Source organism: Pseudomonas sp. Pse35 (assembly GCF_024519715.1).
Taxonomy (GTDB): Bacteria; Pseudomonadota; Gammaproteobacteria; order Pseudomonadales; family Pseudomonadaceae; genus Aquipseudomonas; species Aquipseudomonas paracarnis.
Window position 1 is genome coordinate 26,005 of the sequence record NZ_JALJRP010000001.1, and the last position, 115,343, is coordinate 141,347.

Annotated in this window: 94 protein-coding genes (1 of these 94 running past the window's edge); 49 read left to right on the top strand and 45 right to left on the bottom strand. The window is 60.4% G+C overall.

The window, feature by feature from the left end; all coding sequences use genetic code 11:
- Window positions 1-97: 97 nt before the first annotated feature.
- Window positions 98-379, bottom strand: a complete 282-nt coding sequence (locus OC445_RS00110) for an HU family DNA-binding protein (RefSeq protein ID WP_003188840.1) — start codon at window positions 377-379, stop codon at window positions 98-100.
- Window positions 380-775: 396 nt separating this feature from the next.
- Here OC445_RS00110 and yejK point away from each other — a divergent pair, with 396 nt between their 5' ends.
- Window positions 776-1,780 (top strand): nucleoid-associated protein YejK, encoded by a 1,005-nt coding sequence (gene yejK / locus OC445_RS00115; RefSeq protein WP_003171997.1) that lies wholly within the window; start codon window positions 776-778, stop codon window positions 1,778-1,780.
- Complete coding sequence (locus OC445_RS00120) at window positions 1,780-2,130, top strand: glutaredoxin family protein (protein WP_054897748.1); 351 nt, start codon at window positions 1,780-1,782, stop codon at window positions 2,128-2,130. The genes yejK and OC445_RS00120 overlap by 1 nt, the downstream gene beginning before the upstream one ends.
- Before the next feature lie 230 nt (window positions 2,131-2,360).
- On the opposite strand, the gene OC445_RS00125 is transcribed toward OC445_RS00120, so the two are convergent.
- The 5 genes from OC445_RS00125 to OC445_RS00145 are packed head-to-tail and all read right to left on the bottom strand — an operon-like array spanning window position 2,361 to window position 6,120.
- Entirely contained in the window at window positions 2,361-3,338 is a 978-nt protein-coding gene (locus tag OC445_RS00125; RefSeq protein ID WP_054897747.1) for a FecR family protein, read from the bottom strand.
- Window positions 3,335-3,913 (bottom strand): RNA polymerase sigma factor, encoded by a 579-nt coding sequence (locus OC445_RS00130; RefSeq protein WP_054897746.1) that lies wholly within the window; start codon window positions 3,911-3,913, stop codon window positions 3,335-3,337. Before OC445_RS00130 ends, OC445_RS00125 begins: the two co-directional genes overlap by 4 nt.
- 7 nt (window positions 3,914-3,920) lie before the next feature.
- Entirely contained in the window at window positions 3,921-4,247 is a 327-nt protein-coding gene (locus OC445_RS00135; protein ID WP_034128665.1) for a DUF3325 domain-containing protein, read from the bottom strand.
- Window positions 4,247-5,821, bottom strand: a complete 1,575-nt coding sequence (locus OC445_RS00140) for a PepSY-associated TM helix domain-containing protein (protein ID WP_262019899.1) — start codon at window positions 5,819-5,821, stop codon at window positions 4,247-4,249. Before OC445_RS00140 ends, OC445_RS00135 begins: the two co-directional genes overlap by 1 nt.
- Window positions 5,818-6,120 carry a DUF3649 domain-containing protein gene (locus OC445_RS00145; protein ID WP_014717062.1) on the bottom strand — a complete coding sequence of 101 codons (303 nt, stop codon included), beginning with the start codon at window positions 6,118-6,120 and terminating at the stop codon, window positions 5,818-5,820. Before OC445_RS00145 ends, OC445_RS00140 begins: the two co-directional genes overlap by 4 nt.
- Window positions 6,121-6,291: 171 nt before the next feature.
- Here OC445_RS00145 and OC445_RS00150 point away from each other — a divergent pair, with 171 nt between their 5' ends.
- The 3 genes from OC445_RS00150 to fecA all read left to right on the top strand — a co-directional run bounded on the left by OC445_RS00150 (window position 6,292) and on the right by fecA (window position 10,276).
- Entirely contained in the window at window positions 6,292-6,780 is a 489-nt protein-coding gene (locus OC445_RS00150) for a sigma-70 family RNA polymerase sigma factor (protein ID WP_014717061.1), read from the top strand.
- The gene (locus tag OC445_RS00155; protein WP_198791270.1) at window positions 6,777-7,718 is read left to right on the top strand and encodes a FecR domain-containing protein; all 942 of its coding nucleotides are present in this window, start codon (window positions 6,777-6,779) and stop codon (window positions 7,716-7,718) included. The genes OC445_RS00150 and OC445_RS00155 overlap by 4 nt, the downstream gene beginning before the upstream one ends.
- A 221-nt stretch (window positions 7,719-7,939) precedes the next feature.
- A complete protein-coding gene (gene fecA / locus OC445_RS00160) occupies window positions 7,940-10,276 on the top strand; it encodes a TonB-dependent Fe(3+) dicitrate receptor FecA (protein ID WP_089041334.1) in 2,337 nt (778 codons plus the stop codon).
- Between the two features lie 132 nt (window positions 10,277-10,408).
- Here fecA and OC445_RS00165 read toward each other — a convergent pair whose 3' ends face one another.
- On the bottom strand, window positions 10,409-11,281 hold the full coding sequence (locus OC445_RS00165) for a LysR family transcriptional regulator (RefSeq protein WP_054897742.1): 873 nt from the start codon (window positions 11,279-11,281) through the stop codon (window positions 10,409-10,411).
- 104 nt (window positions 11,282-11,385) lie between these two features.
- Between OC445_RS00165 and OC445_RS00170 the strand changes: the two genes are divergently transcribed.
- A complete protein-coding gene (locus tag OC445_RS00170; RefSeq protein WP_198791269.1) occupies window positions 11,386-12,897 on the top strand; it encodes an MFS transporter in 1,512 nt (503 codons plus the stop codon).
- 55 nt (window positions 12,898-12,952) lie between these two features.
- On the opposite strand, the gene OC445_RS00175 is transcribed toward OC445_RS00170, so the two are convergent.
- Both OC445_RS00175 and OC445_RS00180 read right to left on the bottom strand, forming a co-directional pair.
- Window positions 12,953-13,363, bottom strand: coding sequence for an HPF/RaiA family ribosome-associated protein (locus OC445_RS00175; RefSeq protein ID WP_198791268.1), 411 nt, complete (start codon window positions 13,361-13,363; stop codon window positions 12,953-12,955).
- Window positions 13,364-13,576: 213 nt separating this feature from the next.
- Window positions 13,577-14,524, bottom strand: coding sequence for a LysR substrate-binding domain-containing protein (locus OC445_RS00180; protein WP_054897740.1), 948 nt, complete (start codon window positions 14,522-14,524; stop codon window positions 13,577-13,579).
- A 137-nt stretch (window positions 14,525-14,661) separates the two neighbouring features.
- Here OC445_RS00180 and OC445_RS00185 point away from each other — a divergent pair, with 137 nt between their 5' ends.
- From OC445_RS00185 to OC445_RS00195, 3 genes are all read left to right on the top strand, one after another.
- A complete protein-coding gene (locus OC445_RS00185; RefSeq protein WP_054897739.1) occupies window positions 14,662-16,038 on the top strand; it encodes an L-serine ammonia-lyase in 1,377 nt (458 codons plus the stop codon).
- Between the two features lie 61 nt (window positions 16,039-16,099).
- A complete protein-coding gene (locus OC445_RS00190; protein WP_198791267.1) occupies window positions 16,100-17,389 on the top strand; it encodes a serine/threonine transporter in 1,290 nt (429 codons plus the stop codon).
- Between the two features lie 265 nt (window positions 17,390-17,654).
- Entirely contained in the window at window positions 17,655-17,972 is a 318-nt protein-coding gene (locus tag OC445_RS00195; protein WP_020301218.1) for a DUF3509 domain-containing protein, read from the top strand.
- Here OC445_RS00195 and OC445_RS00200 read toward each other — a convergent pair.
- The gene (locus OC445_RS00200; protein ID WP_014717052.1) at window positions 17,969-18,457 is read right to left on the bottom strand and encodes a phosphate-starvation-inducible protein PsiE; all 489 of its coding nucleotides are present in this window, start codon (window positions 18,455-18,457) and stop codon (window positions 17,969-17,971) included. The two genes, OC445_RS00195 and OC445_RS00200, sit on opposite strands and share 4 nt — an antisense overlap.
- A gap of 418 nt (window positions 18,458-18,875) precedes the next feature.
- Between OC445_RS00200 and OC445_RS00205 the strand changes: the two genes are divergently transcribed.
- Entirely contained in the window at window positions 18,876-19,136 is a 261-nt protein-coding gene (locus OC445_RS00205) for a YebG family protein (RefSeq protein ID WP_003188807.1), read from the top strand.
- Window positions 19,137-19,191: 55 nt separating this feature from the next.
- Here the strand turns inward: OC445_RS00205 and OC445_RS00210 are convergent, their stop codons facing one another.
- Window positions 19,192-20,211 (bottom strand): Glu/Leu/Phe/Val dehydrogenase family protein, encoded by a 1,020-nt coding sequence (locus OC445_RS00210; protein WP_054897738.1) that lies wholly within the window; start codon window positions 20,209-20,211, stop codon window positions 19,192-19,194.
- Window positions 20,212-20,398: 187 nt separating this feature from the next.
- Here OC445_RS00210 and OC445_RS00215 point away from each other — a divergent pair, with 187 nt between their 5' ends.
- Window positions 20,399-21,202: a SirB1 family protein gene (locus tag OC445_RS00215; protein ID WP_127880855.1), complete on the top strand. Its 804-nt coding sequence runs from the start codon at window positions 20,399-20,401 to the stop codon at window positions 21,200-21,202.
- Window positions 21,203-21,316: 114 nt separating this feature from the next.
- Here the strand turns inward: OC445_RS00215 and OC445_RS00220 are convergent, their stop codons facing one another.
- From OC445_RS00220 to hmgA, 4 genes are all read right to left on the bottom strand, one after another.
- Window positions 21,317-22,675 carry an MFS transporter gene (locus OC445_RS00220; RefSeq protein ID WP_198791266.1) on the bottom strand — a complete coding sequence of 453 codons (1,359 nt, stop codon included), beginning with the start codon at window positions 22,673-22,675 and terminating at the stop codon, window positions 21,317-21,319.
- 147 nt (window positions 22,676-22,822) lie between these two features.
- Window positions 22,823-23,458 (bottom strand): maleylacetoacetate isomerase, encoded by a 636-nt coding sequence (gene maiA, locus OC445_RS00225; RefSeq protein ID WP_057976137.1) that lies wholly within the window; start codon window positions 23,456-23,458, stop codon window positions 22,823-22,825.
- Window positions 23,459-23,470: 12 nt separating this feature from the next.
- The gene (gene fahA, locus OC445_RS00230; RefSeq protein ID WP_198791265.1) at window positions 23,471-24,757 is read right to left on the bottom strand and encodes a fumarylacetoacetase; all 1,287 of its coding nucleotides are present in this window, start codon (window positions 24,755-24,757) and stop codon (window positions 23,471-23,473) included.
- 3 nt (window positions 24,758-24,760) lie between these two features.
- Window positions 24,761-26,044: a homogentisate 1,2-dioxygenase gene (hmgA, locus tag OC445_RS00235; protein WP_198791264.1), complete on the bottom strand. Its 1,284-nt coding sequence runs from the start codon at window positions 26,042-26,044 to the stop codon at window positions 24,761-24,763.
- 120 nt (window positions 26,045-26,164) lie between these two features.
- Between hmgA and OC445_RS00240 the strand changes: the two genes are divergently transcribed.
- On the top strand, window positions 26,165-26,944 hold the full coding sequence (locus tag OC445_RS00240) for an IclR family transcriptional regulator (protein WP_054897733.1): 780 nt from the start codon (window positions 26,165-26,167) through the stop codon (window positions 26,942-26,944).
- A gap of 1 nt (window position 26,945) precedes the next feature.
- Here the strand turns inward: OC445_RS00240 and dacB are convergent, their stop codons facing one another.
- From dacB to OC445_RS00270, 6 genes are all read right to left on the bottom strand, one after another.
- Window positions 26,946-28,403, bottom strand: a complete 1,458-nt coding sequence (dacB, locus tag OC445_RS00245) for a D-alanyl-D-alanine carboxypeptidase/D-alanyl-D-alanine-endopeptidase (RefSeq protein ID WP_198791263.1) — start codon at window positions 28,401-28,403, stop codon at window positions 26,946-26,948.
- Window positions 28,404-28,572: 169 nt separating this feature from the next.
- Window positions 28,573-30,987 carry a TonB-dependent siderophore receptor gene (locus tag OC445_RS00250; protein ID WP_198791262.1) on the bottom strand — a complete coding sequence of 805 codons (2,415 nt, stop codon included), beginning with the start codon at window positions 30,985-30,987 and terminating at the stop codon, window positions 28,573-28,575.
- 83 nt (window positions 30,988-31,070) lie between these two features.
- On the bottom strand, window positions 31,071-31,376 hold the full coding sequence (locus OC445_RS00255) for a GIY-YIG nuclease family protein (protein ID WP_060763558.1): 306 nt from the start codon (window positions 31,374-31,376) through the stop codon (window positions 31,071-31,073).
- A gap of 37 nt (window positions 31,377-31,413) precedes the next feature.
- Window positions 31,414-31,884, bottom strand: coding sequence for a nuclear transport factor 2 family protein (locus OC445_RS00260; protein WP_054897730.1), 471 nt, complete (start codon window positions 31,882-31,884; stop codon window positions 31,414-31,416).
- Window positions 31,885-32,306: 422 nt separating this feature from the next.
- Window positions 32,307-32,951 carry a response regulator transcription factor gene (locus OC445_RS00265; RefSeq protein ID WP_262019900.1) on the bottom strand — a complete coding sequence of 215 codons (645 nt, stop codon included), beginning with the start codon at window positions 32,949-32,951 and terminating at the stop codon, window positions 32,307-32,309.
- A gap of 196 nt (window positions 32,952-33,147) precedes the next feature.
- Entirely contained in the window at window positions 33,148-33,966 is an 819-nt protein-coding gene (locus tag OC445_RS00270; RefSeq protein ID WP_057976146.1) for a response regulator, read from the bottom strand.
- A gap of 270 nt (window positions 33,967-34,236) precedes the next feature.
- Between OC445_RS00270 and OC445_RS00275 the strand changes: the two genes are divergently transcribed.
- The 8 genes from OC445_RS00275 (at window position 34,237) to OC445_RS00310 (ending at window position 42,083) form a co-directional block, all read left to right on the top strand.
- Window positions 34,237-34,992 carry a DUF1120 domain-containing protein gene (locus tag OC445_RS00275; RefSeq protein ID WP_309595824.1) on the top strand — a complete coding sequence of 252 codons (756 nt, stop codon included), beginning with the start codon at window positions 34,237-34,239 and terminating at the stop codon, window positions 34,990-34,992.
- Between the two features lie 34 nt (window positions 34,993-35,026).
- Window positions 35,027-35,641 (top strand): DUF1120 domain-containing protein, encoded by a 615-nt coding sequence (locus OC445_RS00280; protein ID WP_089041346.1) that lies wholly within the window; start codon window positions 35,027-35,029, stop codon window positions 35,639-35,641.
- A gap of 12 nt (window positions 35,642-35,653) precedes the next feature.
- Window positions 35,654-36,277, top strand: coding sequence for a DUF1120 domain-containing protein (locus OC445_RS00285; RefSeq protein ID WP_054921063.1), 624 nt, complete (start codon window positions 35,654-35,656; stop codon window positions 36,275-36,277).
- Window positions 36,278-36,357: 80 nt separating this feature from the next.
- A complete protein-coding gene (locus tag OC445_RS00290; protein ID WP_054921061.1) occupies window positions 36,358-36,987 on the top strand; it encodes a DUF1120 domain-containing protein in 630 nt (209 codons plus the stop codon).
- Between the two features lie 31 nt (window positions 36,988-37,018).
- The gene (locus tag OC445_RS00295) at window positions 37,019-37,723 is read left to right on the top strand and encodes a fimbria/pilus chaperone family protein (RefSeq protein ID WP_262019901.1); all 705 of its coding nucleotides are present in this window, start codon (window positions 37,019-37,021) and stop codon (window positions 37,721-37,723) included.
- Between the two features lie 138 nt (window positions 37,724-37,861).
- The gene (locus OC445_RS00300) at window positions 37,862-40,276 is read left to right on the top strand and encodes a fimbria/pilus outer membrane usher protein (RefSeq protein ID WP_089041424.1); all 2,415 of its coding nucleotides are present in this window, start codon (window positions 37,862-37,864) and stop codon (window positions 40,274-40,276) included.
- A gap of 11 nt (window positions 40,277-40,287) precedes the next feature.
- A complete protein-coding gene (locus tag OC445_RS00305) occupies window positions 40,288-41,427 on the top strand; it encodes a DUF1120 domain-containing protein (RefSeq protein ID WP_198791261.1) in 1,140 nt (379 codons plus the stop codon).
- Window positions 41,428-41,438: 11 nt separating this feature from the next.
- Complete coding sequence (locus tag OC445_RS00310) at window positions 41,439-42,083, top strand: DUF1120 domain-containing protein (protein WP_034128692.1); 645 nt, start codon at window positions 41,439-41,441, stop codon at window positions 42,081-42,083.
- Here the strand turns inward: OC445_RS00310 and OC445_RS00315 are convergent.
- The gene (locus OC445_RS00315; RefSeq protein ID WP_198791260.1) at window positions 42,080-43,345 is read right to left on the bottom strand and encodes a CynX/NimT family MFS transporter; all 1,266 of its coding nucleotides are present in this window, start codon (window positions 43,343-43,345) and stop codon (window positions 42,080-42,082) included. The two genes, OC445_RS00310 and OC445_RS00315, sit on opposite strands and share 4 nt — an antisense overlap.
- Entirely contained in the window at window positions 43,335-43,994 is a 660-nt protein-coding gene (locus tag OC445_RS00320) for a FadR/GntR family transcriptional regulator (RefSeq protein ID WP_054897720.1), read from the bottom strand. The genes OC445_RS00315 and OC445_RS00320 overlap by 11 nt, the downstream gene beginning before the upstream one ends.
- A gap of 159 nt (window positions 43,995-44,153) precedes the next feature.
- On the opposite strand from OC445_RS00320, the gene OC445_RS00325 reads away from it, so the two are divergent.
- Together OC445_RS00325 and OC445_RS00330 are read left to right on the top strand one after the other, a co-directional pair.
- The gene (locus tag OC445_RS00325) at window positions 44,154-44,465 is read left to right on the top strand and encodes a type II toxin-antitoxin system MqsR family toxin (protein WP_054897719.1); all 312 of its coding nucleotides are present in this window, start codon (window positions 44,154-44,156) and stop codon (window positions 44,463-44,465) included.
- A complete protein-coding gene (locus tag OC445_RS00330) occupies window positions 44,462-44,950 on the top strand; it encodes a type II toxin-antitoxin system MqsA family antitoxin (RefSeq protein WP_105225838.1) in 489 nt (162 codons plus the stop codon). The genes OC445_RS00325 and OC445_RS00330 overlap by 4 nt, the downstream gene beginning before the upstream one ends.
- Window positions 44,951-45,011: 61 nt before the next feature.
- Here OC445_RS00330 and OC445_RS00335 read toward each other — a convergent pair whose 3' ends face one another.
- From OC445_RS00335 to OC445_RS00350, 4 genes are all read right to left on the bottom strand, one after another.
- Window positions 45,012-45,776, bottom strand: coding sequence for an amino acid ABC transporter ATP-binding protein (locus tag OC445_RS00335; RefSeq protein ID WP_010444394.1), 765 nt, complete (start codon window positions 45,774-45,776; stop codon window positions 45,012-45,014).
- Window positions 45,777-45,786: 10 nt separating this feature from the next.
- Complete coding sequence (locus tag OC445_RS00340) at window positions 45,787-46,884, bottom strand: amino acid ABC transporter permease (protein ID WP_014717022.1); 1,098 nt, start codon at window positions 46,882-46,884, stop codon at window positions 45,787-45,789.
- A 10-nt stretch (window positions 46,885-46,894) separates the two neighbouring features.
- A complete protein-coding gene (locus OC445_RS00345) occupies window positions 46,895-48,076 on the bottom strand; it encodes an amino acid ABC transporter permease (protein ID WP_019817630.1) in 1,182 nt (393 codons plus the stop codon).
- 72 nt (window positions 48,077-48,148) lie between these two features.
- The gene (locus OC445_RS00350; protein ID WP_034128697.1) at window positions 48,149-49,180 is read right to left on the bottom strand and encodes an amino acid ABC transporter substrate-binding protein; all 1,032 of its coding nucleotides are present in this window, start codon (window positions 49,178-49,180) and stop codon (window positions 48,149-48,151) included.
- Window positions 49,181-49,526: 346 nt separating this feature from the next.
- On the opposite strand from OC445_RS00350, the gene OC445_RS00355 reads away from it, so the two are divergent.
- Together OC445_RS00355 and rhlB are read left to right on the top strand one after the other, a co-directional pair.
- Complete coding sequence (locus OC445_RS00355) at window positions 49,527-50,183, top strand: alpha/beta hydrolase (RefSeq protein WP_072447539.1); 657 nt, start codon at window positions 49,527-49,529, stop codon at window positions 50,181-50,183.
- Between the two features lie 95 nt (window positions 50,184-50,278).
- A complete protein-coding gene (rhlB, locus tag OC445_RS00360; RefSeq protein WP_034128699.1) occupies window positions 50,279-51,745 on the top strand; it encodes an ATP-dependent RNA helicase RhlB in 1,467 nt (488 codons plus the stop codon).
- A gap of 143 nt (window positions 51,746-51,888) precedes the next feature.
- Here rhlB and moaE read toward each other — a convergent pair whose 3' ends face one another.
- From moaE to OC445_RS00390, 6 genes are all read right to left on the bottom strand, one after another.
- Entirely contained in the window at window positions 51,889-52,338 is a 450-nt protein-coding gene (moaE, locus tag OC445_RS00365; RefSeq protein ID WP_089041348.1) for a molybdopterin synthase catalytic subunit MoaE, read from the bottom strand.
- A gap of 2 nt (window positions 52,339-52,340) precedes the next feature.
- Window positions 52,341-52,583, bottom strand: a complete 243-nt coding sequence (moaD, locus tag OC445_RS00370; protein ID WP_014717016.1) for a molybdopterin converting factor subunit 1 — start codon at window positions 52,581-52,583, stop codon at window positions 52,341-52,343.
- Window positions 52,580-53,053, bottom strand: coding sequence for a cyclic pyranopterin monophosphate synthase MoaC (moaC, locus tag OC445_RS00375; RefSeq protein WP_072447537.1), 474 nt, complete (start codon window positions 53,051-53,053; stop codon window positions 52,580-52,582). Before moaC ends, moaD begins: the two co-directional genes overlap by 4 nt.
- A 181-nt stretch (window positions 53,054-53,234) precedes the next feature.
- Entirely contained in the window at window positions 53,235-56,963 is a 3,729-nt protein-coding gene (locus OC445_RS00380) for an autotransporter domain-containing protein (protein ID WP_198791259.1), read from the bottom strand.
- A 289-nt stretch (window positions 56,964-57,252) separates the two neighbouring features.
- Entirely contained in the window at window positions 57,253-58,647 is a 1,395-nt protein-coding gene (locus OC445_RS00385) for a PhoH family protein (protein WP_005785025.1), read from the bottom strand.
- A gap of 339 nt (window positions 58,648-58,986) precedes the next feature.
- Entirely contained in the window at window positions 58,987-60,111 is a 1,125-nt protein-coding gene (locus tag OC445_RS00390) for a polysaccharide deacetylase family protein (protein ID WP_089041350.1), read from the bottom strand.
- Window positions 60,112-60,352: 241 nt separating this feature from the next.
- On the opposite strand from OC445_RS00390, the gene yaaA reads away from it, so the two are divergent.
- From yaaA to OC445_RS00460, 13 genes are all read left to right on the top strand, one after another.
- Window positions 60,353-61,132: a peroxide stress protein YaaA gene (gene yaaA, locus OC445_RS00400; protein ID WP_262019902.1), complete on the top strand. Its 780-nt coding sequence runs from the start codon at window positions 60,353-60,355 to the stop codon at window positions 61,130-61,132.
- An 878-nt stretch (window positions 61,133-62,010) separates the two neighbouring features.
- Window positions 62,011-63,327: a nucleotide sugar dehydrogenase gene (locus tag OC445_RS00405; protein WP_034128705.1), complete on the top strand. Its 1,317-nt coding sequence runs from the start codon at window positions 62,011-62,013 to the stop codon at window positions 63,325-63,327.
- Between the two features lie 81 nt (window positions 63,328-63,408).
- The gene (gene alg8 / locus OC445_RS00410) at window positions 63,409-64,890 is read left to right on the top strand and encodes a mannuronan synthase (RefSeq protein WP_161794312.1); all 1,482 of its coding nucleotides are present in this window, start codon (window positions 63,409-63,411) and stop codon (window positions 64,888-64,890) included.
- 37 nt (window positions 64,891-64,927) lie between these two features.
- Complete coding sequence (locus OC445_RS00415; RefSeq protein WP_034128707.1) at window positions 64,928-66,094, top strand: alginate biosynthesis protein Alg44; 1,167 nt, start codon at window positions 64,928-64,930, stop codon at window positions 66,092-66,094.
- Window positions 66,095-66,111: 17 nt separating this feature from the next.
- Window positions 66,112-67,644, top strand: a complete 1,533-nt coding sequence (algK, locus tag OC445_RS00420) for an alginate biosynthesis TPR repeat lipoprotein AlgK (RefSeq protein ID WP_371262633.1) — start codon at window positions 66,112-66,114, stop codon at window positions 67,642-67,644.
- Window positions 67,641-69,131, top strand: coding sequence for an alginate export family protein (locus tag OC445_RS00425; protein ID WP_054921029.1), 1,491 nt, complete (start codon window positions 67,641-67,643; stop codon window positions 69,129-69,131). Before algK ends, OC445_RS00425 begins: the two co-directional genes overlap by 4 nt.
- On the top strand, window positions 69,131-70,699 hold the full coding sequence (gene algG / locus OC445_RS00430; RefSeq protein WP_054921026.1) for a mannuronan 5-epimerase AlgG: 1,569 nt from the start codon (window positions 69,131-69,133) through the stop codon (window positions 70,697-70,699). The genes OC445_RS00425 and algG overlap by 1 nt, the downstream gene beginning before the upstream one ends.
- Window positions 70,700-70,710: 11 nt before the next feature.
- Complete coding sequence (locus OC445_RS00435; protein WP_198791258.1) at window positions 70,711-72,159, top strand: alginate O-acetyltransferase; 1,449 nt, start codon at window positions 70,711-70,713, stop codon at window positions 72,157-72,159.
- A gap of 8 nt (window positions 72,160-72,167) precedes the next feature.
- Complete coding sequence (locus OC445_RS00440; protein ID WP_054898941.1) at window positions 72,168-73,277, top strand: mannuronate-specific alginate lyase; 1,110 nt, start codon at window positions 72,168-72,170, stop codon at window positions 73,275-73,277.
- Window positions 73,278-73,466: 189 nt separating this feature from the next.
- Window positions 73,467-74,999: an MBOAT family O-acyltransferase gene (locus tag OC445_RS00445; protein ID WP_262019903.1), complete on the top strand. Its 1,533-nt coding sequence runs from the start codon at window positions 73,467-73,469 to the stop codon at window positions 74,997-74,999.
- Window positions 75,000-75,010: 11 nt separating this feature from the next.
- Window positions 75,011-76,183, top strand: coding sequence for an alginate O-acetyltransferase (locus OC445_RS00450; RefSeq protein WP_198791257.1), 1,173 nt, complete (start codon window positions 75,011-75,013; stop codon window positions 76,181-76,183).
- A gap of 17 nt (window positions 76,184-76,200) precedes the next feature.
- Complete coding sequence (locus tag OC445_RS00455) at window positions 76,201-76,857, top strand: alginate O-acetyltransferase AlgF (protein WP_032893493.1); 657 nt, start codon at window positions 76,201-76,203, stop codon at window positions 76,855-76,857.
- Window positions 76,858-77,044: 187 nt separating this feature from the next.
- Complete coding sequence (locus OC445_RS00460) at window positions 77,045-78,496, top strand: mannose-1-phosphate guanylyltransferase/mannose-6-phosphate isomerase (RefSeq protein WP_127880839.1); 1,452 nt, start codon at window positions 77,045-77,047, stop codon at window positions 78,494-78,496.
- Window positions 78,497-78,624: 128 nt separating this feature from the next.
- On the opposite strand, the gene OC445_RS00465 is transcribed toward OC445_RS00460, so the two are convergent.
- From OC445_RS00465 to OC445_RS00485, 5 genes are all read right to left on the bottom strand, one after another.
- Window positions 78,625-79,089, bottom strand: a complete 465-nt coding sequence (locus OC445_RS00465; protein ID WP_198791256.1) for a hypothetical protein — start codon at window positions 79,087-79,089, stop codon at window positions 78,625-78,627.
- A 445-nt stretch (window positions 79,090-79,534) separates the two neighbouring features.
- Window positions 79,535-82,231 (bottom strand): RHS repeat-associated core domain-containing protein, encoded by a 2,697-nt coding sequence (locus OC445_RS00470; protein ID WP_262019904.1) that lies wholly within the window; start codon window positions 82,229-82,231, stop codon window positions 79,535-79,537.
- The gene (locus tag OC445_RS00475; RefSeq protein ID WP_262019905.1) at window positions 82,228-86,763 is read right to left on the bottom strand and encodes a SpvB/TcaC N-terminal domain-containing protein; all 4,536 of its coding nucleotides are present in this window, start codon (window positions 86,761-86,763) and stop codon (window positions 82,228-82,230) included. The genes OC445_RS00470 and OC445_RS00475 overlap by 4 nt, the downstream gene beginning before the upstream one ends.
- Window positions 86,764-86,774: 11 nt before the next feature.
- Window positions 86,775-91,601, bottom strand: a complete 4,827-nt coding sequence (locus tag OC445_RS00480) for a neuraminidase-like domain-containing protein (protein ID WP_262019906.1) — start codon at window positions 91,599-91,601, stop codon at window positions 86,775-86,777.
- A gap of 36 nt (window positions 91,602-91,637) precedes the next feature.
- Window positions 91,638-95,618: a Tc toxin subunit A gene (locus tag OC445_RS00485; protein WP_262019907.1), complete on the bottom strand. Its 3,981-nt coding sequence runs from the start codon at window positions 95,616-95,618 to the stop codon at window positions 91,638-91,640.
- A gap of 373 nt (window positions 95,619-95,991) precedes the next feature.
- Between OC445_RS00485 and OC445_RS00490 the strand changes: the two genes are divergently transcribed.
- The gene (locus OC445_RS00490) at window positions 95,992-96,456 is read left to right on the top strand and encodes a hypothetical protein (RefSeq protein WP_034126362.1); all 465 of its coding nucleotides are present in this window, start codon (window positions 95,992-95,994) and stop codon (window positions 96,454-96,456) included.
- Between the two features lie 14 nt (window positions 96,457-96,470).
- The gene (locus tag OC445_RS00495; RefSeq protein WP_057976901.1) at window positions 96,471-97,283 is read left to right on the top strand and encodes an SDR family oxidoreductase; all 813 of its coding nucleotides are present in this window, start codon (window positions 96,471-96,473) and stop codon (window positions 97,281-97,283) included.
- Here OC445_RS00495 and OC445_RS00500 read toward each other — a convergent pair.
- The gene (locus tag OC445_RS00500) at window positions 97,280-98,137 is read right to left on the bottom strand and encodes a LysR family transcriptional regulator (RefSeq protein WP_054919259.1); all 858 of its coding nucleotides are present in this window, start codon (window positions 98,135-98,137) and stop codon (window positions 97,280-97,282) included. The genes OC445_RS00495 and OC445_RS00500 overlap by 4 nt on opposite strands.
- 111 nt (window positions 98,138-98,248) lie before the next feature.
- On the opposite strand from OC445_RS00500, the gene OC445_RS00505 reads away from it, so the two are divergent.
- The gene (locus OC445_RS00505; protein ID WP_262019908.1) at window positions 98,249-99,436 is read left to right on the top strand and encodes an MFS transporter; all 1,188 of its coding nucleotides are present in this window, start codon (window positions 98,249-98,251) and stop codon (window positions 99,434-99,436) included.
- Window positions 99,429-99,830 carry a hypothetical protein gene (locus tag OC445_RS00510; protein WP_034126358.1) on the top strand — a complete coding sequence of 134 codons (402 nt, stop codon included), beginning with the start codon at window positions 99,429-99,431 and terminating at the stop codon, window positions 99,828-99,830. Before OC445_RS00505 ends, OC445_RS00510 begins: the two co-directional genes overlap by 8 nt.
- A gap of 101 nt (window positions 99,831-99,931) precedes the next feature.
- Here OC445_RS00510 and OC445_RS00515 read toward each other — a convergent pair whose 3' ends face one another.
- From OC445_RS00515 to OC445_RS00530, 4 genes are read right to left on the bottom strand one after another with little or no spacing between them, the layout of a single operon-like run.
- Window positions 99,932-100,792 (bottom strand): HlyD family secretion protein, encoded by an 861-nt coding sequence (locus OC445_RS00515; RefSeq protein WP_020301246.1) that lies wholly within the window; start codon window positions 100,790-100,792, stop codon window positions 99,932-99,934.
- A gap of 10 nt (window positions 100,793-100,802) precedes the next feature.
- On the bottom strand, window positions 100,803-101,003 hold the full coding sequence (locus OC445_RS00520; RefSeq protein WP_005784982.1) for a DUF1656 domain-containing protein: 201 nt from the start codon (window positions 101,001-101,003) through the stop codon (window positions 100,803-100,805).
- On the bottom strand, window positions 100,993-103,170 hold the full coding sequence (locus tag OC445_RS00525; protein ID WP_060772873.1) for an FUSC family protein: 2,178 nt from the start codon (window positions 103,168-103,170) through the stop codon (window positions 100,993-100,995). The genes OC445_RS00520 and OC445_RS00525 overlap by 11 nt, the downstream gene beginning before the upstream one ends.
- A 10-nt stretch (window positions 103,171-103,180) precedes the next feature.
- Window positions 103,181-104,692 carry an efflux transporter outer membrane subunit gene (locus OC445_RS00530; RefSeq protein ID WP_057976890.1) on the bottom strand — a complete coding sequence of 504 codons (1,512 nt, stop codon included), beginning with the start codon at window positions 104,690-104,692 and terminating at the stop codon, window positions 103,181-103,183.
- Between the two features lie 181 nt (window positions 104,693-104,873).
- Here OC445_RS00530 and OC445_RS00535 point away from each other — a divergent pair, with 181 nt between their 5' ends.
- The 5 genes from OC445_RS00535 to OC445_RS00555 all read left to right on the top strand — a co-directional run bounded on the left by OC445_RS00535 (window position 104,874) and on the right by OC445_RS00555 (window position 109,328).
- The gene (locus OC445_RS00535) at window positions 104,874-105,833 is read left to right on the top strand and encodes a LysR family transcriptional regulator (protein ID WP_034126355.1); all 960 of its coding nucleotides are present in this window, start codon (window positions 104,874-104,876) and stop codon (window positions 105,831-105,833) included.
- 144 nt (window positions 105,834-105,977) lie between these two features.
- On the top strand, window positions 105,978-106,952 hold the full coding sequence (locus OC445_RS00540) for a 2-hydroxyacid dehydrogenase (RefSeq protein WP_262019909.1): 975 nt from the start codon (window positions 105,978-105,980) through the stop codon (window positions 106,950-106,952).
- A 135-nt stretch (window positions 106,953-107,087) separates the two neighbouring features.
- Window positions 107,088-107,990 (top strand): chemotaxis protein CheV, encoded by a 903-nt coding sequence (locus OC445_RS00545; RefSeq protein ID WP_014716988.1) that lies wholly within the window; start codon window positions 107,088-107,090, stop codon window positions 107,988-107,990.
- A gap of 3 nt (window positions 107,991-107,993) precedes the next feature.
- Entirely contained in the window at window positions 107,994-108,476 is a 483-nt protein-coding gene (locus OC445_RS00550; protein ID WP_034126353.1) for a GNAT family N-acetyltransferase, read from the top strand.
- A gap of 108 nt (window positions 108,477-108,584) precedes the next feature.
- Window positions 108,585-109,328: a YkgJ family cysteine cluster protein gene (locus tag OC445_RS00555; RefSeq protein ID WP_034126352.1), complete on the top strand. Its 744-nt coding sequence runs from the start codon at window positions 108,585-108,587 to the stop codon at window positions 109,326-109,328.
- Between the two features lie 261 nt (window positions 109,329-109,589).
- On the opposite strand, the gene OC445_RS00560 is transcribed toward OC445_RS00555, so the two are convergent.
- Window positions 109,590-110,372 carry a transporter substrate-binding domain-containing protein gene (locus OC445_RS00560; protein WP_034126351.1) on the bottom strand — a complete coding sequence of 261 codons (783 nt, stop codon included), beginning with the start codon at window positions 110,370-110,372 and terminating at the stop codon, window positions 109,590-109,592.
- A gap of 162 nt (window positions 110,373-110,534) precedes the next feature.
- The gene (locus OC445_RS00565) at window positions 110,535-110,768 is read right to left on the bottom strand and encodes a hypothetical protein (protein WP_105225809.1); all 234 of its coding nucleotides are present in this window, start codon (window positions 110,766-110,768) and stop codon (window positions 110,535-110,537) included.
- Between the two features lie 214 nt (window positions 110,769-110,982).
- Between OC445_RS00565 and OC445_RS00570 the strand changes: the two genes are divergently transcribed.
- The 3 genes in view from OC445_RS00570 to OC445_RS00580 are tightly spaced (at most 7 nt apart) and all read left to right on the top strand, a layout consistent with a single transcriptional unit that may run on beyond the window.
- The gene (locus OC445_RS00570; RefSeq protein ID WP_197900827.1) at window positions 110,983-112,149 is read left to right on the top strand and encodes an efflux RND transporter periplasmic adaptor subunit; all 1,167 of its coding nucleotides are present in this window, start codon (window positions 110,983-110,985) and stop codon (window positions 112,147-112,149) included.
- Window positions 112,146-115,241, top strand: coding sequence for a multidrug efflux RND transporter permease subunit (locus OC445_RS00575; RefSeq protein ID WP_262019910.1), 3,096 nt, complete (start codon window positions 112,146-112,148; stop codon window positions 115,239-115,241). The genes OC445_RS00570 and OC445_RS00575 overlap by 4 nt, the downstream gene beginning before the upstream one ends.
- A 7-nt stretch (window positions 115,242-115,248) precedes the next feature.
- Window positions 115,249-115,343, top strand: the 5' end (the start) of a protein-coding gene (locus OC445_RS00580) for a heavy metal response regulator transcription factor (RefSeq protein WP_057976884.1). Its footprint extends 598 nt past the window's final position; the window shows 95 of its 693 coding nt (coding positions 1-95); the start codon lies at window positions 115,249-115,251; its stop codon lies off the right edge, out of view.

Below are 115,343 nucleotides of genomic sequence, written 5' to 3' on the forward strand. Positions count from 1 at the left end.
AAGCTCCCTCGCCACAATAACCGCGCTCTACAATAAAATCGCAGGCAATAAAAAACCGTGCCCGGATCACTCCGAAGCACGGTTTTTTTGCTGCGTCTTACTTGTTAACAGCGTCGGTCAGGCCTTTAGCCACAACCAGCTTGATAACTTTCTTGGCAGCGATTTCGATGGCAGCGCCAGTCGAAGGGTTACGGCCAGTACGGGCAGGACGCTCGGTCACTTTCAGTTTGCCAACGCCTGGCAGAGTGATTTCGCCGCCATTTTCCAGCTGATCAGCAACAACTTGGCTCAGTTGGTCCAGCAGAGCGCGCACGGTAGTTTTCGGTGCGTCTACTGCTTCAGCCAGGTCAGCGATCAGTTGGTCTTTAGTAATAGCCATTGTGGTGTTCCTTCCCTATCAAATTCATATGGATTGCAGAGTGCAGTGTCAGCCGTCGAGCCCGACCGTCATGGCCTGGCATCCCCGGCCATAACCACGGAGATCGGGGTTATAGATGCTTGAAACGGGGATTGGTTCGACCTGACAAATGCTGAATGCACGCTTAACGCCGAGACTTGGCGTAAGACGGGGCAAAACTAGCACAGAGACGGGGAAATATCCGCCTCAACATACCCATTTGGTCAGCTTTATCGCTCTAAACCGTGAAAAAAAGGCATATGGCCAGTGGGAGGGCGTGCAAAATGCCGTTCGGGGCACGTCTTGACCAATGGGTGCGGTACACTGGGCGACTTTTCGGGGAGGCCAACCGCTCCCCTTCAACCAGCCGAGAAGCCTATGCCGATCCGTCATTGCATCGTCCACCTGATCGACAAAAAACCCGACGGCACACCCGCAGTTCTTCACGCCCGCGACTCGGAGCTGTCCGAGTCCGCCGCCATCGAGAACATGCTTGCCGACCTCAACGAGAGCTACAACGCCAAACAAGGCAAGGCCTGGGGTTTCTTCCATGCCGAGTCCGGCGCGCACCCGTTCAGCGGTTGGTTGAAGGAATACTTTGACGGTGGCCAGGACTTCACCACCTTCAGCCGCACAGCGGTAGAGCACCTGCAAAAGCTGATGGAGGAATCCAACCTCTCCACCGGCGGCCATGTGCTGTTTGCCCATTACCAGCAAGGCATGACCGACTACCTGGCCATCGCCCTGCTGCACCACAGCGAAGGCGTGGCGGTGACCGACGAGCTGGACGTGACGCCCTCGCGCCACCTGGACCTGGGCCAGTTGCACCTGGCGGCGCGTATCAACGTCTCCGAGTGGCAGAACAACAAGCAGTCCAAGCAGTACATCTCCTTTATCAAGGGTAAGAACGGCAAGAAGGTCTCGGAGTACTTCCGCGACTTTATCGGCTGCCAGGAAGGCGTCGACGGCCCGGGCGAAACCCGCACCCTGCTCAAGGCGTTCAGTGACTTCGTCGAGAGCGAAGACCTGCCCGACGAGTCCGCCCGCGAGAAAACCAAGACCCTGGTGGACTACGCCAGCAGCCAGGCCAAGCTCGGCGAACCCATGGGCCTGGAAGAGCTCTCGGGCCTGATCGATGAAGACCGGCCAAAAGCCTTCTACGACCATATCCGCAACAAGGATTACGGCCTGTCGCCGGAGATTCCGGCCGACAAACGCACCCTCAACCAGTTCCGCCGCTTCACCGGGCGCGCCGAGGGCCTGTCCATCAGCTTTGAAGCGCACCTGCTGGGCGACAAGATCGAGTACGACGAAGCCGCCGGCACCTTGATCATCAAGGGCCTGCCGACCCAACTGACCGACCAGCTCAAGCGCCGTAACTGATGCTGGGCGGGGTGCTCAAGAAAGTCCTGCTGGTATTGCTGGTGGTGGTTGCGATCCAGAACTGGGGCAAGGTGGAGCGGCTGTTCAACCCGTCCCAGGTGGCGCCCGAGCGCGTACGTGCCTCTGCGCGGGTGGTGCTCTATGCCACCGAGTGGTGTGGGTACTGCAAGCAGATCCGGCGTTTTCTGGACCAGAAGGGTATCCCGTACCAAGCCGTCGATATCGAAAAGGATGCCAAGGCGCGCAAGGCGTATGAGGCGCTGGGCGGTGGCGGGATTCCGTTTGTGGACGTGAACGGCACCTTGATTCGCGACTACAACCCCGAAGCAATCATGGCCGCCCTGAAGTAACACCCAATCAAATGTAGGAGCTGGCTTGCCTGCGATGGCGGTGTAACAGGTTCAATACCTGTGACTGACACACCGCTATCGCAGGCAAGCCAGCTCCCACACAAGTCTGCTCTGCGCATCGAGCTCTGGGGTGTGATTTAAAATTGGCCTCCAGCGACACCATCGCCGAGCGTGTCGAGCTGAGGTATTTCTTGCCTGACAGATTCAGCAGCGAAAACCCCAACGCAGCCCTAGCGCAGCACAATCATGCGGCCCAACAGGCTGTGCTGTTCAAAACCCAGCACCGCTTGCAAGGCGTTCAAGACCGCTACAGGGTCCTGGCTCGGAAAGCTGCCGCTGACGCGTTTGGCGGCCATGTCCTCGTTAAGCAGAAGAATTCGACCGGGGTAATAACGCCTCAGGTCCTCGACCACATCGGCCAGGGGGGCCTTGTAGTAGTTGAGCCAACCCTCGCGCCAGGCCAGGCGTGAGGCGCTGTCGACCCCATGCAAAGGGTCGGCAATACCATCGGCGTAGGCCACTTGCTGGCCTGCTGTCAGCACCTGTTGCTGGCCCTGTTTGGAGGGCGTCACGCCCACACGGCCGGACAGCACAGTGACCTCGGCGCCGTCAGGTTGCAGGCGCACTTCAAACTGAGTTCCCAGTACTCGCGTTTCACCGCCGCTCGCCTCCACCACGAAGGGTTGGCCGGTGTGGGTCACGCTGAAAAAACCTGCACCACGGCGCAATTGGATGTGCCGTTCGCCCTGGCTGAAATCCACGGCGATGGCGCTGTCGGCGTCGAGGGTGACCTTGGATTGATCGGCCAGGGTGAAGGTCTTCACCTCCCCCGGCGCCGTCACATAATCGGCGCCCCACTCATCGACCCAGCGTGACGGCTGCCAACCGACGCCCATCGACACCATCAGCAGCAAGCAGGCGGCGACGGCCAAGGCACCAGACCAACGCGCTACCCGGGAGCGTTTGGAGGCGTTGATCGTGTTGAGGTAGCCCTGCAACGCGAGCGCGTCCTCGTCGGCCAGCTGGCGCGCCGGTACTTCGCTTAATTCCCAGAGCACCTGGGCTTGGGAGTATGCCTCGACGTGTGCGGGATCTGCGCGTAACCAGCGGCTGAACGTGGCCTGGTCGCCGCTGCTGGGCTGGTCATGCAGCAGGCACAACCAATCGAGCGCGGCCTGTTCCTGGGCGGGCGTGGGCGTGACGTTCACGGGGCGTTCCCTGGCGTGCGTGGAGGCGATGGTTCGCGAAGGCTGGCCTTGCAGGCTTCGAGGGCGCGCATCATATGTTTTTCCACGGCGCTTTGGGACAGGCCCATGGCCTTGGCAATTTCGGTGTACTTGCGCCCGTGGATGCGGTTAAGCAGGAAAATCTGGCGGGTGCGCTCGGGCAAGCTGCGCAAGGCGGCTTCCACATGACGCAGATCATTGCCCGCCTCCAGCGCTGCCTGGGGTTCGCAGCCTTGGTGGTCGGATTGTTCCGGTAGCCAGCCTTCGCTGCTGCGCGCCCGTGCGCTTTCGCTGCGCAGGTGGTCGATGGCGATGTTGCCGGCGCAGCGCAGCAGGTAGGTGCTCAGCTCTTCGACCTGCACCAGCGGGCGACGCCAGAAGCGCAGGAACAGATCCTGCACCAGGTCGGCTGCCGTGGCGCGGCAACCCACACGGCGGCTGACCAACGCCTCCATTTGCGAGCGCTGGGACAAAAACACCTGCAGGAAATGCGCGCGTCCACCCGCTGCATCCGGGTGCGGAGTGTCCTGAGAAGATTGCGGTGGTTGGGTCCTCATGGCCGGCTCAAGAGAGGGCGAACGCCGCAACAGGGCTGGCCAGAAGAGCGAGCCCCGCGAGGATCAAGGCCAGCCTCGGCCGATACGGCAACAGCAACACCAGTAGCAAGGCGCTGAGCATCAACACCGCGCACCACTCCACCAGGCCCTGACTCCAACCGGCGCCCAGCACCGACGGCCAGATCGACACGCCCAGCAGCAACCAACCGCCCACCCGCAACCCCAAGCGCCGAATGGGCGTGGGTTTGCTGTGCAGCAGTTCGCCGTGGTGACGGTCGGTGGACAAGCACAGTGCCATGAACCCGGCGTAGCACATCAAAAGCGCCAGAAGCATCAGTTGGCCTGCTGCTTGAGTGTTAACCCGCGGGCACGCTCGGCCTTGGGTAGCGGCGCGCTGCGGTGGTGCATCGTCCAGGCTGCCCAGGCGAGGAACACGCCACTCGCCAGGCAGGTGAGGTCGAAGCCGGCCATGGCCCAGTCGCCACTTGGCACGGAGACGCCCAAGTGGTGCGAGGTGGTGATGGCGTTAAGCAATGGAATGGCGGCAAACAATAGCGCGCCGAGGCTCAGTTGCTCCACCCAGCCCTGGCGACCGGGCCGCAGCAAAGCGTGCAACAGGCTCAGGCCCCAGGCGATAAAGAACGCCTGCACTTCCCAGTCCGAACGCTCAGTGAAGCTCACCGGCAGCAGGCGGTTGGCCCAGAAAAACGCTGCAATGGCGATCATCAATCCGGACATGCTGGCGATATTCAGCACCTCCACCAAACGCAGTTCAAAGGGCATCACCGAGGCCTTGGCGTGTTTGAGCTGACGTTTGCCCAGCCAGATCACCAAGCCTGTGCCGATCATCGCCGTGCCCGCCAGGCCGCAGATAAAGTACAGCCAGCGCAGCACCGGGCCGGCGAAATGGCCCATGTGCAAACCGTAGAAACTGCCACCAACGACCGCTGGCAACGATGGCTCGGCACTGGCCCGCAACAGCTCGCCAGTGGTGCCGCTAAACGACAACGTACTGCCCGACGCATGCACTACGCTGTCGGAGCCGGCGCGGAACACATTGACCGAGGCGTTGACATCGCCAGGGTTGTTGACCGCCACACGCCCTACATGACCACCTGCCCACTGCTCCCGCGCCTGCTGGTACATCGGCATCAACGGCAGCAGTTTGCCCGGCTGGCCGAGGGCCGGCGCATTGTCAGTAGCGGGGAACAGCTCACTGAAAAACGCCCGGCTGTCGTCACCGTAGGACGCCACGATGGGCGCGGGCATGACCATGCTCATGAAAATCACCAGGCTGCTGTAGGTGGTCATCAGGTGAAACGGCAGCACCAGCACACCCACCGCGTTATGCCCGTCCAGCCAGGAGCGCTGGCCTTTGCGCGGGCGGAAGGTGAAGAAGTCCTTGAAGATTTTCTTGTGGGTGATGATGCCCGTGATCAGCGCGACGAACATCACCATGGCAGCGATGGTCGACAGCCAGCGGCCCCACGGGTAAGGCATTTGCAGTTGGAAGTGGAAGCGATAGAAGAACTCACCGCCCTTGCTTTCCCGGGCCTGCACCGGTTGGCCGGTGACGGGGTCGAGGACTTTCTGGATGAAAGTGCCGCGCTTGCCGGGCTCGACCTTGTCTTGCCACATCACCGACAAGCCGGGGTCGCGGCGGTTCGGCAAGGTAATGAACCAGCGTGCGGCGGTAGGCGCCTGCTGTTGCAGATAGTTTTGCGCGACGGCGAGGCTGCGCTCATCGTCCAGGGGATGGGCCTGCACTTCGGGCTGCATCCAGTGGGTTATTTCATCTTTGAAATAGGCCAGGGTGCCGGTCAGGAAAATCGCGAACAGCAGCCAGCCGAAGATCAAGCCTGCCCAGGTGTGCAGCCAGGCCATGGCCTGGCGAAAGCCCTCTTTCATGTGCGAGCCATCCAAAAACCGATGCCGGCCAGGGTGGCCAAGAGTGCGCTCGGCACCATCACCCCTGCCCAGGCGCGCCATGCCGTGCGGCAGGCAAAACACCAGAGCACCGCCAGCAGGTAGAACACAAAGGAACTCATCATGCCGGTGACCACCGCATCGGCACGGGAGGTGGGCAGCCAGAGCGCCAGGCAAATGGCGGCCAGGGAAGCCATCAGGTAACCGCCAATCACCGCCGCCAGCACGCGCGAGGTGACGGCGAGGCGGTAGGACACGGGCAATGAGGTTTTGCTTTTCATGCGGCAGGCGCCTGGTTCATCAGCGCGCAATATTAATGATAAATATTCTCATAAGCAAAAGAGAACGGATGAATCACCTGCCTTGGCCGATTGCCGAACCTTGTCATGCGCCCTACAATGCGAACAATTCTTGTTCTCTAAAGCATGTCGAATGCTTGTGGAGTGATCGCGTTGCAGCCGTCCAACCCCGTCGAAGTGTTGTACAACGACCATCACCACTGGCTCACCGGCTGGTTGCGACGCAAGCTCGGCTGCCCGGAAAACGCCGCCGACCTGGCTCAGGACACCTTTATCCGCGTGCTCAGTGCCCGGGAAGCGCCAACGCTGATCGAGCCGCGCGCCTTCCTCACCACCGTGGCCAAGCGTGTGCTGTTCAACTTCTACCGCCGCCAGGACCTGGAGCGCGCCTACCTCGAGGCCTTGGCGCAGATGCCCGAACATGTGGCGCCGTCGGAAGAAGACCGCGCAATCATCCTGCAGACCCTGCTGGAACTGGACCAACTGCTCGACGGCTTGCCCAAGCAGGTTAAACGCGCCTTCCTGCTGGCCCAACTCGACGGCCTGACCTACGCGCAAATCGGCGCGCAACTGGGCATCTCCATCGCCACGGTCAAACGCCACCTGACCAAAGCGGCCATGCGCTGCTACTTCGCCCTATGAATGTCTCCAGCCAAGTCGCCCAACAAGCCGTGCACTGGTTGCTGGAAATGCAGCAAGGCACGCTCAACCCACGCCAGCAGGCGGCCTGGCAGCAATGGTTGAATGCCCACAGCGAACACCAACGCGCGTGGGAGCAGATCCAGCGCGTCAACCAACGCCTGCGCGGCGTGCCCTCGCCCCTGGCCCACGCGGCGTTGAACGCGCCCACCTCCACCAGCCGGCGTCAGGCGCTTAAATTGCTGTTGATTCTGGGTGCCGGTTCGGCCGCCGCCTGGAGCCTGCGCCAGCAACATATTCTGCCGCCGCTGACGGCTGACTATCGCAGCCCGGTGGGCCAGCGCCGCACAGTACAGCTGGCCGACGGCAGCCAGTTGCAGCTCAACACCGGCAGCGCGGTGGATGTGCATTTCGACGGCCAACAGCGCCTGGTGCGCCTGCTTGAAGGTGAAATCCTGCTCACCGCCCGTGCAGGCCAGGCGCCGTTGCACGTGCTGACCGGCCAGGGCCTGCTCAGCAGCCAGGCGGCGCGCTTGACTGTGCGCCAGTTCAACGACCACACCCAACTGGCGGTACTGGCCGGTCAGGTCGAGGTGATGCCCAACCGCTACAACGGCCTGCCGCTTAGTGTCGACGCCGCGCACCAAGTCAATTTCACCCGCAAAGGCTGGGACACCCCGCGCCCCACCGACGCCAACAGCGGCGCCTGGGCCGACGGCATGCTGGTGGCCGCACACATGCGCCTGGAAGACTTCCTCAATGAATTGGGACGCTACCGTCGCGGCCAGCTCCATTGCGATCCACAAGTCGCCAACCTGCTGCTGTCCGGCAGTTACCCACTGGATGACAGCGAACGCATCCTCGACCTGCTGGAGATCAGCCTGCCGGTGAAAGTGCGGCGCTTTACCCGTTATTGGGTGACCGTGCAGGCACGTGCGTGATGCATAGCGCTTTTTGTAGGAGCGAGCTTGCTCGCGAAAAACCTCAACCCACCGCGTTAAACCAGACAACCCGCGTGATCGTTGACGACCTTCGCGAGCAAGCTCGCTCCTACAGTGGGCGGTGAGCTCGAAATATTTTTTGCAGCTGTGAGCCGTTTTCCGCACCTGGCGTGACAGAGAAGGAAAGCCACCTTGATCCTTCCTTCTCAGGACCGCCCTTCATGCCCCAGCACCCGACGCTTCTCGCCCGTACACTGCGCCAACTCCTGCTCGGTGCCAGTCTCAGCCTGACCACACTGCCGGCGGTGATGGCAGCCGACGCCAAGGCGTACCATATCGCCCCGACCACCCTGGAAGCGGCCCTGAATCAATTCGGTCGCGAAGCCGGCGTACTGGTGTCCTTCGGCTCCGCCGTGACGGCAGGGATGCAAAGCCCTGGGTTATCGGGCAGCTACAGCACTGCCGAGGGCCTGCAAAAACTACTGGAGGGCACCGGCCTGCAAGCCCGCGCCGAGGGGGATAACGCCTACAGCCTGCAACCGGCCGGCGCCCCCTCCACACTGGAGTTGCAGACCTCCAACGTGGTCGGCGACTGGCTCGGTGACGCGGCGCAAACCAACGTGTTCGAACACCCCGGCGCCCGAGATGTGATCCGCCGTGAAGAATTCGAACGCCAGGGCGCCACCCAGGCCCGCGATGTGCTCAACCGCATCCCTGGCGTCAACGCCCCGGACAACAACGGCACCGGTAGCCACGACATGGCACTGAACTTCGGCATTCGCGGGCTCAACCCGCGCCTGGCGTCGCGCTCCACCGTGCTGATGGATGGCATCCCGGTGCCCTTCGCGCCTTACGGCCAGCCGCAACTCTCCTTCGCGCCGATCAGCATGGGCAATATGGACGCGGTGGATGTAGTACGTGGCGGCGGTGCGGTGCGCTATGGCCCGCAAAACGTCGGTGGCATCGTCAACTTCGTCACCCGTGCCATCCCGGATGCGCCGACGGTCAAGGGTGGTTTGCAGACCGAGACCAGCCCCTCCTCCAGCCACGACGGCTTCAAGACCACCGGCAACTTGCTGGCTGGCGGCACCGCCGACAATGGGTTGGGTGGCGCGCTGCTGTACTCCGGCACCCGCGGCGGCGACTGGCGCGAAAACAGCAACACGCGCATCGACGACCTGATCCTCAAGGGCAAATACCAGTTGGACGACGCCAACAGCTTCAACGCCATGGCGCAGTACTACGAAGGCCAGGCCGACATGCCGGGCGGTTTGAACGTCAAGGACTACAAGGCTGATCCGTACCAGTCCACCCGCCCCTACGACAAGTTCTGGGGCCGCCGCACGATGTTCAACGTAGGCTACCGCTACGAGCAGGACCGTCGGGAATTCACGGTCAACAGTTTCTTCACCAAGACCCTGCGCAGCGGCTACCTGGACCAAGGCAGCTTCCTGTCGCTGTCGCCACGGGAATATTGGGTACGTGGCCTGGAAACGCGCTTCGCCCAGGGCTTCGACCTCGGCCCCACCAGCCACGAAGTGGGTGTTGGCTACCGCTACATCAATGAAGCCGGCCACGAGCTGCGCTACCGCACGCCGATTGCCGTCAACCAGCAAATCCCCACCACCAACAGCCGCAACGACCGCGACACGCGCGGCGGCACCGAAGCCAATGCGTTCTTCATCGACGACCGCATCGACATCGGCAAGTGGACCATCACCCCAGGCATTCGCTACGAGATGATCGAGTCCCAGCAGACTAACAACCTGAGCAACGTCAAATACAAGGGCGACTACAACACCGCACTGCCAGCGCTGAACGTGCTCTATCACCTCACCGATGATTGGAACCTCTACGCCAACACCGAAGGCTCGTTCGGCAGCGTGCAGTACAGCCAGATGCCCAACCGTGTGAACAGTGGCGAAGTGAAACCGGAAAAAGCCCGCACCTGGGAACTCGGCACGCGCTACGACAACGGCAGCTTGCGCGCAGAAATCGGCGCATTCCTGATCAACTTCGACAACCAGTACGACAGCAACCAGACCAACGACACCGTGATCGCCCGCGGTGAAACTCGCCACCAAGGCATCGAGTCGAGCATCAACTACGCCCTCGACGGCCTGAGCCCCGCACTGGCCGGCTTCGATGTGTACGCCACCTACGCCTATGTGGATGCGACCATCCGCGAAGACGGCCCCAACAAAGGCAACCGCGTGCCCTTCTCCTCCAAGCACAAAGGCACCCTCGGCGTGGGTTACACCGAAGGCCCTTGGAAGCTGAATGTGGACAGCAGTTACCAGAGCAGCCAGTTCGCCGACAACGCCAACACCCAGGCCGAAAGCGCCGACGGTGCCAATGGGCGCATCCCCGGCTACATGCTGTTCAGCAGCCGCGCAGCCTACGATTTCGGCCCGCAGTTGTCGGACTTGAATGTGGCGGTGGGGGTGAAGAACATCTTCAACAAGCAGTACTACACCCGCTCGTTCGATGACAACAACAAGGGCAAGTACGTGGGTGAGCCGCGTACGGTGTATGTACAAACCTCTATCGCGTTCTAATTGTATTTTGTAGGAGCGAGCTTGCTCGCGAAAAACTCACAGGCGCCGCGTTCATTCAGCAAACACGCGTTATCGTTGACGTTTTTCGCGAGCAAGCTCGCTCCTACAGATGGTTTTCAGTATGTTCAGGATCTAACTGCCCGCCAGGCAACTCGGGGTGGCCGCCACCAACGCGTCAATGGCACACCGCGTCTTGGCCGGCATATGCGCCGCCGTCGGCCAGATCACATGGATCGGCGCAGGTTGCTCACGGTAGCTGGGCAGCACGGCCTGCAACTGCCCGCGCAGCGCATAGTGGGCAATCAACCAACTCGGCAACCAGGCCAGGCCTACGCCCGCGATGGCGGCATCGGCTACCGCCTGGAGGTCGTCCACGATCAAGGGCGAAGCCAGGCGCGAGCGCTGCGCGGTGTTGCTGCGGTAGGCAATGCCACGATGAGCGGCCAGGTCTTCGATACTGCCAATAGCACCCTTGCGCTGCAAATACGCCGGCGACGCTGCCAGCCCCATGACCTGCTGACCCAGGCGCCGTGCGCTCAGGCGGTCGGTGTCGGGCAACGGGCCGATGCGCACGGCCATATCGAAGCCCTCCTGCACCAAGTCGATCATGCGGTCGGAAAAACAAAGGTCGATTTCCAGTTCCGGATAACGATCCAGCAAGGCCCACAACGCTGGCGCGGCATAGTGATGCCCAAACGCCAGGGGCACACTCACTCGCAAACGCCCCCGAGGTTGCTGGCGGCCGCTTTCCAACACGGACTCGGCGGCCTCCAGCTCTGCCAATGCGCGCAGGCAATGCTCGTAGTACGCCTGCCCGTCCTCGGTCAACCGCTGGCGCCGGGTGGAACGCTGTAACAGGCACGTGCCCAGGCGCGCCTCCAGACGCGCCAGGCCCTTGCCCACCGCAGAACGCGTGAGGTTCAGGCGTTCGGCGGCTTCGGTGAGGTTGCCGCTTTCAACAATCTGCAGAAAGAGTTCGACACCATCAAAACGTGGGGTAGCCATGCTTAATTGTCGCCCTGTATTCCCTTGTTAACGGAAAAATTATCGCCAATAAAGAACCTGATTCCCGAGAGAATAGCCCCTCTCGCTTTCGAAAGGAATGTCGTATGCCCCGCGCCGCCGCACTCTCGGCCCTCACTCCCCCGCGCACCGCCAGGAACGGCCTGGCCCTCACCGCCGTCTGCCTGGTGGCCCTGATGTTCGGCCTGGAAATCTCCAGCGTGCCGGTCATCCTGCCGACGCTGGAACAGGAACTGGGCACGGGTTTTCAAGACGCCCAATGGATCATGAATGCCTACACTCTGGCCTGCACCAGCGTGCTGATGGCGGCGGGGACCTTGGCGGATCGCTTCGGTCGTCGGCGTGTGCTGGTGGTGTGTCTGTGGGTATTCGCCCTGGCCTCGCTGGCCTGTGGCTTGGCCAACGATGCGCCGACAGTGATCGCGGCGCGTTTCGTCCAGGGCATTGGCGCCGGGGCCATGATGATTTGCCAATTTGCGATCTTGTCCCATCAGTTCCGCGAACCGGCGGCGCGTGCGCGGGCCTTTGCGATATGGGGCGTCATCGCTGGCGTGGGCCTGGGTTTCGGACCGATGGTGGGAGCCATGATCCTGGCCGTGGCGGACTGGCGCTGGGTGTTCCTGGTGCATGTACCGCTGACCCTGTTCACCTTGGCGTTGTTGCATATCAGCGTGCAGGAATCCCGCGACCCGGCCAACCATCGCCTCGACATCGCCGGCATGCTGACCATGACACTCACGGTGTTTGCGCTGGTTTATTTCATCACCCAGGGCAGCGAAATCGGCTTTTGCGCCCCGGCGATGCTCGGCTGGGCTGGCCTGTCGGTCTTCGGGCTGCTGCTGTTTATCTTGATTGAGCGGCGCAGCGCCCATCCGATGTTCGACTTCTCGGTGTTCCGCATCCAACGTTTCAATGGCGCGTTGATGGGCTCGATCGGCATGAACTTCAGCTTCTGGCCGTTCATGATTTACCTGCCGTTGTACTTCCAGGCGGGCCTGGGTTACGACACGCTGACCACAGGCGCCGCCTTGCTCGCCTACACCTTGCCGACTTTGCTGGTACCGCCGCTGGCCGAACGCCTGGCCCTACGCTTTGGCGCCGAACGCATCATTCCCCTGGGCCTGGGGGTAATGGGCGCAGGGTTCATGGGAATGGCCGCCGTTAATTACGCCGAACAACCCAGCGTGGCGCTGGTGCTGCTCAGTTGCGTGATCGCCGGTATCGGACTGGCGTTGACCAATTCGCCGACCACCAACACCACCACCGGCTCCGTCTCGAATGACCGCGCAGGCATGGCCTCGGGCATCGACTTCAGCGCACGGCTGATCACCCTGGCGATCAATATCGCGCTGATGGGCCTTGTGTTGTTGTTAGGGATCAGCCACAACCTGGCCCATGTGCTGCCTGACAGCACGGCAATGGAGTGGGCAAGCCTCAGCCAGCATATTGCCGCCGGCAAGTTGGATGCGCCGGGGCTGACCATTCTGGATGCGCAAACAGCACTGCGCAGCGGCGCCGGCTGGGCCATGCTGTTTGCGGGGTTGGGCGCCTGCGGGCTGGCGATGCTGAGTCGGCATTTCTTCCGGCGTGAGCGCTGAACGAAAAACGGGCCTGCATGTGCAGGCCCGTTTTCATTGGGGAATGAAAAAACAATCAGCCGTTAATGGCAGCGTTTTCGTTTTCCAGGAATTCCTCTTCCAAAGCGTCTTCGTTCACTTTGTTGATTGGCTGGTTTTTACCGACAGCGCGCGGCTTGCCTTGCAGTTTGCCAAACAGATGTTCCAGTGCGTGGTCGAGCTTGACTGCGGCGCCATCGATCGCTTGCTCCAGCGTATCGGCTTTATGGCACACGGAAACTGGTTGATGGCCCTTTGGCCGTGCTTCCAGACGGCAACTCAAATCGTGGGGGCCGGGCTTGTCGCCGTTCTCGTCCCGCAGGTAGACCTCTACACGGGTCAGGTCTTCTTCGTAGCGTTCGAGCGTGCTCTCAATGGTAGTACGTACCCACTCCTCCAGTCGGATGCTGCTTTCAATATGGTTATCGCTATTGACTTGGATTTGCATAGTTCTTCCCTTATTTCAGCTAGCTCGCCAGAGGTCACAAACTGCAACACCGGGGTGGTGAAACCATGACCTCTTGATTACACAATTGAGCACCTGCTGAAACATTTCAACCCCTTTGCAAAGATAAATCCTACATTACAAATTAACCCTGACGACGAGCAAAAACGCTGGTAGGGTGGGGAGTTAGTTACAACTTCTTACGTTCTGTTTTCCTCACAATTGCCCCTCTCCCAACGGGTGCAAGCTGCGAAAAATCCCCGCTTCCTCCACCAGCCAGTCATGCACCGCACGCACGCCCGGATGGTTCAACGCGCCCGGCGCATACAGCAGCACGTAGCGTTTATGGTTGGGCACGGCCAGGCCGAACGGCACGATCAAGGTGCCGCGCTCCAGCTCATCGTTCAGCAAGGTGCGCCGCGCAATCGCCACGCCCATGCCGGCGATGGCGGCTTCGATAGTCAGGTGATTGCGGTTGAAGGTGTGCCCGCGCCGTACGTCGGCACCGTGGTAGCCGATGGCATTGAGGTAAAACTCCCATTCGGCATATTCATAACTCCCACGCCAGGCCGTGATGTCGTGCAGCAGCGGGAAATGGGCCAGATCCGCCGGGCCATGCAAGGGTGGGCGGCCACGCAACAGGCTGGGGGCGCACACCGGGAATATCTGTTCGTCCAACAGGGCTGTGGATAACAAGCCAGGGTAGCTGCCGTCGTTGAGGTCGATGGCCAGGTCGAAGTCGCCTTCATGCAGGGCGATGCTGCTGTCTTCGGCGACCATGCGCAGTTGAATGTCCGGAAAGCGCTGCTGAAAACGTGGCAGACGCGGGGTCAGCCACTTGCCCAGAAATGAGGGGATAGAACGCAGGCGCAAGGTGCCGCTGATCATCCCGGCGTCCAGGCGCTGCAGTTCGGCATCAATGCTGCCATAAGCCTCACCCACCACGGCCGCCAGGCGCTGCCCCTCGGCGCTGAGTTCAACGCCTCGCGCACGCCGATGAAACAGTCGAAAGCCCAGGCGCTCTTCTAGCTGGCGAATTTGTTGGCTCACCGCTCCCGGCGTGATGTGCAGTTCCTCGGCGCAGCGGGTGAACGATAGATGCCGCGCAGCGCAGGAAAACACATGCAGCCAGACATAGGTCTGGCCATGGAGGGGGCGAGTCATAGCGTTTAGTCCTGCTAAAGGGTGTCTTAGGATAATTCGTTGGTCAGTACCGATCCAGAGGCTCAGTATCGCGCCAATTCCGCCTGCTCTACAAAACATGGCAGCGATTTCTACTCCATTGCTTGTAAGGCTTTAGCATGGCTATCAGTGTTTTCGATCTATTCAAGGTGGGCATCGGCCCTTCCAGCTCCCACACCGTTGGCCCGATGCGCGCTGCCGCGACATTCGCCCAAGCCCTGACCGACCTGCATTTGCTCAGCCAAACCCGTCGCGTCGAAGTGCGCCTGTATGGCTCGCTGTCCGCTACCGGTGTCGGCCATGCCACCGACCGCGCCTGTGTCATGGGCTTGATGGGTGAATGGCCAGATCGCGTCGACCCCACCTCGATCAATGCGCGTATCCAGCAACTGCGCGAGTCCGGCCAATTGCTGCTGGCGGGCTCTCAGGCAATTGCTTTCAACTGGCACACCGACTTGCTGCTGCTGGACGAAAGCCTGCCGTACCACCCCAACGCCATGTCCTTGCACGCCTATGGCGACAGCGGCCTGCTGAGCGAACAAACCTATTACTCGGTGGGCGGTGGTTTCATCATCGAAGCCGCCGAAGCTGCATCAGGCATTGCGCCGACCAGCGACGTGCAATTGCCCTACGACTTTTCCAGCGCCGTAGAACTGCTGGCCTTGTGCAACAAGCACGGCCTGCGGGTATCCGAGCTGATGATGGCCAACGAACGGGCGTGGCGCAGCGATGAAGATATCCGCAGCGGCCTGCTGCATATCTGGTCGGTGATGCGCGAGTGCGTGGAACAGGGCCTGCGCGATGAAGGCATCCTGCCCGGTGGCCTGGATGTGCCCCGTCGCGCCGCGAAGTTGCATCGCAACCTGTTGGAAATCGGTAAGCCCAACGTGATCACCTCGACCTTGTCGGCGATGGAATGGGTCAACCTGTTCGCCCTCGCCGTCAACGAAGAAAACGCCGCTGGCGGGCGCATGGTCACCGCCCCGACCAATGGCGCGGCCGGGATTATCCCGGCAGTGCTGCATTACTACATGAAATTCAACGCCGACGCGTCTGACGACGACGTGGTCAATTTCTTCCTGGCCGCCGCTGCCGTCGGCATCCTCTGCAAGAAAAACGCCTCCATCTCCGGCGCCGAAGTTGGCTGCCAGGGCGAAGTGGGCTCGGCCTGTGCCATGGCCGCCGCAGGCCTGGCCGATATCCTCGGTGCCACCCCGGAGCAACTGGAAAACGCTGCCGAAATCGGCCTGGAACACAACCTCGGCCTGACCTGCGACCCGGTCGGTGGCCTGGTGCAGGTGCCGTGCATCGAGCGCAATGCCATTGCGGCGGTCAAGGCGATCAACGCCACGCAGATGGCCCTGCGCGGCGACGGCAAACACTTCATCTCCCTCGACCGGGTCATCCGCACCATGCGCGATACCGGCGCCGATATGCATGACAAATACAAAGAAACTTCACGGGGCGGCCTGGCGGTCAGCTGGGTGGAGTGCTGATCGGAGCACTGCTACCCGCCCCAACGTGAGCCCGCGCAAAAATAATAACGAGGCAATACCGATGACTGATGTACGTACACCTGCTGCCGAAAATCCCGATGTCAGAGAAAACACAGTAACCACCGGTTGGACCAAACACGACACCACCTGGATGCTCGGCCTCTACGGCACCGCCATCGGCGCGGGCACCCTGTTCCTGCCGATCAATGCCGGCGTCGGTGGTTTCTGGCCGCTGATCGTGCTGGCGCTGCTGGCCTTTCCGATGACCTTCTTCGCCCACCGTGGGCTGACGCGCTTTGTGCTGTCGGGCAAATCCGGCGACATCACCGAAGTGGTCGAGGAACACTTTGGTGTCGGCGCCGGCAAGCTGATCACCCTGCTGTATTTCTTTGCGATCTTCCCGATCCTGCTGGTGTACAGCGTGGCGCTGACCAACACCCTGGGCAGTTTCATGGAGCACCAATTGCACATGGCGCCGCCGCCCCGGGCGATTCTGTCGCTGGTGCTGATCCTCGGCCTGATGGCCATCGTGCGTTGCGGCCAGGGCGTGATCGTCAAGGCCATGAGCGTGCTGGTGTACCCCTTCGTGGCCGCCTTGCTGCTGCTGGCGTTCAGCCTGATTCCCAACTGGAACGGCGCGTTCTTCGCCTCGGCCAGCGAAGGCATGCCGTTGCCGCTGTTCTTCAAGACGTTGTGGCTGGCGATCCCGGTAATGGTGTTCTCGTTCAACCATTCGCCGATCATCTCCGCCTTTGCCGTGGACCAGAAACGCGTCTATGGCGCCCAGGCCGAGCGCAAAAGCAGCGGCATCCTGGCCACCGCCCACGGCATGATGGTGCTGACCGTGATGTTCTTCTGCTTCAGCTGCGTGCTGGCGCTGTCACCGGCTGACCTGGCCGCTGCCAAGGCGCAGAACATCTCGATCCTGTCGTACCTGGCCAACCACTTCCAGACGCCGGTAATCGCCTACGCCGCACCGTTGATCGCGCTGGTGGCGATCACCAAATCCTTCCTGGGCCACTACATTGGTGCCAGCGAAGGCTTCCAAGGCTTGATCGTCAAATCCCTGCGCGGGCGCAACCGTTCGATGTCGGCGAAATGGCTGGAACGCTGCACCGCGTTGTTCATGGTGCTGACTTGCTGGGCCGTGGCCACCTTCAACCCGAGCATCCTGGGCATGATCGAAACCATGGGCGGACCGATCATCGCGTGCCTGCTGTTCCTGATGCCGATGTACGCGATTCGCCGCGTGCCATCTTTGCGCCAGTATTCAGGTCAGGTATCGAATGTATTTGTGGTGGTCATCGGCCTGATTGCGCTGTCTGCGATCGTTTTTTCCGTAATGCCCTGAATTAGCTCACGACATACATCCAATGTGGGAGCGGGCTTGCCCGCGATAGCGATCATTCAGCCAACTATTGATTGGCTGATACACCGCAATCGCGGGCAAGCCCGCTCCCACATTTGGATTTCTGTGCCGGGTAAATCGCTGTACGGCACGGCCTTTGCTGTAGAGCTTTTGAGGAAAACGGAATTTGGCCAGTGGTCAGGCAATGCGAACTAATCCCGACACCGGCCGTCAATGACTGCATGTTCTTATCAGGCGGTAACGCACCATGGACAATCCTTTTCAGATCATCACCGACACGTTCAGCCCCCAATACCGCGTCAACCTGAGCATTCAACGGCTGGACGGCAGCATTATGCTCACCCTCTCGAACGAGACCGGCGTAGTGGCCAAGCGCATGATCAGCGCCGAACAACGCAACGACCCGCAACGCCTCAAGCGCCTGGTGCAAAGCATCCAGTTCGGCATCGCCATCGAACAAGGCCATAGCGCTGTAGAAATCCTGGAGCTGATGACGGACGGCGACAGCCACAAACTCCTGCAGCGACCGCCCGCCCGCACCCTGCCCTTCAGCGTCGGGCTTTAAAGCTCGCCCTTCTCGGTCTCAAGGCTCGCTTCGCCCTTGCGACGCGGGCTTTCGACCTTCACCGAAGGGAAGGCCGACGAGGCGTAGCGCACCACCAAGATCGCAAACGCCAACAGCAAAATGCCGCCGCACAGGTAGATGATGCCCAGGTCCGGCGGGTTGTGGTGCGACACGTTGGAGATCAGCAAACGGGTGAGCGCAGTGATCGCCACGTAGATCAGGAAGCGCACCGGCATGTGGTTGGTCTTGAAGTAAATCCCGACCATCGCGCCCAATTCCAGGTAGATGAACAACAGCAAGATGTCATCGATCTTGATGTGCCCGTTCTCCAGCATCCCCAGGAATTCCATCACCGCCGCCCAAGCGGTCACCGCACCAATGGCGAACAGCGCCAGGTAATGGAACGACTCGACAAACAGATTACCCAGCGACTCGGCCAGCCCGTGTACTTGCTGACGCAGCCTTTCGGCCCAATTGATTTTCACGATGATGCTTCCTTAGGTCGGCTCGACCGGATAATGCGGGGTGGACGTGACGGTTGTTCTGCATGCAGAAAAAAGGCCAGGGCTGGGGAATAAGATGGTGGCCGTGTGACACGAGGCACTTAAATTACCCCCCCGATCGTTCCCACGCTCCGGGTGGGAACGCCGCCTGGGACGCTCCGCGTCCCTCAGACCTGCTCGTGGGTGACGAGGAGCGTCATGGGATGCATTCGCACGCGGAGCGTGGGAACGATCGACCATCGACCTCAGCGTGCCGTGCGAAATTTCCGGTTCAGCCCCCTATTTCCCAACTACATTAAAAACCTACTACCCAAACCCCGACGTTTGGCTTATCCTTTTCGCTGTATATAAATACAGTAGTCGCAAAAGACAACTATCGTGAAGGCATGTGAGGTGGTGAATGGCCGTCGAAGTGGTATACCGCAGCAGCCGAGATCTGGAGCGTTTGTTCATGGATAAAGCCGAAGCTGACCGTCATGACAAGATGCTTGAACTCGCTGAGTTGCTGGCAGAGGTGTTGCAAAAAGCCGTGCCGTCGTTGAGCGAGCAGCAGGTGGAAGAAGCCGGGATCTATATGGCGAAGAACCGCGATGTCTTTGCCAAGGCGTTCAAGAGCCAACCGGACGCATTGTCCGAGTTGCTGAACCCGGCGGCGGAGTAAAGCCCGAATTGAACAGGCCCTGAATCATGGATTCAGGGCCTTTTTAATGCCTGGCCTATTTGTACAGCAGGCGTTCGGCCAGCTCATCGGCCACCCGTGCGGGGGAGCGTTTTTCGGCTTGGGCGTGGGCGAAGATTTCGGTCAGGCGGCTGCCGATGTTCGACAGATGCGCGGTGATGCCTGGCAGGTCGGTGCCGGCGTGTTTGAGGGCGACGTAGATCAGCCCGCCAGAGTTGATCACATAGTCCGGTGCGTAGAGGATGCCGCGGCCTTCCAATTGGTCGGCGATGTCCAGGTTGGTCAGTTGTGCGCTGGCCGAACCCGCCACGGCGGCGCAACGCAACTGGCCGACGCTGTTACGGTTGAATACGGCGCCGACGCCGCACGGTGCGAGGATGTCGCAGGGCGTGCTGAGCAAGGCGTCGTTGGCAATCGGGTGGGCACCCAGTTGCTCCATGGCCAGTTGCACCTTGCCGTGGTCGATGTCGCTGACCAGCAGCTCAGCACCGGCGGCGTGTAGTTGTTCGGCCAGGGCATAACCGACGTTGCCAAGGCCCTGCACCGCCACGCGCAGGCCCTCGAGGTTGTCGCTGCCCAGGCGCGCCATGGCGGTGGTGCGGATACCGGCGAACACCCCCATGGCGGCATGGGGCGCAGGGTCGCCGGCGGCGGTGGTGCTGGTGACAAAGCGGGTGTTCTGGGCGATGCAGTCCATGTCGGCGACCGAGGTACCGCTGTCGATCGAGGTGATGAAGCGGCCGTCGAGTTTTTCCACACAACGGCCAAACGCCTCGAACAGCGCCGCACGGCTTTCCACGTGCACGGGGCGGATGATCACCGCCGTGCCGCCGCCCACCGACAGCCCGGCCAGCGCGGCTTTGTAGCTCATGCCTTGCGCTAGGCGCGCGGCATCGGCCACGGCGGTTTCGTCGTTAGGGTAAGCCAGGTAACGACAGCCACCCAACGCTGGGCCCAGGCGACTGTTGTGGATGGCGATGATCGCCTTCAAGCCGGTCACCGGATCAACGCTCAGGTGCAGCGATTCAAGGCGGGTGCTGTGCATGAGCGCAAACATCAATGGGCTCCCGAATCACTTCTGGTAGTGGGCCAAGTATAGGCTTGCGGCAGAAAACTGCTGGATTGCGCTGGAATAAGCCGCGCGTTTTCGTGGGATCTACGACATAAGAGCGTGGGATATCTCTCAAGATGCTGGACGAAAATTCGCAGCAAGGCTAAAACGGGGGCATATGCCGGAGAACTCAATGAATCCCCGCACCGCCTTTTTCGCCTGCCTGGACCGTTCACCCCCCGCGCTGTTTGAGGCCGCGCTGTGGATTGCTGCCGAGCATGACACCAGCGTGCAGCCGGCGTTGATCCTGCACGACCTTGGCGCGCTACAACAACAGGTCAGCCTGGGCATGCCCCTGTTACCGGCGGATGAACTCGGCCAGCCGCTGCTGCGGCGCATGAATGACCTGGGGTTTGCCCAGGATGACCACACGCCGTTGCGCCCCGCCGCCGCGCTGCTGGACAAAGTGCTGCAACGCAAACGCGGGCAACCCTTGGCCATGGGCCTGATCGCACTGGAGATGGCACGGCGCCTGGATATCCCCCTGGTCGGCGTGAACTTCCCTGGGCACTTCCTGCTGCGGGTACCGGGAGCCGACCACCTGTTGGACCCTTGCGGCGGCCGGCGCCTGTACCCCAACGACTGTCGCGAGTTGCTGGCGCGCCAGTACGGGGCGAAACTGAAATTGCAGGCCGACCACCTACTGACCGCCGAGCCACGGGCCATCCTGCAACGGCTGTCGCGCAACCTGCGCCAACTCTACCTTGCCAACGACGAGCCACTGGCCGCCCTGGTGGACGCCGAGCGCGTACTGGAACTGGGCAACGCCAGCGCCTCCGACTACCTGGCGCGGGCCAGCCTGTATCAACGCCTGGACTGCCCCAGCGCCGAACGCTTCGACCTGGAACACGCCCTGCTGCTCAGCGACGACCCGATCCAGCGCCTGCGCCTGACCGAGCGGCTGGGGCATCTGCCGCCCAACTCAGTGGTGCATTGACCCAACTCCCAACTGTAGGAGCGAGCTTGCTCGCGAAAAAACCCAGGACACCCCGTCTAACCAGGATGCCCGCGTTATCGTTAACGTTTTTCGCGAGCAAGCTCGCTCCTACAGTTAGCGATTGAGAATATCGCCAGGCAATGGCGTGTTCGGTGTAGTGGGTCCCGGCGAGCGCACCTGAATAATCAACAACGCTGCAATCACCGCCGGAATCGCGCAGAAGAAGAAAATCTGCTCGACCGGTATATGCATCGCCAACAACAGGCTGCCAAACAGCGGCCCCAGAATCGATCCGAATCGCCCCACACCCAACGCCCAACCCGTGCCGGTGGCGCGCACGTGCGCCGGGTAGAAGTTGCTCGCGAAGGCATTGAGGGTCAGTTGCCCGCCGATGATGCAGAACCCTGCTGCAAACACGCAGGCCACCAGATAGCGTGGGTTGTCGTGGTTCAAGCCCAGCAGAATGGTGCACAGCGCTGCCGCCGCCAGCACGCCCGACAGCAACCGCACTTTGCTTTTCAGACGGTCGGCAAACCAGGCCATGAGGATGGCGCCCAAGGTGCCGGCGAACAGGAACATGGAGGTGACCAGGTTGGCTTCGTTCAACGCCAGGCCGCTTTCGAGCAATAGCGACGGCAACCAACTGATCATGAAATACAGCAGGATCAGGCTGACAAAGAAAGTCGCCCAGATCAGCAGCGTCGGGCGCGCATAGCCGTTGCGAAACAGCTCCACCACCGTCAGTTTGCTGCCTTGCTCCTGCAAGTTTTCAGCTTCGGTCGCCGGTGGCGGTTGCCAATCGGGCAGCATCCGCACCGTGACTTTGCGCAAACGCAGATACGGCGGCGCATCGCGCAACAGGCGCGGCAAGGATTCGGGCAACAGCCACACCAGGAACGGGAACAGCAGCAGCGGCGTCACCCCCCCCGCCAGGAACACCGCCTGCCAACCAAAACCATCGATAAACCCGGCCGCCACAAAGCCGCCTGCCGCGCCGCCGAACGAGAAGCCGCAGGCCGCCAGGGTCACCATCAAGGTGCGCATCCGCGGCGGCGAATATTCAGACATCAATGCCATGGCACTGGGCATCGCGCCACCCATACCAATGCCGCAGATAAATCGCGCCGCCATCAACGTGGTCAGGGAATTGGCGAACACCATCAATACCGTGAGGCTGGCGTAGATCAGCACGCACGCCAGCAGAATACGTCGCACGCCAAACCGATCCGCCAGCGGTGTCACCAGCAGCGAGCCCAGGGTGAGGCCCAGCAAGTTGGCGCTGAACACGGGGCCAAACGCGGACTTTTCCAGGCCCCAATCCTGGGCCAGCGCCGGCACTACATAGCCCAGCACCTGAGCGTCATAGCCATCGGTGACCAGTAGCAGTGCCAGCAGCAGGAGAATCAACCATTGGTAGCGCGACACCGGACGGGCGTCGAGTGCCGCACGAAAGCTGGCAATCTGATTGTGCATCGCAAGGTACCTGTTTTTTTATGATTGTTCCCACGCTCTGCGTGGGAATACAGCCCTGGACGCTCCGCGTCCGTTTTTAGAGCCGTGACGCAGAGCGCCACATGAGGCGTTCCCACGCTGAGCGTAGGAACGATCATTACAGGGGGTTCAGGGGGTGTCAGGTTGATTGGCGGGGTGGGCCTGCATGAAGGCTGGATGTTGGGCCGCCAACGCCGCCACCCGCCCAATGCGTGGGTATGCCGCCAAGGGCACCTTGAAGCGCTCGGCCGCATACAACTGCGGGATCAGAAACGCATCGGCCAAGCCCGGCTGCTCACCAAAGCAAAACCCGGTGTCGCCAATCAACTGCTCCACAGCGCCCAGGCCCTGGCTGATCCAGTGCCCGATCCACTCCAGCAATTGCGCCTCATCGTGCCCCCACTTGCGCAGCAAGTTCTGGGTGCTGGAGTTATGCAACGGGTGGATATCACAGGCGATGATCGACGCCACCGCCCGCTCATGAGCCCTGGCGACCAAATCCCTGGAGAACATCGGCACCTGTGGATAACGCTCTTCCAGGTACTCAATGATCGCCTGTGACTGGATCAGCAACGCCCCTTCATCAGTACGCAATGCCGGCACGCGCCCTTGGGGGTTGATCGCCAGGTATTCAGGCTGGCGGTTGGCGCCGCCTGCCGGCACCAGCAGGTTGACCGGCAGCGCGGTGAAATCCAGGCCTTTGAGGGCCAGGGCAATACGTACTCGATACGACGCGGTGGAACGGTAGTAAGTATAGAGTTCCATGGCCCTGCCCTCTCAGCGCGCCGCGACCACGGTACCGCGGCATTCGCCGAAGCCGATGGAGGCAAAGCCCTCGCGGCTGCAACGGGCACGCAGAATGATTTCGTCGCCGTCTTCAAGGAATTTACGTACCTCGCCGGAGGCCAATTCAATCGGCTTCTTGCCGCCTTCGGTAATTTCCAACAGGCTGCCGAACTGCCCCGGCTGCGGGCCAGACAACGTGCCCGAACCAAACAGGTCACCCGCCTGCAACTGGCAGCCATTGACGCTGTGGTGCGCCACCATTTGCGCCACGGTCCAGTACATATGCTCGGTGTTGCTCAGGGTCAGGCGATGGGCGGGCAGGTTTTGCTCACGCATCGAGGCCGTGGTGAGCAGCACTTGCAGTTCGATATCAAAGGCGCCCGCGTTCTGATCGCGCTTATCCAGCAGGTATGGCAGCGGTTGCGGATCACCTTCAGGGCGCGGTGGCTGGGCTTTGCGGAAAGGCTCCAAGGCTTCGGCAGTCACCACCCACGGCGAGACGCTGGTGATAAAGCTTTTCGACAAGAACGGCCCCAGCGGCTGGTACTCCCAGGCCTGGATATCCCGCGCCGACCAGTCGTTGAGCAGGCAGAAACCGGCGATATGCTCGGCGGCATCGCCAATGGCAATCGCGTCGCCCATGGCATTGCCCTGGCCGATCCAGATGCCCAGCTCCAACTCATAGTCCAGGCGCGCACACGGACCAAAGGTCGGCTCGGTCTGGCCGGCGGGCAAGGTCTGGCCTTTAGGGCGTCGCACCTCTGTACCCGAGGGGCGAATGGTCGATGCACGGCCGTGGTAACCAATCGGCACGTACTTGTAGTTCGGCAACAGCGGGTTATCGGGGCGGAACAATTTGCCGACGTTTTGCGCGTGCTCGATGCCGACGTAGAAGTCGGTGTAGTCATTGATCTTGGCCGGCAGGTGCATCTGGCAATCGGCGGCACGGTGCAGCACTTGCGCCTCGCGGGTTTGCAGCTTGCTGCCTTCGGCCAGCAGTTCCAGCAGGCGCTGGCGCAGGGCAACGCGAGGCCCACGGCCCAGTTCGAAAAACGCGTTCAACTGCCCGCCCGCAGTGGCTTCGACGGCGCGCCGGGCGTCACCGTCAAACTCATCCAGCGCGGCGTGCAGGTCGAGGATCATGTCGCCAATCGCCACGCCACTGCGCGGGGCCGAGCCGTTGATACTGAACACGCCCAGGGGCAGGTTTTGCAGGGGGAAATCCGCGTGACCATTGGCCGAGGCCACCCAGCTGCGGGTCTGCGTTGGTTGAGTCATGGGTTATCTCCGGTTCGGGTTGAAGGTGGCGGGCAGCGAGGCCCAGCACGCGTCGTAAGCAGGTTGCAGTTGGGGGCACTCCAGGGCGAACTGGGTCGGACGCAGCACTTGGCTGGTCTCGAACATGAAGGCCATGGTGTTATCGATCTTGTGCGGCGCCAGGTCCACGTTGATGGCCTTGGTGCAGGTCTCGCCATCCGGGCCGTGGGCGCTCATGCAGCTGTGCAGCGACGCGCCGCCGGGTACGAAGCCTTCGGCCTTGGCGTCGTAGGCGCCCTGGATCAGGCCCATGTATTCGTTCATGAGGTTGCGATGGAACCACGGCGGCCGGAAGGTGTTCTCGGCCACCATCCAGCGCGGCGGGAAGATCACGAAGTCGAGGTTGGCCAGGCCGTGCACGCTGGTGGGCGAGGTCAGCACGGTGAAGATCGACGGATCCGGATGGTCAAAACTCACCGTGCCAATGGTGTTGAAGCGACGCAGGTCGTATTTGTACGGCACGTTATTACCGTGCCAGGCGACCACGTTGAGTGGTGAGTGATCCAGCTCGCAGGCCCACAGTTCGCCGAGGAATTTCTGTACCAGCGTGGTCGGTTGCTTGAGGTCTTCGTAACGGGCGACGGGCGTGAGGAAATCGCGCGGGTTAGCCAGGCCGTTGCTGCCAATCGGCCCCAGGTCAGGCAGGCGCAGCGGGGCGCCATGGTTTTCAGCGACGTAGCCGCGGGCTTGCGCGTCCAGCAGTTCGATACGGAACTTGAGGCCACGGGGCAGCACGACGATTTCCAGCGGCTCGACATCCAGCACGCCCAGTTCGGTGGCGATGCGCAAGCGGCCCTGCTCCGGCACGATCAGCAACTCGCCGTCGGCGTTGAAGAACACGCGCTCCATGGAACGATTGGCGCGGTAGTTATAAATGCTGATGCCCGAAGGTTTTTCCGACCCCGAGTTGGCAACCATGCCGACCAGTCCATCGATAAAGTCCGTGGGTTCACCCGGAATATCCAGCGGGTTCCAGCGCAGGCGGTTGGGCGTCACCGCCCCCAGCGGGCCACCGGCCAATTGCCGCGCAAGTTTGACGAACGCCGGGTGATTGGCGGACGGCTGGATGCGGTACAGCCAAGTGCGCCGGGCTTCGCTACGCGCCATGGTGAAGGCAGTGCCGGAAAACAGTTCGGTGTAGAGCCCGTAGGGGGCTTTTTGCGGCGAGTTCTGGCCGACCGGCAGCGCGCCAGGCAAGGCTTCGCTGGCGAATTCGTTGCCGAAACCCGAAAGGTATTCGAGGTCCATGGATCTTCCTCTGTACAGAAGTTGTTTTTATCGTAATCCAGTTACGCATAACGTAATTTGATCACTGTCGACCGTCAAGCTATAAAGACGCCCATTCATCTCTCGGATTCTCGCCCTTCCATGGAAAAGCCCCGCGACACCGGTAAACAGAAAGTCCGCTCGGCGGAAGTCGGCACCGATATTCTCAAGGCCCTGGCCGAACTGTCCCCGGCCACCTCGCTGTCACGCCTGGCCGAGCATGTGCAGATGCCAGCGAGCAAGGTCCACCGCTATTTGCAGGCGCTGATCGCCTCGGGTTTTGCCGAACAGAACAGCGCCACCAACCATTACGGCCTGGGCCGCGAAGCGTTGCGCGTGGGGCTGGCGGCGCTGGGCAGCATGGATGTGTTGAAAGTCGGCGCCATGCCCTTGGCCGAACTGCGCGATGAGTTGAATGAAACCTGCTTTCTGGCGGTGTGGGGCAACCAGGGCGCGACCGTGGTGCAGATTGAGCCGGCCGTGCGCGCCGTCACCGTGGTGACGCAGTTGGGCTCGGTGTTGCCGCTGCTCAGTTCGTCCACCGGGCTGGTGTTCAGCGCCTACTTGCCGTCGCGGGAAACCGTGGAGCTGCGCGAACGCGAGGTTCAAGCCGGCACCGCTCACACCTTGGCGGACGATCAGGCCTATGCCAGCGTGTGCGAGCAAATCCGCAGCCGCGGCCTGCACTTTGTACATGGCCTGCTGATGCCCGGCGTGGATGCGTTGTCGGCGCCGGTGTTCAATGCGGTCGGGCAAGTCGCGGCGGTGATGACCGTGGTCGGCCCAACCTCGCTGTTCCATGCCGATGAAGATGGCCCGGCGGCGCAGCACTTGCTGGCGGCGACCCGGGCCGTGAGTTGGCGGATGGGCTATCAGCCCTGAATCACTCGTCGCTGCGCGCCAGCGCCACGGCCACGCGATCCTCCAACGCCTTGACCTGCGCGCCGGCCACCACGTAGTTGTTGGTCAGCATCGAGAACACCAGCTTGCGCCCGCCGGCAGTGGTGATGTATCCACTCAATGACGACACGCCGCCCATGGAGCCGGTCTTGGCGTGCAGGTTGTTTTGCGCCTGCGTGTCGCGCAAGCGATAGCGCAGGCTGCCGCCGGTCATGCGGTCGGTGTTGCCGGCAATCGGCAGCGCGTTGTACCAGGCGTCGAACCACGGCTGTTTGCTGGCGGCCAGCAGCAGGTCGGTGAGGGTTTGCGACGACACCAGGTTGCGCCGCGACAGGCCTGAGCCGTCGACCTGACTGAATGTGGCGGTTTCCAGCCCCTGGCGCTTGAGGAACCCGGCCACCGCCAGAGCACCCGCCGCTGCCGTGCCGCTATTGGCCGTCTTGCGCCCCATGGCCTTGAGCAAGGCTTCAGACATATTGTTGTTCGAAAGCTTGAGCAGCGGTGTGATCAACGCCTGTAACGGCGCCGATTGGTGCTCGGCCAGCACCGTTACCGCCGTCGGGCTTGCCCCGCCCATCACCCGACGCCCCAGTACGGTGATGCCCTGTTGCGCCAGGGCTTGTTCAAACAGATTCGCGACCAGTTGCGTTGGCTCCCAGACGCTGACCAATTGCTGGCTCTGCTTTCCCGGCGCTACTGCGCCGCTGAGTTGCAGCAGGTTGGTGCCGTGACGGCGATTGATTCCATAGCTGTTGCCCGGTCCGCTCATGGCACGGTTGCTCAGTTGCAGGTAATCAGTAGGCGGGAAAATATCGACACTCACCGGCGAGCCGTTCCGCAATGGCGCCTTGGCCGTAACCAGTACGCTGCCCGCATCAAAATCCGCATTGGGCGCCACGGTCAGCGCCGAAATCTGCGCGCCGTAGTAGGTGGTTTCATCGTCATGGGACCAATCCACCCCCAATCGCTCGGCATCGAACCAGGTGTCATCGAACACCAGATCACCCTGCACCTGGCGCACGCCCTGGCTGGCCAATTGCGCGGCCAGCGCCTGGTAGTCGGCAAACTGAATGCTCGGGTCGCCCAGGCCACGCAGGTACAGGTTGCCGGTCAGGCGGTCGCCCTGGCGTATGCCATTGCTCAGCAGTTGGGTGGCAAAGCGGTATTGCGGCCCTAGCACATCCATGGCCGCCGCCGTGGTCAACAGCTTGAGGTTGGACGCGGGCACCAGCCGGGTGCGTGGGTTGTGCTGATACAGCGTGGAGCCCGTGCGGGCGTCACGTACCATCAGCGAGACCGTAGCACCTTGCAGCGCCGGATCGCTCAGCAGTTTATCCAGGGTTGCCGGAGTGGAAGTTTGGGAGACGCTGGCGCAGCCGCCCAGTAAAAAACTCAAACCGACCAGCAGGGTGCCGGTGCGTAGCCATTTTCCAAAGTACATCAGTAGCGTTTTCCATAAGCATGCAATGGCGGCAACGCTAACAGCTCGCTATCAATGTGGCGACCGCTTTCCTGTAGGATCTGGCTTGCCTGCGATGCAGACAACTCGGTGTATCAGGTAAACCCAGTCGATGCCATCGCAGGCAAGCCAGCTCCCACAGATAAATGAATCAGAAGGTCAAGGTACTGGACACCGACACCTGCCGCGCATCGCCCATGGACACAAACTGCGTATTCACCGAGGACGTGTAGTAGGTACGGTCGAACAGGTTTTTCACGTTGAGCTGGAACTTGACCTTCTGCCCCTCAAGCCTGGTGTCATAGCTGGCGAACACATCGGCCACGGTGTAGCTGGGCAGTTCGAAACTGTTGGCCGCGTCCCCTGCCCGCTCGCCGACATAACGCGCCCCGGCGCCGACGCGCAATTGATCACCGCCCAGGATGCTGCCGAAGTCGTACACCGCTGACAGCGAGCCGGTGCTTTTTGCCACGTTCTGCAGGCGGTTGCCTTTGAGCTTGGGGTCTTCGGTGACCTCGGCATCGGTGTAGGCATAGCTGCCGATCAGGCTCCACTTATCCGTCAGCTGGCCGCTGGCATCCAACTCCAGACCACGGGAGCGCACTTTGCCGGCCACGCTGTACTCCGAGGTCAGGCCCTCGCCTACCTGCACCAACACGTTGCGTTTATCGATGGTGAACAACGCTGCGCTGGCGGTGATACGCCCCGGCAGGTCGAACTTGGTACCCAGCTCCCAGGCTTTGGATTCCTCCGGCTGCAAACTGCCATTCAACACGGTTTTATTGGCCAGTGGCGCGATGGTGGAGTTGGGTTTGAACGACTCGGTGTAGCTGCCGTAGAACGACAATTCGTCACTGTAGCGATACACCAACCCGGCCCGAGGCACCCACTTCTGGCCATTGCCGTCGGTGTTGGCGGTGAACGGCACGCCTTTGCCGGCGTATTGGTCGTACATCTGGTAGCGCGCACCGCCGACCAGAATCCATTGATCGTTGAGGTGGATGGCATCCTGGAAGAACAGCGAATCGCTGCGCAAAAGATCGGTCTGGTTGCTGTCCGGCGCGCTGACTTTGGAACCGGCGACTTCGTTGCCGTATACCGGATTGGTGTAATCAAAGCTGCCCCGCGGTGCCTGGCGGATCAGGTCGGCGCGGTAGATCTTGCGGTACTCATCGTCCAGGCCGAACACCAGGTCGTGCTGCATACCCGCGACATCTACCTTGCCTTCGAGGCTGGCGGTGGCGAAGCGGTCGGTGGTCAGCGCGCCCTGGGTGCCGTCCATGCTGCGGGTCAGGGTGCCGTTGGTGTTGACCTTGACCACGCGCACCTGGCTGGCGTCGTAGGTCTCGCGGTTCCAGCTGTAACCGAAGTGGGCTTTCCAGTCGTCGTTGAGATCATGATCGACAGTCAGGCGGTACAGATCGGAGCGCCCTTCCATATTGTTGAACGGTTCATCCAGACGGCGAGTGGCGGGGATGTTCAACGGATGGTTGGTCTTGGGATCGATGGCGGTGCCACGGTCGAACGGGGCGAGAAATTCGCGGTGCTCATAGGCCAGCAGCACTTGGGTGGTGTCGCCATACCAGGCCAGGGACGGCGCCACCAGGGTTTCGCGGTGGGTGCCGTAGTTGCGCCAGTAATCTTCGTCTTCATGGTCGAGGATCAGGCGATAAGCCAGGCCGCTGTCACCCAGGGGCCCGGTGGTGTCGAGGTTACCGCCGCTGCCGTTCTTGCCGCTGCCGAAGGTCGAACCGCGTGCGGTCAGGGAGGTGGACTGCACCAGCTCAGGCTTTTTGCTGACGATATTGACTACACCGCCTGGGTCCTGGATGCCATACAACAGCGACGACGGGCCCTTGAGCACTTCGACGCGCTCGGCTGTCGCGTTCAAGGCACGGCCCTGCACCATCGGCATACCGTCCTTCATGATCGAGCCGTTACGGTTGTCGCCAAAGCCGCGCAACATCACCGCGTCCTGGGTGCTGCCGAGGGTGTTTGTCTGGGTGATACCGCTGATATTGCCCAGCGCGTCATCCAGGTTGCGCGGTTGCTGGTCGCGCAGCACTTGAGCAGGCACTACGTTGACGGTTTGTGGGGTTTCCAACAGCAACCCATGGGAGCGCATTACCGAGCTGGTCGGCGGCGGTTGGTAGCTGGTGCTGTCCTGGGTGAGGTCGGCGCCGCTGATGGTGGTAGCGCCGAGGTTGACCGCGCCGTCGGTTGGCACCGGCTCCAGCGCCAGGGTGCGGGCATCGATCTGGCGGAACGTGAAGCCGGATCGGCTCAGCAGGCGTTGCAGCGCCTGGCTCGCCGTCATCGGCCCGCTGACTGCCGGGGCATTGAGGCCGTAGGGCGCTTCATCGGTATAGATCACGCTGATGCCGGTGACCCGGCTGAACTCGCTCAGGGCCTGGGGCAGTGGTTTGGCTGCCAGGGCAAAATTGAACTGGGCGCTGTGCTGCTCCTGCGCACGCGCAACGCTCAAGGGCAGCAACGCCAGCCCCGACACTGCCAAGACCGAAGCTCCCAGCCACTGTTTTACCCAACCGCCCGCCGTCGACTTCATGCTCTGAGAACCCGTGTTGAAAACGCTGTTAATGCGAATAGATCGCAGTTTCAAGCACTACACGGATGGGGCGCAGGTTTACCTCACATGGGTTCGCAACTATTTTTGTGTATGCCGCCCTCGAGGCCACTCGCGGCCAGGCACTCCTTGGCACTCTTCTTCAATTTCTTGATCAAGCGCTCCTGACGCAGCGCCTCGCCCTTGCTCGCACATTGCTCGGTATAGACCAAGGCCACGGCAGGGCTGGACAGAAAAAACCGTGCGCCCTTGCCGCTTTGGTGCGAGGCAAACCGGCGCACGGGGTCATTGCTGATACCGCAGTACAGCGAGCCATTGGCGGCCCGCACCAGATAGACGAACCAGGGTTTGGGTTCAGAGGGATCAGTCACAAGTCGATGTCGGCAAACCAGAAGAGCGCCAAGCTTATCAACGCCCGGCCTGAAATGCCTTCAAGCCTTTGAGCGCCTGGGCACGTACCGCGTTTTTCAGCGCGGGCGACCAACCCAGTAACAGGCCCTTGAGGCCCAACGCCTGGCGCGACCAACGCCACAGGTCGAAGTGGTCGTGGTGTTCACAGATCTTGCCGTCACGGAACACGAACCGCGCACCGATATCGTTGACCACGGTATTGCCGGTGGCGCTGAACAAATACGTCGCCACCCAATGGGCACTGCCGGTGCTGTCATCGCTGCGCACATGGTCGAACGTCAGGGAAAAATCCTTGGCCCGCGTGGTAAGCATGCGCCACATATCACCGGCATCCCGCCCGCGCAGTTCGCCGAACGCCGGGTCGCTGAAGACCACATCGTCGGTGTAGCAAGCGGCCATGGCCTCGGCGTCAAGGCGCTGAAAGGCCTCATAGAAGCGGTGGATCAGAGCATCGTGGGCAGCACTCATGGGCAGGTTCCGCAGCAATTATTGTCAGGCCTGCACGATAATCCGCACAGGCCGCGAAGACCATGGGCATTCATGACAAAAATAGCGCTGCCGTCGATCTGGATCTCTTCAGCGGTCGGCAGTGCGGACTTGAACACTAGCCGCGCGGCCTTGACGGCTATCAATGCAGGCGCGTTGCAACTGACCTCCGTCAGGGTTGCATCACTTACGGTCGATCAACCAGCGGTTACGCGGGCACAAGCAAGTACATCGCACAATGGGTATTTCGTCTCAACTAATTTGACCGGGATTTTAAACAACCCTCAACTAATGCCAGCAGGCTCTAACAACAAGTTAGAGCACTTAGCGCACCAGACCCATACAACTAATACGAATCCTGCACTTGGCCTTTAGTTAAACCACTGTCATAAAACTGCAACTTTCTAAGGCACCATTCCCGATGCGCGCGCATAGGCGAACAGTTCAACATCGGTAGAGATACTCAGCCGCTGCATCGCTGTACTTTTCTGTTTGCTGATAGTGGAAATACTCCGGTGGACCTTGGCCGCGATCTGGCTGACAGTCATGCCGCTGGCCAACATACGCACCACCTCGCTCTCCTTGCCGGACAACTGCGGCTCATGGGACTGATTGCCTGTCCCCGCCTCCACCAGTTGCACCCGCAGGCATTCACTGGCGAAGGTCTGGCCGGCGCACACGGCTTTGATCGCCAGGGGCAACTCCTTGGCAGAGGCACTTTTGGCGACCACTGCCTTGGCACCATGGGCGAAGGAGGCACGCAGGGTGGCAACGTTGGCGAACATCGTCACCAGGATCACTGGCACGTTCGGGTACTGACGACGCAACAGGCTCAACAGGCTCAACAGGCTGTAGCCATCAGCTTGCTGACCGCCCGGCATGGCAAAATCGGTGACCAGCACATCACATGCCGTAGTACTCAACACCCCGAGTAATTGATCGGGGCCGTCGGCTTCGCCGACCACCTTGCACTTGCCATTCGCCTCAATCACGACTCTCTGCCCGACTCGAACAATAGGGTGATCGTCAGCAATAATTACTCGAAGCATAGATACCTACGAATGGTGGCAACTTGAATCCGCGCAAAATACCTCTGTCAGCGCTCATCAACAACTACTAACAAAGACCCACTTGCAGCCGAAGCCAATGTTTAGTAGCGGCTATTTTTTGGACTACAACATAATAGGAAACCACCTACAGCAAAAACTAGACTTCCAAATAACTTAAACCCTCTGTAAACACCTTTCACAGAGTGGACAGATAATCCAGATAGGTGCGCAAGCGTGCCTGGAACGATGTCAACTCCGCCTGGTGCGCAGACACGCCATCGCGCTGAACCTGCTCGATCAACCTCACGGCACAGGACTCAAGCCCTGTTCCTCCTATAAATACCAGGCTACCCGTCAATCGATGCAGGCGTTCGGCGGTCAATGATGCGTTCAATGCGGCACAGGCACGGCCCAACAGGTCGTGATCTTGCCAAGCCTCGACCAGCAGATTTTCCAACAGTTGATTGACCACCTGTTCACTGCCAAACGTCGCGACCAGGCTCGCGCGGGCGGGCCACCCCATAACCTTCGCAACAGGCTCCGCACCGATAGGCATGTGATCGGCACCCGGGAGCCATCGCGCCAAAACGGCACTTAATTGTTCCAGGGTCAGAGGCTTGAGCAGCCAGGCATCCATGCCCGCGTCGCGGCAGCGCTGGGGGCTGTCGTTTTGCAGGTCGGCGGTCAACGCGATGATCGGCACTCGCCTCAAGCCGACGTGGTGCTCATATTGGCGAATGGCGCGGGCCATGCTGTAACCGTCCATAACGGGCATCTGGCAATCAGTGATCACCAGGTCAAAGGGCCGACAAGCATAAGCCACTCGCCCGAGATACCCGTCGGCGACCAGCTCATGGTCCAACCCGAGTTTTCGCAGCAAGCAACCCAGCAATAGACGGTGGGCTGAATGATCCTCCGCCACCAGGACATGCAACTGCCGCCAGTGAGGCGGGGGAGTAACAGGCGATCTCGATTTGCGGCTCGCGCCTGCGGTTGAACCTGACAGCGAACCCATCAGTACCTCTTCGTAGCTATTGATACGGCAGCAACCTTCGGCACTGGCGCAATAGCCATAGAGGCCTACTTAGGCAGCAACGATCGCCACATTCCTTTGAATGCTATCGACGAAAAACCAATAACCTTTTGAATGGCTTAAAGCCGATACAACAACTACGAAAAAACGCGAACTGACCCTATTCGATCCACCCTGCCAATTTCGTATTAGTTGTATTTCCCCCGCGCACACCTCTCGCTAAATTGTGCCCCACCCCAAAAGAGGGACGGCTTGCCACTCCCCGGCAGCCGCAAAAAATATCGAGACCGTCGCACCGACAACCACCCGCCGACACCGAAGCGGGCGTTGCGTTGCACGCACCTCTATCTGCCAGCCTGCAATGGAAAAAACAGAAAAATGAAGAGCCCTGTAGCCCTATTGAGCAGTGCCCTGCTGCTCGCCATGAGTTCATCGGTATTCGCAGCCAGCAGCGTGGAACTGGCCGTCAAAGGGCTGATCACACCCAGCGCCTGTGCACCTAGCCTTTCAAGCGGCGGGATTGTCGATCACGGAAAAATTTCGGCCAAGGATTTGAGGCCGGATGGATGGACCGTGCTTAAAAGTCACAACCTGCAACTGGGCATCACGTGCGATGCGCCAACCCTGCTAGCCCTGAAGGGCATTGATAACGTTGGTGACGCCCACGATCCGAGGAACAGCTATGGCCTGGGCTTGGTCAGCGGAAAAAAATTAGGCAGTTTCTCCCTGACCTTAAGCAATCCAATCGCCGATGGCGCAGCGATCTCCATGATTGAGTCCTCGGATAACGGCCTCACCTGGCGGGCAAGTTTCCCAGGTGACATGTGGCCAGCCTCCTACCTCGCTTCGTTTGGCGACAACACCACCGGCAGGTGGGCACCCACCCCGGTCCAGCAGGTGTTGGCGGACCTCATGGTGGCAACCATCATCGCGCCGACAGCAGGAATGGATCTGACCGCAGAGGTTCCAATCAACGGGTCCGCCACGCTTGAAGTCAAATACCTATAACGCCTCTGCCCCATGCCCAAGGAGATTCACTGACATGAATGTTTTTGCATCCAGCCTGATAGGCGCCTTGCTCCTCAGCCCGACCGCATTCGCCGCCAGCAACACAGACTTGCTCGTGCGCGGCAGCATCACCCCCAGCGCTTGCTCACCAATCATCTCCGGCGGCGGGACTGTGGACTTCGGCAAGGTGTCGGTCAAGGACCTCAACACCGACACCTACACCGATCTGCCCAGAGAAACCATGCTGTTGAGTGTGCGCTGCGACGGGCCGACGTACTTCACCCTCAACACCATCGACAACCGTTCAGGCACCGCCGCCAGCCACTTCAGCTGGCATGGGCTGGGCACCACACCCAGTGATGAAAAAGTCGGGGATGCCGGGCTGGGTCTCTATATGCCCGTGGCCGACGGCGTCTCCGTGCGCACCATCACCTCAAGGGATGGCGGCGTGACCTGGATGCCTTCGGTGATGCTCAGCCATACCTTGCTGACGGCGATCGCCCACAGCGACGACGTGATACCGATTGCAGTCCAGGAACTGGACGCCGAGATCCGCCTGATCACCCATATCGCACCTGCCAACAACCTGACGTTGACCGACGAAGTCCCCATCGACGGTCACGCCACCGTACAAGTCAATTACCTTTAAGGAGTCCCTACGATGAAAACCCGATTGACCACCCTGGCCGCCGGCGTATTGCTGCTCGGCTCGGCGACAACCTTCGCTGCATCGTCCGTTGACCTGACCGTCAAGGGGCTGATCGTGCCCAGCGCTTGCACACCCAGCTTGTCCGGTGGTGGCGTGGTCGACCACGGCAAGATTTCCGCCAAGGATCTGAATCTGGACGACGCAACATATCTGGATAAACGCACCCTGACGATGACGGTCAACTGTGACGCTCCGATTCAGTTTGCCCTGCACCCGATTGATAATCGGGCAAGTTCCAGCATGAGCAGCTCGTACTTTGGCCTGGGTTTTATCAACGATACCCAGAAACTGGGTTACTACTTCCTCACCTTGAGCAACCCGGTCGCCGATGATGGCGTTGTAGTGCAGACGATCGGTTCCACTGACCAGGGCCAGACCTGGTTCAAAGAGAAGTTCCTGGACCCAGGCCTGTACATGTCAGTTGCCTCAATGGAGGACCTTACCCTGCCCCTGGCGGTCAAGGACTTGAGCGTTGATGTGGGTGTAAGCACTGCAATTCACCGCGCCGACGGCCTGGACCTGAGCAACGAAGTGACCATCGACGGCTCCGCCACCCTTGAAGTGAAGTACCTCTGACCCATGGCGCCCCATGCCCTTACCCTTGAAGGGCATGGGCTTCGCCGTGGGCTGTGCTCACCCGTGCCAGTGATGAATCGATGACTATGTTCACCCGTTTCTTTACCGTGCTGTTGTTATCCCTGTGCGCTGCGGCCAAGGCCAGTGCGGGCAGCGCTGCCGAGCTTACGGTAACCGGTCGTGTGACACCGGATGCCTGCTATATCGAGCTGTCGGATGAAGGCTTTGTCGACCACGGAAAGATCCCCGCACACACCCTCCTTGTCGACGAATTCACCGTGCTGCCCAGCCGACAACTCGAACTGCAGGTGCAATGCGCCAGGCCCATGCTGTTTGCGCTGGTGGGTATCGACAATCGTGCGGAGTCTTCCCTGGCACCGGATTTTTTCTATGGGCTGGGCAGAAACATCCATGCACCGGACGAACGCCTCGGCTCCGTGGCGTTGTCGTACCGCAACCCAGTGGGGGACTCCCAGGCCATGCAAGTCCTGGCCTCCACCAACAGCGGCGAAAGCTGGACGCCCGAGCCCAATGGCTATCCACGATCCTATATGGCATTTGCTCCGACGGGCGACCGTCAGCCCGACTTCATCAGCCAGTTGAGGGTCCAGCTTCAAGTGGACACCGCCATCAACTTTTCGCAGTACCTGACCCTGAATCAGGAAGTGCCCCTCGACGGCTCCATCGTTCTGGATTTGCGTTACCTCTGACCCACTCATTTCGCCTAATGGAAAACCCATCATGACGATGACATGCTCAAACACCGCGTTCGGCCTTATTGCCCTGCTGCTGATATTCGGCAACCAAGCAAAGGCTGACGGCATGGTCCCGGACACATCCGTGGTGATCGTCCACGAGGACGATGGTGAAGCTTCCGTTTCGGTGACCAACTCCGACAGCCAGCTCTCGTTGTTGCATGTGACCTTGCAGGATATTCCGGAAGACACCGAACCCCTGCTGGTGGTGACGCCGCCGCTGTCCCGAGTCGAAGCGTCCAAATCCCAGTTGGTGCGCTTTATTCTGCAAAACCAAAAACCGTTGCTCACCCAGCGGCTCAAACGCGCCGTGTTCGAAGGCATGCCCCAGGGCCGCGCAGCCACTGCCGCCGGTCATGCCCGCGTGGGCGTGACCGTGCGCCAGAACCTGCCGGTGATTGTGCATCCCAAGGGCCTGGCACCCAATCGCAGCCCCTGGACCGGCCTGACATGGACCCTGCGCGACGGCCAATTGCAGGTGCGTAATGACACGCCCTATGTGGTGCGCCTGGCCCAGGAGCTGCGGCTGTTGCCCGGCGACGGCAAGGCGATGCTGCCGCGCACCTACGTGCTGCCAGGTGAAGCCTTGAGCGTGCCTGCCAGCGGTGGCCAAGCCAAGACGGTGAGGCTACAACCGGCCACTGTGTACGGGTTTGCGGTCAAGGCCTACGACGCCCCCATCACCCTCTGACAGAAAACCACAGGCGTCGCCAAGACCGCCGCCTGGATAACGAAGTGACGGCTTATCGACCGTCACCAGAACGCCCAAAGCCCCGAACCCAATGAGGGCTGTGCGTTCACTAAGCGAGTACCTTGCGTGAAAACAGTATTGAGTTACCGTGACGGCGAAGCCGTGCCCATTCGCCCAGCCTTGCCGCTGGTGTTGCTGCTGTATGCGCTTATGCCGGACAAGGCGTGGGCCGACGACACCAGCCCCGCAGGCTTCGACGCCCAGACCTTGCATCAGCGCGGCATCGATCCACAGTTGGCCAGCCTGCTGCTGGCAACCCCGCGCTTTGCCGCCGGCCGTCATAACGTCAACCTGCGGGTCAATGGCCTGCGCCGGGGACGCCTGGAGGTCAGTTTCGATCAACAGGGCAACCCCTGCCTGGACCGTGCGTTGCTGGACGCCGCCAACCTGGTGATACCCGCTGACCCCGTGGGTTGTCAGGATTTTCTTCTGCGGTATCCGCAAAGCCTGGTGGAACCGGACCCGTCGACACTGACGTTGGCACTGGTCGTGCCCACCGAAGCACTGCGCCCCGTGCAACAGGACATCTCGGGCTACCAGACCGGCGGGTTTGCCGGGATGCTCAACTACGACCTGAGCGGGTTCTACAACCGCTTTGGCGAAGACGCCAGCCGGTTTGGTTCAGCCAACACCGAAGTCGGCTTCAACGCCGGCGACTGGATCGTGCGCAGCCGCCAAGTACAGACCTGGCAGGATGGCTTATCGCGCAGCACCCACTTGGAGGCCTACGCGCAACGGACCTTCGCCAGCCATCAGGCAGTGCTGCAGGCCGGGCAGATCAACCTCTATAACCCGGTGTTGTCTGGCGCACAGATCACCGGCGTGCAGGTGCTGACCGAACACGCCCTTCAGGAGCAAGGCCAGAGCGCGCAAATTCAGGGGATCGCCAACAGCCCGGCACAGGTAGAGGTGCGCCAGAACGGCGCGCTGATTCACTCCACCGTGGTGCCTGCCGGGCCGTTTGTGCTGAACGATGTACGTCGCCTGAATACGCGCTCGGACGTCGAAGTCACGGTCAAGGAAAGTGTCGGCGGGGAACGACGTTTCACCGTACCCGCCGCCATGCTCGGTCTCGGCCTGCCTGCACCCGGCTATTCGGTCGCAGCGGGGCGCGTACGTAACGTCGGCGGGGCCGAGGCAGAGGCGCCGTGGGTGGTCAGCGCCGGTTGGACCGGGAACTTGCATCCGCAACTGACCCTGGGCAGTGGCGTGCTGGCGACCGGCGAGTATCGCTCGGCGGGCGCCAGCCTGGGCTGGCTGCCGTGGCTGGACAGTCAGATCCAGGTGTCTACCCAATTGTCCAACACCCAGTCGTGGGAAAAAGTCTCGGGCGTGCAGACCGATCTTTCCTGGTCACAGCGCCTGAGCGAGCGATGGTCGTTCAGCGCCGCCAACTCCTGGCGCAGCAGCGGCTACCGCGAACTGGAGGAAAGCACCTACGAGCGCGACGGCAGTCAGCGCAACTCACGCTATCGCGACCAACAAAGCATCAACCTGGGGTGGTCACATCCGCAGTTGGGCGCATTCAGCGCCGGCGTTTCACGTTCGAGTACCTTCGAGGGCAACAGCAGCAGCCGCGCGCTGGCAGCGTGGGGCACGAGCATTGGCGCAGTCTCGTTATCGGCCAGTGCCGAGTGGCAGATGGGCGGACGCCAGCAACAGGACAACGCGGTCTACCTCACTGTCAGCGTGCCGTTGGGCGAAAGCCGCCGGCTGCGCAGTTGGGTGCGCAACTCCGGCGGCCAAAACCGTACCGGCCTGGGCCTGACCGAACAGATCGACGACCAACTGAGCTACCGCGTCAGCGCCGAACACGACAGCAGTGACCATCAGGTGGAAACCAGCGTGGGCGTTTCGGCATTGCCGCGCTATACCCAACTCGACTTGAGCTACAGCCGCTCCGATGCCGAGCGTTCGAGCTACCAGGGCGGCGCCCGCGGCGGTGTAGTCGTGCATGGCGACGGCATGACATTTACCCCCTACCCGGTGCGCGACACCTTCGCTCTGGTATCCGTCGGCGACATGAGCGGCATCAAGCTCAGCACCCCCAGTGGGCCGGTGTGGACCGACTGGCAAGGCCAGGCCGTGGTGCCGCAGGTGGCCGCCTACGGGCGCAGCCCAGTGGAAGTGCAGACCCGCTCACTACCGCGCAACGCCGATATCAACAATGGCCTGGCCGTGATCTCGGCCGGGCGTGGCGCTGTCGATCGGGTCGAGTTCGGTGTGGGCCTGACCCGCCGCATGCTGCTCACCGTCAGCGACGATCATGGAAACCCCATGCCGGTGGGAGCCTCCGTTACGACGACCACAGGTGAGTTCATCACCTTGGTGCAGGACGCCAGCCAGGTGTTCCTGCCCAATGTGCTGGACCAAGGAGCGCTGTGGATCACCACCTCGCAAGGCAAACGCTGTGAATTGCGCTACCAACTGCCGGCAAAAGCCGACCCCACGGTGTATTTCGAAACCGCACCTGCTCGTTGCCACACACCATGAGGACTACTGCCATGCACCCTGCAACCTGTTTGCGCTACGTGAGCCTGGGGTTATTGCTCGCGTTTGCCGGCACTGCTCAAGCCTTTGAGGAATGCCAATTCAACCTCAGCGAACCGCTGGTGGATTTGGGCTTGATGAGTCGCCTGGCGCAAAGCGACAGCGCGCCGGAACGCCTGCTCGGCGAGCGCCGTTTGAGCCTGACGTTCACCTGCCCCCAGGCCCAGGACCTGAGCCTGTTTTATCGCGGCACCGCCGCCTCCGCGCAACGTCTGCAATTCACTCCCAACGGCAGCTATGCCATAGAAGTCGGCAACGCCGTGCTCGACGGCCGGGCGGTGGAACTGGGCTTGTTACCCGGCGCAGGCCAGGCGCCGGTGAGCAGCGCCAGCGTGCTGGAATGGCGGCCCGACCATGGCATCGCGCCGCTGCACCAAGGCACGATATTGCAGGGGAAAACCCTGGCGTTGCAGTTGACTCTGCGCGCCTGGGCCGACCCGGCCGCCACCCAGGTACGCGACGCCACCACCTGGGAAGTCAGCGGGATGATGTACCACAGCGCAAGCGGGCGTTACCGCGACCTCACGTTGCGCGCCCACTTCGCGCCGACCGCCTGCCAACCGACACTGTCGGACCAGGGCGTCGTGGACTACGGCACGCTGTACGCCAAGGATCTGAGTGCCACCCACGAAACACCGCTACCGACGCGCACCGTGCGCCTGAGCGTGACCTGCGATGCTCCGGCCCGCTTCGGCCTGCGTATGAAAGACAATCGCGATGGCTCAGCCACCGGCGGCACCGATGAAACGGCCTATGGCCTGGACCTGGACGCCAGCAACAACAAAATCGGACGTTTCTACCTGACGGTCGACCCAGCGGAATTCAGCGCCGACAGCTTATCCACGCTGTACCGCACCGACTCCACCAGCAATGGCGCAGCCTGGAGCAGTTCCACTGCGCGGCAGATCCCCATGGCTGCCAACAGCCTCATGGGCTTTACCGACAAGACCGGCGTGACTACGGGCCCGCTCGCCATACAGGTCCTGACCGGCACGATGCGCATCAAGACGTACCTGGCCCCCATCCAATCGCTGGATCTGCGCGATGTCGTGCGTATCAATGGGTCCGGCACCCTCGAAATCATTTACTTGTAGGAGTGCGTACCATGAAAATTCCTGCCCTTTGCAGCCTTCTATTATTGACCAGCACTCAGGCGGCGCTGGCGGCCTCGACGGTGGACCTCAGCGTCCAGGGGCTGGTCACGCCCGCCGCGTGCCTGCCGCAACTGTCAAACGGCGGCCTGATTGACTACGGCAAAATATCTCAACAAGACTTGAACCTGGAAACTCGCACCCGTCTACCCGCCAAGACCCTGTTCTTCGGCATGGCGTGTACCGGCCCGGTACGTTATGCCCTGCGCATGCAAGACAACCGCAGCGACTCGACCCTGGTCGAAAGCGAGATTTACTACGGGCTGGGGTTCGACAGCAACGGCACGCCCCTGGGCGTCTACTCCATGACCTTCGATCCTCGGCAGACCCAGGCCAGCAACAACGGGCAACTCTACGGCACCGAATCCACCACCGGGGGCCTGGCATGGCGCACGTCCAACCTCAACCCCATCGACATCGGTTCCCGCAGCTACCTGGGCTTTACGTCGATCGAGGGCAGCGTCAGCGGCCCCACCGCCATTGGCATAATAGGCAGCCACGTCACGGTGCAGACCGTGATCAATGCTCGCAAGAATCTGGACTTGAGCACGCAAACCCCGATTGACGGTTCGGCCACGCTGGAAGTGGTTTATCTCTAGACCTTCTCACAGGTGACGTGCACGTAGCGCGCACGTCCGGCGCCCAGGCCCGCCACGATGGCGCCGAGGCCGATCACTGCGAAGATCCAGCCGATGGCCGTCCAGCCGCCGGTCCAGTCATGCACCACGCCCACAGCGAAAGGGCCAAGGGACGCCAGGGTATAACCGATCCCCTGGGCCATGCTCGACAGGTTGGCGGCTACGTGAGCGTCACGCGAGCGCAGCACAATCAAGGTCAGCGCCAGGCTGAAGGTACCGCCCTGCCCCAGACCGAGCAGAATCGCCCAACCCCACAAACCGTCCAGCGGCGCATACAGGCAGCCGAACAGGCCGCCGAGGGTCAGCAGCATCACCACCACGATCGCCAGGCGCTGGTCCTTGCCACGGGTAGCCAGCCATGGCGCGGCCAGGGAACTGAACAACTGCACAATGATCGAGCCGGACAACGCCAATCCCGCCTCTGTGGCACTCAGGCCACGGCCGATCAGGATCGACGGCAACCAGCCGAACACGATGTAGGCCAGGGACGATTGCAGGCCCATGTACAAGGTCACTTGCCAGGCCAACGGGTCACGCAGTAGCCCCTTCACGCGGTAGGCGACGCGATGGGCGCCGTGCTTCTGCCCGACTTGCGGCAACCAGAACAACGCCGCCAACAGCGCTGGCAGAATCCAGAACCCCAGGCCAAGGGGCCAACTGTCGCCGAAGTAATGACTCAGGGGTACCGTTGCCCCTGCCGCCAGTGCGGCGCCCAGGCACAGGGCCATGGTGTAGACGCCGGTCATGGCGCCCGCGCGTGCGGCGAAGTCGCGCTTGACGATACCCGGCAGCAATACGCCGATGATGCCAATGCTGGCGCCGGCGATCAGGCTGCCGGCAAACAGGCCCACTTCCCCGAATGAACTGCGCAGGATGATCCCGCCAGCCAGGGTCAGCAAGATGCCGAACACCACCCGCTCAGCCCCAAAGCGTCGGGCCAGGATCGGTGCCATGGGCGCGAACAGGCCCAGGCACAACACCGGCAGGGTGGTCAGTAAACCGGCTTGGGCGGCCGACAGGCCCAGGCTGCTGGAGACGTCGGCCAACAGCGGCGAGAGGCTCGACAAGGCCGGGCGCAAGTTGAGCGCCACCAGGATCAGGCCCAGCAACAGCAACCAGGGCCGGCTCACCCGCGGGTGGCTGTGCTGCACCTCGTCGTCATCGGCCTCGGCGTCAATCAACAACTCTTCAAGTTCGGGCGTGCGTTGGGTTTCAGGGTTCATTGATCAACTGCCGGCAGAGGGATTTGGCACGTTCGGGGTCTTGCTGCTCCACGGCGTCAAGCAGGGCAACGTGCAAGTCGAACACGGCCTGGCGACGCGGTGAAAGGTTCAGGGTCTGACGCAACTGCGCGCCGACGATGGCGGAGAAATACTGATACAGCTCGCTCAAGGCCGGGTTGTGTGCGGCGTCCACCAAGCGTTGGTGAAACGCCAGGTCAGCGCTGATATAGGCCTCGAGGTCGCCCTGATACAGCGCGGCGCTGGCATCCAGCGCTGTGCGCAATGCTCGCAGGTCACTTGCAGTACGGCGTTGCGCAGCAAGGCCGATGGCTTCCACTTCCAGAATCTGCCGCGTCTCCTGCGCCTGCCCCAGGGTGCAATGAGACAACGCACGCATCGTGCCCAACGGGTCGGTCATCGAGCGCAGATAACTGCCGTCGCCCTGGCGAATTTCGATCAACCCGGAGAATGCCAACACGCGCATGGCTTCACGCACGGTGTTACGGCTGATCCCCAGTTCGGCGCACAGTTCGGGCTCGGTGGGCAGGCGTTCGCCAACGGCCCACGCACCCTGGGCAATGCGCAGACGCAGTTGTTCCAGCGCCTGGTCAACCAGAGAGCGTTTGATCAGCGGGGCGATGTCTGTCATGGGCTTTACGCTTTCGTCCAATCATAGGATGAATTTTCCTACAGCCTATTAGGAGTCGCCTACAAAGGCAACGCACTAGGGTTTTTAGGCAGGGAAAGGAGCAGTATTTTCGATTGGTAAAATTACCCTCAGAGGGTAATTATTGGACTCAGGTGTCTTATGGAAAAGTACACACCTCATTACGATCTGGCCTTGATCAAGGCGCAAGTCATCCGGCTGGGCCACAGAGCCTTTACGGCAACTGCGCGGGAGAGCGCTCGTCAACTTGAATTGAGCATCGGCCAGATGCGGTTGGCGGTCTGCGCCCTTGAAACGCGAATGTTGTACAAATCAATGACAACCTATGCAGACCACCGGATATGGCAGGACGTCTATCTGATCAAGATGTACGGTACGGAGATTTACATCAAGGTGACTCACCGCCCAGGCGGCGAAGCTCCCGTAATCTCCTTCAAGGAGAAAACCTTATGAAAACCCAACAATGCGTGAATTGCGGAACCCATGATGGAATGCAGTATTTCGCAGGTCGCACCTTCACCATCAACACACGCGGCATGATGCGCGACATTCCAAACATCGCGGGCTGGGAATGCCAGGTTTGTAAGGAAATCGAATTCGATCATGACGATGACAGCGCAGAGCGTTATTCCGATGCCAGTGACCAATTATTGATTGATGGCAGAAAAGTCATCGCGGCTGAAATGAAGCGAATCCGTCGCAAACTGCACCTCACTCAGAAGGAGGCAGTGAAGCTGTTGACTGTGCGCGGGCAAAACTCATTTTCTCGCTACGAAAGGGCTGAGGTTTTCCCTCCTGAACCATTGTTTACACTCATGCGCCTACTGGATAAGCATCCGCATCTGCTGGCCGAGATCGAGGCGCTCAATGTCGGAGAAGACCTCAATCGCCTGCTCATTGCAAAAGATCAGCAACAACGTGCGGCCCAAGCATCCTGATGCAGATCAACAGGCAAAAAACAAACCCGGCTCCAGGCCGGGTTTGTTTTTTAACCTTCCATCAATGCAGTATCTGGCTCAAGAACAACTTGGTCCGCTCATTCTGCGGGTTATCAAAGAAGTCATTCGGCGCCGCCTGCTCGACGATCTCGCCCTTGTCCATGAAGATCACGCGATTGGCCACTGTGCGGGCAAAGCCCATTTCGTGGGTCACGCACAACATGGTCATGCCGTCTTCGGCCAGGCCGATCATGGTGTCCAGTACCTCTTTGACCATCTCCGGGTCCAGCGCCGATGTCGGCTCGTCGAACAACATGATTTTGGGCTTCATGCACAGCGCGCGGGCAATCGCCACACGCTGTTGCTGACCACCTGAAAGCTGCCCGGGAAACTTGTGGGCCTGCTCCGGAATGCGCACACGCTCCAGGTAGTGCATGGCAATTTCCTCGGCCTTGCGCTTGGGCATCTTGCGCACCCACATCGGCGCCAGCGTGCAGTTCTGCAGGATGGTCAAATGCGGGAACAGATTGAAGTGCTGGAACACCATACCGACTTCGCGGCGGATCGCTTCGATCTGCTTGAGGTCATTGGTCAGTTCCACACCATCGACCACAATGCGGCCTTGCTGGTGCTCTTCCAGGCGGTTGAGGCAGCGGATGGTGGTGGACTTGCCCGAGCCCGACGGGCCGCACAGCACGATACGCTCGCCCTGCTTGACGTTGAGGTTGATGTCTTTCAACACGTGGAACTGGCCGTACCACTTGTTGACGCCCTGCATCTGGATAATGCCTTCAGGGCTCACAGGCTGTTTGATTGCTTCGCTCATCAAAAAACTCCTAACGCTTGTGGCCAGTGTCGAGCTTGCGTTCCAGATGCATGGAATAGCGCGACATACCAAAACAGAAAATCCAGAACACCAGGGCGGCGAACACGTAGCCTTCAGTGGCCATGCCCAGCCATTTGGGGTCGGCGGCGGCTTGCTTGACGCTGTTGAGCAGGTCGAACAGGCCGATGATGATCACAAGGCTGGTGTCCTTGAACAGGGCGATGAAGGTGTTGACGATCCCAGGGATCACCATCTTCAAGGCTTGCGGCAGGATCACCAGGCCCATGCTGCGCCAGTAGCCCAGACCCATCGCCGCAGCGGCTTCATATTGGCCCTTGGGAATCGCCTGCAAACCACCGCGCACCACTTCGGCCACATAGGCCGACTGGAACAGGATCACACCGATCAGCGCCCGCAGCAGCTTGTCGAAGTTCATGCCTTCAGGCAGGAACAGCGGCAGCATCACCGAAGACATGAACAGCACGGTGATCAACGGCACGCCGCGCCAGAACTCGATGAAGGTCACGCAGACCACCCGAATGGCCGGCATGTTCGAACGCCGCCCCAGCGCCAGCACAATGCCCAGCGGCAAGGCGCCGGCGATGCCCACCGTGGCGATAACCAGGGTCAGCATCAAGCCGCCCCATTGGCTGGTCGCCACGTTGCTCAGCCCGAACACGCCGCCATGCAGCAAGCAGTAGGCAATGATCGGGTACAGCACCAAAAAGCCCAGGCCATAGATCGCCTTGCGTGGGAAACGCGAGATGAACAACGGCGCCACGCCCACGATGGCCAGCCACACCGTCATGTCCACGCGCCAGCGCAGGTCGACGGGGTAATAGCCATACATGAACTGCCCGAAGCGCTGTTGGATAAATACCCAACAGGCGCCCTCCTTGGTGCAGTCGGCGCGGGTGGTGCCCACCCAGTTGGCATCGAGGATGGCCCAGTGCAGGATCGGTGGCACCACCAGGTACACAAGGTAGATCGCCAGCAGGGTCAGCAGTGTATTGAGCCAGCTCGAGAACAAGTTGGCGCGCATCCAGGCCACCGGCCCGAAGACTTTGCTCGGCGGCGGCATATCAGGTTTGAACGTATGCGTAGTCATGGGTGTGTCCTCACCGCTCGATCAGCGCAATGCGCTTGTTGTACCAGTTCATCAGCAGAGAAATGCTGATGCTGATCGCCAGGTACACGCTCATGGTGATGGCAATGACTTCAATGGCTTGGCCGGTCTGGTTGAGCACCGTGCCGGCAAACAGCGAAACCATTTCCGGATAACCGATACCGGCGGCCAACGACGAGTTTTTCGCCAGGTTCAGGTATTGGCTGGTCAGCGGCGGAATGATCACGCGCAACGCTTGCGGGATGATGACCTTGCGCAGCGTCGGCCCCGGGCGCAGGCCCAGTGAACGTGCCGCTTCGGTCTGGCCATGGCTGACGGACTTGATGCCCGAGCGCACGATCTCGGCAATAAATGCCGCCGTGTACACCGTCAGCGCCAAGGTCAACGCCAACAGCTCTGGGATCAGTACCCAGCCACCGACAAAGTTGAAGCCCGCAAGCTTGGGCATTTCCCAATGCAATGGCGTACCGAAGATCAACACGCATAACGCCGGGATCACCACCAGCAGCGCCAGGCCCGCCCAGAATTTATGGAAAGGAACCCCCGTCGCTTCAAAGCGCTTGTTGGCCCAGCGGGTCATCAGCACGATGGCAACGATAGCGACCACCAGGCTGGTGACAAACGGCCAGAACCCGTCGGACGCCAGCGCTGCCGGCATGTTCAAGCCACGGCTGCTGACAAAGAAGGTGTCACCGAAGTTATGGCTGTTGCGCGGCCCTGGCATGGTCAGGAACACCGCGAAGTACCAGAACAGGATTTGCAACAGCGGCGGAATGTTGCGGAATACCTCCACGTACACCGTCGCCAGCTTGTTGATCATCCAGTTGGGCGACAAGCGTGCCACGCCGATGATGAAGCCGAGCAGGGTTGCCAGCACCACACCGATGACAGTCACCAGCAAAGTGTTGAGCAGGCCGATGACAAACACCCGGGCATAGCTGTCCGATTCGGTGTAGTCGATCAAGTGCTGCGCGATGCCGAAACCGGCACTGCGCTCAAGAAAGTCGAAACCCGAGGTGATGCCCCGGTGTTGCAGGTTGGTCTGGGTGTTATGGAACAGGTACCAGCCCAGCGAGACCACCGCCACGATCGTGATGATCTGGAACAGCCACGCACGCACTTTGGGGTCGCTGAAGCTGAGCTTCTGCTTGGGTGCGCCGATTTTATTTTGCATGAAGTGCCCCGAAAATAATGGAACAGAACATCACCCGGCAGTTGGCCTACCGGGTGACAGAACCATCAGCGATCAGCGCACAGGGGGTGCGTATTGAATGCCGCCGTTGTTCCACAGGGCGTTCAGGCCACGGTCGATTTCCAGCGGCGTGCTCTTGCCCAGGTTGCGCTCGAACATCTCGCCGTAGTTACCCACTTGCTTGACGATCTGTACCACCCAGTCCTTCTTCACTTTCAGGTCTTTACCGTATTCGCCGTCGGCACCGAGCAGACGCGCAACGTCCGGGTTCTTGGTGGCCTTGGCTTCAGCTTCGACGTTCTTGGAGGTCACACCGGCCTCTTCAGCGTTGAGCATGGCGTAGCCCACCCAGCGCACGATGGCCAGCCACTCATCATCACCGTTACGCACGACCGGGCCCAGGGGCTCCTTGGAAATGGTTTCCGGCAGCACCACGTAGTCTTTCGGCGAAGCCAGCTTGCTGCGCTGGGCGAACAGCTGGGATTTGTCGGACGTCAGCACGTCGCAACGCCCGGACTCCAGCGACTTGGCGCTTTCATCGGAGGTGTCGAAGGTGATCGGGGTGTATTTGAGGTTGTTGGCGCGGAAATAGTCGGAAACGTTCAGCTCGGTGGTGGTACCGGCCTGGATGCAGATGGTTGCACCGTCCAGTTCCTTGGCGCTCTTGACGCCCAGCTTGTTGTTCACCAGAAAGCCGATGCCGTCGTAGTAGGTAATGAAGCCCGGGAATTTCAGGCCCATGCCCGCATCGCGGGAGCTGGTCATGGTGGTGTTGCGCGACAGGATGTCGACTTCGCCTGACTGAAGCGCGGTGAAACGCTCCTTGGCGTTCAACTGGCTGAACTTGACCTTGGTGGCATCGCCAAATACGGCAGCCGCCACAGCGCGGCAATAGTCAGCGTCGATCCCGAGGATCTTGCCGCTGGCATCCGGCACCGAGAAACCCGGCAGGCCGTCACTCACACCGCACTGCACAAAGCCTTTCTTCTGCACGGCGTCCAGGGTGGCGCCCGCCTGGGCAAAACCACTGACACCCAGTACAGCCGCCGCAGAGACGATGGCCAGGGTGGATTTCAATACTTTCATTACAAACCTCCAATTGCTCTTGTTGTGTCGGAGCTCCAACCTCAGCGCACCCTTATGAGGCGATATCGACCCGTGTTGGTTTTTTTTGGGGCCAAGCAGCATGAGGTTTTTGCGGTAATTCCAGTTGCTTTCCCACGAGCGGCAGTCACTGATAGTGTTACCGCCCTGGGAGAGTTCTGACATCGAGCTACACATAGCAAGGCGCGTACCAGAGTCTTGGCCGAGTGGCTGTAACTGCGCTTCGATGGCAAAAGATCCAACCTTGCGACATTCTCTTAACAGATCAACCTGTCGCGCACCGTTCCGACGCACCTCATCGGAGCGCCCGCACATCTATGGAGCAGACATGACCGAACCCTTGATTCTTCAGCCCGCCAAGCCCGCAGACGCCTGCGTTATCTGGTTGCATGGCCTGGGCGCCGATCGCTACGACTTCCTGCCGGTGGCCGAAGCCCTGCAGGAAACCCTGCTGACCACCCGCTTCGTTTTGCCCCAGGCGCCCACGCGTCCGGTGACGATTAACGGTGGCTACGAGATGCCGAGCTGGTACGACATCAAGGCCATGAGCCCGGCCCGTTCGATCAGCCTGGAAGAACTGGAAGCGTCGGCAAAAATGGTCACAGACCTGATTGAGGCGCAACAGAGAACCGGAATAGACACCTCGCGAATTTTCCTCGCCGGTTTTTCTCAAGGTGGCGCGGTGGTTTTCCACACCGCGTTCAAGAAATGGGAGGGGCCTTTGGGCGGTGTGATCGCCCTCTCCACCTATGCGCCAACCTTCGATAATGACCTGGAATTATCCGCCAGCCAGCAACGCATTCCCACGCTCTGCCTGCATGGCCAGTACGACGATGTGGTGCAGAACGCCATGGGCCGCAGCGCCTACGAGCATTTGAAGGACCGTGGTGTCACCGTGACATGGCAGGAATACCCAATGGGCCACGAAGTGTTACCCCAAGAGATACACGATATAGGCACCTGGCTGACTGAACGCCTGCGCTGAATCCCGTGTTTATGTAGCCGTATGACAGACGCACTACGCCGCGCCCGATTCTTGCATTACACTGGCCGGCGTACATTCCTTAATCAATTAATGAGATGACCGTGCTCAAAGCACTCAAGAAGATGTTCGGCAAAAGCGAGGCTGAGCCGCTCGCGCCTGTTCCCAGTGCTCCTGCCCCCAAGCCCGGCAACCGCAATGACGGTCAACAGCCCGGCCGGAACGCGCCCGCCGCCTCACCGAACAAAACCACGGTGACGCCGCCTGAACAGGTAAAGCCTGCCGCACCCGCCCCGGCGCCTGTGGCCAAGCCCCGTCGCGAACGTGCGCCCAAACCGCCCGTGACCCCCTGGAAACTCGAAGACTTCGTCGTCGAACCCCAGGAAGGCAAAACCCGCTTCCACGATTTCAAACTGGCCCCGGAACTGATGCACGCCATCCAGGACCTGGGTTTCCCGTACTGCACGCCCATCCAGGCACAAGTGCTGGGCTTCACCCTCGCGGGCAAAGACGCCATCGGCCGTGCCCAGACCGGCACCGGCAAGACCGCCGCGTTCCTGATCTCGATCATCACCCAGTTGTTGCAAACGCCGCCGCCCAAGGAACGCTACATGGGTGAACCGCGCGCGCTGATCATCGCCCCGACCCGGGAGCTGGTGGTGCAGATCGCCAAGGACGCCGCCGACCTGACCAAGTACACCGGCCTCAACGTCATGACGTTTGTGGGCGGCATGGACTTCGACAAGCAACTCAAGCACCTCGAAGCCCGTCATTGCGACATCCTCGTCGCCACCCCGGGCCGCCTGCTCGACTTCAATCAGCGTGGCGACGTGCACCTGGACATGGTCGAAGTGATGGTGCTGGACGAAGCCGACCGCATGCTCGACATGGGCTTTATCCCGCAAGTACGCCAGATCATTCGTCAGACGCCGCCGAAAACCGAGCGCCAGACCCTGCTGTTCTCCGCGACTTTCACCGAAGACGTGATGAACCTCGCCAAGCAGTGGACCACCGACCCATCCATCGTCGAGATCGAAGCACTCAACGTTGCCAGCGAAAACGTCGAGCAGCATATCTACGCCGTCGCCGGTGCCGACAAGTACAAGCTGCTCTACAACCTGGTCAACGATAACGGTTGGGAGCGCGTGATGGTCTTCGCCAACCGCAAGGACGAAGTGCGCCGCATTGAAGAACGCCTGGTGCGCGACGGCGTCAACGCCGCGCAACTGTCGGGTGATGTGCCGCAGCACAAGCGCATCAAGACCCTGGAAGGCTTCCGTGAAGGCAAGATCCGCGTGCTGGTGGCTACCGATGTAGCCGGTCGCGGTATTCATATCGACGGCATCAGCCACGTGATCAACTTCACCCTGCCGGAAGTACCGGACGACTACGTGCACCGCATCGGCCGTACCGGGCGTGCTGGGGCTGCGGGTGTGTCCATCAGCTTTGCGGGCGAGGATGACTCGTACCAGTTGCCGTCCATCGAGGCGTTGCTGGGGCGCAAGATCAGCTGTGAAACGCCGCCGACGCATTTGTTGCGCGCTGTAGAACGCAAACGCCCTTGAGCTGAAATGCGGTAAAAAATGTGGGAGCGGGCTTGTGTGGGAGCTGGCTTGCCTGCGATGCAGACACCTCGGTTTTTCAGTCACGCCGAGGTGATGCTATCGCAGGCAAGCCAGCTCCCACATGGGTTTCAGCGTCTGGCTGGCTACTTCCAGCGATCCGCTGCGGCGTGGTCACTGCTGCGCCCTTCTACCCAACGCGGCCCCTCGCTGGTGTTTTCCTTCTTCCAGAACGGCGCCCGCGTCTTCAAGTAATCCATCACAAATGCACAGGCATCAAACGCTGCCTGCCGATGCGCACTGGCCGCGCCGACAAACACAATCGGCTCGCCCGGTTCCAACGTGCCGATACGGTGCAGCACCTCCAGCTTGAGCAACGGCCAGCGCTGTTCGGCTTCCACGGCGATCTTGGCCAGGGCCTTCTCGGTCATGCCGGGGTAGTGTTCCAAAAACATACCCGACACCTCGCGCCCGTCATTGAAGTCGCGTACATAGCCGACAAAGCTCACCACCGCGCCCACGCCCACGTTGGACGCGTGCATAGCGTTGACTTCGGCACCTGGATCAAAGGCTTCGACCTGCACACGAATGGCCATGATCAGCCTCCGGTCACGGGTGGGAAGAAGGCGACTTCATCGCCGGCTTGCACCGGCTCGTCCAGGCTGCACAACTCCTCGTTGCGCGCACACATCAGGCTCGCTTCGTTGAGCACGGCGAACTCCGGATCAGCAGCCAGCGCGAGGCGCACGGCGTCAACAGTGGCAAACTCACCTTCCATCTCCAGCGAATCGAAGCCCACCGCTTCGGCGTAGCGCGCAAAAAACAGTACGTTGATACTCATTGCTGATCCGCCTTGAAATGCCCGCTCTTACCGCCCAGCTTTTCCAGCAGGCGAATACTCTCAATGGTCATGCCGCGGTCCACCGCCTTGCACATGTCGTAGATCGTCAGGGCCGCGACGCTGGCGGCGGTCAGGGCTTCCATCTCAACGCCGGTCTGGCCGGAGAGTTTGCAGCGCGCCACGATACGAACCGCGTCTGTGCCGTCGGCACTCAGCTCCACCTTCACGCCGGTGAGCATCAACGGGTGGCACAGAGGGATCAAGTCACTGGTTTTTTTCGCTGCCTGGATCCCGGCAATGCGGGCCACGGCAAACACGTCGCCTTTGGGGTGGGCGCCGTCGACAATCATTTGCAGGGTGGCGGGCAGCATACGCACCCGCGCTTCGGCCACCGCCTCACGGAACGTCACGGCTTTTTCGGTGACGTCGACCATATGGGCGCGACCTTGGGAATCGAGATGAGTCAGCACAGGGATACTCCTGATCAGGAGCAGCGATTGTAAACCTGTGGGTCAAAATTTGCGCAGGGCTGTTTATCCCATCCCGTAGGAGCGAGCTTGCTCGCGAAACACTCTCAGGCGCCGCGTTTACCCAGGGTGCACGCGTTATCGTTGACGTTTTTCGCGAGCAAGCCCGCTCCTACATTCAAGGTTAGAACCGGAAGGTAAACCCGGCATTGATCCCGTTGTTGTTACCCCGGTTGGAAAGCAAGCCGCTGTAGTTCAACGACACCAGGGTGTCCTTGGTCAGCGCCATTTCGGCACTGGCCTTGATCACCGCGCCATCCCTGGCCACAGGCACGCCGTTGACCGCAAAGGCCGTGTCACTGCCGGCAAACTTCAGAGAAGCTTCACGATCGGTATCACCAAACTGGTGCTCCCAACCCAGCTCACCGCGCAAGGTCACCGCCGAGGTGGACGTGAGCGGCAGCTGGGTATGGCCACGCACGCCCAGGGTGGAGAGTGTCGCGTCCTGGCTTTGCTGGCTGGCATGCAAGGCTGCGGCACCGCCTTTTTCCTTGAACGAGTCGCTTTGATAGTTCAGGTACGTGAGGTTGGCGAAGGGTTCAAACACGGTCCATTGGGTATAACCGATCTCGGCAAACACCTGGTCGGTGCGCGCGTTGTAGTCGGCTTTGGCATGGTCCGACTGATTGGCATAGGCCACCCGTCGCGAAGTGTCCAGGCGGTGCCAGGTGCTGGCACCGCCCAGGCGCAGGGCAATCGCCTCGAAGCGTTTGCCACCATAGACCGACAGGTGATAGTTGTCGCTGTCCGCCGACGCCGACTGGCCGTTGAGGTGGCTTTGGGTATAACCGGTGGCTGCGCCCACGCGCCAGCCGTCGTTCACCTCGGTGTCCAGGCCCAGCAGTACGCCGCTGGTGGACGAGGAGTAACCGCTGGCGTTGTTGTCACCACTGACGTTGTTGCGTCCACCGAGTAGCTGTACCCAGCCGCCGTTGTCACGGCTGTCGATCTGCGCGTTGGAATCCAGTGCCTGCGCCTGTTGCAGGCGAGCGTTGATCGCTTCACGCAGGTAGCGGCTGTCGGCCATTTGCGCTGCGGCCACGTCCGAATGCAATTGCCCTGAAAGTTGCTTGAAGCCCTCCCGCGCCTGGGCGGCGGAATCCGATGACAGCAGGCTTTCGTAGACCGGGCTGCCAGTGCCCAATGTCTCGGCCACCGTCGCCACCGCACGCTCGTTGCGGGTTTGCGCGACACTGGCGAAGGTGGTCTGGTTGCGAGCTATCGCCAGGGTCAACTGATTCGGTTGATAGTTGAGCGCAGTGCCAATGAACAGGTAGTTGGGGGCGAACGCTGCAAACTGCCCCTGGATACCTTGACTGGCGCTGAGGATATTGAACTGCTGGCCCAGCAAGCTGCGCGCCTCGGTGGCGGTCAACAGGTTGGGGCTGTTCTCCAGGGACACGCTCACCACACCACCGTTGAGAGTCGCCGCGCCATTGCTCTGGAGCTGGTCGCTCTGACCATTGGCGCCGACTTCGACGGCATACACCGAACCCGGATTGAACGTAACATCGCCGGTGCGCAGCGTGCCTATCGAATGCCCCGGGGCCACTCGCCCGCCGTTGTTGACGGTCAAGGCACCCACCGTGCCGTTGCCGGCCAGGGTGCCGCCCAGTGTGGTCATCACGCCGTTATCGGCATTGCGCATGCCAACGGCGCTGCCGTCTACCGTCACGGCAGAGGTCAACGCGCCGTCCACCGACAATTTGCCACCGCGTACCCAAGTGCTGCCCGAATAGCTGTTCTGGCCTTCCAGCACCAACTCGCCATCCCCGGACTTGACCAGGCTACCGACGTAGGTGCTGCCGGTGAGCACGTCCTGGCCGCGGGTGAGTGTTGCCTGCTCCCGGGCATGACCGATGTCGTATTCAAACTGATCGTCGGCCGAGGCATTGGCGGGCAGGCCATTGAGCCAGCCTTTTTGCTGCTTGGTGGCGGCCCAGGTCGCCTGCTCGGCAGCGTCTTCTACGCGGCGGGCGCGAATGGCTTCATCGGAAATCGGGTTGGCCCAGATATCGCGGGTACCACTGGGCAACGCCACTGCCACCGCACCGAGGAACTGCCCCGGCCCTTGCATGGCTTTTTGCAGGTTGGGCAAGCCCCAGCCACTGACCACACCTGGTACTTGTGGGACACCCGGCGCGGCATCGTGCACCGGTTGCAGGTTGTCGTAGGTGCGGCCTCCGGTCAGTTCGCCAACCGGCGTGTCCGGGCCATCCGGCGCTTGCAGGCTGGAGGTGGTCAGCAACACGTCCCGCGCCTGGCTGGGCGTCATATAGGGGAAGCGTTGCATCACCAACGCCAGGGCCCCGGAAACGCTCGGCGCGGCGGCCGAGGTGCCGTTGGCATTCGGGATAATTTCGCCCTCGGGGCCGGCAGACGGAATGCCCGACACGCCCATCACGCACCACCACTTGGAGGTACCGCAACGGTTGTAGACCTGGGCGCTAGTCTCGTCGTAGCCCGTGATGGAGAGGAACCTGCCTTCGATATCCGGCTTGAAAAACGGCAGGTTCGCATTGGTGTCCGGGTTGGCACCGTGGCTGTCGTTGCCCGCCGAGATGATCTGGATGAACGTGTTTTGCCGGGCCGCATCGGCCATGGCGTCCATCCAGGTTTTGTGCCCGGCGTGGGCCTTGTCCCAGAATGGGCGATAGGCGGCGGTCATGTCCTGCAGGTTTTGCGCGGCGCTGTCGCCGACGTTGCCGAAGTGGTTCTCCACGTCATCGCGCGAGCTCTGCCCCCAACTCTGGTTGACGATCGCCACGTTCTTCGCCGCCAGGGCGTTGTAGCTGGCCATGAATGCGTTGTAGTCGAGGTCGTTGGAGCCTTGGTAGCGGTCGTTGTCGCTGCCGCCAGTGTTGGCGACAAAAAGATTGGCGTCGAAGGCAATGCCGTGCATACCAGTGCCGTTGCGGTTGGCAGCCAGCACCCCGGACATTTCCGTGCCATGCCCGTCGTTGAACTCCGGGTCGTATTCCCCAGGGATACTGAAAGGCTCCCCCTGCTTGAACTCGCCGCTGGGTACTTCAAGGCGGTAGCGCGGATGGGTGGCGTAGTACTCGCCCGTGGAGGTCACCGCCTGCACCCGGTCCTGGCCCTGGGCATTTTTGCCCTGGAACTCGGAGTGTTCGGTGAGGATGCCCGAGTCGAGTACGCCGACATTCACCCCCTTGCCGGTGATGCCCAAGGCATAGGCGTAATACGCGTTGGTGCGGTCCAGGCCGGAATTGACCTGAGCTTCCGGGGTCTTCCAGGTTTGCGCGTTGGCACTCCAGTCACGGGTTGCGCCAGCCCAGGACTGGCCTGCGTTCAATTGCCCGCTCAGGTTGCTGCTCACGCCCGGCTCGACGTAGGTGAAAGGCTTGGCGGCCGGCAGGTTGGCGATAATGGCCTTGGAGAAGTCCAGAATATTGGTGGTGTAGCGGCCGCTGTTGCTGAACAGCCGGCTGCGGTAGTAATCCAGGCGCGAAGCGTAGTCCAGTGGCCGACGGGTGTCGCCGAGCATGGCGCCAATGGTCAGGTTCTCGGGTTGCAGCTCATAGTTTTGCTTGAGGGCCGAATCGAACTTGCCGGACTGGGCCGCGAAGTCCTTGGCCGCAAGATCGACAATATCCGCGTAGGCAAACCTGAGGTTTTTGTACACGGCAGTCTCAGGACCGAATGAGGCGACGGCTGTCCTGAACGCCGATTCCAATACCTGCGGGGTGTAGGGGTTGTCGTCTGCCCTGGCCACGGAACCGTGGCCCAGCCATAAGGCCAGGCCGAGTGCTATGGGTGTGAGGGGTGTGGTCTTGAAACGGGGGGTGCGATTGCGTTGCGACACAATGAAGCCATTACCTGCTACGTCCATTTTCCTTTCCCTTTGGATATGTGCGTCATCAATGAGCGATGTTTTTGTAATAGGCAGGGTCACGGTGAAAACCCTGGACAGGTTTTCTAAACGTTCGTCGAATCAAGGAGGTGGTGTTCCGACGGGGTCTTGCAGTGTTCTTATAGTTTTTATCGCAAGAAAAAATGTAACAAAATAATTACAGAGACCACAAGCACCCGGGACGCGTTAACGCAGGCAAATGTCGCACAAAACAAAAACCCCGGACTTCGTGAAAAATCCGGGGCTTTTCGTCGCAGGTTCGCTGCAGTTACAGATGGGACTCGGCGTATTCAGCCAGAATCGAACGCGGTACCCCTTGCAGCGCAATGTGCACGCCGTTCGGGAAGTCCTTGAAGCGTTCCGTCAGGTAAGTCAGCCCGGAGCTGGTCGCGGACAGGTAAGGGGTGTCGATCTGCGCCAGGTTGCCCAGGCACACCACTTTGGAACCGGCGCCGGCACGGGTGATGATGGTTTTCATCTGGTGCGGCGTAAGGTTCTGGCATTCATCAATCAGAATCAGGCTTTGCTGGAAGCTGCGACCTCGGATGTAGTTGAGGGATTTGAACTGCAACGGCACTTTGCTGAGGATGTAGTCGACGCTGCCATGGGTGTTTTCGTCATCCATGTGCAAGGCTTCGAGGTTGTCGGTAATCGCCCCCAGCCACGGCTCCATTTTTTCCGCCTCGGTACCGGGCAGGAAACCGATTTCCTGGTCCAGGCCCTGCACGCTGCGGGTGGCGATGATGCGGCGATAGCGTTTGGTCACCATGGTCTGTTCGATGGCGGCGGCCAGGGCGAGGATGGTTTTCCCCGAACCTGCGGCGCCCGTCAGGTTGACCAGGTGAATGTCCGGATCGAGTAGCGCATACAGCGCCAGGCTCTGGTAGATATCACGCGGTTTCAGGCCCCAGGCTTCCTGGTGCAACAGGGGTTCCTGATGCAGGTCGAGGATCAGCAGCTTGTCGACCTGGATCTCTTTGATCCAGCCCACGAAGCCCTGTTCGTCGACGATGAACTCATTGATATGCACGGCCGGCAGGTTGTCGATCAGCTGTACCTGGTGCCAGGTGCGGCCGTGGTCCTGACGGGTTTCGACCTTGCTGACACGGTCCCAGAACGAGCCGGTCATCATGTGATAACCACGCGAGAGCATCGACACGTCGTCGACCAGTTGGTCGGTGCTGTAGTCCTCGGCAGCGATCCCACACGCTCGTGCCTTGAGGCGCATATTGATGTCTTTGGTCACCAGCACCACGCGCAGGTCCTTGTCGCGGGCGTGCAGGTCGATCAATTGGTTGATGATTTTGTTGTCGTTCAGGTTTTCCGGCAGCAGGCTGTTGGGCTCGCTGCGCTTGCTCATCAGGATCGACAGCAAGCCCTTGGGCCCGCTCTTGCCACGCTGGATGGGCACGCCGACCTCGACGTCCTCGGGCGAAGCTTCACCCAGGGTCTTGTCGATCAGGCGGATGGCCTGGCGGCATTCGGCGGCAACGCTGTGGTGGCCGCTTTTGAGTTTGTCGAGCTCCTCAAGCACGATCATCGGGATGGCGACGTGGTGTTCTTCGAAGTTCAGCAGTGCATTTGGATCGTGGATCAATACGTTGGTATCAAGCACATAAAGGATTGGCTGGTCGGAAGAAGGGTTACGTCCATGATCATCCATACTCGGTCACCTTTGTGGGAGCCATTCGACGCAATACCTGGGCGGTGCTGCGCCTCGATTCGACCACCGAGTGCACCTGAGGGACGTCAAGTGCAGTGCCCACATGCGGAGTCTTGGAAGACGCCACCTGTGTTGCAGGTTTCGGCGGTCTGACTTCGTAATACCGCAAAACCCATGACAGGAAAAAGCACTTTGACGCTTTTTTGAAGTTTATTTTTCAGGATGACGAATAGCACTAGCCGAGTGCCATGTACCCCGTTAAAGTCGGAAGTCCGCCTGCATCGAAATGTCGCATCAAATCGCCCCGAAAACACCCCATCCCCAGCAAAGCCGGGCACCTCATCGAAATGCCTCGCGACACTCCTGCCAACCCAAGCCACTCTGCGCCGTAGCCTGCAACACCATCGGCAATGCCACCCGCGCCTTGTCCTGGGTGTCGTGAAACACGATCACGCCTTTGCGCCACAGCAGCATCAATGTCAGCACCCGTTGCGCCGACTCATCGGCCTTGAGCTTGCCCGGCTCGTCCTGGGAGTCGATGTCCCATAACGCCACTTGCAGGCCCTGTTGCTGGAAGAATCCCTGGCTGTCCGCGCGGCGCTGCCCATACGGCGGGCGGAACAAGGGCACATAGTTTTCCGGCATCAGGTTCTGTACCAGCCCGGCACTGCGGGTGATGGAGCTTTGCCAGTCGACCCAATGGCTGTGGGAGCGGTACTGCCAGCCCTGAAGCCCCACGCACTGCCCTTGGTACAGCGCCTGCACATCGGCGGCGGAACTGCGCTCCACACGGGTTTGCAAGCTGCTGCCAAGGACAAAGAACGTCGCGTTCATCTTTTGCTTGCGCAGGTAATCGGTGAGCCAGTCGGTATTGCCGCTGACAGGTGCAGGGCCACCGTCAAAGGTCAGTAAAAACATCCGGTCATTGAGTTCATCACCGTTGCGCTCATGATCGCCAAAGCGCGCCACTTCACTGCTGATCTGCGGAAACAGCGCGGCCTTGCGCAACAACTCGTCCAGATAGCGTTCGTGAAAGTGCCGGCTGGGGGCGGCCCAGCCTATATAGAAAGAGTTGTCACTGACCTCGAACTTGCCGGCCTGCTCACGCAGGTCGTCCATGTTTTCCACCAGGTAGCAGAACGAGGCGTCTTCTTCGCAGCTCTGCTGGGCGAATGTGTAGTTCTCCAACAGCCGTTGCCAGAGCTGGCGACGCAGGTCGCCGATGGCGGCCAGGTTGATGTTCTTCAGCCCCAGGCGTTGCTTGAGCGCCGCGTCGTCCAGGGCTTCGCTGGCGAGCAGGCCGTGGGCGAACATCAGGATCTCCGCACGCGAAGCCACATCGAACAGCGCCGGGCTGGCGAGTTTTTCCGGCCAGGTACTACGGTCCAGGCTGGCGACATCCACCGGCGCGGCCTGGGCATTCAGGCACAGCAGGCAAGCGGACAATAAAAGCGCTAATCGCACACGAGGTCTCCCTCTACAGAGTTACCGCCCATCATAGCGGACTGGTCCGCCCTTTTTGTGTAGGAGCGAGCTCGCTCGCGAAAAACGTCCGGGCACCGCGTCTATTCAGTCTGCCAGCATTCTCGTTGACGACTTTCGCGAGCAAGCTCGCTCCTACAAAAACCGGGGCCTATCGGCTTGATAGGTGGAGTCGAACGCTCCAACCCCCTAGAATCCCCCCACGATTCCAGGAGCCAACTTCATGCTGATGGTGATTTCCCCCGCCAAAACCCTCGACTTCGAGTCCAAGCCGGTCACTGCGCGCTTCACCCAGCCGCAGTACCTGGACCACTCCCAGGAACTGATCGAGCAACTGCGCGAACTGAGCCCGGCGCAAATCAGTGAGCTGATGCACGTCTCCGACAAGATCGGTGGCCTCAACGCTGCGCGTTTCGGCAGCTGGACGCCGGCCTTCACTCCGGCCAACGCCAAGCAGGCGCTGCTGGCGTTCAAGGGCGATGTGTATACCGGCCTGAATGCCGAGACTTTCAGCGAGGCCGATTTCAGCTATGCCCAGGACCATCTGCGTATGTTCTCGGGCCTCTACGGCCTGCTGCGCCCGCTGGACCTGATGATGCCGTATCGCCTGGAGATGGGCACCAAGCTGGCCAACGCCCGCGGCAAGGACCTTTACGCGTTCTGGGGCACACGCATCAGCGAATGGTTGAATGAAGCCCTGGCCGAGCAAGGCGACGATGTGCTGCTCAACCTGGCGTCCAATGAGTATTTTTCGGCGGTCAAGCGCACGGCCTTGAACGCGCGGATCATCAATACCGAGTTCAAGGACCTGAAGAACGGCCAGTACAAGATCATCAGCTTCTACGCGAAAAAAGCTCGGGGCATGATGAGCCGGTTTGTGATTGAAGAACGCATCAACGATCCGGCCCAGCTCAAGCAGTTCGATGTACAGGGCTATCGCTTCAATGCGGAGCAGTCCAAGCCGGATAACCTGGTGTTTTTGCGCGATCACGCACCGGAATAAGGCCTGTACAGCCACCAACATCAACTGTGGGAGCTGGCTTGCCTGCGATAGCGGAGGGTCAGCCGACTCACATGTCGCTGATACACCGCTATCGCAGGCAAGCCAGCTCCCACATTTTTTGCCTGCATTTCACCCCACCAATCGTCATTTATTTGACGTCAAAAAATATCAAGACACATCTCTAACAATTTCTTCACTCGACACTCGTCGGTTTTTTTCGTAGTGGCACCACTTTTTTTTAACGGTAGTGGCACAAAACTATCCTCTCGCACCAACTCCCCATAACTACTGGCCTAAATAGCAAGTGCTATCAATATAGTACTAGTGCCATCTTTTCTAATATTTCAAAAAATTTCCGGAAAGGGGATGAGCGGCCCGGAACTTCGTCTTGAAGCACCGCTCATACCACCGGTAACGAAATTCTCTGTTTACGTAAGAGATGACTTACATACCGACCAATGGAAGTAGCCAAGTTGTCATAAAGCACTTTGGCTCGAGGGTCATATCATCAACTGATTGAGTTGAGGGCGGCGATAAGGACTCATTGCCAACCCCTAAAGGCCAAGGCAGCGCTGACCTAAATGAGCCAGTGTTAACACCCAAGGCGTTGATATCAAAAGGCTTCTTGCCTGTATCAAAGCCCTGCGGCACTGGCGCCGGCCCCTTCCGCCATGGAAAACCGGCTGCATTTCAGGGCAAGCCCCAATAACAAGGCCACGTTGCGCACAACTTGAGTGCAATAGTTAGTCACTCGCTATTTAACATGCCTGCACGCGGTAAGTCGGCGTCTATTCGCCTAACTTTCGCGGCATCAGTGACGCTTGCAAACATGAACTCCGGCCATCTAATGGCATGATTTAAACATAGAGGTAATTGCGATGCGCATCAGCATATTTGGTTTGGGTTACGTTGGCGCCGTGTGTGCCGGTTGCCTGTCTGCCCGTGGCCATGAAGTGGTCGGCGTAGACATCTCCAAGGACAAGATCGACCTGATCAATGCGGGTAAATCCCCCATCGTTGAACCGGGTCTGGGCGAACTGTTGAGCCAAGGCATCGCAACCGGTCGACTGCGCGGTACCACCAACTTCGCCGAAGCCATCCGCGACACCGACCTGTCGATGATCTGCGTCGGTACGCCGAGCAAGAAGAACGGCGACCTGGAACTGAACTACATCGAGTCGGTATGCCGCGAGATCGGTTTTGTACTGCGTGACAAGACCACCCGCCACACCGTCGTGGTGCGCAGCACCGTACTGCCGGGCACCGTGGCCAACGTGGTAATCCCGATCCTCGAAGACTGCTCCGGCAAGAAAGCCGGTGTTGATTTCGGCGTCGCGGTCAACCCGGAATTCCTGCGTGAATCCACCGCCATCGCCGACTACGACCTGCCACCGATGACCGTTATCGGCGAGTTCGACAAAGCCTCCGGCGACGTCCTGCAGTCGCTGTACGAAGAACTCGACGCGCCGATCATCCGCAAGGACATCGCCGTTGCCGAAATGATCAAGTACACCTGCAACGTATGGCACGCCACCAAAGTCACCTTCGCCAACGAGATCGGCAACATCGCCAAGGCCGTCGGCGTTGACGGTCGTGAAGTGATGGAAGTGGTCTGCCAGGACAAGACCCTCAACCTGTCCCAGTACTACATGCGCCCAGGCTTCGCTTTCGGCGGTTCGTGCCTGCCAAAAGACGTGCGTGCCCTGACCTACCGCGCCGGCTCCCTGGACGTGGAAGCACCGTTGCTCAACTCGCTGATGCGCAGCAACGAATCCCAAGTGCAGAACGCCTTCGACATCGTCTCCAGCCACGACAAGCGCAAAGTCGCCCTGCTGGGCCTGAGCTTCAAGGCCGGTACCGATGACCTGCGTGAAAGCCCATTGGTAGAACTGGCGGAAATGCTGATCGGCAAGGGCTACGACCTGAGCATCTACGACAGCAACGTCGAGTACGCCCGTATGCACGGCGCGAACAAGGACTACATCGAAGGCAAGATCCCGCACGTGTCGTCCCTGCTCAACTCGGACTTCGACGAAGTGATCAACAACTCCGACGTGATCATCCTCGGTAACCGTGACGAGAAGTTCCGCGCCCTTGCGCACGAAGCCCCGCACGGCAAGCAAGTGGTCGACCTGGTGGGCTTCATGTCCAAGGCCACCAGCGTGAGCGGCCGTACCGAAGGTATTTGCTGGTAACAGCAACGGCAAGTTTCAGGCTGCCAGTGGCTTACCCCAGCGCTTGCAGCCTGAAGCCTCCTCACCTTGCGGATGACGCTTATGTCCAAGTTAAAACATGTATTTCTGCAATCTGCCGGCTGGCTGTTCTTTCTCAGCCTGCTGATGGGGCTCGCCCTGCTGTTGCCGGCGAGCACCTTCGATTCGCAATCGAAGAATTTTATTTTCCTGATTGGTGCCGTGGGTATCTGGCGCTACTCGATGGGCGCGACGCATTTCTTTCGCGGCATGCTGTTCCTGTACGTGGTGTACCCGCACCTGCGCCGCAAAGTGCGCAAGCTGGGCAAGGCCGCCGACCCGTCCCATGTGTTCCTGATGGTCACCAGTTTTCGTATCGATGCGCTGACCACCGCCCAGGTCTACAGCTCGGTGATTCGCGAAGCCATCGACTGCGGCTTCCCCACCACCGTGGTGTGCTCGCTGGTGGAAATGTCCGATGAGCTGCTGGTGAAAAGCCTCTGGGAAAAGATGAACCCGCCGGCTCACGTCAAGCTCGACTTCGTGCGTATCGCCGGTACCGGCAAGCGTGACGGCCTGGCCTTCGGTTTTCGCGCCATCTCGCGTCACCTGCCGGACGACCGCGCCGTGGTTGCCGTGATCGATGGCGACACCGTGCTGGCCGAAGGCGTAGTGCGCAAGACCGTGCCGTGGTTCCAGCTGTTCGGCAATGTCGGCGGCCTGACCACCAACGAATTCTGCGAAGTGCGCGGCGGCTACATCATGAGCGAATGGCACAAACTGCGCTTCGCCCAACGCCACATCAACATGTGCTCCATGGCCCTGTCCAAGCGCGTGCTGACCATGACCGGGCGCATGTCGGTATTCCGCGCCAGCGTAGTGACTGACCCGGGCTTTATCGCCGACGTGGAAAGCGACTCGCTGCAACACTGGCGCCTGGGCCGCTTCAAGTTCCTCACCGGGGATGACAAGTCCAGCTGGTTCAGCCTGATGCGCCTGGGCTACGACACCTTCTACGTGCCGGACGCCGCCATCAACACCGTGGAACACCCGCCGGAAAAGAGCTTTATCAAGGCCAGCCGCAAGCTGATGTTCCGCTGGTACGGCAACAACCTGCGCCAGAACTCCCGTGCCCTGGGCCTGGGCGTGCGTCGCCTCGGCCTGTTCACCAGCGTGGTGCTGTTCGACCAGCGCGTATCGATGTGGACCTCCCTGCTCGGCCTGACCGTGGCCATGATCGCCACCTTCAAGTACGGCGGCGCGTTCATCCTCGCCTACCTGCTATGGATCGGCATTACCCGCCTGATCCTCACCCTGCTGTTGTCGTGCTCCGGCCACAAGATCGGCCCGGCCTACCCGCTGATTCTCTATTACAACCAGATCATGGGCGCGTTGGTGAAGATCTACGTGTTCTTCCGCCTTGATCAACAGTCCTGGACCCGCCAGGACACCAAACTGACCCGCGATTTGGCCAGCTTTCAACGTTGGTTCAACACCTGGTCGTCTCGGACCATGACCTTCTCCGCCGGCAGCATCTTCGTTGCCGTGTTGCTGATGATGGTCTGACCCTGCCAAGCCTGAATTAACCTAGGAATTACACCCGATGAATAGCCAAGTAAACGCCAACGTTGTCCACGAATCCGAAGCCCAGCGCCAACACGCCCGGGTGAAAATCCCGGCCAAGCTGCGCTTCTTCAACAGCGACCGCACGCCGACCGAAGCAAAGGTTATCGACCTGTCCGCCGGCGGCCTGGCTTTCACCGCTACCCAGCCGCTCACCATCGGCCAAGTGCACAAGGGCCGCCTGCAGTTCGTGATCGACAACCTCGGCCTGGCCATGGACGTGGAGCTGCAGATTCGCTCCTACGACCGCCAGACCGGCCGCACCGGTTGCCAGTTCCAGAACCTCGATGCCCAGGATATTTCCACCCTGCGCCACCTGATCACCTCGCACCTGTCCGGTGACATCGTGACCATGGGCGACGTACTCGCGACCCTGCAACGCGACAACTTCACCAAGGCACGCAAGGTCAAGGACGGCGGCAGCGGCATGACCGCGTTCGGTCGCCTGCGCGCCGTGACCTTCAGCCTGGCGATCTTCCTGGTGGGCCTGGCGGCCTTCGGTTTTGTGGTCAAGTCGCTCTACGGCATGTACTTCGTCAGCCACGCCCAGGCCGGCCTCGTCAGCGTACCGGGCATGAACGTGACCATGCCCCGTGACGGCACCGTGCAAAGCCTGCTCAAGGGTGATTCGGTAGCAGCCAAGGGCGCGCCGCTGGCGACTTTCAGCACCAGCATGCTCGATGTACTCAAGGGCCACCTGGACGAAGACCAGTTGCAACCGGCCAAGGTCGAAGAACTGTTCGGCAAGCAAATGACCGGCACCCTGACTTCGCCGTGCGATTGCGTGGTGGCCCAGCAACTGGTCGCCGACGGCCAGTACGCCAGCAAGGGCGATGTGATCTTCCAACTGGTGCCACGTGGCAGCCAGGCTAATGTTGAAGCCCGCTTCACCTACCGCCAGTTTGGCGATGTACGCCCAGGTACGCCGGTGAGCTTTCAGGTCGCCGATGAAGAACAGGTTCGCACCGGCACCATCGTCAGCAGCACCAGCCTGAACAGCGCCGACCTGTCCTCCGACATCCGCGTGCAGATCAAGCCTGATGCACCGCTGGACAGCACCTACGCCGGCCGCCCGGTGGAAGTCACCAGCGACCGTGGCCCATCGCTGAACTGGCTGATCGACAAAGCCATGGCTCACGGTCTGTAAGCGAGGACATGCCTGTGATGACTCTCTCAAAAACACCACAATCCCTGTGGGAGCGGGCTTGCTGTGGCGAGGTAGCTTGCTCCCGCTCGACAGCGCAGCTGGAGCCGGCTTTTGGGGGCGCTGCGCACCCCAGCGGGAGCAAGCTCCCTCGCCACAAAGGCAGTGCCCACATTGGTTCGGTAGCGTTGATCGCCCTAGCAATCAGCCTGGCCGGTTGCGCCGGCCTGCCCGACCAGCGCCTGGCCAACGAAGCCCTCAAGCGCGGCGACACCGTCACCGCGCAGCAGAATTACCAGCAACTGGCAGACCTGGGCTACAGCGAGGCCCAGGTGGGCCTGGCCGATATCCAGGTCGGCACCCGTGACCCGGCGCAAATCAAACAGGCCGAAGCCACCTACCGTGCGGCGGCAGATACGTCGCCGCGTGCCCAGGCACGCCTGGGTCGCCTGTTGGCGGCCAAGCCCGGCGCCACTGAGGCCGAACACCATGAAGCCGAAAGCCTGCTGAAAAAAGCCTTTGCCAATGGTGAAGGCAATACCTTGATCCCGCTGGCAATGCTGTACCTGCAATACCCCCACAGCTTTCCCAACGTGAATGCCCAACAGCAGATCAGCCAATGGCAGGCGGCGGGTTACCCGGAGGCCGGCCTGGCCCAGGTGCTGCTGTATCGCACCCAGGATACCTACGATCAGCACCTGGATGATGTGGAGCGCATCTGCAAAGCCGCGCTGACCACCACCGATATCTGCTACGTCGAACTGGCCACGGTCTATCAGAAAAAACAGCAGCCGGAACAACAGGCCGAACTGCTCAAGCAAATGGAAGCAGGCGTCAGCCGTGGCACCGTGACTGCGCAGCGCGTCGACAGCGTGGCCCGCGTACTCGGCGATGCCACCCTCGGTACCCCGGACGAAAAAACTGCCCAGGCATTGCTGGAAAAAATCGCCCCTGGCTACCCGGCGTCCTGGGTCAGCCTGGCGCAACTGCTCTACGACTTCCCCGAACTGGGCGATGTCGACCAGATGATGAAGTACCTCGACAACGGCCGTGCCGCCGACCAGCCACGCGCCGAATTGCTGCTGGGCAAGCTCTACTACGAAGGCAAGTGGGTGCCGGCCGATGCCAAGGCTGCCGAGGCGCATTTCGAGAAAGCCGTGGGCCGTGAAGTGGCCGCCGATTACTACCTCGGCCAGATTTACCGCCGTGGCTACCTGGGCAAGGTCTACCCGCAAAAAGCCCTCGACCACCTGCTGACCGCAGCGCGCAACGGCCAGAACAGCGCCGACTTCGCCATTGCCCAACTGTTTTCCCAAGGCAAGGGCACCAAGCCCGACCCGTTGAACGCCTATGTCTTCAGCCAACTGGCCAAGGCCCAGGACACGCCAGAGGCCAATGACCTGGCCACCCAGCTCGAAGCGCCGCTGACGCCTGAGCAACGCGCCGAAGGCCAACGCCTGGTGCAACAGGAACTGGCCGCCCGCGGCACCCTGGCCCAAAGCACGCTGCAACTGCACGCCCTGCAAGAAGAAGACGGCGAGGAATCCCTATGAAGCTCAACCCATTCGTCAAGGCCGGTATCGGCCTGACCTTCGCCCTGCTGTGGTCGTGCCCGACCCTGGCCGCGCTCACCGAAGCCAAGAACTTCGGCCTGGAAGTCAAAGCCACCGCGCAGTCTGAAGATGACCGCGACCTCGGCACCCAGAAAGGCGGTGACGTCAACGGTATCGGCCTCGACCTGCGCCCCTGGATCTACGGCGAAAGCGGCGCATGGAGCGCCTACGCCATGGGCCAGGCAGTGGTTTCCAGCGATATCATCGAGACCGACACCCTGCAACAGTCGGCCGATGACACCACCGAGCAGCAGTCGAGCAACGACGACCGCAAGGCCAAGAAAAACTACCTGGCCCTGCGTGAGTTCTGGGTCGGCTACAGCGGCTTCACGCCCTACCCCGGCGAGATCCTCAAGTTCGGCCGCCAGCGCCTGCGCAATGACGACGGCCAGTGGCGCGACACCAACATCGAAGCGTTGAACTGGACCTTCGACACCACCCTGCTCAAGGCCAACGTCGGCGCTGCCGAACGTTTCAGCGAATACCGCACCGACCTCAAGGAACTGTCGCCGGTCGACAAAGACCGCCAGCACTTCTACGCCGACGCTGCCTACCAGTGGACGCCGGGCCAGTGGATCGGCGTGCGCGGCCACCACACCCATGACGACGGCAAGCTCGACTACGCCGAACCGGGTGTCGCCAGCGACCCGTTGGACAAGCGCGAAAACGGCGACCTGACCTGGCTGGGCATCGAAGCCAACAGCGACGCCTACAACTGGCGCAACACCAACACCGTCAACTACTGGGCAAGCATCACCGGCATGCGCGGCGACCGCGACAAGGTCAACGCCTTGAACGCCGACGGCACACGCCCCACCAGCGCCAAGCGCAGCGATGACCTGAGCGGCTGGGCCACCGATATCGGCGTGCGCCTGCGCCTGGATCCGCAGTGGCAAGTGGGTGCCGCGTACTCGCGCGCCAGTGCCGAGTACGAACAGAACGGCCTGCAAAGCAACCGTTCGAACTGGACCGGCACCCAGTCCCGCGTGCATCGCTTCGGTGAAGCGTTTCGCGGTGAAATGAACAACATGCAGTCCATGAGCCTGTTCGGTTCCTGGCAACTGCGCGAGGACTACGACGCCAGCCTGGTGTACCACAAGTTCTGGCGCGTGGACGGCAACAAGCCGGTGGGCAGCAACGGCATCGACGCGGTGCAGAACAACACCGATGACGTCACCGGCGCGATCCTCTCCAGCACCTCCCTGCCCCTTGAAGACGGCAAGAAAGACCTCGGCCAAGAAATGGACCTGGTGGTCACCAAGTACTTCAAGAAAGGCTTGCTGCCAGCCGCGCTGAGCCAGTCGATCGACGAGCCTTCAGCCCTGGTGCGTTTGCGTGCCGGTGTGTTCAAGCCCGGCGATGCCTATGGCAGCCAGGTCGACTCCTACATGCACCGCGCGTTTGTCGACGTGGTCTGGAAATTCTGATGGGAGCCTGCGCCATGAATGCTCAAAGCCTACTCGTCGCGGCAATGCTGATGGCCAGCGCCACAGCGTTTGCCGATACGGCGGCCAAGGCGCCGATCATCGCCAAGGAACTGCAACAGGCCAAAACCTACACCATCTCCAGCCCGCCCACCGCGCCGTTGGAAATGGCCAAGCCGGCGCTGCCCGACCTGTCGGGCTACACCGCGCAGGCGATGGAAAAGAAAATCGTCAAGACCAAAGTCGGCAAAATCAGCATCCGCCGCATGATGCAGGAAGACGCACTCAAGGACTTTATCGGCGGCGATAACAAGATGGCCGAATGGGTGGTGCGCCAACACGGCATTCCCCAGGCGATCTTTGTCGACGACGGCTACATGAACCTCAAGGACCTGCTGGGCAAGGTGCCCAAGCAGTACTTCAGCGAAACGTCGCCGGGCGTGTTCCTGGCCAAGTTGCCGATCGTGGTGGGCCGTAAAGGCATCCTCGATATCGACAAAAACACCCAGGAACTGCGCCTGTCCCAGCAAGCCGGCTCGTTTTTGATCAACGACGGCCAGCTGTTCGTGCGTGACACCAAGGTCACCGGCTGGGATGAAAAAACCAACGGCCCGGCGCTGTTCAAGTCAGCCAAGGAGTTCCGCCCGTTCCTGCTGGCCTGGGGCGGCACCGAGACCTATATCTCCAAGACCAAGATGGCCAGCTTCGGCTACGCCAACAGTAAGTCGTACGGGGTGAGTATTTCCCAGTACACGCCGAACATGGCCAAGGTGCTCAAGCGCCCCGAGCCGACCGGTTGGATCATCGACTCCGAGTTCTCGGACATGTGGTACGGCTTCTACTGCTACGAGACCACAGGCTTTGTGATCAAGGGCAATACCTACAAAGACAACATCGTCTACGGCATTGACCCCCATGACCGTTCCCACGGCCTGATCATCGCGGACAACACCGTGTACGGCACCAAAAAGAAACACGGCATCATCATTTCCCGGGAAGTGAACGACAGCTTCATCTTCAACAACCGCAGCTACGACAACAAGCTTTCGGGCCTGGTGATCGACCGTAACAGCGTGAACAACCTGATCGCCGACAACGAGATCTACCGCAACCACACCGACGGCATCACCCTCTATGAGAGCGGCGACAACCTGCTGTGGGGCAACAAGGTGATCAGCAACCGTCGCCACGGGATCCGCGTGCGTAACAGCGTGAACATCAAGCTCTACGAAAACACCTCGATGGCCAACGGCCTGACCGGCGTGTACGGCCACATCAAGGACTTGACCGACACCGACCGCGACATCGCCCTCGACCCGTTCGATGCCAAGGTCTCGCTGATCGTGGTTGGCGGTGAACTGGCGGGTAACGGCAGCGGGCCGCTGTCTATCGACTCGCCGTTGAGTATCGAGCTGTATCGCGTGTCGATGCTGGCGCCGACCAAATCCAGCGGTATCAGCTTCTCCGGCATCCTGGGTGACCGCCAGGAAGAAATTCTCGACCTGCTGGTGCGCCAGCAGAAAGCCGTGCTGATCGACCCCGTCGAACGCCAGACCGAATTGCAGGACTGAGGATGACCCTTATGCACCCACACATGATCAAACTGCTGAGCCTCTCGGGTCTGACCCTCGGCCTGCTGGCGGCCAGCCAGGGCGTACGCGCCGATGAAGTGCAAGCCCCTACCTTCACCGCCGAACCGTGCTGCAGCCTGTGCCCGGCCGCCCATGACGCCAAGAACTACACCACGCGCTACCAGCAGAACTTCACCACCTTGGTGCAAGCCCAGGGCGACTGGCTGTTCCGTACCCAGGAAGACCTGCGCACCGAGTTCGACACCACCCCGGCCGGCTACAAGCGCATGCAGCAGTTGCACGATGCGTTCAAGAGCAAGGGCGTGGAACTGGTGGTGGTCTACCAGCCGACCCGTGGCCTGGTGAACCGCAACAAGCTCAACCCTGAGGAAAAGGCCAAGTACGATTTCGACAAGGCCCTGACCAACTACAAAACCATGCTCGGGCGTTTCGCCAAGATGGGCTACGTGGTGCCAGACCTGTCGCCGCTGACCAACGAGCAACTGCCGGATGAGTTGCCGGCCCACGATTTCTACTTCCGTGGCGACCAGCACTGGACCCCGTACGGCGCCCAGCGCACCGCGAAAATCGTCGCGGCCAAGGTCAAGCAGATGCCGGAATATGCCGAGATTCCCAAGCGTGAATTCGAGACCAAGCGCTCGGGCCGCATGGGCAAGACCGGCACCCTGCACAACATGGCCGGGCAACTGTGCGGCACCAGCTATGCGATCCAGTACATGGACCAGTTCACCACCGAACCCAAGGGCGAAGCCGGTGACGGCGACCTGTTCGGCGATTCCGGCAACCCGCAGATCACCCTGGTGGGCACCAGCCACAGCGGCAAGAACTACAACTTCGCCGGCTTCCTGGAAGAAGAAATCGGCGCTGACATCCTCAACGTCGCCTTCCCCGGCGGCGGCCTGGAAGGCTCGATGCTGCAGTACCTGGGCAGCGATGAATTCCAGAAGAGCCCACCGAAGATCCTGATCTGGGAATTCTCGCCGCTGTACCGCCTCGACCAGGAAACCATCTACCGCCAGATGATGGCGCTGCTGGACAACGGCTGCGAAGGCAAGACCGCGCAGATGTCGGCCAGCACCACGCTCAAACCGGGCAAAAACGAACTGATGGTCAACAGCGCGAACAAAGACCTGCGCAACGCCAACCATCAGGTCGATATCCGCTTCGCCGATCCGTCGGTGAAAACCTTGCAAGCCACCCTCTGGTACATGAACGGGCGCCACGAGGACATCAAGATCGAGAAACCCGAAACATCCGATACAGACGGGCGTTTCGCCTTTGAACTGCGCACCGATGAAGACTGGGCCTCGCAGAACTTGCTGGCCGTGGAAGTGCAGGGCCCCGAAGCGGGCACTGCGGCGCAGAAGGTTGAAGCGAAAATTTGCACACGCAACGTATTCCCAAGCGGTGGTCAGCAGACCGCCCAACTCGGGAAGTGAGGTTACTTATGCAAAAGTTATTGCTCCCTACCCTGCTGGGCCTGGCCGTGTTTGCCGGCTCCGTGAATGCGGCCGCGCCGTTGCGCCCGCCCCAGGGCTATTTCGCACCGATCGAAGCGTTCAAGACCGGCGACTTCAAGAATGATTGCGACAGCATGCCAACGCCCTACACCGGGCCATTGCAGTTTCGCAGCAAGTACGAAGGCTCCGACAAGGCCCGTTCGACCCTGAATGTGCAGTCGGAAAAAGCCTTTCGCGACAGCACCGCCGACATCACCAAGCTGGAAAAAGACACCAGCAAGCGCGTGATGCAGTTCATGCGCGACGGCCGTCCACAGCAGCTCGAATGCACGCTCAACTGGCTGGTGTCATGGGCCAAGGCCGATGCGTTGATGTCCAAGGACTTCAACCACACCGGCAAGTCCATGCGCAAATGGGCATTGGGCAGCATGGCCTCGGCCTATGTGCGCTTGAAGTTCTCCGAGTCGCAGCCGCTGGCCAAGCACCCGCAGGAAGCCCAGCAAATCGAAGCCTGGTTCAACAAGCTGGCCGACCAGGTGGTGAGCGACTGGGACAACCTGCCCCTGGAAAAAACCAACAACCACTCCTACTGGGCCGCCTGGTCGGTGATGGCAACGTCCATCGCTACCAACCGCCGCGACCTGTTTGATTGGGCGGTGAAGGAATACAAGGTCGGCGTGAACCAGGTCGATGACCAGGGCTTCCTGCCGAACGAATTGAAGCGCCAGCAACGCGCCCTGTCGTACCACAACTACGCCCTGCCGCCGCTGTCGATGATCGCCAGCTTTGCCCTGGTCAACGGCGTGGACCTGCGCCAGGAAAACAACAGCGCGCTCAAGCGCCTGGGCGACAAGGTGCTGGCCGGGGTGAAAGACCCGGACATCTTCGAGCAGAAGAACGGCAAAGAGCAGGACATGAAGGACCTCAAGGAAGACATGAAATTTGCCTGGCTTGAGCCCTTCTGCACCCTCTACACCTGCGCCCCGGACGTGATCGAACGCAAGCATGGCATGCAACCGTTCAAGACCTTCCGCCTGGGCGGCGACCTGACCAAGGTCTACGACCCGGCGCACGAAAAAGGCAACAAAGGCAGCTAGTCGCTGATCGTTCCCACGCTCTGCGTGGGAATGCAGCACGGGACGCTCTGCGTCCCAAAGCGTGACGCACAGCGTCACAAGAGGCATTCCCACGTAGAGCGTGGGAACGATCACAACCTCCCCCGAAATCGTGGGGGGGTTTGGGGGGGCTCCGGCCCTTGACTGTTGGTTAAACATGGAGAGATCGGGATGGTTTTCTCGTCCAATGTGTTCCTGTTTCTGTTCTTGCCGATCTTTCTCGGCTTGTACTACTTAAGCGGGCAACGCTATCGCAACCTGCTGCTGCTGATTGCCAGCTACGTGTTCTACGCCTGGTGGCGAGTGGACTTCCTGGCGCTGTTCGCGGCCGTCACGCTGTGGAACTACTGGATCGGCCTCAAGGTCGGTGCCGCCGGTGTGCGCACCAAGCCGGCGCAGCGCTGGCTGTTGCTCGGCGTGGCGGTCGACCTGTGCATCCTCGGCTACTTCAAGTACGCCAACTTCGGCGTCGACAGCATCAATGTGATGATGAAGTCCGCGGGACTGGAGCCGTTCATCCTCACCCACGTGCTGTTGCCGATCGGGATCTCGTTCTACATCTTCGAGTCCATCAGCTACATCATCGACGTGTACCGTGGCGACACTCCGGCGACTCGCAACCTCATCGACTTTGCGGCGTTTGTGGCGATCTTCCCGCACCTGATCGCCGGTCCCGTGCTGCGCTTTCGTGACCTGGCCGACCAGTTCAACAACCGCACCCACACCCTGGATAAATTCTCCGAGGGCTGCACGCGGTTCATGCAGGGTTTCATCAAGAAGGTCTTTATTGCCGACACCCTGGCGGTGGTGGCCGACCATTGCTTCGCCCTGCAAAACCCCACAACAGGCGATGCCTGGCTCGGCGCGCTGGCCTACACCGCGCAGTTGTACTTCGACTTCTCCGGCTACAGCGACATGGCCATTGGCTTGGGCTTGATGATGGGTTTCCGCTTCATGGAAAACTTCAAGCAGCCGTACATCAGCCAGTCGATCACCGAGTTCTGGCGGCGCTGGCACATCAGCCTGTCCACCTGGCTGCGTGACTACCTGTACATCACCCTGGGCGGCAACCGCAAAGGCACCCTGACCACTTACCGCAACCTGTTCCTGACCATGCTGCTCGGTGGCCTGTGGCACGGTGCCAACATCACCTACATCGTGTGGGGCGCCTGGCACGGCATGTGGCTGGCGATTGAAAAAGCCATTGGCCTGAACACCGCGCCGCGCAGTTTCAATGTGCTGCGCTGGGCCTTCACCTTCCTGCTGGTGGTGATGGGCTGGGTGATCTTCCGCGCCGAAAACCTGCACGTTGCCGGGCGCATGTACGGTGCGATGTTCAGCTTCAGCGAATGGTCGTTGTCGGAACTCAACCGCGCCGACCTTACCGGCCTGCAAGTGGCAACCCTGGTGGTGGCCTACGCAACGCTGGCGTTTTTCGGCCTGCGCGACTTCTACACCAACCGCCCGGCCGACAAGGCCAAGCCAGCCGACCCGAGCCTGATCAAGGCCGTACCCGGCGACAATCCTGGCAGCATCCACGAGCCCGGTTTCAGCGTGGGCCGTGACGCTGCCGTGCAACCGGCCTACTGGACCGCTGACTGGCCACGCTACGCCATGCGCGCTGCGGTGCTGCTGCTGTTCGTGGCGTCGATTCTCAAACTGTCGGCGCAGAGTTTCTCGCCGTTCCTTTACTTCCAATTCTGAGGGAGCCGACCATGACCCGTTCATTACGCGTCCTCTACATAAGCCTGTTCCTGGTGCTGCTGCTGGCACTGGGCGCCTGGTCACTGCGCAGCTTCTTTGGCTTCAGCACCAACGCCGATGCCACGGTGCTTAACGGTCGCTGGACCAAAGCCGTCGAGACTCACTACGACGACGAGTTCCCGATCAAGCGCCTGGGCACCAACCTGTGGGCAGCGCTGGACTACAAGCTGTTCAATGAAGGCCGCCCTGGCGTGGTGCTGGGCCGTGATCACTGGTTGTACAGCGACGAGGAATTCAACCCCGCCGTCAACGAAGACCAGAACCTGCAAGGCAACTACGCGCTGGTCGAAGGCGTACGCCAGAAGCTCAAGGCCCAGGGCATCCAACTGGTGATGGCGATCGTGCCGGCCAAGGTGCGCCTGTATCCGGAACACCTGGGTGAGGTGAAACCGGCGAGCATCCACGCCAACCTGTACCAGGACTTCCACGCTCGCGTGGCGGCAGACAACATCCCGGCGCCAGACCTGCTCGGCCCGCTGCAACAGGCCAAGCTCGCCGGCAAGCAGGTGTTCCTGCGTACCGATACCCACTGGACCCCGGACGGTGCCGAAGTCGCCGCCAAGCAATTGGCCAAGGCGATTGCCGACAAGACCCCACTGAGCGGCGAGCCGCAGCGTTTTGTCACCGAGGCCGAGAAAACCGAACCGCATAAAGGCGACCTGCGTTTGTTCCTGCCCCTGGACCCGCTGTTCGAAAACCTGATGCCACCTAAAGAGCCGCTGGAAAAACGCGTCACCCACCTGGCCGAAGAGAAAGGTGATGACGCGCTGTTCAGCGACAGCGAAACCCCGGTGGCACTGGTCGGCACCAGCTACAGCGCCAACCCCAACTGGAACTTCGTCGGTGCGCTCAAGCAAGCCTTGCACAGCGACGTGGTCAGCTACGCCGAAGACGGCCATGGCCCGATCCTGCCGATGCTCAGCTATCTCAAAAGTGATGACTTCAAGAAAAGCCCGCCCCAGGTGCTGATCTGGGAGTTTCCTGAACGCTATCTGCCCGTTAACAACGAAATCGGTGATGCCGACCCAGCCTGGGTTGCGCAGCTTAAACAAGCCGGTTCGCGCCAACAGAACATGGCAATCAACACATCTAAATCCGAGACGCCCGACCGGGCGCAAAACTGAAAGAGAGGTAACTCACAATGACTTTCACTACTACTCCTCGTCGTCTCGCTAAAACCCTGGCTATCGCAGCGGGCTTGAGCTTCGTATCCCTGTCGGCCTTCGCTGCCGGTGACGCCGCCCTGTATGGCCCGACTGCACCAAAAGGCTCCAGCTTTGTACGTATCTACAACGCCAGCAACCAGGAGGTCAGCGCCACCGTCGGCAGCACCAACCTCAGCGACGTTGCGCCACTGGCCAGCAGCGACTTCAGCTTCATGCCGGGCGGCGACTACAGCGCCAAGGTCGGCAGCCAGACCCTGCCGGTCAAGCTGGCTGCCGACCACTACTACACCCTGGTCAACAGTGGCAGCGGCCAGCCGCAGTTGATTGAAGAACCCCCGTTCAAGAACAAGCAGAAATCCCTGGTGCGCGTGCAGAACCTCAGCGACAAGGCCCTGACCCTGAAAACCGCCGACGGCAAGACCGATGTGGTCAAGTCGGTGGCTGCCAAGGGCCGTGGCGAGCGGGAGATCAACCCGGTGAAAGTGAGCCTGGCGTTGTATGACGGTGACAAGAAAGTCGGCGATGTGAAGCCGGTTGCGTTGGAACGCGGTGAAGCGGCGGTGCTGTATGTCACCGGCTCGGGCTCGAGCCTGTCGCCAGTGTGGGTGAAACGCCCAGTGTCGACCCGCTGACTATTTCCCTGAGTTGACACGCCCCCTTGTGGGAGCTGGCTTGCCTGCGATGGCGGTCTTGTAGGCGCCATCGCAGGCAAGCCAGCTCCCACACTGACCGGGGCTCAACTCAGGACCGAGACAAAAACAAGAGTGAAACGACAAACCTTCGTAGCTCTGACCCATATCGATTCAAGGAGACACACCCATGATCCCAGTAATCCTTTCCGGTGGTAGCGGCTCACGTCTTTGGCCGCTTTCCCGTAAACAGTTCCCCAAGCAGTTCCTGGCCCTGACTGGCGAGCACACCTTGTTCCAGCAAACCCTGGAGCGCCTGGTGTTCGAAGGCATGGACGCCCCCATCGTGGTCTGCAACAAAGATCACCGTTTCATCGTCAACGAGCAACTGAGCGCACGTAAGCTCGACTGCCAGCGCATCCTGATGGAACCCTTCGGCCGCAACACTGCGCCGGCCGTGGCCCTGACCGCGATGATGCTGGTCAACGAAGGCCGTGACGATTTGATGCTGGTACTGCCCGCCGACCACGTGATCGACGACCAGAAAGCCCTGCAACGCGCACTGGCCCTGGCCACCGTGGCCGCCGAGCGTGGCGAGATGGTGCTGTTCGGCGTGCCGGCCACCCGCCCGGAAACCGGCTACGGCTACATCAAGTCCACCAACGACTCGCTGCTGCCTGAAGGCGTGAGCCGCGTGCAGCAGTTCGTGGAGAAACCCGATGAAAAACGTGCGGTCGAGTTCGTCAAAAGCGGTGGCTACTTCTGGAACAGCGGCATGTTCCTGTTCCGCGCCAGCCGCTTCCTCGAAGAGCTGAAAAAGCACGACCCGGATATCTATGACACCTGCGTGCTGACCCTGGAACGCAGCGAGCAGACCGCCGACACCGTGACCTTTGACGACTCCACGTTCGCGTGCTGCCCGGACAACTCCATCGACTACGCCGTGATGGAAAAAACCCAGCGCGCCTGCGTAGTCCCGCTGGCAGCCGGTTGGAGCGACGTGGGCTGCTGGGCGTCGCTGTGGGCGGTCAACGATAAAGACGCCAACGGTAACGTGAGCAAAGGCGATGTAGTGATCCAGGACAGCCGCAACTGCATGGTGCATGGCAACGGCAAACTGGTGTCGGTGATCGGCCTGGACAACATCGTGGTGGTGGAAACCAAGGACGCGATGATGATTGCCCACAAGGACAAGGTCCAGGGCGTCAAGCAGATGGTCAACACCCTCAACGAACAAGGCCGCAGCGAGACCCAGAACCACTGCGAAGTCTATCGTCCGTGGGGTTCCTACGACTCGGTGGACATGGGCGGGCGTTTCCAGGTCAAGCACATCTCGGTCAAGCCGGGCGCGTGCCTGTCGCTGCAGATGCACCACCACCGCGCCGAACACTGGATCGTGGTCAGCGGCACCGCCGAAGTCACCTGTGACGACAACGTGTTCCTGCTCTGCGAAAACCAGTCCACCTACATCCCGATCGCCTCGGTGCACCGCCTGCGCAACCCGGGCAAGATCCCGTTGGAGATCATCGAAGTGCAATCGGGCAGCTATTTGGGTGAGGACGATATCGAGCGCTTCGAAGATATCTACGGTCGCTCGACACCGGTTGAACGTGGTGTATCGGTGAAAACTATCGCGCAGTAAAACAGTCGTACAAGAAGCCCTCGCCCAGCCCATTGCGTCCCCTATCCGCAGTGGGTTGGGTGGGGGCTTTTCGGTTCAATGACCATCAAAACAGACAGAAAGCTCCTCGCGGGATGTCAGGCCTGTTTTTAACGAACCCAGTTACGCGGTGCAAACGCGTTGTAATTGCCGTCCTCCTTGGGTTCAGCATTTTTATACGTGTTCTTGCCGATTTTCTCCGCCGCTTTACCCCCCCACATCAGCGCCGAACCTGCGACTTTCGAGGAAACGCCACCTGAGCTTGCCATCTTCTTGCCGGCCACCTTCGCCATCCCGCCAACGAACGTCAACGCGGCCCCATAGGCTTTGTCTTTCGAACTGTCGGTGCTATGAAGTACTGAGGATGGCAAAACATGCGAACGAATTGTATCGCCGAGGCCTTGCAGCACAGTTTGCCGCAAGCTCGTAAGCCCCATACTTTGCATACGCGGCCCCGAGCGCGATTCGAGGGGGGCGGCACTCGCTTGCACGTGTCCTGCCTGGCTGGAGGCCTCCGCTGGTGCGGACACGCTGAGAGGGGTGGACAGGCTTACAGCGGCGTCTGAAATATTCATAAAAAACTCACATTGTATAAGTGCAACGTTGGGTTCCGTCGTTGATCAACCAAGCCTCCTTGCGCAAACTGTGTGGCAAGTTATTCAAACCGGTTCCCACATCGTCGGGTGCAATGACCTACGTTGACCCTTGCCCTCATCTTGCCGATCCTTGCGCCTACCACGACGCATTCGTGATGAGGTTTGACGGCCTCAGAGATTCATAGGATCCCTTCTTTTTCAGAAGATCCATGTCAGCTATGAGTGGGTTGGGTGGGGGCTTTTTATTTGGGCTTTGCGGTGCCTGTTCAGTCTTCTTCGGGAGCCCTTTTCACAGCTTGACGGCCCCCATAGATTACGGAAAAACTTTGTGGGCTCATGATGTCGGCAGACAGCACACCACTGATCCATCGCTAGTGGCGGGAACGCTTTTACTGAGTGCAAACACCCTTTATTGATTAAAAAATTATTGCTCTGCTTTAACTACTATAGGGTTGTTGGATCGATTAAAAAAGATTCGTTGTTGAAAGCCATGAGTCTCTCTTATTTCGCTCAATATCTGCTGAACCGGATTGTAGCGAACATCCAGATGGGCAAACCCTACTGAAACCATAAATGTACGGTCATTATTTGCACTCGCCTCAACCCCGACTTTTTCCGCCAGATACGGGTTAATGAATTCATCCCTCCAAACCGACGAGGTGATAGTTCTTAATCGCTCAACGGTACTCTCGGGATAACCTTCCGGCTTTGTAAAGTCTGAAATAACCAATGAAAACTCCTTGGCTAACTCTTCAGCCTGCATAAATAACTGGCTGGTAACTTTCGCTCCAAGCATCTCGACATCATCCAAAACCGCGCCCGACGAGATTACACTCGACTCAGAATGTTCCATCGCGATGATAAAGAGCTCTAGCATCGAAGTCGAGAGTTCTTCTGGTTCCCACCCAATCACCGCGCTTTTATTTTTGTCGATAAATTCAGGAATGAATTTTTCAACCTTAATGGCTGCGTCAGTTGGAGTGGCTTCCACATACAAACTTAGCGCACCGTTTCTGTTTGCAGCCATTACATCAGGTATATCCGAGGCGTAAGCAAATGAGGGACTGGCGTGGCCATCCCCCGAGAATATGATCTTAGGTGTCCCATCGCTAAACGCAGCTCTCAGTTCATTATCACTTAACGCCCGCTCTTGACCATCAACATAGGTAAACCACACGGTGGGTGAAAGCCCAAGGATATCTGTGAACGTCACTGGGTTATTGCGCACCATCTCATAGCGATTAAGCCCATCCACTTCACCTGCAGGGTCGGGATTACTCCATCGCTGTAACCACGGCACGTAGTACCTGAACCCATAGTAGTAGAGCCCCGTCGCATCCCGCTCCTTGCCCGAATAACGCAACGTGCGATAACTCTCTTCGCTCGAATCACCCTTCTGCGTGAAGGCCGTCGTACCAAACGGATGATACGTCTCGCGAGTGATGATCCGCGCTTCACCGTCCAGTTCCAGCGAACAAGAGCCCAGATGATCGCTAAGGGTGTAACGGTATTGATCATTCGCCAGTTGCTGCGGCGCCGCGCCTTCCCAATGCAACACCTGCACCGTGGTGCGGCCGGCCTGGACGGTGACGACGTGCAGTTTCTCGCCATCCCCATCGCGCGTTTCCAGCCCTGGTAGATATCGGGTCTCACTGACCAAGGTGCGGGCGTTGGTTTGCGTCGTGCGCACCTTGCGCTGGCGCATGCCGTCGGCACCGTAGACGTAGCGCTCGGTGTCATTGAGGCACAACGTGCGCTCCACCATATGCACATGGCTCAGTTGGTTACGTGCATCCCAACTCAGTGTTCGGCCCCGGTCCAACATCAACAGGTTGCCGCTGGCATCGAAGGCTTCGGCAATCTCCGCTTCGGTCGGTGGCCTCCCGCCCACCTCGGGCAGGCAGCGATTACTGTGCTTGGCCGCCGTCAACACACGCCCATGTTGCTGTGGGCCGTGGTGGATCAGCTCGAGCAAATTGCCGCCAGCGTCGTAGCGATAGGTTTGACGATAGTTAGCCACGGCAGCCGGATCCTCGAGATGAGCAGGCCCGCGATTAGCGCTGCCGGCCTCCCAGCCGGTGGCTTCGATCAACTGGTAAAGACTGTCGTAGGTATAGCGGTTGATCGGCTCGATGCGTTGATTGGCAAAGAAGCGCACCGGCAGGGCCTTGTCTTCAAGGCTAAGGATATTGCCCACCGGGTCATAGACGTAGTGCAAATCCTGTAGCGGTTCGTCGCTAGGCCCGGCAGCGCTCAGACGGTTCAATCGCCCGTCTTTCGGGCAGTAATCAAACCGACTGGTGATCTGGTTGCCTGCCGTTTGCTGTTCTATCTGTCCTTGAGCGTTGTAGTGAATGTCATGTACCAGCCGCTGCGCGGCGGTCGCGTTTTTCAGCTGCAGCCAGGCCTCGCGCAATCGGCCGTCGATGGTGTGAGTGAAACGCTGCCGATTACCCTGCGCATCGGTTTGCTCCAGCACATTGCCCACCGGGTTGAACTGCAAAGTACTGCGAGCACCGGCTGCTTGTTCAAGCAAATCATCTCTCTCATCAAGGGGCAGTGGCCAATCGGGCATATCCAGGCTTTGCAGAAAGTGTTGATGCTGTTCCAGCACCGCGCCGGTCAAGCCGAACTCATTGAAATGCTGCGTTCCAGCCGGGGTGTCGTGGCGGATCAACTGGCCGCATTGGTTGTGCGCGGCATAGTGCGGCGACGCATCGGCGTAGTGATGACGTTCGACGCACGCAGCTTGCTCGAACACCGCCACAGGCCTTAGCAAACTATCGTATTCAACCTGTCGCTCATTACCGCGAGCGTCCCACGCTTGCACCTGTTCAGCCGCCTGCGTGAACAGGCTGACACGCCATCCTGCATCAACGCTGTGGGAGCCCAGTACCTTGCTGCCGAGCGAGTAAACCTGCGTCAGGTTGGCCCGCTCCACCAAACGCGGGTCCCACTCGGCCACGACTCGGCCCGCACCGTCGAAGCCACTACGACTGCTCCTTGCCTGCGCCTGCTCCCGCCCACTCTCACGCCAATAGCGCACCGTGCGCACCGTCAGCCCGCGAGGGTCGCTCACACTCAGGCCTGGGGTCTGCCGGTGCAGCGCAAGGGCGGTCATTGCAATGTCTTCCCCCGGGCCTCTTTCATCGCCATCACCTCTTCATAGGTGTCGTTTTCATCCTCGTAAATGCTGTACCAAGGCCAGTAGGTATGACGCCGCAGGTAGTCCTCCTTGGCGAGGACGGTACGAGTAGGACGGCCCAACGGGTCATAGAATTGTCGGTCGCTGTAACCGTGTTGCCTGAAGCTGACATCGTTGATGTAGCGATGATGATCGGCAAAATAGGGCCTGTAGATGCGCACAATCAGCCCCTTGTTGTTGTACTCGACCCGCTCGCTGACCCGCCAGCGCTCAACATCCTGTACCGTCACCGGCCGACAATTGCCGTCAAGCGCCAACGAGCCATCTTCCTGTACATGGTAGGCATAACCGCGCTCGACCTTTTGCTTGCTCTGCAAGGCGCGACCGAAACCGTCCCAACAGCTCAAGGCGACGCGGATTTGTTTTTCCGGATCGAGCGGGTAGCGATCAGCCTGCAAGGTAACGGCGTGAACAGGCTCGCGGCGCACCTGAGGGATCAAGCTCAACAGGCGTTGTCGCGCGGGCGTCAATGCATCGGATGGCGAGAGCAAACGGGGCGACACACGAATATGCCCGCTGGGTAGCAGGTCGCCCTGCGCTACGCATTCGTCCAGCCATTGGCGATCCTGCAGGTCGGCGTCAGGCACTCGGCCCATCCAACTGAACGGGTCGGCAAAGTGCGCAGTGGCGGCATCCTGCAACGCCGCGGCCGGTGCATCAATGATTTGGCCAGGTGTGCCGCCGAGTGGAGGACGGTAGTCATCGAGCGACGCAAAGCCCACGGGTTGACCACGTTCGGTGCCGAAAAAACTGGTGGCGATCACCTGGCCGAATGCCCCGTAAAGCACCTCCTGAGTGTTTTGATTGGGGTCGATAATGCGCGCCGGTTGCAGCAAGCGATAGTCAATCGAATCCACACGCGTCTCACAGCCGTCAGGTAGGCGTACCCGAGTATTCAGGCAGCCATAGGGGTCGTAACTCAGATGGGTCACACCATGACTGCGGGTTTGCTGCACGGTGATGACGTTATAGAAACCCGCGAGGCCAGCGTAGGTATTGAAACCGCGCTTGACCGACCACAATGGCGCTTGCGCCCCGTCGATGGACGGCAGAACCAGGCGCATTTTGTGGTACCCGACCTCCAGGAGTTTTTGCTCCAGGTCAAACGGCATTTCACCCTCGTCATTGCGCAGCAAGTCGTACGCCTTGAGCGCTGCCTCATCCAGCTCGGCAATTTCCAACTCATCGGCCAAGGCCAGGAACATGGCCTCTCCATCCGGTAAGGGGTGAACCCCGGACAAGTCCCGGTAGCGCTGCACCGACTGCCCCACCAGTGTTCGCTGAGCTTGGGGATTCAAGGGGTTTGCGGCGGTTTGCGCGATAAAGGCTTCATAGCTGATCGCGTCGGGTTGCAAGCCGTTGGGACCAGAGCCCTTACCCAGCACCAGCGCGTTGTCACGTTGCTGAAAAGGCAGGGCCAGGCGCCAGCCCTGTGGGTGTGTCAGGTGAATAAACCGCGCCAGACTTTCACTCAGGTAGTAAACCTGCTGCGCCGAATCATGGGCATCACACCACCAGCGTTTCTGCGGTGTGATTTCATTCGGGTCCACCTGGCAGGCCGGATCATCCTGGGCCGTCAGGCGCCGGGCATAACTGACCCTGACGCCATGGGTCAGGCTGCCAAAGGCATCCCAGCGCAGGTTGATCCCGTGCTGGCACTGCGGGTCATCGACCTGTTGCTCGTACTGGTAGGCGATCGACTCCAACGATAACGCCAGCATCACCTTGTAAGGTGCGAATTGACCGCCTACTGGCCGATCCAGCACGCGTACCAGGTAGCGGTTTTGCTCGACGCTATAGGGGACGTCGCCTGCGTTGCGCCCTCCATAGGTTTCCACACGCAATACCTGGCCTGCCAGTGCTTGGAGCATGCCAGGCAACTCATCGGCCTGGGGTACGACAAGTTCATCGACACCGTCGGCTTCGTGATAATGGCTAAGCAAGGTTGCTCCCAAGGGGTGAGCGGCCAGATCACCGTTGAAATACTCATCGCACGCTGGGTCGATCACTTGTCCGACATGAAACCAGGTCTTGCGCAATACCGGCTCACTGAAACCCGACTCCCGTGATGCCTCGGCAGCAGTGTCGGTATCAGTCGCCAGGAGCAGGGCAAAACCTCGAAACGTTCGTACCTGTCCGTCGTAAAAACCTTTTCGATATTCGAACCGTTGCGTCAGCCGATTGCCCGTGATTTCGTCACATTGAACCTGCTCACTCACCACCGGCACGGGGAAAGGTAAACGACACACGGCCGGTTGATCGCTGGCGAGCAATTGCTGCTTTTCATCCAGCCACTCCTGGGCCGAACTGCGATATTTCACGCTCGCGGCGGCGCCTTGGTTGTTATTGGTGGCACATAACAAATAGGGTTTGGCTGCGACAAAGTCATACCGCCAATGCATGGGCGACATATGCGGCACCGTCAACACCAGGCTGGAGCAACCCAGCCCTTGCAAGTCAGCGGTACTCACCCGGCAAAATCTGTCATAGCGAACGTTTTTGGGCCAAGGAAGCTCGACGGCGTCGTCAAAGCCGTTGCCACAACGGTTCATGAACACCAGCGCGCACTCGGCTTTCAAGTAGACCAGGTCTGCGGCACCGGAGCCGTCCAGATCCGCGAGCAAGACCCGCGATGCATCGAACTCGTCATAAGCAAAACCCAGCGTGCTGAACCTGAACCCTTTACCAAAGCGGCCTCGCCCCAGGTTGGGCCAGCATTCAAGCCGGTCGTGGCGGATGCGGATCAGGTGCTGCTGGCCGCTGCCGAGCACGTCACTGAAGGCGACCAACTCGGTGGCGGCGTTACTGATCAACGGCAGATCATCCTCGCCTTCCTTGCGCTTAATCTGGGTGGCGGGGGCAAACCCCGCTTGCCGCTGGTTGGCATACAAACGTACGCTGCGCGGGCCGATCATCGCCAGGTCAGACAAGCCGCCCCCCATCAGATTGGCCAATTGCCCCTGGGGATGAAAAAACTCGTGAGGGAAGGCATCCACGGTCGCGAAGTTCGACCAACTGCGGTCCGGGTTGCAGGTAAAAAAACCACACAGCCCAGGCTGGGCTACGACCCATTCAAGGCAGCCATCACCGGTGAGGTCGCTTAAAAACTGCCGGGGTGCTTGCAGGCGGTCAGCTATCGGAATCTCTGGCAACTCATGCCAATCGTCATAGGCCACGTCGTCAGAGTGGCTCGCCGCCTTGGCCCGCATAGGTGCGCGGTAATACCAGGCTTTATCGTCAGAATACAAAATGCCCGGAAAACCTTCGCCGTACAGGTCGACAAATTGATAACGCTGGCCGTCGTCAAGACCCGGCATGGTTTCAAATGGCTGATAGCGCTGGGGATCCGGTGCGAGCTCGAACGCGTTATAGATGAACTCCAACGGCGGCCGACTCTGTACCTTCCCGGCCCGGTCAATGGCTTGTTCATGGGCCGCATGCAGCAGGCTATAACCCAGTGACGATGGCCGATATTCAAGCAGTAGTCGGCGCACCAGCACGGGCGCCGACCCCATGTCTGGCTCATCGGGAAAGCAGTGGAACATCAGCACCTGCCGACACAGTTGTCGCGTCCTGAGCTCAAAACCATAGACATAGCTGGAGAACGGGTCGCTGCGCCCAGGCCATGCCTGGGTGGCCTCATAAGGTGGAGCGGTCATGAGGGCAGTAGGACGCTCACCATGATCGAACACCAGATGAAAATGCCATAGCACGCCTTGCCCAGCCTCAACGCGCCACGCATACAGCTGGTCATCGGCGAGCGCATTGCCGTAAAGCACCTTGCTCAAGTAACGCTGGGCACCTGCGTGATCGCCGGCCTGATAATGGTAGACAATATGCTCGCCACGCGGGTTGAGGCTTTCTTCGAGCAGCCACTCCCCCACACGCGCATCGACATCCGGGTCGGCACGTCGTGAAGCAGCGGTTTTGCCGTACAGGTGCAGATTGCCGTCCGCACTGTGAATCAGCCAGAACCCCCCCGGGTTGTCGGTATCGGACCAACGCTCGATCAGTGCAAATGCGCCTTCGGTGCGAGGCCAGTAGCGTACAACGGTGTAAGGCCCCACCGGCAAGCCGTTATAGGCCGTCTCGACCCTTGAAACCTCTGTACCCGTCATCGGGTTGCGTTCCGGCATCCAGGGCTCCCCATCCGGCCCCAGGATCACGTCTTCATCGGTATACGCCGGCACCCCTGTGGACGTTCGTCGAGTGATCGCATTGGGCGTCTTGCCCCAGCCTATTCCGAACGAGCTGTTGCCGTTGGTGCTGCTGTAACCCAGCGTCAGGTCCGGGGCAAAACCCCGCCCGGGGGAGATTGGCAAGGGCAGCTCGAACGATGCACCACCGCTGATACCGACCGGTCCCAGGCCGTTGCCGATACTCTGGATGGCGCCACCGCCCTTGGGCAGGGACGGCGCGGCGATTTGCAGCGACTCGTCATGGTTCACTATGCCTCCTCCTAGCCAGCCTTGGCCGTGTAGTGCAGCTTAAGGATGATGTCGGTCAGCGATTCGAACAGGCGGTTCCGCGCCGCAACGTCAGTCGAGGTGAATTCCAACGCCCAGCTTGAAATAGCGCCCGTACCCTCAAAGGGCAAATAACGCTCATCGTCGAAACTGAAAGTGAACAGCCCATCGTCATCCACCCCGCCAGACAAAACGATTTGCTGGCTGGCCCGCAGGTTTTCCTTGAGGGTGTCGCCTATCTGCACGGCACTGTAGGTTTGGGTCAAGGTGGCGTGAATGTCTTCGTAGGGCCCCAGGACCACAGGCAACGACACGCTGATACGTTTGATCCGGCGCACGCTATGCCCAGGGTAATTGCTGTCGAACATGGGCTGCGTCAGCTGGAAATCGACGCGGCAGTTGTCTATCAGGCCAAGCTTGATGGTGTCCCAGTCCTGATTGATGGCGGAGGTCGGATCCTTGTCCTTGAGTTGGCGCAGGGACACCGTCTTGGTGATCTCCAGCCGTCGTTCATTGCGACTCAGGTACGCCGAATCCATTTTCAATAAGGACAACTTCAACGCCTCGCCGGCGCTCAAGCCTCGGTAGCTGTCCTTCCAGACGCCCGCCTGAATAAAGCGCGTGCTGAAGTCGGCGAGTTCAAATTGCCAACAGGCTTCGGCGGCCAGACACAGCGCCAAGGTGGCATCGTAGGCCTGGTAATAGAAGGTCGCGAACTGGCCGTTGAGCCATTGATAGAGTTGCGCATTGCTAAAACGGGTGCGCAGAAAATCATAGCTGGCCAACGCCTGATCCTGGGCGACGCGGGCCTGGTTCAATTGCAGGGTGGTGGCGCGGGCCTGTGCTTCAAGCACCTGCATTTGTGCCTCGATCTGGGCAATTTCCAGCGTGGCTTGGTCACGGGCTTGCATCCATTCCTGGTGGCGGCGGCGGAAGTTTTCAGCGCGGTCCGTCGCCTCCGCAATGGTATGGAGCATCGCCGCCCTGGCTGAAGAATAGGCACTGACCATTTCGGCGACGCCCTCCAGGCGCCATCCCCCGGAGGACGCTATGGCAACGGCACCATTAGTCAAACCCGCGTGAGCCCCGCCGCCGCCGCCAGCCGAATTGGGGGGGGCCTTCAGGCCACTGCCAACGGCATTGGCCACCTGACTGATGTTGTCCAACACCCGCCCTTCCAAGTGCAGCGCTGCAGCAGCTTTTTCACCGGCATTCACCACTTCATCGGCCAACTTACGGTAGAAATCCAGGCGCCCCTGAGCCAGCGCCTTACTCGCCTCCAGTGCTTTTTTCTGCTCAAGGTCAATCGCTTGTGCCTGTTGTTGCAGGTCCACGGCAAACTGGGCGAACTCCCAAGCCTGGTGGTATTGCAGCTCCTGCAGTTGCGCCTGTTCCTTGCGCTCGATCAATGACAACAACGTATTGCCAAATTGGATCAGGGTTTCCACAGCACTGCTGGCACGGTTGTGCATCACACTGTAGCGATAAGGTGGCACCTCCTGGGCCAACAACCGCGCGGCACCACCGGAGGCCGCGCCCTGACCGAACGCCGCCAGCAGATCGCGCGGGTTCAAGGGGGCGGCAAACAAGGGCAGCATCAGCGGCTTGCCGTCCAGCGTACGGTTGTTACGCAGGTTGTCCAGGCGCGCCTCGGCGGTATCCCAGTTCTGGACCAACTCACGGTTGAAGGGCAAGCGCAGGTATCTGTTATCCAGATCAAGCAGGGTAGGGTCGGGCGCGAAAGTGCGCAGGTACAGCGGCGGTTCGGCGAAGTGGTAGAGCGACTCGCCATCGTTGGCCGCGGCACTCTCTTCGCGTAGTTGGTCCTGCCGGATCAGGCGCTGTTCGAACTCGCGCAATTTTGAGTTGGTGGCGTCGCTCAGGGTTTTCAGGGGGATCGGTTGCCAATGGTCCACCACGTTGATATCAGGGCGCGGCCCCAGCAGGTCAAGCACGCGCACGTACCACAGCTTGGCCGCTACGAGGCTGTCGGGGGTCAGTTGCCGGTAGGCGGCGTCACCCCGGTCCAGCAGGTTCTTGATGTAGAACATGTAGATCGCCTTGCGATAGCGCACCGGGTGGCTGCTAGCGATACCGTCCGGATCGGCGGGTTTGCGCGACACGTAGTCCATTTCTACCGGGTCATCCATCAAAGGCCGTACGTTCCAGTAGGCCGGACGGCCCTTCTCGTCTTTTTTGCGCGAAGGGTCGAAGATAAAGCCCAGCCACTGTTCGGCGCCTTCGAAGTTTTGCTCCTGGTTCAGACGGTGGCTGACCATGAAAGGCAGGTGCAGGAACAACTCCCAGAAATACAAGCCGTTGGCACCGTGAAAATCCATCTGGTTAATGGCCGCTGGTGGATTGAGAGGGGGCTCTTCAAGGAGCTGAGTATCCCAGGACAGCAGGTTTTCCAGGGCGATATTGGCGCGGTTGATCAACTCGCGTGCAAACAATGTATTCATGCGGATGGGTTGGCGTGGAGCGGTGCCGGCATCGTTTAGCTTGATGCCAGAGTTGGTGAAATCGATGAATTCGGCGATGCCCAGAGTTGGGCTGGCACGGGTGTTGATGCGAGGGGCGATCAGCGGTGTGGTGACTTGCGCGACAAGCTCCAGTTCTACGTAGGTCATTTTCAGGGCATGTCCCAAAACCTGCCAGGTGGTACCGTTGAACACCTTGATACCATGGATAATCGGAATTTTTTTTGAGCCGATGGGCCAGGCTCCCGGCCAGTCAGGCAACAGGGTTTCAGGGTTAATGGGGAGCTTTAATGTATGGGTGTCGGGTGGATTTATTACTGCGAATCCACCGGAGTGCCAAAGTGACGCCGCGCCAGGATTAGCTGCCATCGGATCACTCAGATTCAGAGGTCGCAGAATAACGTGCTGAAAAACATAAGTAGGGGGCCTTATAAACTCCTGGACCTCAGCGTGACGGAATCCAGCAGGCCAATCCGTCTGCACTGTTTTTAATACTAAACCGGTGTGCATCAAATAATCACGCACCAGCACAGCAATCTTAGAAGATATTGATATAAAACCATTTGCATCCGGCAGACCAAGAGTACAATGATGAACATCATATGTGTCACACAAGAAATAAGACAATAACCCGCTTCCAACGTATCCATTAGTACGAGAAGATATCAAACTAACCCTACACCTCCCCCCACCACTAAACTGCGAACCACTCAACACTTGAATTCTAGAACCGTTCAAAAGCGTCTCATAGCCCGCCGTTTGGTTTGCGGGCAAAACCATTTCAAGCTTATATCTATCTTGCGTCTCCGAATCAAAAGCCGTTATAGAAAACGTCACATCCGGAGGCTTTGAAAATACAGCTGATATTTTAGATTTAAAGAACACTTCCCCTGTAGACTTATCATAAGTAACATCATCCCCACGGGAAGGGCTAACAATCGAAACCTGCCTCTCTTCAAAATTCCAGTTATCCAGCTCTTGATGCGGCCGATGCGACTCGACACTTTTCAGCGCTATACTAAGCTCAGGCACTTTGAACTGAAACCGCCCTTTATTATCCTGAGCAAATAACCTTCCCACCCTCAAGACATGGGGTGCCTTGATCTCCTTTCGAGTTCCGATACTGGGCACATACCCACGATTGGGAAACAGCGCCGTTACATTAAAGTTCTTATCGATCATCGCCGTTTTTAGAAACGCATATTGATCCGCCGCACCATCCGTCGCATTACCTGCGGTATACCCCATATACATCGCCACAAACATCGACTCCGGCATTGTCGAACTGTCGGCCACGGCAATGCTCTCAACCTGCTCCGCCAAGTCCGTAGTCTTGAACAACGGTGACTCACTCCAGGCTTCAATGACGGTTTGCGGCATACTCCAACTGTCGTCGTACTTCTTGTAGACCATGTTCAAGCGCAACATCGGGTTACTGTGTACTTTGATAACCGGTGAACCCGGATCTGGCGGTGTGGGGGTACCACCTGGGAGATAACCTTCTTCAACCGTCATCTGAGAAGGGTTGTTATCCACACACTCCACCCACAATACAAACAAGCGGTTATTAAACAACACTGGCCTGATGGTGCGCTCAATCGCACTGGCCGAAATCGGCAAGTTAGCCTTGTGCCAGTCTGACCACGCCCCCGGCTGCGGATAATCGAACTTTGGCCGGTTGGGATCCGTGCCGTTGAGGTTCATGTAAGTACGCTGGGACATATCCACCGAGCGCCAGTAGTACACACTCTCGGCCCGGGACTTGCCGATAAAGTAATACATGCCATTCTTGAAATCGGTGGTATTGATGTAACCATTGATAATCGTCAGGTTGGCCACTTCCTCAAAGCTCGCCAGATAAGACAGCACCGCTTCCTGAGTGGTGTCGATCTCGATCTTGTTCTGATTGAGGTCGTTTTCCAGTTGCTGGAAATACTTGGATTTGGTCAGGCGCAACGAGGGGTCGATATACAGTTCCGGGTAATAGCTCAACTGCTGGTTGGCCGCCCAGATGGGGTATTGGCAGTCGATCTCGCGCCACTGCCTGATCAGGTGATCTTCCATCACTTTGGTTTCATAGCCCGGCTCCATGCCCATCAGCGCGGCATTGATGTACTGCTGAATACTGGCGATGGCCGAGGCCACCGGGCTGGTGGGCACGGCCTGGCTGACCTGCACATCCAGCAGCTTGTATTGGTAGAGGTCGTTGGCGGTCTTGATTTTGTCGCTCAACTGGGCGTCGACAAACTCCGCTGCGTTCGGTACCACCTCATCCAGATAGTAGGCCACCAGGGCATCGCGCAGGGTTTCGTTGAGCTGGCTATCGATTGAGCTGGACATGCTCGCTCCTTATTCATCGTAAAAGTGCGCAGGCGCTCAGCGCCGGGCAGCCATGACCGCATTGCCTACCGCTTGCCAGGCCACCCCCGTACTGTCGCCGTGCAGGGCTGTGGCCCTGAGCAAGTCCGCCGCAGCCAGCCCGCTGGCGGCACAGGTGGCTTGGCTGCGCAGGATCCAGTCGATGTCGGCCATGGAGCAGGCGCGCTTTTGCGCCAGCAGTTGGAAAAGCTCATGCACGTCGTCCTGCCGCCACCCCAACAGCCTGGCCAAAACGGAAGCGGCCTGGTCGCTGACTGCAGCGCGCAATGTTTTGTTTTTGAGCGCTGTTTTTCCGGGGTTGGCCGCGATGAAATAACCCAGCAATGCCTCCTCCGCCTGGCTTTGGCCATGAAACCACTGACTGTAGCGGCTCAGCAGGTAGAAGCTCTTGAGGTTCAACTCCAGATTTCTACCCGGAACTCCCAGCCATTGCGGATTAAGCAAAAACACACGCAAGGCACTGGTGCTCAACCGCAGGTCCATCACCACTGTCCCATGACGCAATACACGCTCGAGTTGATTGATCAATGAGTCATTGGCGGCTGCAGTAGCCAGCCCCAACACCGCTGACAACAGGGCGTGTACCGAGGTTTGTGCCCAACGCAGTACAACTTGGGTGCGGTCCATCGGCAGGTTGATCATTTCTTGTGCCAAACCTTCGATCAGCCGCAGTTGGCGGTCATGCCCGGCCAGTAACAAGCCGACAAGCTTCGCCACGCTCTGCTCACGTTCATCTGGGAAGAGGTTCAACTGCCCCACTCGATAGTTAATCGCTTCTTGCAAGTACTGATGGGGGTCTTCGAGACCTGTGAGCGGAACAGGCCTCACGAGCCCCTGCGGGTCCAGCAAATACTGCAGCACTTCGCGCCATTTGATGGGCTCTCGTGCGGCAGCGGACTTGGGCCGTTCATAAACAGGCAGATTCAGCGCCGAGATCTGCTCATCGGTAATCAATACCTCTCGCGTCGCGGCGGCCAATATGCCCAAGCGGTCCACCAAGCCTTGGGGGGGCAGGTAATCTCCAGGCTCCAGGCCCAACGCGCGGCGTACCCCGGTAACACTTTGCTTGCTGTCCTTGAGCCAATTCACGGCCCAATCCATCTGCATCAACACATCGAGAACGTCAGGCGCGGGCGCCATTGCATCCTCTTCCCAAGCCTCTACGGTCGGTAGGTGTCTTTTAGGCAGCGTGCCGCACTTTACTTGCAGGTGGTGAACTGAAGACGGTTGGCTGGTTATTACCTCCCAAGCTGTCCTTGAAAGGCGCTTGCCGCTGAGCGACAACGTCCCACCAGCGCTCAACGGTTCAAGCGTAAGCGCGCTGCCGTCAGGATTGCGCACGAAGTTTTCTTCGTCTGAATGCTGGGGCTGCCGTTCCAGGGTAAACACCCGCGTGCCAGCTGCTGATGCAAAGTCGGTCCCCGCCAGCACAAACAAGGCTGAACCTGGCAGCAGACGCAATAAGGTACCTTCATGCGCGGCATCAACCACCAGCACCAGCCTGATGCTCATATCGCTGGCGCCCTGCGCAGTCAACGACCATGGCCTGAGGGACGACAATGAGGGTTGTAGCAGGCGCCCGGTACAGAGTAATCGCTGGTACTCCAGCCCCCCCAGCATATCCACCAGGCCCCAGCCTTCCTCCGGCGACAAGCCAAACATTTGCGGAATACGCGCCTGACGGTAGAGCGAGGACAGGGTGCCAAGGTCGCGGAGTAACGGCCCAACAAAATCCTTCGTTTGGTTGGCCAAGCGAGAAAGCGATGACTCTGTAGGCTCAAGGCCGAGCGCGGCACAGAGTTGTGCGACGATTTTTTTGTTCGCAGCGTCTGTCCCACTGACATTAAAGGCGGCTCTATTGAGTTCCAACGGCGTATCGAACAGCGCAGCAGGGTTAAAGACTTGGTCAAACAGCGGCACCTTGTCACCCGTGGCGTAAGGCGTGAGATCGTGGAGGAACGCCGCAAATTCTTCGGGCTTGATGCCATAACGTCGGCTGAAATAACGATAAACACCCAAGACCCGCAGGGTATTGGTGTTCAGGTCCATGGTCAGGTTGTGTTCACCCTCGCTGCGGATGGCGCAAATGAGCAGCGTGTCCAGTTCGGCATAGGACATGTCCATACCCAGGTCTTTCTTCAGCCAGCGCTGCAGACGAATCATGCGTTGCAGGCGGTCAAACCGTTGAGGGGACGTTTTAGTCAGGTACCAGACCGTGCGGCTACCGAGCGTGGTTTCCTTGAGGCCCATGGAATTGTCGAACTGGTCCGCACACGTCGAGACAACGGTAGCAGGCACAACACTGTCATAACGCTCGCTGCCATGGCCGTTGACATAACACGCGCCATAGTGAGAGGCGTGCGGGTATGCCTTGCCGACGCCATTGCCCCCCGTCCATTGTGGGTTGCCGCTGGGGCAATTGGGAGACACGTGGGGGAAATACTGACGCTGGGATAAAAGCGCCTCGACCTGCTCGGCATCCAGCTCCGAACGTTGCATGAACGTCTCGAGCTGCACCAGTGGGTTGTCAAGGTGGCCAATACCTTGGAGACCGTAACTGCGCTGAAAAAACTCCTGCTGCTCGGCCGTCCATGTCACGTACTCATCCAGGACAATGGTGAAGCTGAGTACCGCCAGTGAAACGGGCCTAGTGGTAGTGCCCGTGGTGGTGGTGACAGTAAATGAGGCTCGATAGCCCGGTTCGATAGGAAACGGTTCTTCTCCCCCCCAGCGGATAACTGTGCAGATTGTTGAGGTATTCGCGGGGTGAAGATAATTAGGCGTCCAAATATTAGCCGTGTTCGCATATAACGGCGTCCCAGAATTAATCCAGAAAAGACCCTCTCGTTTAGTATCGTCAGGCCCCGAGAATTCAATCGTTGCCGTGCTCGTCAATTTCCCTTGGTTGACTAAGGTTTCTGCCTGAGACACAACAGACTTCAGGCTTGACTGTGGGGATATCAGTAAAGCAATCCTGATGGCCGAATGCGGACTCAGATGAGAAGTCCCCGGCCCTGCCCAGGTCTGCGTCAGCTGAGCCTTCGATAGATAAAACGTGGTGAACAATGAAGGTTCGATCAACAGTTGCTGTTGCTGAGGGCTTAACCCCGACATCAACAGTTGCGCTTGCGCTGCAGTGTTCTGCACCGCGCCATAATCGTTCAAGCCCCGTTGGCTGATGGGCAACTGCAAGCTGATACGGTAGTTCAACTCCCCCAACTCAAGCTTCTTTTCGGCCAGCCCTAATCGGCATTGGTGGTGAGGGTAGTAATACGGAAACATGAACGGATAGCGCCGCTCGGCCAGCACGTCGTAAATCGGCTTGTTGGCATCCGGCTTTCCTGTCCGGTACCGGGCGATGTCGGCCATGAGTATCTCATTGACCAACTCCAGCATCGGTCTGGGGGTAAAGGTGCTTTGCTGGTCAATGATCAACCCCTCCAGATCGGGCCGCCGAGTCCTCAACAGAATCTTGGGCCGATCACCCTGGCCGGAGCCTTCCAGGGTGCGCGTAGCGAAACGATATTGAGCGCTGAGGTAGGCCACCGGCGAATCGACCGCCGCCATCGCGCCGACTTTGCAGAACTCATCCCAGTTTTCCTTGAACAGGTTCGGGAAACTCGGCCCGACATCGACCAGCGCACGCACACCGGTCTGCTGGCCCTGGTACTGGGTTCTGCCGTTGGATACCTGGTGCTCACGGTACAGCCGACCGATCTGCACCGCATAGCACATGGCATTGTCATAGGCCACCTCGCCATCCGCCTCGCAGATCTCACCCAGGCGTTGGACGAAGTGGGGCTTGGGTTGGGCGATGATGTCGAACACCGACGCCATGCCCAATTGCTGCATCGCGGTGATGAAGCTGACTTTTTCCAGGCCCACTTGCCGTTCGGGCTCGTTGACCAACGTAAGAAGCAGACGGTCAGTTCTCGAGTCGTTGTCCATGCCCACGCATTCCCTCAGGTAGAGATACACCGCTACGTCCAACAAACTGAGTGGTTCTAAAAAATAAAGAACCTGTGAACTCTGACAGTAACGACGAACGGTACCTGGGGACGGCCGAACACCAGAGCTACCTGAATTGGACGAGTCTGCAGTTGGCGGAAACTGGCTTGGCTTTGGTGGAAGCTTGCATTGATGGCTTGCAGGCCGATGCTTGTGCTCAGTAAGTCAGTCATCGCGGGCGAGCCCACTCCCACAGTTTGACCGGGTACGTCCTTGGAATAGGGTCAACCTGTGGGAGCTGGCTTGCCTGCGATGGCGTCCGTGCGGCCAGCACAATGCTCAAGCTAACCCATCCCGCCTACGCTTAAGTTAGGATGCTCGTTCCCTATTCGAGGTGGTCTCCATGTTCTTCGGCGTTCTCCTGATCATCACCTGGCTGATCCTGCTGCTGCGCTACCCGGCCAAGGCGCTGCCGGTATCGTTGGCCGCTGCCGTCGGCCTGGGGTTTGTCGCGGTTTGGGTGGTATGGCTGGACAATCGCGAAGCGTCACAACTGGCGCGTCTTGAGTTGCGCATCACCTACGCGCCGCAAGACTGCCCCGCCGACCGACCGCTCAAACTGACCCTCAACAACGGCAACGATGTACCGCTCACCGAACTGCGCTGGCGCGTGGCCGCCTACGCACCGGGCGATACGGTCAACCTGGCCGACAATGTCTACGCCGCCCCACGCTATCGCGGCCCCGGCGAGTTGCAGGCGGGCGCCACCTGGGATGACTGCCTGCCCACCCCGCCGCTGCGCCCCGGCTATCGCCCACAAACCCTGGAATTTCGCGCCGAGCACCTGCAAGGCAGTTTCTCGGACTGACAAAGGATGGACCCATGCCCAACGTACTGATCACCGGTTGCTCCAGCGGCATCGGCCGCGCCCTCGCCGACGCGTTCAAAGCCGCAGGCTTCGAGGTATGGGCCAGCGCCCGCCAACCCGATGACGTCGCCGCCCTCGCGGCCGCAGGCTTCAATGCTGTGCAGTTGGACGTCAATGACAGCGCCGCTTTACAACTCCTGGCCGGGCAATTGAGCGAGCTGGATGTACTGGTCAACAACGCCGGCTACGGCGCCATGGGCCCGTTGCTCGACGGCGGTACCGAGGCGATGCAACGCCAATTCGAAACCAATGTGTTTTCCATCGTCGGCGTGACCCAGGCGCTGTTCCCTGCCTTGCGTCGCAGCAAGGGCCTGGTGGTGAATATCGGCAGTGTTTCCGGCGTATTGGTGACGCCGTTCGCCGGCGCCTACTGCGCATCCAAAGCCGCCGTGCATGCGTTGAGCGACGCCCTGCGCATGGAGCTGGCACCGTTTGGCGTGCGGGTGATGGAAGTGCAGCCTGGTGCGATCAATACAAGCTTTGCGAAGAATGCCGGCGCCCAGGCCGAGTTACTGATCCAGGAACAGTCGCCATGGTGGCCATTGCGCGAGGGCATTCGTGCACGCAGCCAAGCGTCCCAGGACAAGCCAACCCCGGCCAGTGAGTTTGCTGCAGACGTGCTCAAGGCGGTGCAGCAAGCGCAACCGCCGCGCCTGTTGCGTTCGGGCAACGGCAGCCGCGCGTTACCGTTGATGGCGGCGCTGTTGCCCAAGGGGTTGCTGGAGAAGGTGCTGAAGAAGCGCTTTGGCTTGGGCGGTAGGCTCTAAGGTTTCATGAAATCAATAAACGCCCGCACCTTCAGCGGCAAATGCCGCGTGTCCGGATACATCGCGTAAACCCCTTGCGGCGCAAAGCGGTGGTCCGCCAACAGGCGCACCAAGCGTCCCGCGTCGACATCCCCCTGCACCAACCATTGCGGTAAAACCGCCACACCGTGGCCGCGCACCGCAAATGCCTGGAGGACCGCCGCGCTGTCGGCCACCAAGGCTGACGGGCCGGCTCGATAAGGGTGTTCGAGACCTGCCGGGTCGGTGACGCTCAGTTCGCTCAAGCGGCCGTGGCCCAGCCTGGGCAACTGCTCCAACTCAGCCAGGGTTTGAACTGCGGCAAACTGCGGCGCCGCGACGGCGAACACGTCGAATGTGGACAACTGCACGGCGCGGTGATTGGAGTCCAGCAAGCGCCCCAGCCGAATCGCCACGTCAAAACGCTCGGAGATCAGATCGGCGTGGGTGGAGGATGTGGATAAGTGGATATTCAGGTCCGGGTGCAGGCGTCGAAAGGCTTCTACCGCCGGAGCAACTACAGCCAGGGCATATTCGACAGTGGTGGTGATGCGCAGGGTGCCTTTGAGCTGGGCATGTTCACTGCGGGCTTCTTCTACCGCCAGGCGGGCCTCTTCAAGCATGCGCGTGCAGCGCAGGTAGAAGCGCTCACCCGCGTCGGTCAGTGCCAGTTGGCGGGTGTTGCGGGTCAGCAGGGTGACGCCGAGTTCCGCTTCCAGGCGCTTGAGGTTGAAGCTGACCACGGCGCGAGTCTGGCCCAGCAGGTCCGCGGCAGCGGTGAGCGAGCCGGCCTCGACCACGGCCTTGAAAGTGTCAAAACGGTCCAGGCTGACCATGGTGGACGCCCTCCTTTGTCAAAAAATTTTTGACAAACTAGCAGGCAAACCGACGTATCCCAAACCCTGCGTGCGGCCTACCCTGCCGGCTCCACTCGCAGGAACGCGTTCATGACCTACCGCTCGAAAGTCGCCTGGATCTTTTTGTTGGGCTTTGCCCTGGACCTGGTGAACATGTTTGTCGCCACCGTCGCCTACCCGGATATCGCCCGCGAACTGCACGCCTCGGTCACCCAGTTAGCGTGGATCAGCAATGCCTACATGCTCGGGCTGACAGTGATCATTCCCTTGAGTGTGTGGTTGGCGGCGCTCATGGGCGAGCGCACCCTGATCGCTACCAGCCTGCTGCTGTTTGCCGGCGCCTCGGTGATGGTCGGCCAGGCTGGCTCCATCGAAGCGTTGATAGCTTGGCGCGCCTTGCAGGGGCTCGGCGGCGGCTTACTGATTCCGGTGGGGCAAGCCATGGCTTACCGACACTTTCCCGCGGTCGAGCGTAGCCAATTGACAGCGCGGGTGATGTCGGTGGCGTTGCTGGTGCCAGCGCTGTCCCCGGCGTTGGGTGGGGTGATTGTGGACAGCCTGTCCTGGCGTTGGATTTTCTACGCCAACCTGCCTCTGGCGCTAGTGCCCCTGCTGCTGGCACTGCTGTGGATAAAACCCGATGTGCCTTTAACCGAGCGCCCGCCCCTGGACCTGGGCAGTGTGTTCAAACAAGCCGCCAGCCCGATGCTGCGCGTGGCAATGCTGGTTTACCTGTGTATTCCGGGAGTATTTATCGGCACCAGCCTGATCGCCATCCTGTACGTGCGTGGCCTGGAGTATGACGCCACCCAGACCGGCGCGCTCATGCTGCCGTGGGCACTGGCCTCGGCCGTGGCGATCTACCTGAGCAAGCGACTCTTCAATCGCTTTGGCCCCAAACCCTTGTTACTGGCCGGCATGGCGCTGCAATGCGGCGGTATCCTGCTGCTCAACGAGCCGACGCTGATTATTGCGGCCTACGTCTTGATGGGCCTGGGCGGCAGCTTGTGCAGCAGCACCGCACAAACCCTGGCCTTTCTGGATATTCCCGCCGAGCGCATGGGCCACGCCAGCGCGTTGTGGAACATGAACCGGCAAGTGAGTTTCTGCGTGGGCGCCGCCGTGCTCAGTGCAGTACTGTCGGCGTTGGATTCCTTCGCGATTACCTTCACGATGGCGGCAGCTCTGACCCTGTTGCCGCTTTTCGCAGTGTTGCGCCTGGATTCTTCCAGGGTACGCGCGCTGCTTCACCCTTGCAGCGAGCCCAAACATGATTGACTACAGCGATTTTTTTGAAGAAGTGATCCAGACCCACGTCGAGATCGAACAATGGTTTGCCGGCGTTGCGCCTGAGGGCACGCTGGAAAACCTGCTGGCGCGCTTCTCACCCGAGTTCAGCATGGTGGCGCCCGCCACCGGTACGCGGGTCAACACGGCCGGGGTCAATGCCTTGTTCACACGCCTGGGCGGGATGCGGCCGGGGTTGAAAATCACCTTGAGTGAAATGACCGGGATTGACCGGCATGCACGCGGCGCGACGGTCACGTATCGCGAGCATCAGATTGACGACAGTGGCACCCAGACCGACCGCCGCGCCACAGTGGTGTTCGAGAAACAGGCCAGTGGCGCGCTGCTGTGGCGGCACTTGCATGAGACCTTTATCAAAGCCTGACGCGGTCAACTGTGGGAGCTGGCTTGCCTGCGATAGGGGTGTGTCAGCTACAAATACTTCAACTGACAGTCCGCTATCGCAGGCAAGCCAGCTCCCACAGTTTAGTTTTGTGTTGGGTTGACGATCACGGTGCAGGTAATCCCGGCCGCCAACAACACGCCCTCCGGCACTTCATCAATGTGAATCCGCACCGGCACACGCTGGGCCAAGCGCACCCAGTTGAAGGTCGGGTTCACATCGGCGATCAGTTCACGGCTCTCGGGGTTGTCGCGATCGTAGATGCCGCGCGAGATGCTTTCCACATGGCCCTTCAAGGTCTCGCCGCTCATCAATTGCATATCGGCTTTGTCGCCCACCTTCACGTGGGGCAGTTTGGTTTCTTCAAAGAAGCCATACACCCAGAACGAGTTCATATCCACCACGGCCATTTTCGCTTCGCCGATACGCGCATAGTCGCCACGGTGCACATTGAGGTTGGTGACATAACCGTCCACCGCCGCCAGTACTCGCGTGCGTTTCAAGTTGAGTTCGGCGGCCTCCAGTTGTGCCAGGGCGTGCTGGTAATCGGCCAGGGCCGAGTCGGCGATGTTGCTGGCGTCGTCGCGGTTTTCCCTGGAGATCACCAGGGCGTCGAGGTCGGCGCGGCGGTGCGCGTTGACCTTGCGCATTTCCCAGGTGGCCTTGCGGGAGGCCACCAGCGATTGCGCTTGCTTGACGGCAATGCGGTAGTGCTCGGGGTCGATCTGCATCAGCAGGTCGCCTTTTTTCACCAACTGGTTATCGCGTACCGGTACGTCCACCACTTCGCCGGTGACGTCAGCCGCCACATTGATAATGTCGGCGCGCACCCGACCATCGCGGGTCCACGGCGTTTGCATGTAGTGCACCCACAACGTGCGGCCAATCCAGATCGCCAACGCCAGAACCAGCAAGGTGGCGAGCAGGCTGAAAAACTTTTTCATCGGGGCATTCTCAACGGTAGACGCTCAGCGCCAGGGCGCCGAACAGGCAAGCGAACAGGCTCAGGCGCAGCAGCGCCGGGTGCCAGAAGAAACGGTACAGGTCGAACCCGGCCAGGAAGCGATCAATCGCCCAGGCCAGCCCGGCTGCGATCAAGAACATCAGGGTCATGGTCGGCATATAGATGCCGTGGAATGCAATTTCACGAGGCATTCGGGGCTCCTTTGAGGGCGGCCAGAGGCGATTGCGGGTCGAGCAACGAGGTGCGAATAAAGTGCAGGTAGCTCTTCACACGGCGCAGGGCCGAGGTGTCGAAGTGCGGGGCGAAGGGTTCGTCGGTGGCCTGCACACGGCTGATCGCATGGTCGACGGCAATCAACCCGCGCTCTAGGTTGCTGGCGCTGGGTTGCAGGAACAGCCGCACCAGCGAGCGCCCCATCACGCGGATCGCCTGGCGCCACGGCTGCGATTCGGCATACGCCGGGTGCACCGGCAAAATCGCCTGCTCCTTGCGCAGCTCGATGATCGCGTGGCCGACCTCCAGCACCACGAACATCCAGCGCAGCAAATCGCGCTGCACCTGCGGCTCGCCGGCCGCGAGGCCATACGCCTGGTGCAGCAGGTCGCGGGTGCGGCTTTCAAAGCTCGACGCCAGGCCCTTGAGCTTGCCGCTGATGGCATACACCACTTGCTCACGCAGGTCTTGCTCCAGGCGGCGCCACAACCAGCGGCTGTTGGGCGGCAGGATGATCGCACCCGCCGCCGCGCACACCAGCATGCCGATGACCATGGCGATGTAGTCGTTGATAAAGGTGTAAGGGTTGTAGACCGTAAGGTTGTCCGGCACCGAACCGGTGCTGAAGAAGATCAACAGGCCCACACCCACACCGGCGTATTGCGGGCGTGAAGACAGAAAGGCCCCGAAGATGATCACCGGCGCGAGCATCACGCACAGCAGCGGGAAACCGTCGATCCAGGGGAACACAAAGAACATTTCGACAAAGCCGACCAAGGCGCCGATCAAGGTGCCGCAGGCCATCTGGAACGCCATGCGCTTGGGGTTGGGCGTGGCAGCAGACAGGCCCACCGTGGCCGCCGCGATCAGGGTCATGGTGGCGCCGCTGGGCCAGGCCGTGGCCACCCAGTAACTGCCCAGCACAACCAGGATAAACGAAGCGCGCACCCCGGCAGCGGCACAGGCCAACCAGTTGGTCTTTGGCGTGTAGGCTTCGTGCCAATCCTCCCGTGCATGGCGATGCTCGGCCAGGGAGGCGTGGGTTTGCGCGTAGTTGTGCAGGTCGTCGACGAAACGGTACAGCAGCTCGTAGGCAGTGTGGAAATCCAACTGCTCGGCGTCCGTCGGGTTGCCCTCCTGGAAGCTCGCCCGCAGGCTGCGCACCTTGGCGGGCAGGCCGTCCTTGTAGGCGCTCAGTTGGTTGACCAGGCGCGCGGCATCGGGGCTGGTGAGGGCGCGGCCAGAGAAGCTGTCGAGCACTTCGGCCAGGTCTTGCAGGCCGGGTTTGATCGCTGCCACCACATGGTCGGCCTCATCGGCGCGCAAGCGTTCGAGCAATTGGTGCAAGGCGTTGAAGCGTGTGGTGATGCTCATGAATTCGCTGTTGAGGCGACTGAGCCGCCCGTTGCGCCGACGCATGTGCGGGTCCTCAAACACGGTGACGCTACGCAAGCCTTCCAGGCCCACGGCTTCGGCAATAAAGCGCACGTTGCTGGCCTCGAAGCCTTCGCGCTGGCTGCGCCCGCGCAGGCCGTCGGTCACGAACAATGCGAACACGCCGAAGCGCTGGTACAGCGCGTTGCGCATGGCGGCGCTGGAGGTCTGCGGCAGGATGGCGGCGCTGACCAGTGTCGAGCACAGTATCCCCAGGGAGATTTCCAGCACCCGCCACACCGCCGCCATGAAGGCGCCGTCCGGGTGGGCCAGGGCCGGCAGGCCGACCATCGCCGCGGTGTAGCCGGCGAGCACGAACCCATAGGCGCGAAAGTTGCGGTTGCGCGTGGCACCGGCGGTGCAAATGCCGACCCAGATCGCCAGCGCCCCCAGGAACAGTTCGGTGTTCTGCGCAAACAAGGCGATCAACAGCACCATCACCGCCGAGCCTGCCAAGGTCCCTAGGAAACGGTAGAAACTCTTGGCGAACACCTGGCCGCTCTGGGGCTGCATCACGATAAATACGGTGATCATCGCCGTGCGCGGTTGCGGCAGTTCCAGGCGCATGGCCAGCCACAGCGTCAGGAACGCAGCGACCAGCACTTTGAAGATATACACCCAGGTCACGCCATCACTGCGTGCCCAGTCGAAGAAACCACGGCGCCACTCAAGGGAATACAGCCAGCGCAGCGGTGCAGGCAGGGGGGTCATCAAGGCCTACTCAGTGATCAAACACGGCGAGCGCCGCCGGAGTCTTGCTTGGGAGTGTCTTGGCAGCCGTGGGCACATCATCGCCAGCACCGAGGCCGCCGCCCAAGGCGGTCACCAGCTCGGCATGGGCGCTGAGGCGAGCCGCCTGCACCTGTTGTTCGATCTGCTGCTGGCGAAACAACAAGGTTTGGGCGTTGAGCACGTTGAGGTAGTCAGTGAGGCCACGTTGATAGGCGACCATGGCGATGTCGTAGGTTTTCTGCGCCGAGGCCACCGACTGCGCGGCGAAGGCCGACTGTTTGTCCATGGACTCGCGGCGGATCAACTGGTCGCTGATGCCCTTGAGCGCATTGACCAGGGTCTGGTTGTACTGGGCCACCGCGATGTCGTAGCCGGCACTGGCTTCACCCAATTGCGCACGCAGGCGGCCGCCGTCGAAGATCGGCAAGGTGATCGCCGGGCCGACGTTGTAGTTGAATTTCTTGCCGGCCAGGAATTCCAGCATGCCGCCGCCGGTGGCCATGTAGCCAAGGCTGCCGACCAGGTCGACGTTGGGATAGAAGCCTGCATGAGCCACATCGATACCCCGTGCCTGGGCTGCTACCTGCCAGCGGCTTGCAACCACATCCGGGCGTTGGCCGAGCAATTGCGCCGGCAGGCTGGAGGGCAATTTCAACGGCGCGGCGAGGGCCAGGGTCGGGCGCTGCAATTGCGCGCCCTCCCCCGGGCCTTTGCCGGCCAACGCCGCCAGTTGGTTACGGCTCAGGGCGATTTCCTCGTCCAGGGCATCCAGTTGGCGATGGGTTTCCGGCAGCGGGGTTTCGGCCTGGCTGACGTCAAAGTGAGTGCCGATCCCGGCGGCCAGGCGTTTGTTGGCCAGGTCCAGGATCTGCTGTTGCTGGGCCAGAGTGGCGGCAGCGATGTCACGGTTGGCGTACTGCAACGACAGCTGGATATAGGCGCGCACCACGTTGTTTTGCAGTTCGAGTTGGGCCAGGCGCGCTTCGGCGGCGCTCATGTGCGCCAGGTCGACCGCACGTTCGGTCGTGTTGCTTTCCCGGCCCCACAGGTCGAGGGCGTAGCTCAGTCCCAGGGACGAATTGTTGTCCCAGGTGTTGGCGCCGCTCAATTCGCCAGGACCGTAAAACTGATCCTTCGGCCAGTTGTGGCGCTTGAGGGTGGTGTCGCTGTTGATCTGCAGCGACTCGGCCGACTCGGCCACCCCGGCCAGCGCTCGGGCTTGCCGTACACGGGCGGCGGCCACGGCCAGGCTGGGGCTGTTGCGGGTGGCGAGTTCGACCCAACGGTTGAGCTGCGGGTCGCCGTAGGCCTGCCACCATTGGGCGGTGGGCCAGTGGGCGTCGCGGGCGGCGCTCTGGATCGCGGCGTCGGTGGCCAGGCTATTGGCGTTGATCGCCTGGCCCTGCGGGGCGATTCCTCCGGTTCCGATGCAACCGCTGATGACTGACGTTAAGGCCCAAACACTGAGAGTCTTCAGCTCTCTGCTGATGCGACGCGGCACGGCAAGCGAATTCCTGAGAGGGTGTTGCGGGAGAGGTGGCGCAATTCTAGGCGGCGCCAGGGAGGACGATAAGCTGGCATTCCTGTGAATCTTTGTTACCGTTCAGGCGATAATCCGTTGGTAGGGATCACTGAAAGCGTAACTTTCTGTCACAATTTGCTATCTCCCTTGAGAACACTCCATGGACACTTTGCAAAACATGCGCGCCTTCAGTTGCGTGGCCGAAGCCGGCAGCTTCACCGCCGCCGCCGTGCAACTGGACACCACCACGGCCAACGTCTCGCGCGCGGTCTCCAACCTTGAGGCCCACCTGCAAACCCGCTTGCTCAACCGCACCACCCGGCGCATCGCGCTGACCGAAGCCGGCAAACGCTATTTGCTGCGCTGCGAGCAGATCCTCGCCTATGTCGAGGAGGCCGAGGCCGAAGCCAGTGACGCCCATGCGCGCCCGGCCGGGCAGTTGAAAGTGCACACCATGACCGGCATCGGCCAGCATTTCGTTATTGACGCCATTGCCCGCTATCGCCGCACCCATCCCGACGTGACCTTCGACCTGACCCTGGCCAACCGCGTGCCGGATTTGCTCGACGAGGGCTACGACGTGTCCATCGTGCTGGCCAGCGAACTGCCGGACTCAGGTTTCGTTTCCCAGCGCCTGGGCATCACCTACAGCATCGCCTGCGCCTCGCCGGACTACGTCAAGGCCAAGGGCTGCGCACAGCGGCCCCAGGACTTGCTCAACCATGCGTGCCTGCGCCTGGTCAGCCCGGTGGTCCAGCTGGACAAATGGACCTTCAACGGCCCTGAAGGCCAGGAAAGCGTGGCGATCAACAGCTCGCCCTTCCTGGTTAACTCGGCCGATGCGATGAAAACCGCGATCACCAGCGGCATGGGCGTCGGCCTGCTGCCGGTGTACGCCGCCATCGAAGGGCTGCGCAATGGCACGCTGGTGCGGGTGATGCCGACCTACCGTTCCCAGGAGCTGAACCTGTACGCCATCTACCCCTCGCGCCAATACCTGGATGCAAAGATCAAAACCTGGGTGGAATACCTGCGCGGTTCGTTGCCGGAAATTCTGGCGGCGCACCAGGCGGAGTTGGTGGCGTATGAGTTGAGCGGTGGTGTGCGGATGGCGAACTGATTTTGAAATGCTGCTTCCCACCCCCTATAAATTCATTGTGGGAGCTGGTTTGCCTGCGATGACGGTGGATCAGCCAACACAATAGTGGCTGACACACCGTCATCGCAGGCAAGCCAGCTCCCACATGTTGAGTGGAGTTCTGCCATGAAAAAGACTGTCCTGGCCTTCAGCCGTATCACCCCGCCGATGATCGAACGCCTGCAACAGGATTTCGAGGTGATCGCGCCCAACCCCAAGCTGGGTGACATCAATGCACAGTTCAACGAAGCCCTGCCCCACGTCCATGGTTTGATCGGTGTGGGTCGCAAGCTGGGCCGCGAGCAGCTTGAAATCGCGAGCAAGCTGGAAGTGGTGTCCAGTGTGTCGGTGGGCTACGACAACTACGACGTGCCGTACTTCAATGAGCGCGGGATCCTGCTCACCAACACCCCCGATGTGCTCACCGAGAGCACTGCCGACCTGGCCTTTGCGTTGCTGATGAGCAGCGCCCGCCGCGTGGCCGAATTGGATGCCTGGACCAAGGCCGGCCAATGGAAAGCCAGCGTGGGCGCGCCTTTGTTTGGTTGCGATGTGCACGGCAAGACCCTGGGCATTGTCGGCATGGGCAATATCGGCGCGGCCGTGGCCCGGCGTGGGCGCCTGGGCTTCAATATGCCAATCCTTTACAGCGGCAATAGCCGCAAGACCGCGCTGGAGCAGGAACTGGGCGCGCAGTTTCGCAGCCTGGAGCAGTTGCTGGCCGAGGCGGATTTCGTCTGCCTGGTGGTGCCGTTGAGCGACAAGACCCATCACCTGATCAGCACTCGGGAGCTGGCGTTGATGAAGCCCAGCGCGATTCTGATCAATATTTCCCGTGGGCCGGTGGTGGATGAGCCAGCGCTGGTCGAAGCCCTGCAAACCCAACGCATTCGTGGCGCCGGGCTGGATGTGTATGAAAAGGAACCGCTGGCTGAATCGCCGTTGTTCCAGCTGAGCAATGCGGTGACCCTGCCGCATATTGGTTCGGCCACCGGTGAAACCCGCGAAGCCATGGCCAACCGCGCCGTGGACAACCTGCGCAGCGCCCTGCTGGGCCAACGCCCGCAGGATCTGGTGAACCCACAGGCCTGGAAGGGCTGATACTGGACTTAATGTGGGAGCTGGCTTGCCAGCTCCCACATAAACAGTGCCCGACACAAAAATCCGGTTAAAGCCCAGGCCAGCCAAGTCGATAACTCTCTATAGATCGTCATCCCTGATCCACAGAAGGTTTTTATGTCCACCACCAAAGCCCGCGCAGACTCACTCTCGCTTCTGCTCTTTACCTTGCGCAGCGGCAAGCTGATGGCCATCAACCTGTTGAAAGTCAGCGAGATCATCCCCTGCCCGCCGTTGACCAAGCTGCCGGAGTCCCACCCGCACGTCAAAGGCATCGCCACCTTGCGCGGCGCTTCGTTGTCGGTGATCGACTTGAGCCGCGCCCTGGGTGAAATGCCCTTGCAAGACCCGGATGGCGGCTGCCTGATCGTCACCGATGTCAGCCGTTCCAAACAGGGCCTGCACGTGCAGGCGGTGAGCAAGATCGTGCATTGCCTGACCACCGATATCCGCCCGCCTCCCTACGGCTCCGGCGGCAATCGGGCGTTTATCACCGGGGTTACCCAAGTGGAAGGTGGCCTGGTGCAGGTGCTGGATATCGAGAAAGTCATCCATGGCATCGCCCCGGCACCGATTGAAGCGGCGCCGACCGACCTGACCATGGAAGAAGCCGAAGTGCTGGGTAACGCCCGCATCCTGGTGGTGGACGACAGCCAGGTGGCTTTGCAGCAATCGGTACACACCCTGCGCAACCTCGGCCTGACCTGCCACACCGCCCGCAGCGCCAAGGAAGCCATCGACGTGTTGCTGGAGCTGCAAGGCACGGTTGAACAGATCAACGTGGTGGTGTCGGACATCGAGATGTCTGAGATGGACGGCTACGCCCTCACCCGCACCCTGCGCGAAACCCCGGATTTCAAGGACCTCTACGTGCTGTTGCACACCTCCCTGGACAGCGCGATGAACAGCGAAAAAGCACGCCTGGCCGGTGCCGACTCAGTACTCACCAAATTCTCATCCCCAGAATTGACCAAATGCCTGGTCGTCGCCGCACAAACCGTGGCGCAAAAGGGCCTGTAAGCCTTGGGCGAGTATTACCAGCTGCTGCGTCGCGACCTCACCGGCAGCCTGCCCGCCCCGCAGTGGCCAGCGGATACCCGGCTGGATCATTATCGCGATGAACTGGCCCCGGCGATCCATGCCGTGCTGCGCATGACCCAGGACCAGGGCGGCGGCCGTGTCGGCCACCTGGAGGAGTGGCGCCAGCAGTTCGTCACCGATGCCGAGTACGACCCGACGCTGTGTCTGGTGGCCAGTAACCACGACGGTGTCCTCGCAGTGGCCCAATGCTGGACCAGCGCCTTTATCAAGAACCTGGCCGTACACCCCTGCGCCCAAGGCCAAGGGCTGGGCCGCGCCTTGCTGCTGCACAGCTTCCAGGTATTCAAGCAGCGCGGTGAACCCTATGTGGACCTCAAGGTGCTGGAGAGCAACCTGCGCGCCCGGCAACTGTATGAAAGTGCGGGCATGCGATTTGTGCTGCGCGACATCGTATCCAAGGGCTGATCCTCACTGGCGCATAACTTGCTTCCAGAGCCCCTGAGCGGTAGATAGAGGTAAAAACCCGTCACCCCTCAAGCGTGCCCTCTGACCTTGCCTGGTGACAGATCCGCCATGAACACACACTTTTCCTGCGTCGGTTGCGGTAAATGCTGCAGCGACCATCATGTGCCCCTGACCCTCGAAGAAGCCCGCAGCTGGGCGGCGGACGGCGGTAACGTCATCGTTCTGGTGGAAGGCTTTCTGGGTAACGGCCTGGGCCTGCCCCTGCAACAACGGGAACATGCCGAGCGCCGTTCAGTGATCGTGCCCAGCGGCAATACCGAGGCGTTTGTGGCAATTACCTTTGCCGCCTACAACGCCGGACGCTGCCGGAATCTTGACGAAGACAACCGCTGCCGCATCTACGAACGGCGCCCGCTGGTGTGCCGCATCTACCCGATGGAGATCAACCCGCATATCCCACTGAACCCAAGCGCCAAGGACTGCCCGCCGGAATCCTGGGAGCAAGGCCCTGCGCTGATCGTCGGTGGTGAGTTGATGGATGCGCAACTGGCCGAACTGATTCGCCGTTCACGCCAGGCCGACCGTGATGACGTGCAGACCAAAGAAGCGGTGTGCGCGTTGCTTGGCATTCGCACGACCGCACTCAAGGGCGACGGGTTTACCGCGTACCTGCCGGACATGCAGGCGTTTGCCCAGGCCATTGAACAGGCGGTTGAACTGCCGGCAATGGCCAATGAATGGGTGTTTCATGTGTCGGGAATGGACATCGCTGAACAGGTGCTGGATGCCGGGGCGCGCATTGCCACTGAGGTGCCGGCCAATTATGCGTTTATCTCGTTGAGGGCGGCTTAGGCTACTACGGCCTTATTTTGGCGTAGGTATCTACTCAACTTCAGCGCGACGCTGGACCTGTGGCGAGGGAGCTTGCTCCCGCGACGGCCTACCATTCGACGACAATTTCCCTGACGCCCCTCGATCCAACTGTGGGGTGTCAGCTAGATAGTCGCAGGCTGTCAGGCCGTCATCGCAGCAAGCCAGCTCCCACATTTGGAGCTCGGAGTGTCAGGTAGATAGGCGCCTCTCGGGAGCAGAGTTGCACTCACACAATAGCGCTCATGGATGGGCAGGCAACACATCGAGGCGATAGGGCTGGAGGATGCGTTGGTATTCGCCATTGTGCATCAGTTGCTCAAACGCGTGATTAAGCTCATTACGCAACGCGGTATCGGTTTTTCGCACCGCAATCGCCACGCTATTACCCAGCAGGCCAGACGACACAGGCGGCCCCATGAAATTGAAGTCCAAGCCCTGGGGCGTGTCTAGCAGGGCCTCTCGGATCTCCACGGCGCCTTGAAGGGTCGCATCAATATCGCCCGAAACCAGGCTCTGCACCAGTTGGTCGTTGAGCCAGAAACTCCTGATGATTACCCCTGCCGGCGCCCACTGCGATAGGGCAAAGGCTTCCCGATTACTGCGCACCAGCACCCCGACACGCTTGCCTCTGAGCGACCGTCGATTAGGGCGCAGGCCCGAGGTTTTACGCGCCACCAGCCGAGTGGTGATCGGGTAGAGATCACGGGTGAAACTCACCCGTCGCCGTCGACTGCAGGTGGGCGCCATGCCCATGATCGCGTCGAACTGCCTGGCTTCAAGGGCGGGGAAATTCTCCATGACGATCTGGTCAACCCAGGTACAGCGCACGTTGAGCTGCTCGCACAGGGCATTGCCCAGTTCGATGTTCAGCCCCACCAATTGCCCTTGGGAATTGCGGCTTTGAAAAGGCGGAAAATGCGCGGCGACGGCGAAACGGATTTCACGCCGCGGTTGAACGTCGGCGGCAACGACACTTGTCGAGAGCAAGAGGGCAAGCACCGCACAAAGGTGTATCAGGGCCACGGGAATGTCCTTTTCCGGAAAGCTGACTCACCACGCCCCGATGAGCGTCATCGGGACGAAGCAAACGCTGTGCAAGCTTTCAAGAATCGGTCGCGGACCTACAAGCAGAAATGTCCACGGGCGATGTAGGCAACTGCCTATAACGCACGCAACGCTTTAATCTTAGCGTTTACCCATGGAGCGGCGAGTGCCCGGAGGCGCCATGCCTGGCGTCTTGGTATGGCCGTTCTTGGCGCCGCCTTTGTACCAGGGCTGGCTGGCATTCTTGGCGCCAGCCAGCTCACCCGGTTTGAAGGGGAACTTGAACGCCGGGATCTCGGCTTTTTCAACGCCGTCGGCGGTGGCCGAATCGACGGGGTCAGCCGCGTCGACAGGGGGTTGGGTTGGGGAAGTCATAAGGGCTCCGGCGCAGCGATAGGCGTAAAAGCGCCAGTATACGGGGGCAAAGCGGCAAGCGGTAAGCTTCAAGCCACAAGTAAAAAGCGCTAGCTGTCGCGGCTGTCAGTTTGGCGTCACCGTGCTGACCGCATTACCGGGCTATAAAGCAGCTACCCAACCTTCAACTGGCAGCTTGCAGCTTAAAACGTGCAACTGCGCCCCGGCGCCTCCCATGCAGATAAAACGAAACACGGCCCTGATGGTGGGCATCCTCTTGGTATTGGCGGTGGCCGCCTGGGCAGTAACACGGCCTGCCAAGCCCCGCCTGGCAGCGCCCACGGCGATCCCGGTACGGGTGGTGAACGTCGCGCAACAGGACGTTCCCAGGTTTGTCAGCGGCATAGGCTCAGTGCTGTCGTTGCACAGCGTGGTGATTCGCCCGCAAATCGACGGCATCCTCACACAACTGCTGGTCAAGGAAGGCCAATCAGTGAAAGCGGGCGATCTGCTGGCCACCATCGACGACCGCTCGATCCGCGCCAGCCTCGACCAGGCCAAGGCGCAATTGGGCGAAAGCCAGGCACAGTTGCAAGTGGCGTTGGTCAATCTCAAGCGTTACAAGGCGCTGAGCATCGACGACGGTGTGTCGAAACAGACCTATGACCAGCAACAGGCACTGGTCAACCAGCTCAAGGCCACGGTGCAGGGCAATCAGGCGGCCATTGATGCGGCTCAAGTACAACTTTCCTATACCCAGATTCGCTCCCCGGTCAGCGGCCGCGTGGGGATCCGCAATGTGGACGAAGGCAACTTCCTGCGCATGAGCGACACCCAGGGGCTGTTTACCGTCACCCAACTCGACCCGATTGCCGTTGAGTTCTCGCTGCCACAGCAGATGCTGCCAACCTTGCAGGGCCTGATCGCCGCCCCCACCCGGGCCACCGTCGACGCCTACCTGGGCGCCGACACCGATGGCCAGACCGGCGACCTGCTCGGCGAAGGCCACCTGAGCCTGATCGACAACCAGATCAGTTCCACCACCGGCACCCTGCGGGCCAAGGCCGAGTTCAGCAACCCGGCGCATAAGCTATGGCCGGGACAACTGGTGACCATCAAAATCCAGACGGCCCTCGACAAGAACGCCCTGGTGGTACCGCCGACCGTGGTGCAGCGTGGGCTGGACTCACATTTCGTGTACCGCGTAAACGCTGACAAAGTCGAGGTGGTACCGGTGCAAGTCGCCTACCAGAACAGCGACATCAATATCATCAAAGGCGTGCGGGCCGGCGATGTGCTGGTCAGCGATGGGCAATCTCGGCTCAAGGCCGGTGCGCAGGTGGAGGTGCTCAAGGAGCCGCCGCAAGTGATCCACACCGCCGACGCCCAGGTGCAGCCATGAGCGCAAGCCGGTCGCCCTCAGCCTGGTGCGTTGATCACCCGGTCGCCACCCTGCTGTTGACCTTCGCGTTGGTGTTGCTGGGGATTATTGCCTTCCCGAACCTGGCCGTCGCGCCACTGCCGGAAGCGGAATTCCCGACAATACAGGTCACCGCGCAACTGCCCGGCGCCAGCCCGGACACCATGGCCTCATCGGTGGCCACGCCCCTGGAGGTGCAGTTCAGCGCCATCCCCGGCATGACCCAGATGACCTCCAGCAGCGCCTTGGGCTCCAGCCTCTTGACCCTGCAGTTCACCCTGGAAAAAAGCATCGACACCGCCGCCCAGGAAGTCCAGGCCGCGATCAACACCGCGTCCGGCAAGCTGCCCAGCGACATGCCGAGCTTGCCTACCTGGAGGAAGGTCAACCCGGCAGACAGCCCGGTGCTGATCCTCAGCGTCAGTTCCAGCAGCATGCCCAGCACCGAGCTGAGCGACTACGTGGAAACCCTGCTGGCGCGCCAGATCAGCCAGATCGACGGCGTCGGCCAGATCAACATCACCGGCCAGCAACGCCCGGCGATTCGCGTGCAGGCCTCCCCTGACAAGCTCGCGGCCATTGGCCTGACGCTCGCCGATATACGCCTGGTCATCCAGCAGTCGAGCCTCAACCTGGCCAAGGGCGCGATCTATGGCGAAAACAGCGTGTCCACCCTGTCGACCAACGACCAGCTGTTTCACCCGGAGGAATACGGCCAACTGATCGTTTCCTACAAGAACGGTGCGCCAGTTCAACTGCGCGATATCGCCAACGTCGTCAACGGCTCGGAAAACGCCTACGTACAAGCCTGGTCCGGCGATACGCCTGGGGTGAACCTGGTGATTTCGCGCCAGCCCGGCGCCAACATCGTCGACACCGTCGACCGCATTCAAGCCGAGCTGCCGCGCCTGCAAGGCATGTTGCCGGCCTCGGTGCAGGTCAGCGTGTTGACCGATCGCACCAAGACTATCCGCGCCTCACTGCACGAAGTGGAAATGACCCTGCTGATCGCCATCCTGCTGGTGGTGGCGGTGATGGCGTTGTTCCTGCGTCAACTGTCGGCGACGCTGATTGTGTCTGCGGTGCTGGGTGTCTCGCTGGTGGCCAGTTTCGCCCTGATGTATGTGATGGGGTTCAGCCTGAACAACCTGACTCTAGTGGCCATCGTGATCGCCGTGGGCTTTGTGGTGGACGATGCGATTGTGGTGGTGGAGAACATCCATCGGCACCTGGAGGCAGGCCTGGGCAAGCGCGAAGCAGCGATCAAGGGCTCGGGAGAAATTGGCTTTACCGTGGTATCCATCAGCTTCTCGTTGGTGGCGGCGTTTATTCCGCTGCTGTTCATGGGCGGAGTGGTCGGTCGGTTGTTCAAGGAGTTTGCGTTGACGGCCACCGCGACCATTCTGATTTCAGTGGTAGTTTCGCTGACATTGGCACCGACGCTGGCCGCCTTGTTCATGCGTGCCCCTACCCACCCTGCCCACGCCAAACCCAGCTTCAGCGAACGCCTGCTGGCCGGCTATGCGCGCAACTTGCGCCGTGCCCTGGCGCACCAACGCAGCATGGCCGCGATCTTCATGGTAACCCTGGCCCTGGCGGTGGTCGGCTATGTGTTCATTCCCAAGGGATTCTTCCCGGTGCAGGACACCGGTTTCGTGCTCGGCACCAGCGAAGCGGCGGCCGATGTGTCGTACAAGGACATGGTCGCCAAGCACAAGGCCCTGGCCGAGATCGTCAAGGCCGACCCGGCGGTGCAGGCGTTTTCCCATTCGGTGGGCGTTACCGGCAGCAACCAGACCATCGCCAACGGCCGCTTCTGGATTGCCTTGAAAGACCGCAGCGAGCGCGATGTGTCCGCAAGCCAGTTCATCGACCGCATCCGCCCACAACTGGCGAAGGTGCCGGGCATCGTGCTGTACCTGCGCGCCGGCCAGGACATCAACCTGAGCTCCGGCCCCAGCCGCGCCCAGTACCAATACGTGCTCAAGAGCAACGACGGCCCGACGCTGAACACCTGGACCCAGCGTCTCACCGAAAAACTGCGCGCCAACCCGGCGTTTCGCGACCTGTCCAACGACCTGCAACTGGGCGGCAGCATCACCCATATCAGCATCGACCGCCAGGCCGCCGCACGCTTCGGGCTGACCGCCACCGATGTCGACCAGGCGTTGTACGACGCCTTCGGCCAGCGCCAGATCAACGAGTTCCAGACCGAGATCAACCAGTACCAAGTGATACTTGAACTGGACAGCCAACAGCGCGGCAAGGCCGAAAGCCTCGACTATTTTTACCTGCGCTCGCCACTGACCAATGAAATGGTGCCGCTGTCGGCCTTGGCCAAAGTCGACCCGCCCACAGTCGGGCCGTTGTCCATCAGCCATGACGGCATGTTCCCCGCCGCCAACCTGTCATTCAACCTCGCGCCCGGCGTGGCCCTGGGCGACGCAGTGATCATGCTCGACCAGGCCAAGAACGAAATCGGGATGCCGAGCACAATCATCGGCAACTTCCAGGGTGCGGCCCAGGCGTTCCAGAGCTCGCTGGCCAGCCAACCCTGGCTGATCCTCGCGGCGCTGGTAGCGGTCTACATTATCCTGGGTGTGCTGTATGAGAGTTTTGTGCACCCGCTGACGATCATTTCCACCCTGCCCTCGGCGGGCCTCGGTGCGCTGATCATGCTGTGGCTGCTGGGACAGGACTTTTCGATCATGGCCTTGATCGGCCTGGTGCTGCTGATCGGCATCGTGAAAAAAAACGGTATCTTGATGATCGACTTCGCCCTGGAGGCGCAGCGGGTACTCGGGCTGCCACCCGAAGATGCGATTTATGAAGCCTGCGTCACGCGGTTCCGGCCGATCATCATGACCACCCTTGCTGCGTTGCTCGGCGCGGTGCCGTTGATGCTCGGCGCAGGCCCTGGGGCGGAACTGCGCCAGCCGCTGGGCATCGCGGTGGTCGGTGGCTTGCTGGTGAGCCAGGCGCTGACGCTGTTCACCACTCCGGTCATATACTTGTACCTCGAACGGCTTTTCCACAGGCCCAAACCAGCGCTGGCGCTGGCGACCACACACTGAGGCGGTCATGCGCGTCCTGATTATTGAAGATGAAGAAAAAACCGCAGACTACCTGCACCGCGGCCTGACGGAGCAAGGCTATACCGTCGACGTGGCACGTGA

Coding starts and splice junctions, on each gene's coding strand:
- OC445_RS00110 (WP_003188840.1), bottom strand. CDS start 379: ATGGCTATTACTAAAGACCAACTGATCGCTGACCTGGCTGAAGCAGTA.
- yejK (WP_003171997.1), top strand. CDS start 776: ATGCCGATCCGTCATTGCATCGTCCACCTGATCGACAAAAAACCCGAC.
- OC445_RS00120 (WP_054897748.1), top strand. CDS start 1,780: ATGCTGGGCGGGGTGCTCAAGAAAGTCCTGCTGGTATTGCTGGTGGTG.
- OC445_RS00130 (WP_054897746.1), bottom strand. CDS start 3,913: ATGAGGACCCAACCACCGCAATCTTCTCAGGACACTCCGCACCCGGAT.
- OC445_RS00135 (WP_034128665.1), bottom strand. CDS start 4,247: ATGCTTCTGGCGCTTTTGATGTGCTACGCCGGGTTCATGGCACTGTGC.
- OC445_RS00140 (WP_262019899.1), bottom strand. CDS start 5,821: ATGAAAGAGGGCTTTCGCCAGGCCATGGCCTGGCTGCACACCTGGGCA.
- OC445_RS00145 (WP_014717062.1), bottom strand. CDS start 6,120: ATGAAAAGCAAAACCTCATTGCCCGTGTCCTACCGCCTCGCCGTCACC.
- OC445_RS00155 (WP_198791270.1), top strand. CDS start 6,777: ATGAATGTCTCCAGCCAAGTCGCCCAACAAGCCGTGCACTGGTTGCTG.
- fecA (WP_089041334.1), top strand. CDS start 7,940: ATGCCCCAGCACCCGACGCTTCTCGCCCGTACACTGCGCCAACTCCTG.
- OC445_RS00165 (WP_054897742.1), bottom strand. CDS start 11,281: ATGGCTACCCCACGTTTTGATGGTGTCGAACTCTTTCTGCAGATTGTT.
- OC445_RS00170 (WP_198791269.1), top strand. CDS start 11,386: ATGCCCCGCGCCGCCGCACTCTCGGCCCTCACTCCCCCGCGCACCGCC.
- OC445_RS00175 (WP_198791268.1), bottom strand. CDS start 13,363: ATGCAAATCCAAGTCAATAGCGATAACCATATTGAAAGCAGCATCCGA.
- OC445_RS00180 (WP_054897740.1), bottom strand. CDS start 14,524: ATGACTCGCCCCCTCCATGGCCAGACCTATGTCTGGCTGCATGTGTTT.
- OC445_RS00185 (WP_054897739.1), top strand. CDS start 14,662: ATGGCTATCAGTGTTTTCGATCTATTCAAGGTGGGCATCGGCCCTTCC.
- OC445_RS00190 (WP_198791267.1), top strand. CDS start 16,100: ATGACTGATGTACGTACACCTGCTGCCGAAAATCCCGATGTCAGAGAA.
- OC445_RS00195 (WP_020301218.1), top strand. CDS start 17,655: ATGGACAATCCTTTTCAGATCATCACCGACACGTTCAGCCCCCAATAC.
- OC445_RS00205 (WP_003188807.1), top strand. CDS start 18,876: ATGGCCGTCGAAGTGGTATACCGCAGCAGCCGAGATCTGGAGCGTTTG.
- OC445_RS00210 (WP_054897738.1), bottom strand. CDS start 20,211: ATGTTTGCGCTCATGCACAGCACCCGCCTTGAATCGCTGCACCTGAGC.
- OC445_RS00215 (WP_127880855.1), top strand. CDS start 20,399: ATGAATCCCCGCACCGCCTTTTTCGCCTGCCTGGACCGTTCACCCCCC.
- OC445_RS00220 (WP_198791266.1), bottom strand. CDS start 22,675: ATGCACAATCAGATTGCCAGCTTTCGTGCGGCACTCGACGCCCGTCCG.
- maiA (WP_057976137.1), bottom strand. CDS start 23,458: ATGGAACTCTATACTTACTACCGTTCCACCGCGTCGTATCGAGTACGT.
- fahA (WP_198791265.1), bottom strand. CDS start 24,757: ATGACTCAACCAACGCAGACCCGCAGCTGGGTGGCCTCGGCCAATGGT.
- hmgA (WP_198791264.1), bottom strand. CDS start 26,044: ATGGACCTCGAATACCTTTCGGGTTTCGGCAACGAATTCGCCAGCGAA.
- OC445_RS00240 (WP_054897733.1), top strand. CDS start 26,165: ATGGAAAAGCCCCGCGACACCGGTAAACAGAAAGTCCGCTCGGCGGAA.
- dacB (WP_198791263.1), bottom strand. CDS start 28,403: ATGTACTTTGGAAAATGGCTACGCACCGGCACCCTGCTGGTCGGTTTG.
- OC445_RS00250 (WP_198791262.1), bottom strand. CDS start 30,987: ATGAAGTCGACGGCGGGCGGTTGGGTAAAACAGTGGCTGGGAGCTTCG.
- OC445_RS00260 (WP_054897730.1), bottom strand. CDS start 31,884: ATGAGTGCTGCCCACGATGCTCTGATCCACCGCTTCTATGAGGCCTTT.
- OC445_RS00265 (WP_262019900.1), bottom strand. CDS start 32,951: ATGCTTCGAGTAATTATTGCTGACGATCACCCTATTGTTCGAGTCGGG.
- OC445_RS00270 (WP_057976146.1), bottom strand. CDS start 33,966: ATGGGTTCGCTGTCAGGTTCAACCGCAGGCGCGAGCCGCAAATCGAGA.
- OC445_RS00280 (WP_089041346.1), top strand. CDS start 35,027: ATGAATGTTTTTGCATCCAGCCTGATAGGCGCCTTGCTCCTCAGCCCG.
- OC445_RS00285 (WP_054921063.1), top strand. CDS start 35,654: ATGAAAACCCGATTGACCACCCTGGCCGCCGGCGTATTGCTGCTCGGC.
- OC445_RS00290 (WP_054921061.1), top strand. CDS start 36,358: ATGACTATGTTCACCCGTTTCTTTACCGTGCTGTTGTTATCCCTGTGC.
- OC445_RS00295 (WP_262019901.1), top strand. CDS start 37,019: ATGACGATGACATGCTCAAACACCGCGTTCGGCCTTATTGCCCTGCTG.
- OC445_RS00305 (WP_198791261.1), top strand. CDS start 40,288: ATGCACCCTGCAACCTGTTTGCGCTACGTGAGCCTGGGGTTATTGCTC.
- OC445_RS00310 (WP_034128692.1), top strand. CDS start 41,439: ATGAAAATTCCTGCCCTTTGCAGCCTTCTATTATTGACCAGCACTCAG.
- OC445_RS00315 (WP_198791260.1), bottom strand. CDS start 43,345: ATGAACCCTGAAACCCAACGCACGCCCGAACTTGAAGAGTTGTTGATT.
- OC445_RS00320 (WP_054897720.1), bottom strand. CDS start 43,994: ATGACAGACATCGCCCCGCTGATCAAACGCTCTCTGGTTGACCAGGCG.
- OC445_RS00325 (WP_054897719.1), top strand. CDS start 44,154: ATGGAAAAGTACACACCTCATTACGATCTGGCCTTGATCAAGGCGCAA.
- OC445_RS00330 (WP_105225838.1), top strand. CDS start 44,462: ATGAAAACCCAACAATGCGTGAATTGCGGAACCCATGATGGAATGCAG.
- OC445_RS00335 (WP_010444394.1), bottom strand. CDS start 45,776: ATGAGCGAAGCAATCAAACAGCCTGTGAGCCCTGAAGGCATTATCCAG.
- OC445_RS00340 (WP_014717022.1), bottom strand. CDS start 46,884: ATGACTACGCATACGTTCAAACCTGATATGCCGCCGCCGAGCAAAGTC.
- OC445_RS00345 (WP_019817630.1), bottom strand. CDS start 48,076: ATGCAAAATAAAATCGGCGCACCCAAGCAGAAGCTCAGCTTCAGCGAC.
- OC445_RS00350 (WP_034128697.1), bottom strand. CDS start 49,180: ATGAAAGTATTGAAATCCACCCTGGCCATCGTCTCTGCGGCGGCTGTA.
- OC445_RS00355 (WP_072447539.1), top strand. CDS start 49,527: ATGACCGAACCCTTGATTCTTCAGCCCGCCAAGCCCGCAGACGCCTGC.
- rhlB (WP_034128699.1), top strand. CDS start 50,279: ATGACCGTGCTCAAAGCACTCAAGAAGATGTTCGGCAAAAGCGAGGCT.
- moaE (WP_089041348.1), bottom strand. CDS start 52,338: ATGGCCATTCGTGTGCAGGTCGAAGCCTTTGATCCAGGTGCCGAAGTC.
- moaD (WP_014717016.1), bottom strand. CDS start 52,583: ATGAGTATCAACGTACTGTTTTTTGCGCGCTACGCCGAAGCGGTGGGC.
- OC445_RS00380 (WP_198791259.1), bottom strand. CDS start 56,963: ATGGACGTAGCAGGTAATGGCTTCATTGTGTCGCAACGCAATCGCACC.
- OC445_RS00385 (WP_005785025.1), bottom strand. CDS start 58,647: ATGGATGATCATGGACGTAACCCTTCTTCCGACCAGCCAATCCTTTAT.
- yaaA (WP_262019902.1), top strand. CDS start 60,353: ATGCTGATGGTGATTTCCCCCGCCAAAACCCTCGACTTCGAGTCCAAG.
- OC445_RS00405 (WP_034128705.1), top strand. CDS start 62,011: ATGCGCATCAGCATATTTGGTTTGGGTTACGTTGGCGCCGTGTGTGCC.
- alg8 (WP_161794312.1), top strand. CDS start 63,409: ATGTCCAAGTTAAAACATGTATTTCTGCAATCTGCCGGCTGGCTGTTC.
- OC445_RS00415 (WP_034128707.1), top strand. CDS start 64,928: ATGAATAGCCAAGTAAACGCCAACGTTGTCCACGAATCCGAAGCCCAG.
- algK (WP_371262633.1), top strand. CDS start 66,112: ATGACTCTCTCAAAAACACCACAATCCCTGTGGGAGCGGGCTTGCTGT.
- OC445_RS00425 (WP_054921029.1), top strand. CDS start 67,641: ATGAAGCTCAACCCATTCGTCAAGGCCGGTATCGGCCTGACCTTCGCC.
- algG (WP_054921026.1), top strand. CDS start 69,131: ATGGGAGCCTGCGCCATGAATGCTCAAAGCCTACTCGTCGCGGCAATG.
- OC445_RS00435 (WP_198791258.1), top strand. CDS start 70,711: ATGCACCCACACATGATCAAACTGCTGAGCCTCTCGGGTCTGACCCTC.
- OC445_RS00440 (WP_054898941.1), top strand. CDS start 72,168: ATGCAAAAGTTATTGCTCCCTACCCTGCTGGGCCTGGCCGTGTTTGCC.
- OC445_RS00445 (WP_262019903.1), top strand. CDS start 73,467: ATGGTTTTCTCGTCCAATGTGTTCCTGTTTCTGTTCTTGCCGATCTTT.
- OC445_RS00450 (WP_198791257.1), top strand. CDS start 75,011: ATGACCCGTTCATTACGCGTCCTCTACATAAGCCTGTTCCTGGTGCTG.
- OC445_RS00455 (WP_032893493.1), top strand. CDS start 76,201: ATGACTTTCACTACTACTCCTCGTCGTCTCGCTAAAACCCTGGCTATC.
- OC445_RS00460 (WP_127880839.1), top strand. CDS start 77,045: ATGATCCCAGTAATCCTTTCCGGTGGTAGCGGCTCACGTCTTTGGCCG.
- OC445_RS00465 (WP_198791256.1), bottom strand. CDS start 79,089: ATGAATATTTCAGACGCCGCTGTAAGCCTGTCCACCCCTCTCAGCGTG.
- OC445_RS00470 (WP_262019904.1), bottom strand. CDS start 82,231: ATGACCGCCCTTGCGCTGCACCGGCAGACCCCAGGCCTGAGTGTGAGC.
- OC445_RS00480 (WP_262019906.1), bottom strand. CDS start 91,601: ATGTCCAGCTCAATCGATAGCCAGCTCAACGAAACCCTGCGCGATGCC.
- OC445_RS00490 (WP_034126362.1), top strand. CDS start 95,992: ATGTTCTTCGGCGTTCTCCTGATCATCACCTGGCTGATCCTGCTGCTG.
- OC445_RS00495 (WP_057976901.1), top strand. CDS start 96,471: ATGCCCAACGTACTGATCACCGGTTGCTCCAGCGGCATCGGCCGCGCC.
- OC445_RS00500 (WP_054919259.1), bottom strand. CDS start 98,137: ATGGTCAGCCTGGACCGTTTTGACACTTTCAAGGCCGTGGTCGAGGCC.
- OC445_RS00505 (WP_262019908.1), top strand. CDS start 98,249: ATGACCTACCGCTCGAAAGTCGCCTGGATCTTTTTGTTGGGCTTTGCC.
- OC445_RS00510 (WP_034126358.1), top strand. CDS start 99,429: ATGATTGACTACAGCGATTTTTTTGAAGAAGTGATCCAGACCCACGTC.
- OC445_RS00515 (WP_020301246.1), bottom strand. CDS start 100,792: ATGAAAAAGTTTTTCAGCCTGCTCGCCACCTTGCTGGTTCTGGCGTTG.
- OC445_RS00520 (WP_005784982.1), bottom strand. CDS start 101,003: ATGCCTCGTGAAATTGCATTCCACGGCATCTATATGCCGACCATGACC.
- OC445_RS00525 (WP_060772873.1), bottom strand. CDS start 103,170: ATGACCCCCCTGCCTGCACCGCTGCGCTGGCTGTATTCCCTTGAGTGG.
- OC445_RS00535 (WP_034126355.1), top strand. CDS start 104,874: ATGGACACTTTGCAAAACATGCGCGCCTTCAGTTGCGTGGCCGAAGCC.
- OC445_RS00540 (WP_262019909.1), top strand. CDS start 105,978: ATGAAAAAGACTGTCCTGGCCTTCAGCCGTATCACCCCGCCGATGATC.
- OC445_RS00545 (WP_014716988.1), top strand. CDS start 107,088: ATGTCCACCACCAAAGCCCGCGCAGACTCACTCTCGCTTCTGCTCTTT.
- OC445_RS00555 (WP_034126352.1), top strand. CDS start 108,585: ATGAACACACACTTTTCCTGCGTCGGTTGCGGTAAATGCTGCAGCGAC.
- OC445_RS00565 (WP_105225809.1), bottom strand. CDS start 110,768: ATGACTTCCCCAACCCAACCCCCTGTCGACGCGGCTGACCCCGTCGAT.
- OC445_RS00570 (WP_197900827.1), top strand. CDS start 110,983: ATGCAGATAAAACGAAACACGGCCCTGATGGTGGGCATCCTCTTGGTA.
- OC445_RS00575 (WP_262019910.1), top strand. CDS start 112,146: ATGAGCGCAAGCCGGTCGCCCTCAGCCTGGTGCGTTGATCACCCGGTC.